The sequence below is a fragment of the Haloarcula sp. H-GB5 genome, from assembly GCF_054850705.1.
Map to the genome: position 1 here is coordinate 54,958 of NZ_JBTWBG010000004.1, position 115,343 is coordinate 170,300.

Consider the following 115,343-nt stretch of genomic DNA (forward strand, 5'->3'; position numbering starts at 1 on the left):
GGCGTCTGCCCACGGCAACGAGTATTTTGTCAGCAGTGAGTTCTATCTCGCTATCATGCGCCGCTTCGTCGGCGGGAACAGCAGTCAGGACGGCTTCACCCTCCGATTCTGCCCAGCTGTCCGCCGTGTACCCGAAGTAGAAGTCGACGCCGAGACGCTCTGCTCGCTCCCGGACTATCGAGGCAATATCTTCTTCATAACCGGGAAGCGCTTGCTCTAGCATCTCGATTACCGAGACGTCGCTCCCGAGTCGGCTGTAGACTGTCGCTAGCTCCATACCGATGTATCCGGCACCAACGATTACGAGTTCGTCGGGTACCGTTTCGAAGTTCAGAGCGCCATCGGAGGAAACGATACGGTCGTCGTCGAAGTCGAACCCTGGGACTTCAATCGGCCTGGACCCCGTTGCGATGATGCAGTGGTCGAATTTCAGTGATTCAGAGCCCTGCCCCTCTCCCTGATGGACGATTCTGATCTTGTTTTCATCGGCAAATTCGGCTGTTCCTTTCATCAGATTCACGCCGGCTGCCGTACATAATTGCTCGATACCGCTCGTTAGTTGATCGACGAGTCCGTCTTTCCAGCTAATCATCTCGTCGAGCGCAACTGTTGGGTCTGCGTAAATCCCCAGTTCCTCCGCCTGTTCCGCCTCTGTTGCCAGTTCTGAACCGTTGAGCAGAGCTTTAGAGGGGATACAGCCACGGTTGAGACAGGCTCCCCCATACTCACCCTTTTCAACGAGCGTGACATCGAGATCGAGCTGTGCAGCACGGATTGCGGCAACGTATCCGCCAGGGCCCGCGCCGATAATCAGTACGTCAGTCGAGGTAGTGACATCTCCGACGACCATTATTCTAGTAGTAGCAGGTTTGGATTTCGTAGGTACTTCTGTACGGAGTTCGTGAACCGTGCGGCGTCTGCACCGTCGAGCACTCGATGGTCGAACGATAGCGATAGTGTCATCACATGACGGGGTTCTATCGTCTCTTCACCATCGGCTTCGACAACCCGTGGCTTCTTTTTGATCTCTCCCAGTGCCAGGATGGCGCTTTCCGGCTGATTAATGATCGGTGTTCCGTACTCCCCGCCGATCCCACCGATGTTCGAGATCGTGAACGTCCCGCCACGCATTTCCTCCGGCGAAAGACTCCGTTCCCTCGCTCTCTGGGTTTTTTCGTTAGTTTCCGATGCGACTTCGAGCAGGCCCTTCGCATCGACATCCTCGACAACGGGAACCAGCAGTCCGTCATCAGTTGCCGTTGCGACACCGATGTTGTAATACTGCTTTTCGACGATTTCCTCGTTTGCTTCGTCGAGAGAGACGTTTACCTGTGGGTTCTCCTGCAGGGCCGCGGCACACGCTTTCATCACGAACGGCATGTACGTCAGTCGTATATCGTGCTCCTCGGCCTCCTGTCTGAGAGTCGAACGAGCGTCGACCAGCGCAGTCACGTCGACCTCGTCCTGATGAGTGACGTGTGGGGCCGTAGATTTCGACTCCGTCATCGCGGCTCCGATTGTCTGCCTGATCCCGTTGTACGGCGTCCGAGACTCCGGGCGTGCCGACTCGTCAGCCGCTGCCCTCTCGGCTACTGCTTCTTTATCCTTTTTTTGTGCCTGCTGTTGGGCCTTTGCGTACTCTTGGACCGCTTCGAGCGTGACAAAGGGTTCTCCGTCCTTTCGTTCATCAGTGGGGACAGTATCGAGATCGATCCCTTCCTCCGCTGCGACGTGTCTGGTTTTCGGGACGGCCACCGTCGTCTCCCGGTCTGCCGTTTCTCTCGCCTGAACTGAGCTGACAGACTGCGTCGAAGGTGCCTGCTGTTTTTGTCGCTCTGCAGCAGCGGTCTGCTGGTTTGACTGCTCCTGAGTTGAGGAGTAAGAGTCCGTGTTCGCGTGCGCGCGAACATCCGATTCTGTTATGCGTCCCAGAGACGAGTCCGCAATGTTGGAGATATCGACGCCCAGTTCGCGGGCCAGACGCCGTACAGACGGCGGAGCGGCGACCTGGACGCGCTGTGTCACCGCTGGTTCTGACTGCGTATCTTCGGCTGGCTGTGTTGGTGCTTCGTCGTCGGTTTGGTGCCCGCTGTCCGCAGTAGCGTCGTCTGCAGGCGTTGGTTCAGTTCCGTCCGGTTCGTCTTCACCATCGACCTGGAAGACGATAATCACATCACCAACTGGGACTAGCTCTCCTTCCGCGGCGCGAAGTTCTTCGACAACACCGTTTACCGGAGATGGGACGTCAACGACAGCTTTGTCAGTCTCGACTTCCGCTACTGGCTGGTCTTCCGAAACTGAGTCGCCCGGCTCGACCCGCCATCGAAGCAGTTCGCCCTCAGCGACGCCTTCACCGACATCGGGTAGTTCGAATTCACGTACCATATTAGAACTCGACTGTTTCGCGGATGCCGTCCTGGATACGGACCGCCTGTGGTAAGTAGTAATCCTCCAGCGAATGGAGTGGCATGGGGGCATCGAAGCCGGCGATTCGTTTGATTGGCGCTTCCTGATGAACGAGCGCTTCTTCCTGAATCGTCGTTGCGATTTCCGCCCCTAGTCCGCCAGTCTTCGGCGCTTCGTGTACAATCGCGGCTCTTCCGGTCTTTTTGAATGAATCAGTAATCGTCTCTGTATCGAGGGGTGACAGGGTCCGCAAGTCGATGACTTCGGCATCGATGCCGTGTGACTGGCTGAGATTCTCCGCGGCGATCAGGGCGGGGCGGGTCATTGCTCCCCACGTGTAGACTGAGATATCGCTTCCGTCACGCCGGACGGCAGCCTCACTCAGCGACACTTCATACGGTTTCGTCGGGACATCTTCACGGAAGGCGCGGTAGATCAACTTCGGCTCCAAGAAGATGACTGGATCCGGGTCGTGGATGGACGCCGCTAGGAGCCCCTTCGCGTCGTAGGGCGTGCTCGGCGAGACGACCTTGAGGCCGGGCTCGTGCACGAAGAACGCTTCCTTCGACTCGGAGTGGTGTTCTGGGGCGCGGATGCCACCGCCGTATGGAGCCCGTATTACCATCGGCACCGAATACTGCCCCTGGCTACGGCTCCTGAGGCGCGCAGCGTGACTGACGATCTGGTCGAACGCAGGGTACATGAAGCCCATGAACTGCATCTCGGGAACAGGCTTCATACCGGTCTGGGCGAGACCGATCGATGCACCGACGATGCCGGCTTCTGCCAGTGGCGTGTCGATGACGCGGTCTTCGCCGAACTCTTCGTACAGCTGGTCGGTGGCTCTGAAAACACCGCCATTCTTCCCGACGTCTTCGCCCAGAACGACGACGCTATCGTCCTGTGCCATCTCTGTGTACAATCCGTCCTGTATCGCCTCCACGAGCGTGAGACTCTGGGCTTTCTGGCCCGTCTGCGTACTGGCTGTCGAACTCATTCCAGCACCTCCGAGAACGCGCCGTCGTCATACTTCTCGCGCAGCCTGTTCAGTTCGTCCCGCTGTTGTTCGAGCCGCGCTGGAACGTCCTCGTACACGTGCTCGACGATATTGTCTGGACTCGTCTCTGTCTGCTCCGCCGTTTCTATCGCCTCGCTGACTTCCTGTTCGATTCGGTCTTGGATCTCACTCTCGAGGTCGGAGTCGAGGATGCCCTCGTTGTACAGATACGTTTCGATGCGGTCCACAGGGTCGCGGTCCCGCCAGACCTCCTCCTCCGATTCGTCTCTGTAAACAGACGGGTCGTCCGCAGTGGTGTGCGCACCGAAGCGATACTGGACGGACTCAATAAGGGTTGGGCGTAGCTCCCCGGGACCTGGATTCCGGGCCTTCTCCAGTGCCTCGCTGGCGACTTTGTAGACCGCCAGCGGGTCCAGCCCGTCGACTCGAACCCCGTCGATACCATATGCCTGTGCCTTTTCAGCGATGGTTTCGCTCGCGGTCTGTCGCTCTCGGGGGACCGAAATCGCCCATTGATTGTTGTTGCAGACGAACACAGCGGGGACGTCGAACACCCCGGCGAAGTTCAGTCCTTCGTGGAAATCTCCCTCGGAGGTCGCACCATCACCGAGATGACACAGGACGGCCGTATCGGTCTTTCCCTGTAGCTTGTGTCCCCACGCCATTCCCATGGCCTGTGGAACCTGGGTCGCAATCGGAATATACTCCGGCATCACGTTGACGTCCTCGGGGATTGCGTATCCTTCTCGATGGCCCCTCAGTGGCTCGAAAAGGGATGCAAGGTCCATCCCATGAGCGTACTTCGCCGCGTGTTCCCTGTAGGTCGGGAACAACCAGTCTTGCTCGGCAAGTGCCAGGCTCGTAGCGACCTGTGACCCTTCTTGTCCGGTCATTGGTGCGTACGTCGCTAGCCGCCCCTGTCGCTGGAAGCTGATCGCCCGCTGGTCGAAGTGACGAGCGAGCTTGATTGTCTCATACAACTCAAGTAACTGCCTGTCTGAAATATCCGGAACAGACGCCTGTGGCAGTACGTTGCCTTCAGCATCCAGTATCTGGACCATCTCCGAGTCTTCTCTGACGGCCGCTGGCACGTCTTTGCTTCCTGCTTCGTTTTTCATGTTCATTGTTTTCAATGATGTTTTGTATTCGACAGACGCTCCCTCAACAGACCCTGATAACCCGAACAGCCGCTGAGTACGGCTCTCCGAGCTTGTTCAAGGCTGGCGTTTTCCACCGGGCACAGGGACCACCTGTGTGCCGGCAGTCTACGCCAGTTTAAATGTCGAAAATGTAAAAAATATAGCTGTGGAAGAGGGCAGTGCCCAATCCATTAACTGCCGGGACAGCTGACCTGCAGGGCAGGCGATAGGGTTCAAGCCCGGATGCATATGTGGAGTCTGACATGGTAGATACTTATTGTTTGTGCGATACTCGTTCACACGCCACAGTAGCTATCCCAGCGTGAACGGCGATAGGTACTGGTCCGAGGAGTCGTGGCGACAGCAATAAATAAAATATAGTTGACTATTATATCCGCGTGTCCTATCCTGTGATGACGGTAACACAACATATATTCAGACGCTAATACTGATAAGTCGATATAACGAGGTGCTGTGAAGAATTAAATACATTCAAATGTCTATAATTTCACGGGATCCAGATCCGCAGTATGGAAATCGGCTTGCTGATTATGGACCGTCAAGGACTCAACGGCCCGACAGTTTCTCGCGTAGACGCTCTCCCGTGGCAATTGGCAGTTTCCAAGCCAGCGCTGGAGTCCAGAAGCTACCCGCCGAGGAAGTCCTCGCAAACCTGTTGGTCGTTGAGAAGTGCTTCACCACTGTCTTCGTGTCGATTCTGTCCCTGCACGAGGACATACCCTCGGTCGCACCGCCGCAATGCCTCTTTGGCGTTTTGTTCGACGAGGAGAACGGCGGTTCCGGCGTCGTTAATCTCGTCGATGCGGTCAAACATCTCATCGACGAGGTCTGGTGCGAGGCCTGCGCTGGGCTCGTCAAGTAGTAATAGATCCGGATCGAGCATGAGCGCCCGCCCCATTGCCAGCATCTGCTGTTGCCCTCCAGACAGCGTCCCTGCCTTCTGCCCTGATCGCGTTTCGAGTATCGGGAAACGGTCGTAAACCGCTTGTAGCCGCTCTTCCGGGAACTGATCCAGCGTGTATGCACCCATCTTGAGGTTCTCCGTGACCGTCAGCGGCTCGAACACGTTGTTGCTCTGAGGGACGAAGCTCAGCCCATACGAGATGATATCTTCCGGCTGTTCGCCGGCGATATCCCGGTCATTGAATACGATCTCGCCCCCCATATACGTCGTCAGTCCGAACACTGACTTCATCACAGTGGATTTGCCCGCACCATTAGGGCCGACGATGGTGATGTACTCCTCCTGCCCGACTTCCATATCGACGTCTGTGAGAATCTGCAGATCACCGTACCCGGCGTCGAGTTGCTGGACTGACAACAGACTCATATTTTCACCTCTTCTCCGAGGTAGGCATCAAGCACTTTGTCGTTGTTCTTGACTGCGTCCGGTTGCCCCTCTGTGAGCACACTCCCCTGATGCATCACGATGACCGTATCGCAGTTGTTCATGATGACGTCCATGTCGTGTTCGACGAAGAGGAAGGTGTAGCCCTGCTCTTTGAGCGTATGTAACCGGTCGATGAGTTTCTCCTCGAGCGTCGGATTGACTCCCGCAAGCGGTTCATCCAGCAGTACCATCTCGGGGTCGGTCATGAGCACACGCGCCATCTCCAGCAGCTTTCGTTGGCCGCCTGAGAGGTTGCCAGCGGATTCGTGCGCGACGTGCTCGATCTCGAACAGTTCAAGCATCTCCCAGGCCTGTTCTCGGAGTTCCTTTTCCTGTTCGACGACCTGTGTTCTGGCTCGCGGGAGGACTGCCCGCCAGACTGCTTCGCCAGCCTGATTCTGTGGTGCCAGCATCAGGTTTTCCAGTACGGTCATCTCCGATAGCTCTCGTGCGATCTGGAAGGTCCGGACGAGGCCCTGGTTTGCGACCTGATCCGACCGGTACCCCGTTATCTCCGTGTCGTTGAACTCGACTTCACCCCCATCCGGACGTTGCACACCGGTAATCAGGTCGAACGTCGTCGACTTGCCAGCCCCATTCGGCCCAATCAGACCGGTGATCGACCCCTTTTCCACGTGGAAAGAGACGTCAGCGACAGCGGTAATACCGCCAAACGTCTTCCGTAGGTTCTCCACTTTGAGTATCTGCTCTTGCTGTCCCTTCTGAGTCTGGTCGCTCCGCGCTGAGTGTGCGTTCTTACTCATTGTCGTCCTCGCGAGTCGCCTGTTGTGAGAGGGCAACGCTCGATGCGATCGCTTTTCGATGGCCAAGCAGGCCGTCCGGATGCCGTTGCATGAGATACACCAGAACGATACCTAATAGCATGAGACGGAGCGCGGAGATGCTCACGTCTTGCACGGAATAGGCCAGCAGCGGCGTGATATCAAGGGTCCCCAGTTCGGCAAGCGCACCGACAAGCGTGTCGGGGGCGTTGCTGAGCTGGAGGTACTCTGCCACGACCCGGCGGATGAACGAGGGCCCCTCGAAGAGCAGGCTCGCAAACAGGGCACCGCCGACGATACTTCCGGTTGGCGACCCAGTTCCACCAATAAACAGCGCAATGAAGATGTAGAACGTCTGTATCGGTTTGAACATCCGTGGCGATGCATAGCCTCCGGAGAGCCGCCAGAGGATGGCGATCAGGCCCATGAGCGCACAGCCGAGCGCGAACGTCTTGATCTTGAACAGGCGCGTGTCTTTTCCCAGCGCCTGCGTGACCTGCTGGTCCTCGCGGATGCTCTTGAGGACCCGTCCGAAGGGCGACTTCCCGATACGGATCATCAGCCAGTACAGGAGGCCGAGACAGAGACACAACGCAACCACGTACGCCCAGCCGATGACCAGCGTCTGCTCAATTCCCAGTGGTTCCACGGCGCTGAATATCGCCGCACCCAGGGCATTTGGCGCTGGGGCTGTTGTGGCCGGATCTGTGTAAAAGAGAATCCGGATCGGGTTCGATGGCAGGGACAGCCCCGTCGCACCGCCCGTTCCGAATGCAACGCCGGCGATGCGAGTGTTCGCAAACTCCGGCGCACGGAGTGTGAGGCGTACGATTTCCGAGAACGCGACAGTGACAATCGCAAGATAGTCGGCACGAAGTCGGATCGCAGGCAACGCTGCGAGGCCGCCGACGATCCCAGTCACGAGGATAGCACCCACAATCGCGACCGGGAGCGGCAGCCCGAAACCGGGCGGACTGGCCGTCACTGGGGCGGTCAGTATCCCCATCGTGTACACACCGATCGCCATGAACCCGGCCGCTCCGAGATTGAACAGGCCCGCGTATCCCCACTGGAGGTTCAGTGCCAGCGCTAACATTGCATAGATCGCCGAGAGGAACGCGACACGACGGAGCGTGTTGACTGTGCCATTCAGCTGGAATCCAAGCACGACACTGAAAAGCGCGTACAAGCCCCCGATCGCGAGTGCCAGGGCGATGAGCAAGCGCACGTCGTTGTTACCAAGCCAGCCCTCAGCCCACGTCTGGAGAGAGCCAGTACTCATGCCGTCGTCCTCCCACTGAACAGCCCCGACGGGCGTACAAGCAGCATGACGATCATGATAACAAACGCCGCAACCAGCAGGAAGCTGGCTGGAATCCAGACGAGCGCGAGTCGGCTCGCGATGCCGAGAATGACGCCGCCGACCATGGCGCCGTAGATCGAACCGACACCGCCGAGGATGACCGCTGCGAACACCAGTAACAGCAGGTCCCACCCCATCGTCACTGTGAGCGTCCCCTGCTGTAGTGCGATAAGAAAGCCTGCACACCCGGTAAGCCCACCGCCGATAATCCAGGTGAGTTTGACAACGCGCTCCGTCGGGATGCCCGTGACTTTTGCGAGATCCTTGTTCGCAGCCATTGCACGCATCGCCGTGCCGATTTTGGTGTACTGGAGCAGAATGTGAGTGCCAAGCATCAGAAGTGCGGCAACGACGACCAGCGTAATCTGGTGTCCGCCGAACGTAACGCCCGCGACAGTAAATTGAGGGACGTTGCCACCTGTCAGCCCACGACTGTCGGTCAGGAACGAAAAGGTGAGGAAGTTACGAAGGAACAGTGCGACGCCGACGCTGGCAATCATCAGTGTCACACCATCGGCACTGCGCATCGGTTTGAACACGATGCGATCCAGCAAAAGCGAGAGGGCAGCTGTCAGGACCGCAGCGACGAGTAAGCCAGCCAGAAGCGCCAGTGGGGTATTGACGACATTGATCCCAAGTTCGTTCGAACCGACTGCGATTGGGCCGCCGATAAGGATGAGCGATTCGACAGAGAACTCACCGAGTCCGGCAATCAGAAACGCCGTCGCCCAGCCGGCGAACGCACCGCTCGTAATCAGATCACCGTGGGCAAAGTTCGCGAAGTTGAGGATACTGTATGTCATCGAGAGGCCGACACCGGCCAGTCCAAGTGACATTCCAAGCACCAACCCGTTCCAGAGATAACTCACGAGGTCTGTGACGGCAATTGTTCCAGTGCCTAACTGTCGAAAGATGTCGAATACGAGAAACACGCCGATAACTGCGAATATAGCGAGTACTGGGCGGTTATATACCAGATTCTGTCCACGGCTGTAGTAGTCTCGTGCCGCCATACTTTGGTGCTCTGTACCCAGTGTTAAAAATCTTGATGTAAAATCGTCATAGAATCTCAGGGAACCGAAGATATGCAGCGATTTCGTGCTAGTGTTACACACGGTACTAGTTGTCACTACTAGACAGGTGGCAGATAGATCAGACGGGCTTTGCAACCGCAGGTGTCGATAGCAGGATTCGGTGCACAATTGCGTACGCATACGCCCGCGACGAGAAATATGACACCGCTCATCGGATGACGAATATGAAACCGCTTGCTGGACGAAGCAGTCAGTCGCGACTCCCTGGTGTTGCCCTACAGAGAGTTCGTGACCGTTCGCATCACTTCCAGCGCCTCTTTCAGTTCAGCTGTACTCGTGGCATACGAAATGCGCGCCTGCCCCTTGCCACTCGGACCAAACGCTTCGCCGGGGACGACGATGACATCGTTGTCCAGCATCTTCTGAGTCCATCCGTCCGGGACGTGGGGCATCGCGTAGAACGCGCCCTTCGGCACTGGCGTGTGGAGGCCGATATCCTCCAACCCATCGAGAAGGACGTCTCGGCGCTCCTCAAAGGCTGACACCATCTCCCTCACCGGTTCCTGTGTGCCGGTAAGCGCCGCTTCGGCAGCGTACTGTGATGGGGCACTGGCACACGCCTGCACGTACTGGTGCACCCGGAGCATCCGTTCGATTCGCTCCGAACTGGCCGCCACCCACCCAAGCCGCCACCCTGTCATCGAGTACGTTTTCGAGCACGCACTGGCCTGAATTACCCTATCGGAGCTGGCGAATTCCGCCGGAGAATGGTGTTCACCATCGAAGACGATCTTCTCGTAGACCTCATCGGAGAGGCAAATGACTTCGTGTTCATCCGCTATCCGCGCGAACTCTGCCATGTCTCGCTTCGATTGCACTGCACCGGTGGGGTTTGCAGGGCTGTTAACGATAAACAGAGACGTGTTGTCCGTAATGGCATTCTCGACAGCAGCGGGGTCGAGGGTCAGGTCGTCTCTGAGTTCGACCCGCTTTGGCTCGCCGCCGGCGAGTAGCACCAGTTGTTCATAGGCCAGAAACCCGGGGTCGGGGCAGAGCACTTCGTCGCCTGGCTGGACGTGGGCTTCGATCGCGACGTGAATCGCCTCGCTTGCGCCGGCAGTAGCGATGATGTTTTCGGGCGGTATGTCCTGACCGTTATCAGTTGCATAGCGGTCACTGATGGCCTCTCTGAGTTCTGGAATGCCCTTGTTGGACGTGTATGAATCACCCATCCCGTCCCGAATCGCACTCACCGCTGCCTCCCGGGCGTGTTCTGGAGTTGGGAAATCAGGCTGACCGAGACCCAGATTGATTGCGTCTTCGCCTGCCGCCTCGAAGACTTCTCGGATGCCGCTGATATCCATCTCTTCGACGCGTGCTGCGTACTGAGACATCAGTTCATGAGTATAACGGTATTTGATTATAGTCTTTCGGTTGTACGACAGGTACCGTCCCTCCAACCTTGCCAGACGGTATGATGAATAGTTTCTATCTGTGTTACGACAATGGTACAAAAGCCACCTGATTTGTCATATCTGAAGAGTAATTGTAGTCAGGAGTGGGAACGCCCAGCGGTACTTCGATTACACCTCCACCTGCTCGATATTCTCTGTGCCGTCCTCTGTGTACCTGAAGTAGTTGTACACGGCGCTGGCCAGGTCCCCATTGTCGTCGAACTCAACTGGGCCCGAGACACCCTGATAATTGATTTCGTTTCCGTCGGCCGCCAGCGAAACGCCTTCTCCCAGGTTTTCAGGCCCGACTGTTTCGCCACCGGGATCTGTGACTGCCCGCATTTGATCGCGAATTGCGGTCCCGGCAGCTTCACCGGCTGCCGCGCGTGCCAGCATCAGAACCGCCGCAGCATCGAACGACTGCTGATTGAACGGTCCCGGTGCAGAGCCGTACTCCTCTTCGTATGCAGATCTGAAGTACTCGATCCCCGGTCCGGCCGAGGACGGATTGGTCCCGCGGACGTTTGTCATGTCGTGTCCCACATTCCCGGGTAAGTCGTCGGCTCTGAGTCCATCCGGCACCAGAATATCCATGTCCGCTCTGTCGAAGTTCCCGTAGAAGTTCCGGAAGATCTTGTTCCCGCTCTCCGGGTAGCCGATAATCACGAGCGTCTCCGGGTCACCGTCAAGGGCGTTTTGCAACTGTGACGTGTAGGAGGAACGACCCGCCGAGTACGAGACCTGATTCAGAACCTCACCGCCATACTCCTCCTCAAATGTCTTCGTGAACCCGTTTGACAGGCCGTTCCCGTACGCGTTATTGAGAAAGAGGATAGCTGCGCTCTCTTTCTCGAGCCGTTCGGCCGCGATCTGTGCCAGTAGCGATCCCTGCAGCTTGTCCGTTGGCGGCGTCCGGTACACGAAGTCGTTATCTTCCAGTGTGGAGACATCCGGCGACGTCGCCGATGGTGAGCACATCACGGTCTGATTCGGAATTGCGACGTTCTCTGCGACCTGAAGTGTCACCGATGACGCCAATCCCCCGCAAATCATCGGATACCCACCGTTCACGAGGGCTTCTGCGCCACTCACACCCCGGCTCGGCTTGGTCTCCGTATTCTCAAACTGCGTATCGACCGAGAACCCGTTGTCCGCGTCTCGGACCTGTTTGACAGCTAGTTCTGCTGCATCCCGAATTGCGGGGCCCACTTCGGACAAACCACCCGTTACCCCCATTAGGATGCCCATGCTGATGGTGTTACCACTACTACCACCGTCTGTCGAACAGCCTGCAAGTCCGACAGCGCCTGCGGCACCAATGCTCTTCATGACAGTTCGACGGCTGACTGTATCGTGCATCGCAACACTCCCCATGACACAATCTTTCGTGATAAACGTTATTATGAACCGTAGCGGTTCTGTGCAGATACGAAACGAGCCCCGAGAGGGAACGAGTCCGAGCCAGTCTCGAACACACCGATACGTAGACGGTCATCATCTGACGGGCTCGTGTTGTCCACGCTGTCGAGTGCGTGCCGCACCAATCCCGATACCCGTTCGAACTATACGAACGGTGTCGGGACAGGGCGTCGTACGTACCCTGTGACCTCGACAGCGCGCTTCTAGCCCACATAGGCACAGGTATCCGATGCGAGAGTTCTGATTCGACCGTGTAATCGGCCACCAGTGCTGGACTAGCTATGCCGAACGCGTAGTCCGGTTCTCGCATCGGAATGCAGTCTCAGATTCGGCGATCCGTCGTCACTCTCCGCTGGTACAGGCAACTATCCGGAGGACCCTGGTATATAATTCAATCGTAGAGCATCGTGATTCGAATCAGTAGAACAAACAGACAGCCAGACCCACTGTAACCCCCGTATGTAACTTGATGGCTGAGTTCCATCTGCGACGGGCCCCTCGAAACCACTACAAGTCTTCGTCGCAGGATTTGTTACACCTATATGAGTGTAACACCGTGCGAAGATCGTGGGACAAACACTGTTACAGTAGTAACGGTGTAATCCGCCGGCCGACTGTCCGATGCTCCAAGATGCAGTTGTCTTACTCAGCAGGCCATATTTTACTTAGAAGGGCTTTACCGACCCTCAGTCGATTTATTACTCCAACAATATACGAATATATGTATTCTACGTTGGGATTTGCTCTGTTCTAATTATTAGAACGGCTTTGTGGGCAATAACAGAGAGTACGAGCCCCAGAGGAGTTGCGTCCGCTAGAAACTGGTACTATGGCATGATCGAATTACTTGAACCCCCAACAGTACATCTTGTTTCGCAGGGCTCCGGGTGTATGGTTACCCAATCATGATTGCTGTAGCGTTGCACCCCAAACTCTATATCTTGGGAGTTACCCACAGTGGGACGTAACGCGATAATCGATAATGACTCCCAAATTCACTACCCATGACTGAAACAGGAAAGCGCCTTGTCGAAGAACTGGACGAGCAAGGCGTCGAGTACGTCTTCGGATATCCCGGTGGTCGTGCCATCGAGATTCTCGACCATGTACCGGATGCCGACGTCGAGATGGTCCGACCACGAGATGAGCGCGAAGCCAGCGTCATGGCCGAGATGCACGGCCGACTCACCGGCAATCCCGGAGTCCTCGCAGGACAGGGGCCCTGGATCGGGAGCCTCGGTGCAATCGGCCAGATGGAAGGAAAGCTCGCTTCCTCCCCAATGGTCGTTATTACCGAGGCGAGCGAGCGTGGCGACTATTCGACGCTCGCGCCGTACCAGCAGGCTCGCGGTGACTACGGTGGGCTGGACCTACCGTCAGCGCTCGATGCCTACACCAAGGAAAACTGGTTCCCGCGCTCACCGACGGAGACGGTACGGAGCCTCCAGCTCGCGTTCAAACACGCGACTGCCGGCCGGCCGGGACCAACGGCAATAATCCTCGATGGCGACGCCGTCACCGAGGAGATGCCCGAGGATCCGATTCCGCCGGTCTGGGACGGCCACGATCAAGTACAGAACTGGGAATCGCGACCGGCCCGCGAAGATGTCAAGACCGCGATTACAGCGTTGAGCGAGGCTGACCGACCGGTCATCATCGCCGGCAACGGCGTTCACGCGGCCGACGCCTACGACCAGCTCGAAACTGTCGCTGAGGGTACTGATGCCGTCGTCACGACCTCCTATCTCGGCAAGTCGACGTTCCCCGAAACCCACGACCTGGCTGCGGGCGTTATCGGCTCCTTCGGTCACGAAGGCGCTAATCAGGTTGTCAGCGAAGCGGACGTCCTCCTCGTCGTGGGCTGTCGCATGAACCCGATGGACACGAACTGGCAGTCCCCGGAGTTCATCCGGCCCGACGAGCAGACCATCATCCACGCTGACATCGACACACGCAACGCTGGCTGGGTCTACCCCGCAGATGTCGCACTCATCGGTGATGCCGCACAGAGCCTCGACGACTTGGCGGCGACCCTCCCTGAGAGTGCTGGAAACGACTGGGCACGTGACCGTGCGGCCGCAGCGCAGGAGTCATTCTATGCACCCGTATGCGAGTCGGATGCGTCGCCGATTAAGCCACAGCGTGCGGTCAAAGAAATCGAGGCTGTCGTTGATTCGGAGACCATTGTGACCGCCGATTCCGGGAACAATCGGTTCTGGTTGCTGAACTACCTTCAGACACCGGACACTAGGACCTACTACGGCAGCGGTGGCGTTGGCGCGATGGGGTGGGCAACCCCAGCCGCGGTGTCAGCCGCCATCACAACGGAGAAAGATGTCATCGCCGTCGCCGGCGACGGTGGCTTCACGATGACGATGACCAGTGTGGAGACAGCTGTCGAGAACGGCGTCGCGCCTACGTTCGTCGTCCTCAACGACACCAGCCTGGGGATGGTCCGGCAGATGCAACACGAGGAGGGCGACATCGCTGGCGTCGAGTTCCACGACACCGACTTCGTGAAAGCAGCCGAGGCGTTCGGCGCCGAAGCGACGCAGGCGGTGACGCCTGCTGAACTCGCGGCGGCACTCGAGGAAGGGACCAGCGCCGATGTCCCATTCGTCATCGATGTTCGCATCGACCGTGACGAAGAGATGGTCGAGTCCCTCCAGTCGTCGTTCTACAAAGAAGTCGGCGGGCTCCACGAGTGAAGTCCCGGACATGGTTTAGCAAAGAATATAAATCAACTACGCAACACACATTGATACAACAATGACAGATACGACGGTACTCGTCACTGGCGGAACCGGCTTCCTCGGCTCGTATGTGGTCGAGGACCTCATCGAACACGGCCACGACGTCGTCGCCTACGACCTCTCGACGGACGACCACATCCTCTCGAAGTTGGGTGTCGCCGACGACGTGACCATCCGGCGCGGTGATGTCTCGGAGGCGACGGACGTGATCCGTGCGGTCAAAGAGACGGGGACGACACACATCGTTCACCTTGCGGCACTGCTGACGAACACAGCACGGGACAACCCCCGGGCTGGCCTCGATGTCAACATCAAGGGGACGAACAACGTCTTCGAGGCTGCACGCACCCTCGACGACCAGATAGAGCGTGTCACCTGGGCTTCCAGCGCTGCGGTGTACGCGCCGCCACACAACTACACTGCCGAATACGTCGACGAGGACGAACTTGTCTATCCCGATACGCTCTACGGCGCGACCAAAGAGTACAACGAACATCAGGCCCGTGTCTATCACGAGGATTACGATGTTGACCACGTTGGACTTCGCCCGACTGTGGCGTACGGCCCTTACCGCGAAACCGGTGGGTCGGCGTTCCTCGCAAACATCATCGAGAAGCCGGCACTCGGCGAACCGTTCAGCGTCGAGTACGGCGATCAGGTGATCGACTGGCAACACGCCCGCGATATCGCACAGGCGTTCCGGAAAGCGACGTTCGTCGACGAGGACAATCTCAGCCAGCGAATCTACAACGTCCGTGGCGTCCTCGCGACGATCCGTGAAGCCGCCAACGCTGTCCGGGAAATCGTCCCGGACGCCGACCTCGATGTCTCCGACGAGGGCGAACTCCCCTGGACCCAGAATCTCGATATGACCGCTGCGCAGAAAGACCTCGGCTACGAGGTCGAGTACGATCTTGAATCCGGGTTCCGATCCTACATCAACACGCTCCGGGAAGAAAACGGGCTCGAATCGCTCTGAGACACCTCCGACCGTCGAATTGTGACATATGTCTCGCTGGAGCTCGGTTTTTCCCTCAGCGGATCAGAATGAACCCAGTGTTTGATTAGGGACCTCCCTGTACGCATAGGTGATGTACGAGCGCGACTTCATGGAAGGAACGCGTGGCACCATGGCCGTCGACTGGGAGGAGCGGATCGACGTCAAGCGGATGCGACGCGAGCGGAAAGAACGAGCCCTCGACCGGCTGCAGGACTCCGAACTCGGGTCGATGCTGCTGATCAACGACCCAAACGTCCGGTACGTCACTGGGCTGGCGATGACCGGCGGGAGCGGGGCAGATCACTACACACTCCTGACCGAAGACGGCGACGTCATCCACTGGGACACTGCGGACCACGCATCGAACCAGCGGTTCAATTGTCCCTGGCTCGACGACATCCGGTATGCCTGTCCCGGACTCGGCAACGTGCCCCGGGCGTCAGGCAGCGCTTCCGCGCGCGACTGGCTCAAAGACAAGATGGCCGAGACGGTGTACACGGCCATGGAGGAGTACGGTGTCGACGGGGAACCGATGGGTATCGACGTGGGGAACGGGACGCTAATCCAGAAGTTCGAGGACCGCGGCGTCGATGTCGATAGCAGCGCGGCGATCGATATCATGCTCGACGCGCGGAAGACCAAAACCCGCGACGAAATCGAGTGCCTGCGACAGGTCGCTGCCATCTGTGAGGCAGGCTTCCAGAAGATTACGGAGAGTGCAAAACCGGGCAAGCGCGAATCAGAAGTCTGGGGCGATGCGGTCGGCGAACTCTGGGGACACGGCGCAATGGCTCAGGGTGGCTACGTGACCTCTGGCCCGAACACCTGGCCAAAACATCAGGCAAACACGACCGACCGAATGATTCGGCCGAACGACCTCGTCTACGCGGATTTCTACAACATCGGCTATCTGGGCTACCGCTCCTGTTACTACCGGACGTTCAGCATGGGTGAGCCGACACAGGCGCAGAAAGATGCCTACGAGAAGGCGCGTGACGACCTCTACGACGTCCTCGAACGGATTGAGCCAGGGGCCACGACCGACGAAATCTGCAAGGGCTTCCCCGACAGAGACGGTGAGCATATGGACTGGTATGACGCCGACGAGTTCTGGCAGATGACGACCAACCACTGGGCGCATGGGCTGGGGCTACAGCTCTACGAAACGCCGCTCATCTGGCGCGGACTCTCGCCGGACCACCCGATCGAAATCGAGGAAGGCATGACGATGGCTGTCGAGACGATGCAACCCGCGGAGCGGCAGGGTGTCCGCGTCGAAGAGATGGTTGTCGTCCGCGAAAACGGCGTCGAGATACTCAGTGAGTGGCCCGTTTCGGAGATTACGCGGATCGACTACTGACTGGCAGGCATCGCGACCGGTCTCACGTACTGTTCGGTTGCCGGCGTGCCACTACCGTTAAGTCGGTTGCGCCGTAACGGAAATTTATGCAACTGGGAACAGGCCTGTTTACCTGTCAGCAGCGCCCGGACGACGACCGCGAAACCAGCGAGATTTACGACGAAATGCTCGAACTGGGGGAAGTTATCGACAACGCGGGTCTCGATAGCGCCTGGGTCTCAGAGCATCACTTCCTTGACGACGACTATCTATCAGGCGTCACACCGGCACTTGGGGCGTTAGCTGCAGTCACCGACAACATCGAAATCGGGTCCTGTATCGCACTGGCACCGCTGTATGATTCAATCCGGCTCGCTGAGGATATCGCGACGGTGGATCAGATCTCCGGTGGGCGAACGACACTCGGGATGGCAATCGGGTCTAACGTCTCCGAGTTTGACGCCTTCGGGATTCCCGACGACGAGCGGGCTGAGCGGCTAGCTGATACGGTCGATACGCTTCGCGGTGCCTGGTCTGACGGGCCGCTGGACTACGAGCCGGAATTCCACGACATCTCGTCGGACGTCACTGTGACACCGAAACCTGCACACGACGTTCCCCTCATGCTCGGTGGGGCGTCGCGGCCTGCCGTCCGGCGGGCCGCCCGGACCGCTGACGCATGGTGTGCCCCGTCGTCGCTGTCAGTCGATGGCGTCCGGAAGCGCGTCGAGGACATCCGAAACGTCCGTGACGATGAGGATATCAAGGGCGACTTTCAGGTGTACGTTCTCCAGCACGGGTTCATCGGTGACTCCCGCGAGGACGCGTGGGAGCAGATGCGCGACGGCTACCTCTACATCCAGCGCCGGTACGAGGAGATATTCTCCGGCGAGACAGTTCCGGAACTGGACGACGACCGCAAACAGGAACTCAAAGAACAGGCTATCTTCGGGACACCCGAACAAGTCACGGCGGAACTCGAAGCGTACCGCGAGGCACTGGGCGACGACATTCACTTCATCTTCCGGACGTACCACCCTGGAACCGGAACGCAGGAGATGGCCGAGTGCATCCGGCGGCTGGGTGAAGAGGTGCAGCCGAAGATCAGCTAAGACTGGCACATGATGTCGGTGACTGTTGGAATATCAGATACCGTCTGACCCGAAGGGGATGCGACACCACAAGCGCTAGTGACTCGCTAGGTGCTGCCCGTGGGTTTCGGACCCCTGTGAACACCAATACTTATTTCCCCAGGTGAAGAACCGAATTGATGAGTATGGACATCGAAGCATTCTTCGAGAACATGCCGTTTGCCGACCTGCTCGATATCGAGATAACGACTGTCGATAACGGGCACGCCGAAGGCCATATCGAAATGCGCGAAGAACTGTCGTGGAACGAGGAACGGATAATGGCCCACGGCGGCGTTACGTTCACCCTCGCTGACACCGTTGGTGGGGCCGCTCTCGTGTCCCTCGTCGACCAGCCGGTGCCGACCATCGATATGCGAATCGATTACCTCGAAGCCGGAACAGGGGACCTCAGAGCGGAAGCGGACGTAGTTCGTCACGGTGGCGACGTTGGCGTCGTCAATGTGGAAGTGTACGCCGAAGACGATACGCAGGTCGCAGATGCGCGCGGCGTCTACAAGACGGGGTAGCTCGATTGCAGCGACTGCACAGCTTCCGGACACTGTCACAGCCACGTGAATCCAATGTCAGACTCACTCACAGCACTCGAAGCGGTACGATACGAACCGAGCGAGGCGTTCGTCACCCAGAGCAACGTCTACGCGTTCATGCAAGAGCACGGCATCGAGAACTTCGAAGAACTACACAGACGGACAGTCACCGATATCGACGGTGAACCGGCGTCCGGACTTGACTGGTTCTGGGATGAGATAGTCGACTATCTCGACCTGGAGTTTTACCAGAAGTACGAGCAGGTCCGCGATGACACAGACGGCCCGCAGTTCACGGACTGGTACGTCGGTGGAGAACTCAACATCGCTCACAACGTCGTCGACCGTCATGCAGCCCCCGACGCTGAGAACCGAAATACAGTCGCGACAATCTGGGAAGGAGAGGACGGAACAGTCCGTGAGATTACCTATCACGAACTCCACCAACAGGCCAATCGCGTCGCTAATGCACTCGAAGAGCGCGGTATCGGAATTGGTGACACCGTCGGGCTATACATGCCGATGGTCCCGGAAATCGTCCCATTGCTGTATGGCTGTTTCAAGATCGGTGCGATTGCCGTCCCCATCTTCTCCGGCTTCGGGGTCGACGCAACAGCAACCCGTATCGAAGACGCCGAGTGTTCGGTCCTGTTCACCGGCGATGGTTTCTACCGCCGGGGAAGCGAGATCGATCTGAAATCGGCCGCGGACGAGGCTATCGAAGCGGCCGGCCACGTCGAACACACCATTGTCTATAATCGGCTGGATTCTGTAGAGTCTGCTCTCTCGTGGGACCCCGCCCGTGACGAATGGTGGACGGATGCAGTCGGGTCCCAGTCTGCCGACTACGAGACCAAGTCGCTCCCCGCCGACCACGAGTCGATGCTGCTGTACTCATCCGGGACAACAGGCAAACCGAAGGGCATCGTCCACACGCACGCCGGCGGGCTCGTCCAACCGGCCAAAGAACTCTTCTTTTCGTTCGACCACAAGCCCGCAGACCGGTTTTTCTGGGTCTCGGACATCGGCTGGATGATGGGGCCGTGGACGCTGATCGGCAATCACGCCCACGGTGGCACCGTCTTCATCTATGAAGGGGCACCAGACTATCCTGACCCGGGCCGGTTCTGGGAAATGATCGACACCCACAATCTGTCGGTGTTCGGGATTTCGCCGACAGCGATCCGTGCGCTACAGAAGCACGGCGACGAGTGGCTGGAGGGCCACGACCTCTCGACGCTGCGCCTGCTGGGTTCGACCGGCGAGCCGTGGGACCCGGACTCCTGGGAGTGGTTCCTAGAGAACGTCGGCGGCGGTACGACACCGATTATGAACATCTCTGGTGGGACGGAGATATTCGGCTGTTTCCTCCAGCCGACGCCGCTCCATTCGCTGAAGCCAGGGACGCTCGGTGGCCCGGCGCTCGGCATGGACATCGACGTCGTCAATGCACAGGGGGAGTCCGTTGCCGAAGCCAACGAGAAGGGGTATCTGGTCTGTCAGTCGTCAGCGCCGTCGATGACAAAATCGCTGTGGAGCGGTGACGAGCGGTACCTCGAAGAGTACTGGTCGCGGTTCGGCGATATGTGGGACCACGGCGACTGGGCGCAGAAAGACGAGGACGGCTTCTGGTTCTTACACGGTCGATCGGACGATGTCCTCAACGTCGCCGGCCGGAAGGTCGGCCCGGCCGAAGTCGAGAGCGCACTTATCGAACACGATGCGGTCAACGCCGCTGTTGCGATCGGTGCGGACGACGAAACGAAGGGGACTGCGGTTGTCACATACGTCATCCTCAACGAGGAGTACGAGGAGTCAGAGGACCTTCGCGAGACATTGCGCGCGCAAGTCGGGACAGCGCTTGGCAAGCCGTTCCGTCCGCGTGAAGTCCGCTTCGTCGATGCATTTCCGGAGACGCAGTCCGGGAAGATTGTGCGGCGAATCATTCAAAATGTCTACGAGGGTGCAGAGCTCGGGGACCTCTCGAGTATCGAGAACCCCGACGCGATCGACGGAATCGACAACGCGCGGTAAAATACTTCCCTGTCTGGTTGTGACTGTTTGTGGATACAGGCAAAAGCGAGAACACAATCGACCTCACTGCGACACTATTTGAACCACAGCGGAGGACAGAAGCGCCGCCGGAGTCTAACTGAAGCTCACACCGACGTCGTGCATATCCTCGTTGTATCGAGCGATGTTGATGAGTAGTGGCGTCAGACTCTCGACTTCCGCGGCGTTCGAAAGCGGCCCAGCAGGGATCGGTCGGACGCCCGCAAGATCAGCAGTCAGCGACACGACTCGGTCACTGACCGCCGGATCGTCGGCGACTACCAGCGTATCCACATCGAGCGTGGCCTCTAGATCCGCCAGCCGATCCGCTGCAAGGTTGTGGAACGCGCCGGCCACTGGAACAGATTCAGGGGCCCGCTCCGCGACAAACTCGGTAACGCTCCCTGTCGACGGTGGTCGGTAGTGAAGTCCGTCCCCATCACCGTTCATCCCGACAGCGGGGCTTATGAGCAGTTGGTCCGAGAGCGCGTCATCTTCTGTGAGTCCTTCAACTGTATCGCCGACGTGATGTGGCGGAATGGCCAGGATAACCACGTCTGCACTGGCCGCGGCGCTACTGTTGTCCGTCCCATTGATTTCAGTCTCGACACCGTGGGCGGCCAACCGTTCTTCGTACGCTCTGGCTCGCTCGCTGGCTTTTGCAGCGTCCCGCGAGCCGATCGTAATCGCATGGTCCGTGTCGGCGGCAAACCGCATCGCGAGTCCCTCACCGATGTCACCAGTACCGCCTAGTATAGCTAACTCCATGCACCCGCATAACGCCCCGTGAAACAAGAAGCTTTGTCCTGTCACCGAAATCGCTGGCTGCCGTGGGCTGCTGGCAGCAGACGGGAGTCGAGCGCGTCAGCAATAGAAGCACCACCCAGTGGCAAACGCGAACGGTTATTCGATCCAGACCGTCTTTTTGTTGACGAACTCTTTGATTCCCATCTCAGAGAGTTCACGACCGTAACCGGCGTCTTTGATGCCGCCGAACGGGACCCGTGGATCTGATTTGGTCATTTCGTTGATGTAGACACAGCCCGCGGAGATGTCTCGTGCCAGACGCTGGCCGCGTTCTCGGTCCGCCGTCCAGAGGCTTGCACCAAGGCCAAACCGGGTGTCATTCGCGACTTCGATTGCTTCCTCTACATCAGCGACCTCGTAGACGGTCGCTACTGGACCGAACGTCTCCTCGGTGTCAGCGGGGCACCCTGAGGGGACATCAGTCAGTACTGTCGGTGGATAGAAGGCCCCCGGCCGGTCAAGCGGTTCGCCGCCAGTCAGCACCGTTGCACCGGCGTCAACGCTGGCCTGTACCTGATCGTGGAGTTCGGCCATCAGGTCTGGATCTGCCTGTGGGCCGACATCGGTTTCGTCGGACATCGGGTCGCCGACAGTGAGGTCTTCGAAGGCAGCGACGAGCCCATCAACGTACTCCTCGTAGACGTCTGTGTGAACGATAAAGCGCTTGGCGGCGATACACGACTGGCCGCCGTTCAGTGTCCGTGCTTGCACCCCAGTTTCGAGGGCCGCATCGAGGTCTGCGTCGTCGAGGACGATAAACGGGTCAGACCCACCGAGTTCCAGAACGGTCTTTTTCAGATGTTTGCCGGCTGTTTCGGCGACCGCACGGCCAGCAGGGCCACTTCCGGTCAGCGTTGCCGCACGGACACGATCATCTGCGAGGATGTCGTCAACGTCACTGGAGCCAACCAACAGCGTCTGGAACGCGCCGTCAGGGTAGCCGGCTTCGGCAAACACTTCTTCGAGCGCGAGCGCACACCCAGGAACGTTTGAGGCGTGTTTGAGGAGGCCCACGTTGCCGGCAGTGAGATAGGGCGCAGCAAAGCGAATGACCTGCCAGAACGGATAGTTCCAGGGCATCACTGCAAGCACTGGCCCGAGCGGGTCATGGACCGTTTTTACTTCTGTCCCGGGCGGACTGGGGTGGTGCTCCTCGGAGAGATATTTGTGCGCGTATTCGGCATAATGATCACAGGCCCAGGCACACTTTTCGACTTCAGCAACAGCCTGCGTGATTGGTTTCCCCATTTCCCGGGTCATCAGCTCAGCGTACCGCTGTTTGTTCTCCCGTAGGACCTCGCCGGCGTTTACCAGCAATTGCTCGCGCTCGCACAACGGGACATCGCGCCAGTCCTCGAACGTCGACGTGGCACGGTCCAGTTTTCGTTCGACTGCCTCGTCATCGTCAGGGTCGTACACGTCCAGCCGCTCGCCCGTAGCCGGGTTGACTGCCTCCATATCGGTTCAATCTTCGGCGTCATGCATACATTAATCTTTACTGGCCTAAACACGCTGACAGGAAACAACGTTAGCTTTTATACTCATAGGTCAGAAATGTGCTGATGATGTACAAGCACGTAGCTCTGTTAGTCAGACAGGACGATATGTCTCACGAGGAGTTCGTCGACTACTGGCAGACCAATCACACGCCGATCGCGAAGGAGATCGAGGGCGTGGTTCGCTACCAGCAAGTCCTTCCAACAGAGCCAGCACATGCCGAATTTGACGGGCTGGCGGAGTTGTACTTCGAGACGCTTGACGACCTGCACGAGGCGCTGGGCAGTCCCGGCTCCCGGGACTATGACCCTACCAAGGAGGTAGCCGCAAAGGCCCGCAAAGACGTGAATAACTTCCTTGCTGTCGAGGAGCGGCCGCGTATTATCGGCGAAGAGATCGTGCAGAAAGACGAGGTCGATGGCGATACTGACGGTCTCTACAAGCACTCGGCGTTTCTCGTTCGGCAGGACGACATGACCCACGAGGAGTTCGTCGACTACTGGCAGACCAACCACACACAGATCGCCCGTGAAATCGAGGGCGTCGTCAAGTACAATACGGTCATCCCAACAGACCCCGAGAACGCCGAGTTCGACGGCGTCGCCGAACTCTACTTCGACGACATCGAGAAGCTATACGACGCGCTCGGCAGCGAAGGCTCACGGGACTACGCACCGGACAGAGGGAAAGCGAAAGCGGCCCGCGAAGACGTGAACAACTTCTTAGCTATCGACGAGCGGCCCCGGTTTATCGGCCAGGAACAGCTCGTCAAGGACGAGGGGTAGTATGCCCGACTACGAGGCGCAAGTCACGGGGGCGTTCCCGGAACTCGACTACATCTCATCGGACGACCTTCGTAGCAAAGTCATCGAAGCGTGGACACTCGCGCTTGAACGAGGTGGCTGGCGCGACATTACGGACATTCCCTACGCCTGGAATATCCACGAGGTAACCAACGTCAGGCACGTCCGCGGTGTTACCAGAATCGCACGAGAGTCCGCTATCGAACAGCAGGAGTTCCACGGTGCCGACCCCGATATCAACGTTATCGTCGCGGCGACATTACTCCACGACGTCGGAAAGTGCTATGAGTACGTTGACTTCGTCGAGGACGAGAAACTACTCGATCCGGACCCGAGATACGCAACGGAAGAGGTCCCACACTCCCTGTCAGGCTATGCACTTGCACACGAGGTCGGCTGTCCGCTGGCGGTCCAGCGAGCGATTCCGCACTTTATCGGCGAGATCCCGACGCGGACACTGGAAGCCGAACTCGTCAAGAGTGCGAACTCCGCGTCCTCGAACGCGATTACGCAGTCAACGATGGGTATCACGCTACAGGAGTGGGTCGATGAGTACTCCCAGACGTAGCCACTGGCGCGAACGATAGCACCCCTGCTGAAGAATCGATCGGTGGAGTCAGTCCTTCATAGGCACGGATAGTAACTGCGTAATCCAACGCCTTGTTGACCGTCGGTAGTTTCGAGATCGCCAGTACCCGAAGACACTATCCACTGGTTTCCCTCGCCCGTATTTTGAGTATAGCAGTTTATTTCTACTCGTTTAGCAGATGTTTGCGTCTAAACATAGGAGGTGTGCCTCCATAAAACAATACTTATTGACATAAAAAGCTCTAAAACAGTGATATCTACCCAAACAAGCCTAAAAGAAAATTAAAATTATTATTAATACGCGTGTGTGGGATAGGATGCAACTCTTTGAGCCGAATACGTGTACATTGCGGGTATGCTGTTACTTAGGTGCTAAACTCAATGTACGATTTGATAGTATCCGGCGACTCCTCGAATGCATCCGCAAACTCCGACACAGAGCACTGGGTCGTCATGATAGACGCAAGGAACCAATCCGGGTATTCTGCAAGAGTGGTACGAGCGCGTTTGTAATGCCGGAAGTTGGAATTCACGCTCCCGAGCAACGCTTTGTTCTGGAGGACCAACTGCCTGTGGAGCGCCCCACCGTTGACAGTAAATTCCCAGTCCTCAGGGATGCCGAGGAGGACACCGACTCCATTCGCACCGAGTGCCTCGACCGTCGAAAACGCGTGTTTTGCGTGCCCCGTCGCCTCGAACACCAGATCCATCGGCTCGTGGACTGTAGGGATTTCGTCCACGGCCGTCTGTCGAGAATTAATGTAGGTGGCCCCTAGTTCCTCGATAATATCGATGGTCGGGTCCGGTCGTTCACGACGGCCGAGACAGTACGTTCGCTCACACCGGTCTGCAAGCATCGCCAATGTAAGCAGTCCCAGCGGTCCGTTTCCAAGGACGAGTCCAGCAGAGTTCTGCCACTCGAAGGTCGACCTGGACCGCTGTGCCAGCTCGAGTGCCTTTTCGGCATTGCTGATCGGTTCGACCAGAAATCCGACATCCGCAAGCGATTCCGGGATCGAAACGAGAAACGACTCGGGTGTAGTGAAGTACTCGGCCATGTAGCCGTGCGCCCCCGCAATCCCCCGTTCAACATACTCACCAGGTGGAGCCATATCAGGCTCGTTGTTCTCGAAGAACCGACTCGACGTGTTTGCGGGCCGACGGACTGTCGGGACGACAATCTCTCCTTCGTCCAGTGCGGTCCCGTTCGAGGACTCGACGACACCGACGGCCTCGTGGCCCAGTATCTGGTAGTCGCTACCCTCGGGAAACTCGCCGTGTGATCCCGATAGCACCTCGAAGTCCGTTCCGTCGATGCCAACACGGAGAGTCCTCACGAGGACCTCTCCCTCGTCCGGTTCCGGGCGCTCGATGTCGATCCGTTCTGGCCGAGTCTTCCCCCGCTTGACAGCGATTGCATCCATTGTTGTAGGTATTCCCGTGAGTGAAATGCACCGTCCATCAACAGTTGAATGTTTCGACCAGTAGACAGAAGTCTCTCGTCGAGGGAGTTTCGCATTATGAAAAGTTGTTTGGGCACTGGAAGCATACTGAACGAGAGCGGTGGAAAGGAAAGCAGGTGAAAGAGGCTCGATACAGCACCGCTACGGTACGATATGTGCATATTTAGGAGGGCCTGGGTTCAATTGAACGAATCGGGATAATAAGTGTACGGCTGTTATGCCATTCGCAGCCCGCTGTCGGATGGTTTCACTAAAAGAAATACTCTATTTCGAATGAAAATCTTTGTTGAGATATGTATGGCAATGCTGAAACTGCCGGCGAGCAAATAGGACCGGAGCTGATGTGGCTGTACTGAGCTTTGCCGATTCCAGATTATCCTGAGAGTGCTTCCGTGAACAGGAATGGCTGCGATCGACTCAGATCTGCTCCGCATTGAGTTGCCTGACGGCGCTCAGGATCATCCCGGGGACATCCTCCTGTAACCGCTTCCCGCTCAGCCGGTCAGCGTGTCCCGCCACGTATACAGCTGCAGTCGTGGACTGGTCCTGAATCGGAACCGCAACGCAATTTACGTCCGGATACTGCTCACGGCGCTCGAACGCGATCCCCCGGTCCCGGATATTATCGAGTTCGGCGGTAAGCGTCTGGCGGTCCGTAATCGTGTTTTCGGTCATCGCAGGCAGATCAGTGTGGTCTAAAATAGCATCGACCTCCTCTGGACCCGTCGCTGCGAGGATTGCCTTTCCCGGAGCGCTGCAGTGAAAACACGGGGAGTTTACATGTCTCGGAGAGTCGTCAGCAGCGGTATGATAGACATCGGCGATTTGCTTTTCGCACTTGATAACCAGTCCGGCAGACTCGCCGGTCGTCGCTGATATCTGGTCTATCTGGGGCTTCGTGTCGTGGTAGATGGGTGCCTGTGATTTGATGTGTTCGCCGATATCGGCAAACTGTAACGTCAGCTGATAGTCCCCTGTACTCTTTGTAACGTAGCCTGACTGCAACAGCGTATTCAGGTGCTTGTACGTCGTACTCCGAGTGTACGCGAGTTGTTCGGCCACCTCTGAGACGCCAAGCGGCCCGTCGGCATCTCTGAGCACGTCGACGATGGCGAACGTCTTCATCGGTGCGGAGAGTGTTGCTGTCTCAGTTTCGTCGGGCATAAGATTACTACTCCCGTCTATATCTTAAGTTTTTATTATTATGAAACGATCGTTACCAGTCGGCGACGCTGCCGTCCTCGTGCCGCCATATCGGGTTGTGCCAGTCGAGATCGGCTTCTGACTTCTCTCGAACCACGTCTAGCGCGACGTCGATACCCAGTCCCGGACCGTCCAGCGTCTTCAGATAGCCGTCGTCGAACGCAAACGGGTTCGAATTCAGCAGATCGTGTGCGGGACTGGTCGTCTCAGAGTGGACGTCGAACCCCTGATCTTGGACTAACAGGTTCGGAACGACCGTATCGACCTGGATCGACGCAGCCAGCGCAATTGGGCCCAGTGGGCAGTTCGGTGCAATGGCGACATCGTGTGACTCCGCCATGTTAGCCAGTTTGACCATCTCTGAAATACCGCCGGCGTGAGAGACATCGGGCTGAATCACGTCAATTGCCCCCGTTTTGAGGAGATCTTTGTAATCCCATCTCGAATACAGTCGCTCACCTGCTGCGATGGGTGCGTGTGTCTGGGCCGCGATGTTCGGAAGGTGTTCGATGTTCTCGGGAAGCACCGGCTCTTCAATGAACATCGGTTCGACGGATTCGAGGCGGTTGGTAAGGGTCTTGGCCATCGATTTTGATACTCGGCCTCTGAAATCGATCCCGATATCTACTCCGTCATCCACCGCTGTTCGAACGTGCTGAATTCGTTCTGTGATCTCGTCGAGCGACGCTCTTGTCTCGATGAACCGGGTCTGATTCGTCGCATCCATTTTGAGTGCAGTGTAGCCAGCCTCGGCCAACCGCGTCGCTTCTGCAGCGACATCCTCCGGCCGGTCGCCGCCGATCCACTTATATACTCTAACCTTGTCGCGGCTTTTCCCACCCAGCAGTTCGTACACAGGTGCGCCGAAGTGTTTCCCCTTGATATCCCAGAGTGCCTGATTGATACCAGCGATGGCAGACATCAGGATCGGTCCGCCGCGATAGAACCCGCCACGATACAGCGCTTGCCAGTGATCCTCAATTCTAAACGGATCCTTGCCGATGAGGTACTGATCCAGCATCTCCTCGACTGCCGCTCGAACTGTTTTCGCTCTGCCTTCGATAACAGGCTCACCCCAGCCCAGAAGCCCAGTGCTGGTTTCTAGTTTCAGGAAGACCCAGCGGGGAGGGATTTCGAACAGTTCGTATCCGGTGATTTGCATACTGCTGCATCGTATCCGGAGTGTGATTAATCTTCATGATATAACGACATAATCCAGCTCCCGCCGGTATAAAATATCGGTTGTACGGCTGTGTATCGTGACTTCCATCACTGTAGGCCTCTCATCCACAATCGAGATGCTTCATTCGCCTGAATCGCTGATCCAGCCTGCTACCCCAGTGCACTCCACTCGATATGTTTCGAGAGCTCCGGTGGATCGTCCGGATTGTATCCCTTCTTGACAGCCGTCTTGTACGTGAGCGATTGCAGGATCTTTAACGGCACTATCGGGTGATCTGGCGAACGAGACGGCAGTTCGATTGAAATGTCTCCACCGTAGTCGTTCGTCGGCCGCCGCAGGACAATTGTGGTCACTCCGGCGTCGCGTAGCTTTGAAACGACCTCGCTGGTCAACGATGCCTCCGATTCTTGGGTAGCAATGACGAGTGCCGGCTCACCGGCAGCGTTTGCGATGGGTCCGTGGCTGATTTCCGGTGTCGGGAGTGCCGTCGTATGCAACAGTGCACCCTCGCCGAACTTCGTCGCCGCCTCGCCTGCAAGCCCATATTCGATCCCCTGTCCGAGAGTGTAGAGTGTCTTGGCCTCCGCGAGGACAGCGACGGCTGTCTGAAAGTCCTGTTCGACGACGTTCCGGCACATGCGTTGTAGTTCGCTCGGTGTGTACTCACTGTATTTGCTTTCGAGTAACGAGAACGTCAGCATCAACGCGGCATCGACGGTTTTGGTAGCGAGGACTGCTTTCTCGATCCCCGCTGGCGTGACGAGGACCACGTCCGCTACTGACCCGAGCGACGAATCATCGGTGTTTGTGATGCCAATAACGAATGCACCCTTCTCCTTTACTCGTCGAGCAGCTGTAACGGTTTCAGACGTCTCGCCGGACTGGGAGTAGGCGACGACAACCGTTTCCTCAGTAATCGGCGGACCGGCGAACAGGTATTCTGACGCGGCGTACGCCGTTGCGTCGATGCCGCGCTGGAACGACGCATACTGACCGATCACACCGGTCCAGTATGAGGACCCACAGCCGATGAAGTGGACCCGGTCAGCGTGTGCAATACGCTTGCGTGGCTCGGAAAGGTCGCGCGTGCTCATTTTGAAGTCATTCAGTCGGTCGATACCGGAACGGATCTCGTCGTAGACTGCGTGTGTGGTCATGGTTTGATCTTCATGGGACAGCACTGTGGTCAGTTGTTTCAACGACAACGCCGGCAGAGGCACCGGTCAGCCAGCAACCATCCGACTGATCGGAGTCTCTCTGCGATCGCTTAGATTACCGATTGATGGCAGTGTCTTATAAAACCATACGATAGGTATTTGTGGTAGCTCATGGGATCGCACCGTTGCGAAGAATGTCCTAAACAATTAATTATATATACTACCTAGGTCGTTGGTGATAGCATATGTCAGACAATAGTTTGCGGAGCGGCCAGCGACGTCGCTTCATCAAAAGCGCCGGCGCGGCAACGGTCGCGCTGCTCGCGGGCTGTGGCGGCAATGAAAGTTCGGAAAGTACCGCCGGGGACGGCGGGGGTGGCGACTCCGGCGCGAGCACCGGGGAGCAATCGAACGATATAACGACCCTCACAGTCCGGCACTTCGTCAATGACCACATTGAGACGTTCTACGAGAAACACAATCCGATACTGAAGAAAGAACACGGGATCAAAGTGGATTTCGAGACGATGGGCTGGGGCGTCGCTCGGAAGAAGCAAAACAACAGTATCTCCACCCGGACCGGTCCGGACGTCGAAGAGATAGCGTCGACGTGGATGCCACAGCAGGTCAACTCCGACGGCTGGATGGACCTCGAAGAAGCCGGCGTCTCGATGCCGACAGACAATATCTACGAATCGCCACTTCAGATAGGGAAATTCGACGGCGTCCGTGCTGGGTTCCCCTGGTTCTGGGGACCCCGCGGGCACATTTATTATAAATCGCTGTTCGAGGAAGCCGGTATCGATGGTCCCCCGTCGACCTGGGACGAACTCGCGAATGATGCGTCGAAGTACAACAAGCAGGCCGAAAAGTGGGAACAGGAAGGCTACAACACGAGGTACCTGTTCGGCATTCCTGGGGCGAACAACTGGGCAGTCGTCCAGTACTATATGATGCTCATCTGGCAAAACGGTGGGAGTGTGATTGACGGGTCCAAGCCGACATTCGACAGTGACGCGGCGGTGGAGGCGTTGAATTTCTACAAGGATCTGTCCACGACGCACAAGGCATCCCCACAGGCCTCGGTCGAGTGGAACGGCGTTGCACGGAACAACGCGTTCAGCAGCAAACGGATAGCTTCGACGTGGCAGGGGCTCAGGGTTGCAAACGATATTGACGCCGAACTCGGCGTCGGCAAGCCGCCGGCCGGTCCCCGGGGAGAGTCGTCGACCTTCTTCGGAGTGAATCTCATGGGTATCCATCCCTGGACGAAGAAGAAGAGCGAAGCCGCGACGTTTATCGAGTATCTGATGCAGCCAGCGGTCAACGCAGAACTCGCGAAGGGTTCTGGCTTCTTGCCGACGATCAAGAGTAGTTTCGAGCAAGACGCCTTCCAAGGTGAGTTGTATCAGTCCTTCAGTGAAGACGTTCTGAACAACACAAACGCCAAGACAGCGCCGCAAGTCGTGGGCTGGGGTGATGTCTCCGGTGCGATCAAGGGAGCCGTCACGAAGGTACTCACGAAGGCAGCAACGGACTCCTGGTCCGAAGGCGATACCCAGAAGGCACTCCAACAGGCTGCGATGCAGGCAGAGAACGCGCTTCAGGGATAAACTCCGAAAACAGGTCGTTTCAGTGTGGTTCTCCGCTTGTCCGGCCGAATAGCTACTAGCTTTGTGTCGGGACCGTGTCACTCTAGCGTCGTACAGAACGATTAAATACATTGCATAATAATCGATTGTGTATGCTCCTGTCCGCGTACCAGCGAGTCAAACGTCGACTCCCAGCGGTTCATATCCCGTACGTTAGCTCGTTACCTGCAAGCCAGCGCTTCGGGCTCAAGCTCATTGCTCCGGCTCTGGCAATGATGCTTCTCGTCCACGGGATTCCGGTCATCCTCGGGTTCGTCATGAGTTTCTACGAGTTCCCGTCGCTCAGATACACCGACTGGTTCCGCCCGGAGACGTTCGTCGGGCTTGACCACTTCGCGAAGGTCTTCCAGAAGGATACGATCTATGGCGCACAGTTCTGGAACTCGCTCAAAGTCACCATTCTGTACACGGTTGGATCGGTGATAGGAACGTACGTTCTCGGACTTGTCACCGCACTCACCCTCGATAAGCAGTTCCGGGGCAAGCTCGTCGCGAGGACCGTGATCCTGATTCCGTATGTGACACCGGTTGTCGTCACGCTGCTCACCTGGCGGATGATGTTCCGGAGCGATACTGGAGTCATCAACGCGTTACTCCGTCAGGCCGGACTCATCGAGGGGTCCCTGTTCTGGCTGCTGGGCCCAAACTCGCTGTATGCGATAATCATCGCGAACGTCTGGCGGAACTTCCCGTATGCGGCGATCATGTTGTACGCCGGACTGCAGTCGGTACCGGAGCAGTTGTACGAGGCTGCAGAGATAGATGGGGCCGGCCGATGGGGGAAACTGCGGTACGTGACGCTGCCTCAGTTGAAGCCCGTCTCTGCCGTCATTCTACTGCTATTGATCCTCTGGACCTTCATCAATTTCCCCATCCCGTATATTTTGCTGGGAGGGTCACCGAGCGAATCGGGGAACGTCCTGATGTTGCTCATTTACTCCTTTGGCTTCAAACAGAGTGCGTACGGGATCGGGTCCGCGCTCAGCGCGATGCTGTTCCTGTTCTCGATGACCATCGCATACGTCTATTACAAGCGCGTTGTGGCGTCCAGCTACGACGGAGGTGCTATCTGAGATGCTCAGTTCGCTCATGGCTGCTGTTGGGTCAGAAAGTACGATCGTCCCGGACGAAATGCGGCTAACCGCGGATGGCAAAGAGCTCATGTACCAACTGCTCTGGCGCTCCGTGCTCATCCTCGTTCTCATATTCGCGATATTCCCTGTCTGGATGATGTTCACGACATCGTTCAAAACCCGCGATGAAGTGCTGCAACTCGGGCTCGATATAATCCCAGCGGACCCCTATGTCCAGAACTACTTCCTGATGTTCCAGCGGTTCCCGCTTGTCGACTACTACGTTAACAGCCTGGTCATTTCGAGTGTGACCACCGTCCTCTCGCTGCTTATCGGTGGACTAGCTGCCTACTCGTTGTCGCGATACGAGTTCCCCGGCAAGGAGAAGTTCGAGATGGGGGCACTCGCAACGCAGATGATCCCCGGCGTACTCATCCTCATCCCGATGTTTCTGTTGTTCATTGTCATGGACCAGTCCGCGAACATTCCAATGAAGGACACGTACCATGGGATGATCTTCCTCTATACGACGTTTACCGTCCCGTTCACTATCTGGATGCTTCGTGGGTATTTCGATACGATTCCGACAGCACTGGAGGAAGCCGCGCGAATCGACGGCTGTACGCGGACACAGGCCCTGTTCCGCGTCGTGATGCCGCTTGCAGCACCGGGCCTGGCCGCGACTGGGATGTTCGTATTCCTGCTCGCGTTCAACGAGGTGCTGTTCGCGTCAGTCCTGGCGACTGACAACGTGACGCCGTTCTCCATCGGAATTCAGAACTTCCAGCAGCAGGACCAGACGATGTGGGGACAGATGATGGCTGCCTCGACCCTCGCCGCTGTGCCGCTACTCGCAATTTTCGTCGTGTTCCAGCGGCAGATCGTTTCCGGACTAACTTCCGGGAGTGTCAAGCAGTAATCTTCGGGCACAGTTTTGTAGCTGTTTGTGATCGCAAACGTAGTTTTATATCCCCAGCACGTCGGGTGTTGTTATATGCAGACGCAGACAGTAGCGAGTATGCCATTGGAACAGAAAGTCGGCCAGTTATTCATGGCTGGATTCGATGGCTCCGAACCGACTGATGGGATACGGGAACTGATTCGTGAGTACAACCTCGGAAACATCATTTACTTCGCCAGAAATATCGCATCTCCATCGCAGGTGACAGCGCTCTCAGCGGAGTTGCAGTCAGAAGCCACGGCGGTCGGCGCTGGCCTCCCACTGTTCGTCGCCACCGATCAAGAAGGGGGTGTCGTCTCACGCCTCGACTGGGGCACACAGCTACCGGGTCAGATGCTCATCGGGGCCTGTGATGACGACGCGATGGCTCGAAAAGCAGGTGCGACCGTCGGACGAGAACTACAGAGCCTCGGGATCAATCTGAACCTCGCACCGGTCCTCGATGTCAATAACAATCCAGAGAACCCCGTAATCGGTGTCAGGTCCTTCGGGGAAGACCCCGAGCGTGTGGGCGCACTGGGCGCAGCCATGGCAGAGGGCCTCCAGTCCGTAGATGTCGCTGCCTGTGGGAAGCATTTCCCAGGGCATGGCGACACGGCAGTCGACTCACATCTCGATCTGCCGGTGGTTGCCCACGAGCGGCCCCGACTGGAGCGCGTTGAGTTCGCTCCATTCGAAGCTGCGATACAGGGGGGTATCGACGCGATTATGACCACGCACGTCGCTTTTCCGGCAATAACAGGTGATGCGGAACTGCCAGCGACGATATCGTCAGCAGTCCAGACAGCACTACTTCGAGAGCAGTTCGGGTTTGATGGATTACTCGTCACGGACTGTCTCGAGATGGATGCGATTGCTGAAGGCGTCGGCACTGCCGAAGGGGCCGTTCGGGCAATCGAGGCCGGCTGTGATATTGTCACTATTTCACATACGCTCAATCGACAGCGTGCAGCGATTGAAGCCGTGCTTACCGCCGTCCGAACAGGACGGCTTACCGAGGAGCGAATCGACCGGTCGTTGCATCGTATCCAGCAGTATAAACAGCAACGGGTGGGTACATCCGAAACTGCCGAAGTGCCGGAGTGGCGTCGCTGTGCGACCGCGTCGAAACAGCTCGCAACTGAGATTGCAAACTGTGGGATAACACTCGTCAGGGACGACAGCGAGACACTCCCGTTCGATACGTCGCGTCACCTGCACGTGGTCAGCTTTACCGGGACGCGGGGGTCGCCCGCCGAGGACGACCGATACGACCCAGAAGCGGTCGCTGTTGCGTTCAGAGAGGTCGGATTTGAAATTACGACACGCACCATGGCTGGTGGGGAGACCGTCGATATAACGCCAGCAGACGAACAGATTGTGGCCGTCAGTTACGATGCTCTGTCGAACGAGGCACAGGCAGAGACACTCCAGACACTCGTTGCGAACCACGACCAGCTGGCTGTCCTTGCTGTGCGGAACCCGTACGACCTCGCTGTCTGTCCGGACGCGGCGACGTTTTTGACGACGTACGACTACTCGCCAGGTGCGATTCAGGCAGCGGCGAAAACACTGGCGGGGACAGTCGAACCAACTGGAACGCTCCCGGTCACGATTCCCAAGTGAGGTATCTTCAAAGACGGTGCTGCTGAAGTGCCCGAGAGGCTATCCGAGGAATTCCTGTGCAGATTCGTGGAGCGGGACGAACCCCTCTGCGCTGCGGGCACCAGCCTGTTTCCCGAACACGAGATTCTCGGCGCGAAGTCCGTCGATGAGATTGTCGAACTCGGCATCGATGCCCCCGTGCTCGACGAGGAACTCCACCTGTGACTCGTGTTTCTTGATTGCTGTGACCTTTTGTTCCAGATACCCATCGATATCGATGAACATGGAGGGGGTAAACTCCGATGTCGGCTTGCCGAAGTAGTAGATGTTGTCCGGATCGCAGGGTTCGAAATCCGTCTCAACGAGAGGCAGCGATGCCATGTAATACGCGTCCGTAACTAACCGTGAAGTCGCCCGATGATCTGGGTGCAAATCGTCTTTGTAATGTGTGAGGATGATGTCCGGCGCATATTCACGGATTACATCCACCATCTCGACACGGTTTTCCAGAGAGTAAGTGATCCGCCCGTCCTTGAAATCGAGAAAAGCGACTTCTGCCGCGCCTAACACGGCTCCCGAGGCGCGGGCCTCCTGTTCGCGGACTCGCCCGACCGCTTCCTGTGAGTCCGTTCGCAGCCCGCCGTATTCGCCCCGAGTCATATGGACGATACTAACCTCATCCCCACGTTCAGCGTGCTTTGCTATCGTACCGCCACAGAAGACATCTGCGTCGTCTGGGTGGGCAACTACTACGAGGACATCCATACTATGCTATGGTATTGTAAGTTATTATTTATATTTTTTCTTCGTCACAGATGTGTGAGCAGGCGGTCGACGACGTACGCAGCACCGTCTTCGTCAAGGCACATTGGGTTGAGAACAATCTCTCCCCCGTCGATACGATCCTCACCGACATACACGCGGGGGTCCTCCCGCTGAAGCTCTGAGACCAGCGTCGCTGCCGAGGAGGTGGATTGGGAGCTAGAGATATCGACAATAACGTGAGGTGCCACACTCTGCTCACCGCCAGCGACAACTGTGGTCGCCACGCCCGCTGACTCGAGCTGGCTCGCCATGCTCTGGGCGAGATTCTCCCACTCGGCAACAAGCGCTTCCTGATCTTCCTCGATGAATAGTTCCAGCGCGCGAATGAGGCCGACAAGTTCCTCCTTACCAACCTTGAGCGACCGGCCGATACCCTGTCTGGGGACTCCATCGAATCGTTCCGTGTCGATAAGCGAACTGGGTGGATTCCAGACCCGGCGATCGACGTGCATATCTTGATGTTGGACGGCGATTGAACGGATATACCGACGTTTGCCGGCGATGAGACCCGTCGTCTGTGGGCCGCGGATTCCTTTGCCACCGCTGAACACCACTATGTCCGCTCCCTGCTCAACGAAACGAGAGAGGTTTTCAATGGGCGGAACTTCTGCGGCAGCGTCGACAATCACGGGCACATCGTGTCGGTGTGCAATTTCTGAGACAGTAGAGAGTTCGGGCTGCGTGTATGTTTTCTGGACGTACGCAACCCCAGCAGTGTTTTCGTCGATGGCGCTTTCGATTTCCCAGGGTTCAACGTTTGTTGCACCGGTTCCGAGGTGGTAATCGTTTGTTCCGACATCGACGATGTTTGCGCCAGCCGCCCGCAATGCGTGGTCGTACCCCGTTCGGTGAGTCCGGGGCATCACAATGTCGGTTGGTGCGTCTGTCGGATGGGGCAACTCCGACATAGTCTTCGGGTCGTCCCCCGCGATCGCGGCAGCTGCGGCCAACAACAGACCGGCTTCAGCACCCGGCGAAACGTATCCGGCTTCCGCCCCAGCGATTTCAGCGATCTGTTCGGACGCCTTCGCTTCTAGATCACTCAACTGGACGAATTCGTCGGCAGCAGCGCGCATGGCGTCTGCGGCTTCCTCCCGAATGAGGCTGCCACCGATCCGCGTTTTTGTGCCCGCTGCATTGATGACCGGCGTGACACCCAACTGACGATACACCGACTCTGACTCTGTTGTGAATGGAACCATAGTTGTGCTCTTTTCACTACCGCTAGTCCTGTATACGAACTCAAATCCGCTCCAGGTATATGAAAGGTTCCCATCTATAATCGAAGAACACAAACTATTATATAGCTCTGTGAAGCAATAACGGGTATTGCATGGCACAGTTAGCGCTCGATAACCTTGTCAAGACGTTCTCCGACGGGAGCGACGAGGTTGTCGCTGTCGATACGGTGGACATGTCGCTGAACGACGGCGAGTTTCTAGTACTGGTCGGCCCATCCGGCTGTGGAAAATCGACAACCTTGCGGATGGTTGCCGGGCTTGAGACGGTGACTGAAGGCGATATTTTGATTGGAGACGAGTCCGTTATCGGCACCGAGCCCCGTGACCGCGACATCGCGATGGTGTTTCAGAATTACGCGCTCTATCCACATATGACCGCAAAGGAGAATATGTCGTTTGGCTTGAAGATGACGACAGATCTGGATACGGAGACGATTGAGCAGCGTGTAACCGAGACAGCCGAGATGATGGGCATCGAGGACTTGCTTGAGGATCCGCCAAAGGAGCTATCTGGCGGCCAGCAACAGCGAGTGGCGCTTGGAAGAGCAATTGTCCGAGACCCGGCAGTGTTCTTGATGGACGAACCCCTGAGCAATCTGGATGCCAAACTCCGGACCAAAATGCGGACCGAACTAAAGAGCCTCCAGAACGAGCTTGACGTGACAACCATCTATGTCACCCACGACCAGACGGAGGCAATGACGATGGGCGACCGTATCGCTATTCTGGACGACGGCGTATTACAGCAGGTTGGAACGCCGCTGGAGTGTTATCACCGTCCAGCCAATCGGTTTGTCGCCGGGTTCATCGGGTCGCCCTCGATGAACTTCATACCTGCCGCTGTCGAGGACGGAACGCTAGTGCATCAGGAGTTTACCTACGCGCTGTCCACTGAAACTGCCGCTCAACTCGACGGGTACGAGGAGGTCATCCTCGGTGTCCGGCCCGAAGATATTCAGCTCAGCACCGCGACAGGCCCGGAGCAGACAGTTACGGCGACCGTCGATGTCGTCGAACCACTTGGAGACCTGTTTCATGTGTACGTGACTATCGACGGGCAGCAGTACACGGTCACCGTCGAGGATGGGTCGAACCTCGGGAACGGCGTCACGGTCGGATTGCGGTTCCCAGAGGATGCCATCCATCTCTTTGATGCGGACTCCGGTACGGCGATCAAAAACAACGAAACGGAAATCGACGAAGAGAGTCCGGTTGCAGCCTGATTTTTTCTGATTCCGCCCCGCTCGATAGTACGTGTATCGAGAATAACCGAGAAGGGTGCCCAGTGGTAGTAACGGCCGGGAAGGAAACTGGGAGGAAGCGATTTGGAACCGACCCATTGTAACAGTTCTCTGAGAGCAGGACTGGCTGATGCTATGATCTGATACCTGCTTGCCCAGTATTCAATAGTCCCTCGCTGCGAGGGAGTTCGGGAATTCGTGTCGCAATATGAAATTTATTCACGCAACCACCAGGAGTAGCTAACAAGGCGGAGCGGCTTGCTAGGTGAACGATTATAGTTGTGAGGCATCAGGACCGCAACAGCGCTCTGTTTCGTAATACGACATCTCTGGGACCGTCAGATAACAGGCGTACAGATATTATCGGAGTGGTCGACTGATCTACACTGTTCACTAGACGGCCGAGAGTAGCGGAGAGACAGACGCAACCCTGACTGAGATTCAACACCTGTGAACAATCCTCACTGTCGGCTGGGTGGTTACACTGCAGATCTAGAGCCCACATACCTCAGCGGGACGCTTACAGAATAACATGAGTACGTCTGTTATTCGATTCGGAATCAGTCTGAGAGTTTCCAGTTGTAGGTGATAGTATCGGCGTTGAGTGAAGACCAGTATCGAGGCACTACGAGAAGTGGTTTGCGAGGAGAGTGCTGAGTACGAACAGGGCAAGTCGAAACGGACTAGGAGACCGTGACGGGACTGGTCCTGGTAAGACTGCTATCCGTGTCACGTTTTTACTTGCATTTCGTATGCTGGGACCTAGTTCAATCAGATTGAACAGGGTAGTGGTCGAGAAAGTGTCAGAATCTGAGATCTGCATTGGCCGGAACTAGAACACCAGTATGATGCCGCCTTACTCCGTTTTTGAGTGGCATACCGTGGTCAATGGGGACGCAAACGGAACAGACGGAATTTCGCAGGGTTACTGGATTGCCGAGTTTTGGGTAGGTATATCATGGTGCAGTCGCCGCCACGCCACTGAGAATACACCAGCGATCACAGCCCCCGGACATAGAGTTCAATCTTGTTGAATAATTTTATAAACAGGTAGCCAAATATACGTGTATGACAGGACAAGGCCCGATAGAGTCCGCCGGAAGGGTGCTGGATATTATTGAAGCACTGAAAACGGAACAGGCACTCGGCGTCACTGAGCTGGCAAAGCGGGTGGAGATGCCCAAGAGCACAGTCCACGTTCATCTCTCAACACTTCAGAGCCGAGGCTACGTCGTCCAAGACCAGAACAAGGCGTATCGGCTGAGCTTACGGTTTCTGGATATTGGGATGAAAGTCCGCGAGCGACAGGAAATGTACCAGGAGGTCGCCCCGAAACTGAACGAGATAGCCGACGAAACTGATGAAAAAGCGTGGTGGATCGTCGAAGAGAACGGAAAAGCGGTCTTTCTGGCCAAAGCGCTTGGCAGTCGTGCGATTCAGACAAATTCACAGATCGGCCAGTACACCGAGCTGTACAGGCTCGCTGGTGGCATGGCAATCCTCTCAGTGTTGCCGAAACACCGGCGGGAGACAATCCTCGGAAGCTACGACTACCCTCTCCCCGACGGTCGGGATCGGCAGGAACTCGAAGCAGAACTCGACGAGATTCAGGACCGCGGCGTCGCCTACGGCATTGACCAGTTCCTCGAAGGCGTAGCCGGCGTCGGTGCCCCGCTAGTAGACAACGCCGGCAACACGTACGGTGCCATCAGTGTCTCGGGACCAGCGAACCGGTTAGACTCGGATCGCATCGAGAACGAACTGACCGACCTCATCCGTGGAATCTCCGGCGAGCTACAGGTGAATCTCTCGTATCAGTAGTTCTACTGACTTGAACACCGTTGATCTGGGCAAAGACACCTGTGAGACCACTCGATTCCCTCCGAATAACGCTGTGACACGATGGGATCCGATTCAATAGAATAGAACGGGCCATGTGGTGTGTTCACATTTAGACTGTCGCTACCGCTCGGTGCATGGAGCTCGAATTATGGTCGGTAAGCCCCGTCTCGAACGGGGTCTTACACGATACGGCCCGGTGACCGAGCTCCGGGTCGTTGTCGCCATAGTCAGTCAGTGACACCGACGCCGAGGTGTCTGTCGAGTACTTCCTCGTTGTTCCCTATCTCCGCCGCAGTCCCCTCGTGGACGATCTCACCTTTTTCCAGGATGTACGTGTACTCTGAGACCGCCAGTGCTACCGGAATGTTCTGCTCAACGACCAGCACTGTGATCCCCTGCTCGTTCAGTTCGAGGATTAGGTCCTCGATCTGCCGGACCACGTATGGTGCGAGCCCTTCGGTCGGTTCGTCAAGCAACAGCAGATCCGGGTCGGCAGTCAGTGCACGGCCGACCGCGAGCATCTGCTGTTCGCCACCCGAAAGGACTGACCCGTCCTTGTGTTCGCGCTCTGCGAGGTTCTCGAACATATCCAGCACGTCGTCGACTGATGGCCCGTCAGGTGACTCAGCGCCGATCTCACCCATTCTAATGTTCTCTCGAACGGTCAGCTCGGGGAAGATCCGACGCTCTTCGGGAACGAACCCGATGCCGCGTCGGATCGTCGCTTCGGAGTTGAGTGTCGTGATGTCCTCGCCGTTGAACGTTATTGTCCCTCCAGTCGGGGTAATGTTGCCGACAATTGAGCGGAGCGTCGTTGTCTTGCCGACGCCGTTTCGCCCGACCAGCGACACAACGCTTCCACGTTCGACATCCATCGAGACGCCCTGTAGCACTTCGGTCATCCCGTACCCGGCCCGGACACCTTCGAGAGAGAGTAGTGAGTCAGTCATTCTCGGACACCACCGAGGTACGCATCGCGGACGTCTTCGTTATTTGCGATCTCTTCGGGTGTCCCGCTTGCGAGTTCTTCGCCGCGCGTAAGGACGGTAATCCGGTCCGAGACACGCATCACGAGGTCGATATCGTGTTCGATGAGCATCAGCGACCGATCTGAGAGGACCTCATCGATAAGGTTCATCGTGGCCTGTGTTTCCTCGCTACTCATTCCGGCGGTCGGTTCGTCAAGCATGACGAGGCCGGGGTCTGTCGCCAGCACGAGACCCAGTTCGAGTCGGCGCTGGTCGCCGTACGCCAGGGCCTCCGCGTGCTCGTCGGCCCTGTCTTGGAGGCCGATCTGTTCCAGCACCGTCCGGGTTTGCTCCGCGATCTCCTCGAAGCCGTTCTTGTCGCGAAACAGCGCTTCGCCGGGGTTGATTTCGTCACTGTAGACCGACTGTGCTGCCAGACGCACGTTTTCTCGAACGGTGAGGCCGCCGAAAACATTGGTAATCTGGAACGACCGTCCCAGTCCGCGGCCAACCCGTTCGTGTGGCGCGACGTTAGTAATATCCTCACCCTTGAACCGCACGACGCCTTCTGACGGCGATAGTGCGCCAGTGATGAGATTAAACGTCGTTGTCTTCCCGGCCCCGTTTGGCCCGATAACGCTCCTGAACTCACCATCCGCAACCGACAGCGACACGTCGTCAACAGCGGTGAGTTTGCCGAACCGCTTCGTCAGTCCGTCCGTTTCGAGTACAGTCTCAGTCATCGCTTCTCACTTCCGGCTCATCCATATCTACGGCACCATCCGCGTTGTTGGCCGTCTCCAGTCGCTGTGCGACGAGGGACGGAATCGATACGATACCCCGTGGGACGAACAGCACGAACAGGATAAACATCGTCCCGATGATAAGCCGCCACTGGTCGGTGTACGACGAGAGGAATTCCTCGGCGCCGAAGAAGACGCCGGAGCCGATCATGGGACCGTACAGTGTGCCCATCCCACCGAACAGCGCAATGACGATGACCTCCCCTGAGTGAATCCAGTTGAGTGTCTGGTCCGGTGAAATGATGACAGTCGACGGACTGACTGCGAGGAGGCCGCCGGCCAGTCCAGCCATGCCGCCGCTGATGATGAACGCTCGGCGCTTGTACCTGTTGACGTCGTACCCGATGAACTCCGCTCGCTCTTCGCTTTCCCGAATCGACTGCAGGACACTGCCGAAGGGCGCGTTCATCATGCGCCGAGCGAACAGGAACGACAGCACGGCAATGAGCAGGGCGAGATAGTAGAACACGAACTGCTGTCCGAGTTCGTAGCCGAGGAGCCCGAACTCAATATTGGAGAGCGATTCCCCGACGGTACCGAGTCCGATGAACGCCTCGAAGCCGAGCAGGCCGTCGCTCCCGCCGGTGAACTCGAACTTGAACACAGCACTGTAGAGCAGCTCCGCGAACGCCAGCGTGATCATGGCGAAGTACACGCCGGAGACCCGAATCGAGAGGCTGCCGACGACCCAGGCCAAGACAGCACAGATGAGAATCGCCCCGAGTAACACGACAAAAACCGACTGCGAATAGTGTAACATGACGAGCGCGGCGGTGTATGCACCGACGCCGTAGAACATCGTGTGGCCGAGCGGGACCAGGCCGGCGTATCCCATCACGATATCGAGACTCAGTGCGAAGATAGCCCAGATGAGGATCTCGTTGAGGACGACGAGGTAGTACTGATCTCCCATGAACAGGATCGCGATCGGGGCAAGCGCGAGCGCGACAACGGCGATACCACCGAGCCGTACCCGTGTGCTGTCTGCCAGTACCCCGCCGTACCCGCCGACGAGAATCTCGCCTTCGCCGTCTGACTCTTCACCCCGCGTTCCGAACAATCCCTGCGGTTTCACGAGCAACACCGCAATCATAAGCAGGTACACGGTCAGCCCTTCCAGATTGGGGACAGTCAGCGTCGTGTCACCGAACGTGGCCAGAACGCTCCCACTGTAGGCCCGCATCAGCGTCTGGACGACACCGACGAGTAACCCACCGAAGACGGCCCCTCTGAAGCTACCGAGGCCTCCGAGGACGACGACAACGAATGCTGGAATGATGACGCTGTTCCCCATGCCAGTGTTCACGTTCTGGTAGCCGCCGAGGACAATCCCGGCGACGGCAGCGAGCGCCGCACCGACACCGAAGACCAGCGTGTAGTACTGGTCGATGTCAATACCGACGTTGCGGACCATCTCACGGTCCTGTGACCCGGCACGGATGATCATCCCGTACTTCGTCCGGTTCAGCAGGTACCACGTCACTACCGCGAGCAACGCGGCGAAGACGATCATGAAATAATTGTACACGGACACCTGCACGCCCAGTATGGACACGGGCCGGCTTAGATACTCCGGGACGGCTAGCTGTCGTTGCTGTGTCCCCCAGATAAGACGGATCACGTCGTTGATCACGAGCACGAGTCCGAACGTCAGGAGAATGTGATACAGCGGGTCTCGACCGTACAACGGCCGGACGGTCGTTCGTTCGATAGCGGCACCGATGAGACCGACGACGACCGGTGCAACCACTATCGCGATCCAGAACCCAGTCCCCGCCCCGAACGGCGCAATGATGCTCAGCGCGAAATACGCACCGAGTGCGAACAGTTCGCCATGGGAGAAGTTGATCACGTCCATCACGCCGAAGATGACCGACAGTCCGGCGGCTAGCAGGACGTAAACCATCCCCAGGGTGAGGCCATTCAGCAGTTGTTCGATGAAGTCGGCAGCAACCATCGTACTACCTACATCTCACAGCCGAGGTCACTGGCCGGTGGCAGCGTCTCCGAACCCGGGACCTGCTCTAGAAGTTCGACATCTGCTGAGTCACCATCACCCTGGACGAGTTCAGCCATCCACGTCGGATTCGTGGCCTGATGGTCGCTCTCCCGAAGCGTGATGTCCCCCAGTACTGTCGTGAACGTCCCACCTTCGAGTGCGTCCCGGACATCCCCGGGTTCGGTACTCCCGGCTTCGTTCATTCCTTTGGCCATCAGTCGCATCGAGTCGTAGCCGACGCGGGCGAAGTTGCCCGGCTCTCTGTCGTTCTCGCTGGCGTAGGCCTCAACGAATGCCTGATTGTCCCCGGTTTCGAGCGAGGGATCGTACCGAGCGCCACCGAAGGTGCCGACGCTGTTCGATCCGGTCCCGGCACGGACGCTCTGGAACGTCTGGGTCGGGCCGACAACAGCCATCTGATCGGTGAGACCCTGATCTGCAGCCTGGTTAGTGAAGTTCACCAGATCACCACCGGTCATCCCCAGCATGACCACGTCAGCCTCGGAATTGCTTATCTGCGTAATGAACGAGCCGTAGTTGCTTGCACCCAACTCCGACGTTGATGTCCCAACCTCGGTGTAGTCGTCGCTAGCGTTCTCCATGCGCCTGCTTGTTCGGTTGTACACCGAGTCGCCGTACGCGTAGTCCGCGTAATGGAACCAGACGTTGTTCCCCAGATTGTTGACTGAATACGCCGATATCGCCTCGGCAATCTGTGCCGTATTCGTCTCAAAGCGGAACACCCATTCGTTGCAGGCAGACCCGGTGATCGGAACCGCCGCACCGCCGGGGAAGTAGATGTGCTCAGATTGAGCGGCAAAATCGTTCAACCCGAGCGCAACGGAACTGGAAATCGCACCGAACACGAACTCGGCCCCCTCCTCCTGAACGACACGCTGTGCCTCAGACTGTGCGGCCCCAGCTTCGGTTTCTGTGTCACCTGTCACCAGCTCGAACTCGAAGTCGTAGTCGTCGTTGTTGTTTATTTCCGCTACAGCGAGCTCAGCCCCAGTCCGCTGACCCGGCCCAAGCGAACTATACGGGCCAGTCATTGGATTGAGGCTCGCAACGGTCACTGCCTGCTCGCCTCCTGTGGACCCGCCCTGACAGCCGGCGAGGCCAAGCACGCCGACCGCGCCGGCGGCGGCGATGAACTGTCTCCGTGAACGGTCGATTCCCACACTACTGTCTGGTGAGGTACCTTCGCTCGACATAGGTTCATTATCTATTGTTAAGCAAATCATATTAAAGCCTTGCCCCTGTCGGCACGTATCGCGCTGTTTGAGAGGGACAATAGCTGTATTACCGCCTCTCGTGGCTCCTGGTTCCCACCGTAGTGGTGGCTAGTTGGTGGTGTCGTTCTGTCTGTACAGCCACGCCAGCGCAGTCCCGAGTACGGCGGTCGTCCCAGTGAGTGTCGTGAAACCGGGGCCACTGGCGGCAGTCCCAGTGTTTGTCTCCGTCGCTGTGTCCGTGCCCCCTGTCTCGACAGGAGTTGTCGCTCCGCCAACAACAGTACTTTCGTCTGTCTCAGTGCCCTCACTCGTCGGCGTGTCATCGGTGCCACCGACAGCCGGGCTTGCTGGCATCGTCAACTCACGGGTTTCAGTCGTTGCAGACTCAATCGCGGCGTCAGCGAACAACAGCTGTTTGTACTCGAAGTTCTCGAACATCGCCAGCTGGTCGTCGTAATGTTCGCCGGTAGTGTCATCTGGGGCGACGTAGCCGTCGTTTCCGGGCGGAAGGATGTTCTCTGCCCTCGGGTCGTCGCTGAGCCGGACGACGTGATTCTCAGTCCCGCGGTTCAGCAGCGCCGTGTTCCCCGCGGACGTGACGCCGATAGGCATCCCGAACAGCGCGAGATTGTCGAACTCGTGTAGTGCTGCCTCCCGCCGCCAGGTCTCCGGCGAACCGTCGTATTGCTCGGCGAGTTCGCTCACGGCGGTTTGGAACGCACTGACTAGCGCGTCCGTGAGATCTCCGTCGGCGTACTCGGCTTGCGTTGACAATGCTGTCTCTGCCGGGTTGAGGACCCGCATCAGGGTGCCGCGACCGTAGTCGTAGTCGAGGAAGTACGATGCCGGGCCGTAGGCGCTCCCGAACGTCTCGCTGAAAACCTCCTCCAGAATGTACGGGAACGTCGCGTCCCAGATCGTGTACCCGGCGGAGTGGCGTCCCTCGTTGTCTTCGCCGTCGGCCTGTGCGAAGTGGTCCCACGAGGCCAGTTCGTCGCGTGCTTGCTGTTCGGTATCGGAGAGATCTGCATCCGCAAGCGCATCAAGTAAATGGTCTTTGTACCGAATCGAGCGCAGGTCGGTAAAGGAGATATCGTAGATAACAGTCTTCAAGAACTCGTAATCGACTGTTCCCTCCTGTGCTAACCGCTGTTCGACCAGATTGATGATCCGTTGCACGCGGTGGTCGGTCGACCACGAATAGCTCAGGTCACCGTTGTTCCACGCAGGCGCGGGTTTGTTGTTCCACTGTGCCGAGTACCCCGGGTCGGGATTGATCGCGTAGGGGACGTCACCGTCAGCCGCACGTAGGTAGTCCGCCGACGTGAGTTCGTATTGTGTTCCATCGGCCGGCAGCCGAGTGTCCCATTCGACTGCTTCGCTATCCGGGTACCGACCCAGATGAACGTACGCGATGTCACCATCCTTGCCGGCCCACATGAAGTTCAGCGCATAGTCACAGCGCTGTGCTGACTCCCGGAACTCCTCGGCGTCCGTCGCGAACTGACACTCGTAGAAGGCCCGCCAGCAGTTCATATGCCGGCCGGCGTATGACTTCGTCTGCGCCAGTGCTTCCCCGTTGTCGGGGTCCCACTGGGTCACAACGCCGTGGCGTGTGAACCGTTCAGTGTACGTCACGTCCTCGCCCTCGGCGACGGTGATTGTCTGCTCGGCCGTCTCAACCTCGTACTCGTCGCCCTGGAAGGTGTACGTGTCCGGTCCCGACGAATTGGTCGTGATCGACTCCGTGAACATCTGGATGCAGTTGTCGATTCCGGCAGTCGAGGTCATCGCCCCGTTGCGATTGTGTCCGAACATGATGAACGGATACCCGGTGACGGTGACGCCAGCGACATCGAAATCCGGCCCATGTAGGCTCGCCTCGTACATTATCGAGGGCGTGTTGAACCCCATCTGTGGCCCGCCCATCAGTAGCGCATCGCCACTGGCCGTGATATCCCCCTGAACAGCAAGAGCGTTGCTGCCGTACTTGATCGGGAGGCCGAGGCTGTCGAGTCCGGACGCAAGCGTCCGCATCCGCTCTATTTCGCCTTCGTGCATCCCTTCAGCGTCAGTTGGTGGTGTGTACTCCCCGCCAGTTACCAAGTTGCTCGGTGTCACAGACGGACCGCTGGCCCCGCGCGTTACCCTGTCTGTCTGCTCGCCCCCAGCCACGTTGGGTGTTGACCCTGCGCCTACGTCAGTATAGGGAGGGGAGTAGGCATCCGATGGTTGGACCGTCGAGGTCGGGCAGCCGGGGTCGTCGCCCCACTGCAAGTCCTCGAATAGCTCCATCGCCCGCTGTTCGCTACCGGTTTCCTGCCCGAGTGCGTCGAGAACAGTCGCACCGAGCGTCTCAAGCTGGAAGCCGCTGAAATACGCCATACTGGCGACGAACATCCCGGCGGCGTCCGTCGTGGTGAACTCCTCGGGCTCGAACCCGTGCTCCTGAAACGCCTGATGGAATTCCAGTTCCTCGCTGTCACGGACTTCAGCAATGTACCGGTTGATACCGTCGGTAAACGCCTGCAGGACCGCTCGCTGGTCCGCCGTCAACTGTTCAGCGGCCTGGTCGTCGAGTGACGGCTCGCCGGCGGTGTTGCGTCGCGCCTCGATATCGAACTGGACCCAGTCGGTGTCTCCGTCACCAGAACCGAGAACCGCCGCGACAGTCCCGTGATAGTATCGCCGGTACAGTTCTAGCTGGTAGAGCCGGTCGGCCGCAGTCGCGTATCCGAACCCATAGAACACCGGGGCACGGCTGTCAGCGTCGCGGGCGTAGATGTGTGGCACGCCGTAGTCGTCTCGTCGTATCGTGACCGTCGCGTCATCTTCCTGTGCGTACGCTAACTCCGTCTCCACGGCTCCGATACCGGTCATGCCGGTAACCGCTGCGCCTGTCTTCAGAAGCGATCGTCGCGAGAGGTGCTGCCATGACTGCTGGTGCTGTGCTGGCATCCCGTAGTCGACAGTCTGGATATTTAATAAATATTTGGGAACATTTCAGAGGGAGCCGAGTGTGTCTGTTCACATTCGTTAATAGTCGGGTATCACGTGAACGTATGCCATGACGGGAAAGGTAGCGTCCCGTTGAGATCAATACATACTGTCCGACCCAAGCATATAATTGGGAGCCTAACACAGTCCTCGCCATGCCTCAGGAGACGCCGATACGTGTCGATCACATCGGAATCGCTGTCGAGGACATCGACAACGCTGAACCATTTCTGTTTGCACTCGGTTGTCGGAAACTCATCGAAGAATCCGTCGAGGGGCGGTTTCGCTGGGCGCAGTACGATTTCGATCGGGACGCGTCACGGCTGGAACTCATCGCACCGGAGGCACCGGACACGTTCCTCACGACGTATCTCGAGGACCACGGTCCGGGACTACACCACGTCACGCTCGAAGTAGCTGCTGTCGACGCGGTGAAAACGATACTGGAGCGCAACGGATACAGCGTCGTCGAGTACCGCGAGTATCAGGACTGGACTGAGGCGTTTGTGCCACCATCAAATCCGACCGGGGCGCTCTTTCAACTGTTCGAGTATCACGACAGCTACGACGCTGATCGGCCGCCTGCCGGGAAGCTCTACGTCGATGGCAGCCGACTCGATGGCTGATATCTGCAGCGATTCGCTCTCAGGAAACTGGTCGAGCGGGAACAGCAGGAGCGACGCTATCAGTCGTCTCTTTCGTCGAGTTGGACCGTTTCCTTGACGATAAGCCGGGGGCCGGCCTCCAGATCGATAAACTCAGCCGCGTCGGCCTGAACTGTCTCGGCAAGGTCTGAGTCAAACGCGTCGCTGAGTGCGTCCATGTCCTCGAAATACAGCTCAAGCACGCCGTCGTACGCTGCACGCTCCGGGTCCGTTGGCACGGATGTCACGTAGCGTTGCAGTCCCGGCAGATCCTTCGCCAGTTCCGAGTGGTCGCCTTGCCATCGGTCGGCGAACTCCTCGTGAGTGTAGCCATCTCTCCGGACGAGCAAGTCGACGATTTTTGTCATGCGTTCCCGGTATCGTCACGGGTTGGCTTTTACCTACCGATCTGACAGGGCCGCTCCTGATTCAAGCTACTCGAACAAAACACTTGTAAGCCGATTAGTCATGTGTGTACGTATGGCAATCCCGCCCGCTGTCAACAGGCCGGTCGGAACGATCGAGAGAGCAATCGAGATCATGGAGTATCTCAAGGAGAACGACACGGCCACAGTGTCGGAGATGACAGACCACCTCGACTGTGCGAAGAGTACGACGCACAGGTACATGAAGACGCTCGCGGCCAACAGTCTCCTCGTTGAGGACGGCAACGAGTATCAGCTCGGGATCCGCTTTCTGGACTACGGCGAAGTGGCACGGAACAAATACCGGCTCTACGACGAGGCGAAGCCGAGAGTCGACGAACTCGCGGAGGAGACCGAGGAGAAGATCTGGTGTGCAGTTGAAGAACACGGCCGGAGCGTCCACATCTACGGCGCACAGGGTAAACACTCGGTACAGACGTACGCCAGGGTCGGCCATCGGAATTATCTCCACCAGCACGCCGCGGGGAAGGCCATACTCGCACACCTTCCGGATAGCCAGATCACAGAGACCATCGACAGGCATGGCCTGCCCGGCCGGACGCCACAGACGATCACCGACAGGGACGAACTCTGGGAGGAAATCGAGACCATCCGTGACCGCGGATACGCGTTCAACTTTCAGGAGTCGGTGGAGGGACTGCACGCGGTCGGGGCTCCAATTACGGACGAAAACGACGTTGCCATCGGGGCGATCAGTGTCTCCGGCCCGGCAAGCCGGCTTGAAGGCCCCATCCTCAGAGACGAACTGCCGACGCTGCTACTGGGCGTGGTCAACGAAATCGGGATCAATATGGCCCATCCATGAGGCCACCAGCGTAGTTCTAGCGGGGCAACTGGCTGTTTTTGGACTGTTCTTCTCTGTGCGCGGTAGCAGCCAAACTGGGTACCTCGTTCTGGGATCGGGGCGCGCTCACTCGCTGGTCCACTCCGGCTCTCTGTCTTCGAGGAACGCGTCGATCCCTTCGTCCTTGTCGCCAGTGGCGAACAGTTGTGCGAACAGTTCGGCTTCGTACTCGATGCCGGCTTCGAGGTCCATTCGGGAACTGGCGCGGACGGCTTTCTTCGCGAGTTCGAGCGCCGCTGGGCTTTTTTCTGCAATCGACGACGCTATGTCGTAGACCCGCTCATCAAAGGAATCGTCATCGTGGACCTCGTCAACGAGGCCGATATCGGCGGCCTCTGTCGCGTCAATGAGTTCGCCAGTCAGGATAAGCCGCATCGCGTGGCCCTCACCGACCAGACGCGGCAGTCGCTGTGTTCCGCCACCACCGGGCATGATGCCGAGGTTGATTTCCGGCTGGCCGAACTTCGCATCCGTGTGCGCGATCCGGATATCAGCCGCCTGAATCAGCTCACAGCCGCCGCCGAGGGCGTGCCCGTTGATACGGGCGATGACCGGCATCGGGCACTCGTCGACGTACTCGTAGACGCGAGGTCGCTTGCTCGCTTCCCGTTGCTCTAGCATATCCCGGTCGCGGAGTTCCGTCACGTCCGCACCCGCAACGAATGCGCCCGTGTCTGCCGCGCCAGTCAACACGATGGCGCGAACGTCGCTGTCAGGGATTGCATCGAAGACCTGTTTGAATTCCGACCGCAACTGGGCGTTGAGCGCGTTCCGGGCCTCCGGGCGGTGTAATTCGACGGTGGCGACGTTCTCCACGCGGTCGCCGACGCTCACCGAAACCGTTTCACAGTCCGCCGCGGCGTCAGCGAGGTCCGTCATGCGTCCCCCCATTCGCCGCTGGTGCCGACGATGTCGCCGTCCTCCCAGACGTAGAACCCCTCGCCGGATTTCTTGCCGAGTTTTCCGGCTCGGACCTTCCGTTTCAGGATCTGAGGCGGACGGAACCGTTCGCCGAGTTCCGCACGCAGGTATTCGAGGATGTCGAGTCGGACGTCGAGACCGACGACGTCACCGAGTTCGATCGGTCCCATCGGGTGATTGTAGCCGAGTTCCATCGCAGTATCGATGTCCTGCGGTGTTGCAACACCCTCCTGCACCATCCGCATCGCTTCGACGCCCAGCGAGACGCCAAGGCGGGAGGAAGCAAAGCCCGGTGCATCGGCCACCTCGACCGGTGTCTTGTCGATCCCATTCACGAACTCCCGGGCACGCGCAATCGTTTCGCCACTTGTCTGTTCCGCGACGACGATCTCGACGAGTGCCATGATGTGAACCGGGTTGAAGAAGTGGAGGCCGATAGCCCGTTCGGGATAGTCGAGGACGCTCGCTATCTCAGTCAGTGACAGCGAGGAGGTGTTTGAAGCGATAAGCGTCGCCGGGTCGACATGGGATTCGACTTCGGTGAGCGTCTCGTGTTTGATCGCCATGTCTTCGGGGACTGCTTCCACAACGAGGTCTGTCCCGGTCACAGCCGCCTCCAGCGATGTCGTTCCAGTCAGGCGGTCTAACGTTGCCTCGGCCGTGGATTCGGTCACTTTCTCCCGGGCGATACCCTCTTGCAGATTCGACTCGATGGCGGCCAAGCCGTCATCGACGATATCCGCCTCGATATCGCGGAGAGAAACGTCGTGACCGGCCATTGCCGACACCTGAGCGATACCGTGGCCCATGGTACCGGCGCCTAGGATAGCTACGTGCATCATTTCTCAGCACAGTAGCGAAGAATAAAAACGTTGCTTGCGTCTCACCAGTAGGGTGTTAGTAGCATTGTGCCATCAGGCGAAGCTCTGCAATCGGTTTTTCGAGGGTTCCGGGTCTACGTGACTAAAACAGTGTGAATACGACGACGTTTGATGCTTTAGATCCTGAAAAGCCTGTTCGGCAGCGTTTCGATTGCCGTGGCGACACATCTGAAATCGAAGTCCAGCTCGTCGAGGGGTAGTTTGGAGTATTGAACGCCATCAGCAAGAAAGACAGCAGTTTCGACATCGTGTTTGTGCCGAAGTTCGCGCGGGAAAGTTTCTGTGAGGGTGGTCGAAGTCGTCGTAAATTGCCGGACACGAAGCGGTTCGTTCGACTGGGGATAGGCGGCGTTCACAAGAGCACAGCTCTTGTGCAGCCCATCAGAATGGCAGAGCCATTCTGAGGACGGCGTACAGCCAGAATTGCTGACAAGTATACGAACCACTGTTTCGTCAAGCGCAATCTGAGTCGATGACTTACCCGAGTCTGGCTGTAGATCGGCCTTCTGAACCCAGTCGTGGACGGCTTTCGAGTTCGCTGGACACCCAGTATATGAAGTAATTCGACGATATTCGACAACTATTCCAGAATCACGACGGCAACAGGAAGAGAAATCAACAAGGCTCAATGGAATCTCCGGATAATCTGTTAAGTTCTGTTTTGGTTACGAGATAGCGGGCATAGTGCTCAGCGTCATAAACTGATTTGCCCTTTTCCCATGAATACGGCCGTCTAGCTTTGATAACGACACCTCGATTTGTTTGATTTATTACTGTTGCATCTGGACCGGCAGTAAACGATCCAATGTCCCAACTGTCAAGGCAACTGGCATTTTTGAGACGAGTGGACACATAGTTTGTTTCAGCCTCTAGCGCACGCTCCTTTGCTTCAGTTATGTTTATTTGTACATCAGAGGTTGGAGATACTTGGCTATCAGTTGATATCGGTGTTGCTGTTGTTTGCTCATTATTCGACAACATGCATCCCGACAATGGCAGACTAAGGACAATAGCGATAAGCAAAATTCTCCTACATCCCATATATGTTTGTTTTTTGTTAGTATTAAATATTTTCGGGCTTTCAAACAGTCGTGTATGGCTCTCAATATCTCCAAACTGCGCTTCAACGAGCAGGACTCCGATTTCAGATGTGTCGCCACAGAAATCGGAACGCTGTCAAGCGGATCTTTTGAGAGCTCAAGCGACGAACCGCGTCGTTTTCGAACTGTTTCAGCCACGTCGAACCGAAAACTGGCTCCAGAGTTTCGCTCGCTGGCACAACGCTCCAAACTAACTATCGTCTCACCCCAGTGTGGCCTGCATTTAATACAGCGGCCACGGTAGGAGCCGGTGAGGATGACTGCTTCCGACTCGCAAGCCGTTGTTGTCGACGCCGTACGAACGCCACAGGTACCGAAGGACGGTGTACTGTCTGGGACACATCCCGAAGACCTCGTCTCCGCTGTGCTTGCTGCACTCGTTGACCGGACCGGTGTCCCGGCCGTCGAGTGGGACGACTTTCGGCTCGGGTGTGCAAACCAGGAGGGGGAGCAGGGACGGAACCTTGCCCGGCAGTCGATACTCGCCGGCGGGTTTCCCGAGACCGTACCCGGGGCGACAACGACCCGCCTGTGTGGCTCTTCGTTGACGACGCTCGTTGACGCCGCTCGCGCCATCGAGGCGGGCGACGGTGCAGTGTATCCGGTCGCCGGCGTCGAACACATGAGCACCGTCCCCTTCTCCGACTGGCTGCATCCCGCCATCGAACAGCGGTACGACTCCGACAGGCTGCCGATGGGACAGACAGCAGAAACCATCGCACGAAACCACGATATCAGCCGTAACGCCCAAGACGAGTTCGCGCTGCGGTCGCACGAACGTGCGGTCGCTGCCATGGAAAGCGGGCGGTTCGATGTAGAGACCGTGCCAGTCAACACCGACGAGGCTACAATAGATACTGACAAAACACCACGGGGAGACACGTCAGTCGAGCAGTTGAACGAACTTCCAACGGTGTTCCGAGACGACGAGGCGGCGACGGTTACACCGGGTAACGCATCACCACTGACCGACGGGGCCGCTGGAATGCTCGTCACCTCAACGGCGTACGCGGACCAGCACGATCTCGATGTTCTCGGCCGGATCGAGACGCGGGCCGTCGCCGGTGTCGATCCGCTGGTAATGGGGCGAGGGCCGATTCCGGCGACGCGTGCTGCACTGGATGACGCCGGCCTGACAATCGACGATATCGATCTCGTGGAACTCAACGAGGCGTTTGCAGCCCAGAGTCTCCACTGTAAACGCGAACTGGAGATTCCGGGCGAACGGCTCAACGTCAACGGTGGGGCTATCGCGTTAGGACATCCCCTTGGCTGTTCGGGGGCACGAATCACGACAACGTTACTGCACGAGATGCGGCGGCGGGACGCGACGCATGGACTGGCGACGATGTGCGTTGGTTTCGGTCAGGGTGTCGCAGTTGTGTTCGAGCGTGACTGACAGCGGCGGCTACCGGCGCTGACTGGCGACCTGTGCTTTGAAGCCGTATCTGATGACGCCCTCCTGCGTGTAGATGCGCCGCGTTGTCAGCACGACAGGTGTGCCTATCGTGACTTCGGCTGTTGTGTCAAGCACCTGTGCAGGGACGCTCACGGTCTGCTCGCCCGATGGACTATCGAGCGCGACGATAGCACTATCGAACTGGCCGCTTTTCGACTGCTGGGCGACGAACTCCGGTGGCGCACCGCCCTGTTCGATAGTCGTCACTGCCTCGACCGTCCCTGTCCCAGGTAGTTCGACAACCTCGAAATCACTGGTGCGCTCGTGACAGTCCGTACAGGCCCCGGTCGGCGGGAAATTCAACGCCCCACACGCGGAACACCGGCCGGCGACGAGCCGATGGCGTTGCGGAATCGTCCGCTGCCAGGACGGGACGCTAACGTAGGCTCCGCCACCTTCGGGCTCGTCGCGTGTAATCTCGCCTCGCCGCCTGAGGTACTCGGCGTAGGACAGGGAGACAGCACTGTCAAGCGCAGTGTTGACCGGAACGGGACCAGTGGCGACGAACAGCGTCGCACTTGCGCCGCTTCCGTATGCAGCAATCAACACGCGTTCGGCGTCGTCTGCAAACGCTGTCGCCGCCCCGAGAAATGCGCTTGCCGCGCCGGTGTCTCCGAGCGTACTGACTGTGTCCGCGGCGGCGATAGTCTCGGGGTCGACCCCGAGTGATCCTGTCGCCCGATACGGGAGTTTTCCGTCCGGAGACTGGACCGCTGCCGCATCGACTGTCTCCGTCGGCACGTCCAGTCTGTCCGCCGCACTGCCGAGTGCGGTCGTGAACGCGTCGCGGTCGTACTGCGTAACACCCAGCTCGGTCGTCCGGTCGTCCCCGCCGGTTCTGAAACGCGTTCCGGGGTACGCCTCCGTGTGTGATGCCCGCTCAAGTACGGTTCCGGGACCGTCATCATCGACAACGAGCGCGACACTCCCAGCACCGGCGGCGTGTTCGACCTCGCTGTCAGGGTCGCCCCGCGGACAGTCACTGATGATGACGAGGCCGATGTCCTCCCCGAACGGCCCGCCGTCCATGGTTGCGTCCAGTGCTTGCGCGCCGGCGTGCGTGGAGCCGGTCATCGTCTGCGTTTTGGCATCATCCGGGACGTTGAGAATACTGCAGAGTCTCGCTGCAAGGTCCTCTTCGGCCATCGGCGGTGTCGTCGTCGCGAAGGCCAGATGCGCGACATCCGTACCGGACGCGTCGGCCGCAGTGAGCGCACGGCAGGCCGCTTCGACACCCATCGTGACGGCGTCCTCGTCGGCGTCGGGGACCGCCTTCTCGTCGATCCCCGCTGCATCGAACCGACCCCACGCGGCTTCGAACTCCGCGGCGTCGATCCGCAAGCGAGGCGCGTACGCGCCGATTGCCGCGAGCCCCGACGCAGTCATCGTGCAGCCTCCCGTTCGAGGATATGGACAACAGCGCTGCCGCCGCTCCCACCCACGTTGTGCGTGAGTCCGTACTTCGGGGCCGGTAGCTGCCGGTCGGCAGCGCTGCCGGTGAGCTGTTTGAACGCCTCGACGATCTGTCCGGCACCGGTTGCGCCGATGGGGTGGCCCTTCGATTTCAGCCCGCCGGAGAGATTGACCGGCATCGCTCCATCAGCGTCGGTCGTTCCCGCTTCAAGCAATTGCGGTGCCTCGCCGCGGTCACAGAACCCGAGGTCCTCGTATGCAAGCAGTTCGGCGATCGTGAAGCAGTCGTGTACCTCAGCGAAGTCGAGGTCGTCAGGGCCAACCCCGGCACGGTCATAGGCTGTGTCTGCGGCCATTTCCGAGGCAGAAATCGAAGTGTAGCTGTCTCGCTGGAAGAGGCCGACGCGATCGCTGGCTGCGCCGACTCCAGCGACCCGGACCGGCTCCTCAGTGTACTGCTCGACGACATCCTCACTGGCAACGAGCGCGACCGCTGCGCCGTCAGAGGTCGGACAGCAGTGATAGAGATTCAACGGGTCTGCGACAACCGGAGCGTCGACGGCGTCTTCGAGGGAACACTCGAAGCCCAAGTGAGCCTTCGGGTTCTTTGCGCCGTTCCGATGGTTCTTGACCGCGACCATCGAGAGATGCTCCTCACTGGCCTCGTACTCCCGTAGATACGCACTTGCCATCTGTGCGTACACGCCAGAGAAGGTCGTCCCGGTCAGCCGTTCCCACTCTGTTTCACCGGAGACGCCGAGCCAGTACTTCGTCACATCGCTGCTCATGTCTGTCATGACTTCGACGCCGCCAGCCAGCGCCACGTCAGCCATCCCGCTTTTGACCGCCTGCACTGCCTGTCGGACGGCGTAGCCCGACGCGGCACAGGCGTTTTCGACGCGCACGCTGGGGACGCCGTGCAGCCCAGCGTGTTCGGTTGCCGCCGGTCCCGAGAGACCGAGTTGTCGACCACCTACGCCGAGTGAGCCGACGACCGCTTCGTCTATCGCATCCGTATCGATGCCGTGGTCGACACTGTCGATGGCTTCGCTGACTGCGTGGTCGAACAGTGATCTGTAGCTCTCTTCGGGCATCGAGCCAAACGGCGTTTGCCCTGCGCCGATGAGATACGCATCCCGCATACATGGAACTCTGAGGGTACTGAAAAATAGCTTTGCATCACGTACCGACAGTCACACAGCAAGCACGACCGGTGGCCGGAGTGGTCAATCCCAAACCATTTTATCATTATCATTCCACTCTATCATTGACGATGGTGTACAAGCAACTGGAGACGGCCGACCGCACAGAGCTGCGTGCGTTGCAAACCGACCGATTACAGGGGATTGTTTCACACGCCTACGAGAACGTCCCGTTTTACCGGGAGAAGCTCGACGAGGCGGGCGTCTCGCCCGAAGACATCCAGAGTATCGACGACATCACGAAACTGCCGATGACGACGAAAGAGGATTTCCGCGACGAGTACCCCGACGGCCTGTTCGCCGTAGACGATGAGGACGTCGCCCGGATCCACGCATCGTCCGGGACGACCGGGAAGCCGAAAATCGTCTCCTACACGGATGACGACCTTGACAACTGGAGTGAAGTCGTTGCACGTTCGCTGGCTGCGAGCGGGACCGAACCGGGCGACACCGTCCAGAACGCCTACGGATACGGGCTGTTCACCGGCGGATTGGGACTCCACGACGGAGCCGAGGAGCTGGGGGCCACAGTTATCCCTATCGGGAGCGGCCAGACCCAGCGACAGGTCGAATTGATGACCGACCTGGAGAGCGATGTGTTCACCTGCACCCCGTCGTATGCGCTGTACCTCGCCGAAACGGCCGAGGAAATGGGCCACGACCCTAGCGACCTGCCAATCTCGACGATTATCTTCGGAGCGGAACCGTGTACCGATCCGATGCGGGCAGAAATCGAAGAGCGGCTGGGCGTCGACGGCATCGATGTTTACGGGCTCTCGGAGATCATCGGTCCCGGCGTCTCATGTGAATGCCACGAAGCGCAGGACGGGCTTCACGTCTGGGAAGACCACTTCTACCCGGAAGTCATCGACCCACAGACGAAGGAGCCAGTCGAGGAAGGCGAGGAGGGCGAACTCGTTCTCACAACACTCACCAAAGAAGCGTTGCCGGTCTTCCGATACCGGACTGGTGACCTTACGACGCTGAACTACGAGGAGTGTGCGTGTGGACGGACGATGGTACGGATGGACAACGTCACCGGTCGGACAGACGACCTCCTCATTGTCCGTGGCGTGAATCTTTATCCCAGCGAAATCGAACACGCTGTGTTGGATATCGACGGCGTTGCTCCGCATTACCGGATCGACCTCTACAAAGAGGACAACCTCGATATCTTGGAACTCACCATCGAACGGACTGCGGAGCAAGGGCCGGGCGACAAAGCACTCGAAGACGAAATCATCGAACGGCTGGAGAACGTGCTCGCGTTCACCCCGGACGAACTCGAACTCGTTGCGCCCGGCAGCATCGAACGAACGCAGGTCGGCAAAGTAAAACGCGTCTACGACCACCGTGACTGACTGTCAGGGTCGGTAGACTCGTCCGCGAAACGTCGCGATGCGCTCGCCATCCTGCGCAGTCACCGTTACCTCGTACTCTGCGGTGCTGTCCGCAAGATGCGTCTCCTCGGCGGTTGCAGACAGCGTTTCACCGGTTTCTACGGCGTCTAAATACGAGATGTTGGTCTCCAGTGCAACCGCCGCCTCGCCGTGAGAGTTCGACGCCGCGGCGAACGCCGCATCGGCGAGCGAGTAGACCGCACCGCCATGGGGCGTCCCATGAAAGTTCAGCAGGTCCTCGGTAATCGTCAGTTCAGTCTGGGCGTACCCCGAGTCGAGTTCGACGACGTCGATGCCGAGGGTTTCGCAGTACGCGTCCGATTCGATTCGCTCTCTGACTTCGTCGGCGACACCGGACATACGGCCTGCCTTTCTATCAGGAATAATAAATATATACCGGTCATCGCTGCTGTCAGCGGAGCGTAAAAATATAAATGGCTGCTATTAGATGAAAAAATATGGCATACAGCTACGAGCCACACCACTTCGAAGACTTCGAAGAGGGACAGGAGTTTATCAGCGTCGGCCGGACGGTTACTGAGTCGGATTTTGTTATGCACTCTGCCCTGTCGGGAGACTGGACAGAGCTGCATACGAACAAGGAATACGCGGAAGAACAGGAGTTCGGTGAGCGGATCGCACACGGGCCGATGACGTTCGTGCAGGCGACCGGCTTCGTCTACCGGACCGGGATCGTCGAGCGGACGGCATTCGCGTTCCTCGGGATGAACTACATGGACCTCCCGAACCCGGTCCACATCGGCGACACGCTCCAGTTGGAAATCGTCGTTGACAACACCAAGGAGGTCGGACACGACGACGCCGGATTGGTCGTCCTCGACACCGAAATGGAAAATCAGGAAGGGACCGTCGTCTTCGAAGGCGACATGAAGTTCCTGATCAAGAAGCGCGAGTGAGTCCACTGACGCGTCCGAAAGCGATGCATCGGTAGCGGGAGATACCTCGATTTTGCGACTTGAAACCCCTAGATAGCGCTCTCGTCGCCCAGACATTAATAATCAATAATAACAACTAAGACGCCGCGCACTCCCTCTGTTATTGCAATGGAGTACACCGGCCCGACAGACCTGTATATCGGTGGAGAATGGCGAGAAGCGACCAACGGCGACAGCATTGAGACGGAGGACCCGGCAACTGAACAGCCCTACGCATCGGTACAGAAGGCTGAGGCGTCCGATATCGATGCTGCAGTACAGGCGGCCCAGGCGGCCGTCGCAGAGGGTTCCGAGTGGGCGACGATGGACCCCGGAACGCGCCGGGCGAAGCTCCATGCGATGGCCGACGCCATCGAGGAGATGAAAGACGAACTGTCCATGGTTGAATCCCACGACAACGGGAAAACGCCGTTCGAAGCCGGGCTGGAAATCGACATGGTCACCGATACGTTCCGCCATTACGCCGGCTGGACGGACAAGATCCGCGGCGATGAAATCCCCGTCGAGGACGGTCGGCTCAACTACACAGTCCGTGAGCCGGTCGGCGTGACCGCACACATCGCACCGTGGAACTATCCTTTCCAGCTCGCCGGCCGCGGCCTGGCACCGGCACTGGCCGCGGGGAACAGCGTTATTCTCAAGCCGTCCGCTATGACACCGCTGTCGGCGCTGTACTACGCGAAGGCCGCCGAAGAAGCGGGCCTTCCGGACGGCGTCGTCAACGTCGTTCCCGGGAGGGGGTCCGAGGCCGGCGACGCACTCACCGGACACGAGGGCGTCGACCACGTCACCTTCACCGGCAGCACCGGTGTCGGAAAGACGGTCCAGCGCACTGCTGCCGATACGGTCGCCGACGTAACGCTCGAACTCGGGGGGAAGGGGCCGGCAGTCGTGTTCCCCGACGCTGACCTCGATGCCGCCGCCCGCGGCATCCAGTACGGGATCTTCATGAACGCCGGGCAGATGTGCTGGGCGAACTCCCGTATTGTCGTCCACGAAGACGTCTACGACGAGATGGTCTCCCGAATGGCTGAAATCGCCGAAAACATCCCACTTGGCGGCGGTATCGATGATGATGGGCAGATAGGACCAGTCGTCAGCGCGGGCCAGCAACAGGAGATTCTCGATTATATCGAGACCGGCAAGGAAGAGGGAGCGACTGTCGCAGCCGGCGGTAGTGTTCCTGCGGACAAAGAAACCGGCCATTTCGTCGAGCCGACCGTCTTTGCCGACGTGGACAACGAGATGACGATTGCACAGGAGGAGATCTTCGGTCCCGTGCTTACCGCAATCGAAGTTAGCGACGAAGAGGAGGCCATCGAGGTCGCGAACGACTCGCCGTTCGGCCTCACTGCCTGTGTCTGGACGAACGATCTGACTCGCGCCCACACCGTCACAGACAGCTTGGACTACGGGATGGTGATGGTCAACGAGACGCCCAACACCTGGCCACAGACTCCCTTTGGTGGGACGAAACAGAGCGGCCACGGCCGCGCACAAGGCGAGCAGGCCATCGAGAGCTACACAGAAGTGAAAAACGTCCATATAAACCTCGGCTGAAGCTCCCGCTGACGCGTCGTGGTCACGTCGCCAGTCAAGTGCCATCAATGGCACCACCGCTCTGTGTCACAATATGAAACTACGACGCAAAAAAGCGAGTAATAACTGCTTACTCGAACTTCTTGAACTGCTGCAGACACTCGTTGCAGTAATGGATCGACTGACACCGTGACGGGCCTCGTGGGTGTTTCCGCTCTGTGTCGGTCGAACCACAGTACGGGCACTCCGCGCCCGTCTGTTCGCCGCTGGTCGTGACACTGGGGTCCGGTTCGCTCATCCGTCGAAACTCATTCCGAAGTCCCGCAGTGCTTCTTTGCCCTGTTCGGTGACCAGATCGATCGACCAGTCCGGGGCCCAGACCAAGCGGACCGACGCGGTCTCGATTCCGTCGACACTCTCGGCAGCCTCCTCGACCTCATCGAGGATGATCTCGCGTGCCGGACAACCGCTGTAAGTGAGCGTCATGTCAACCGTGGCTTGGCCGTCAGACACGTCGAGCCCGTATATGAGGCCCAGATCGACGATGCTGACCGGCATCTCCGGGTCCTCGACCTGATACAGGGCCGCCCACACGTCGCGTTCGATGCCCTCGGCGTCTTCGCCCGTGGCCGGCACGTCGTCCGCTGCGTGGTCTTTGGTCTCGTAGTCAGTGTACGAGCACGCGGTGGCATCAGCGTCTGCCCGTGGCCGGTCGTAGTCACTACTCATCGTCGTCCGCCATTATCAGCGTCGCTTCGTCGCGTCCCAGATTCCGGTAGCTCGAAGTCATTTGTTCGTGCAGGTCATGCCAGTGGTCGGTATGTTCGTTGTCCCGGCCTGCCGGCGTTGCGGGAGTGGCATCGGTCGGCACGTCGAATCCCAGTTCGGTCAGGAACGCTTCGACGCGAGTCTCCCACTCGGTACGCATCTCGTCGAGAGTCATCGTCCGGATGCCCAGCCGGTCGATGTCGGCCTCCACGTCGCCGACGGGTTCGAACAGCGTGAGGGCGTACGGATAGAGTTCGTCGATAGCCGCCTGGACGCGTTCGCTGGCCTCCTCGTCGAGAGCCATCCGGTCCAGCCAGCTCTCGGCGTGTTCGAGATGATAGCCTTCCTCGCCCTGGATGCGACTCGTTCTGTTCCGGATGATCTCGTACGATGAGTCCTCGAGCGCAGAGAGGCGGATGTCTTCAGCAACGTCATAGAGGTACGCTCTGACGATAGCATCGGCCCAGTCACCTTCCGCAAACGGTAGCTCGACGAGCGTACTGTGCTGGAAGTCGCTGGGGTCGCTCTCGTAGATGAGCGATTCCTCGGAATAGCCGAGTTGTTGGACTGCATCGTACCACAGTCGTGCGTGGCCCAGTTCGTCCTGTGCGTTGTTCGAGATGGAGAGGTCCGATTCCAGTGTCGGCGCACGCACCTGCCAGAACGTGTAGCGTTCGGCCTGAATCAGCTCATCGTCAGCGAGCCGGAGTAGCTGTGCCTCGACTGCGCGCTGTTCGTCTTCAGAAAGGTCGGTTGGACCACCGAGGTCGGATTCGGTTGTTGCCATTATATTTCACCTCGCTGTTTCTCCGCTTCTATCTGTTCGGACTCAGAGGCTTCGACCTCCTCAGCAGCCGGGTTGACGTTGTACGTCTGTGCGAACCGGTAGGACTTGTTGGTGGTCCCACCGAACGTTACGTCGTCCTCCGTGACTTCGCCGATGTACTGGTGCTGGACGACCCAGAGACTGTTGGGGTCGTCGTCAGTGAACGCCGCGATCGCCGCCGCTTCTGCGTCGGCGGTGCTGGCAGCGTCGACATCACCGCAGTGCGTGTGATACCCACCGGGCTTGTCCTGGCGGAAGACAGCCCACGGTTTCTCGGCGCCATCTCCGCTCTCGTCACGGCGCTCTGCGTCGGGATCGACCTGCGTGATTTTCTCCTGCAGGGCAACCCAGAGTGCATGGGTTGGCTTCCGTCGTCCGTGCTGGATGACCGAGAACTGCTTCGCCATCTCTCGATCGGGTGCGTGGACGTCCCGGCAGTGAACGAAATCCGCGTCCGGACTCTGTTGTCGGAATACTTCCCAGATCATCGTTCTCAGTCCGCTGCCTGTGTCTGCGGGCCGCTGTTCGTCGTCGTCTGGTCGTCCATCATGTCCCGGACCCACTGAACCGCTTCCTGGGCCTGCCGCCGACCGGAGATCTGCTCGATACTGCCGTCGTATTCGTTCTGCGAGACAGTGAAGAACTCGTCCCAGTCGAGGTCGTCCTCAACGACCTCGTAGGTCCCGTCGCCGTTGTCCCGGATGCGTGGCTCGTCGGGCATCTCCAGCCCGTATTTTTTCGCCTTCGGGATATACGTGTTGAGGAACGCGTTCCGAAGCTCGTCGTTCGTACACGTCTTCAGCCCGACTTCCGCGGCGAAGTCGTGATGGGTGCTCTGGTCGTCGGTCGGGCCGAAGAACTGCAGGATTCGGGGCCACCACTCCTCGAAGGCCTCCTGGGTCATGCGCTGTTCCTTCCGGGAGCCGTTCATCAGTTCGCGGAGGATCGACTCACCGTGTTTGACGTGCATTCCTTCTTCGAAGCAGATCTTGTCCATCGCGTGGGCGTATGGCTCCCAGCTGGACTTTTTCAGCGTCGCCTGGCGGCGCATCGCCGCCCCGTCGACGAAGAAGGCGATCATCGGCGTCTCGACGTAGCTCTCCATCGGGTAATGGAAGCAGTTCAGGAACTTCCCGTCCCCGTTTGCCAGATCGTCGAGCATCTCGTCGCGGGTCTTGATCCCGAGCGACTCCGCCGCGCGGTAGAGCATCTGCCCGTGACCGATTTCGTCCTGCACCTTCGCGCTGAAGGCCATCTTTCGCTCGATGCTCGGCGCTTTTCTGATGAAGGGCCGTTCGAGGTACGCCCCCATGATCTCGCTGTTGGCGTGGAACTCGAGCATCCGGGTGGCTGCCTTCCGATACTCCTCGGGAAGGTCGTCTTTCGGGCTGAATTCCCGGGATCCAGCACGGTCTTTGACTTCGTCGACGTTCATATCTATCTCAAAAATCGTGAGGAATGTTCTTACTAATTTGCCCCTATATAGACGGGTTTTATATGTGCCTCCGCAAATACACGAGACAATGATAGAGGAGTGTCTCATGGTCGAGTTTCGCATCGAGGGCGACGACTGCCCGCTGGCGGATGCGAGCAGTGCCACTGGGACACCGATCGAGGCGGCTCCGCCACTCCTCCGCGATGACCGTAACGTGTTGCTACGGTTCAGTGCACAGGCAAGTGACGATCTTATCGACTACCTCGATAGTGACGACCGAATCCGCTATCTCTACCAGTCAGTTACCGACGGTCGGTACAACTACCGGTGTCTGTCGCTCCAGCAGTGTGTCGTGCACAAACTCATTAGCGCGGGGTTCATGGTGGAATCGCTGACATATCGGGACGGGAACGCGATCTTGACGGGTGCTGTAGTGGGCCACGAAATTCTCCAGACTGTCATGGAGACGGCCGGTGAAACCGTCGGCGTGAAGCTACAGCGGGTGTACGCACTGCGTGCGACAGAAGACGCATCTATCGCACAGCAGTGGGACCTGACCCCGGCACAGGCGGAGAGTCTCCGATACGCAGTCGAGATGGGCTACTTTGTCGTCCCGCGACAGACGACTGCGAGCGAAGTTGCTACCGAACTCGGTATCAGTAAGTCTGCATTCCTCGAACGACTCCACCGCGCACAGCACTCACTGTTCACACAGCTGTTTAGCGGCGTCGACGAAGGCCGTCCGGGCGACAGCGGAGAGTAGCGGCGATGGCCTTCCAAGCGACAGCGGTGAGTAACGGCGACGGCCGACCAAGCGACGACGGAGAGTAAAGTACCCGCGCGTCTGAGTACGACCATGCGCGTTGAAGACGGCACTGTTCGACGAATCGTATTTGACCGTCCAGATGTCAAAAACGCGATGACGGAAGCGGTCGCTGCTGAACTAGCCGATGCGCTCGACGACCTCGACCCGGCGACACACGACGCCGTCCTCCTCACTGGAGACGGTGATGCGTTCAGTGCCGGCGGGGATATCAAGGCGATGAGCGAACGCGAGGAGACAACGACCGAAGCCTACGAGCGGGTCCGGACAACGCTAGGCCGGGTCGCCAGCAATATCCTCTCAGCCCCGGTGCCTGTCGTGGCGAAAGTCAACGGCGACGCGGTTGGTGCCGGGCTCTCACTCGTAGCGGTCGCCGATTTCGCGTACGCCGCCAGATCCGCCCGGTTCGGTGCGTCGTTCATCAGCGTCGGCCTCGTGCCGGACATGGGCGCAACCGCCATCCTCCCCCGACTCATCGGGCTCAGGAAAACCAAAGAGCTTGCGTTCACCGGGAAGCTGATCGACGCCGAGAGCGCCGCCGAAATGGATCTAATCAACGAGGCTGTCGACCCGGCCGAACTCGATGCGCGGACAGCTGACCTGCTCGAAACGCTTCGGGCACAGCCGACGGAGAACCTCGGGCTGGCAAAGGAAGCGATCCACGACAACATCGGCCAGCCCCTAGACACCGGGCTGCGTCGAGAAGCACGCATCCAGTCACTGGCCTACGATACGCCGGCACATTCACAAGGCGTCGAAGCGTTTCTGGACGGGCGAACCCCGGACTTCGACTAGCGGTCGAAAAAGTCCTGCGCGTTTTCGAACAGAATCTTCCGCTGGACGTCCGTATCAAAGTCAGTGTCGCGAGCGAACGATTCGAGCCACGTGTCGGGGTCTATCATCGGATAATCGGTGCCGAACATCACCTTGTCTTTGAGGACTGTGCCGGCGTAGTGGAGCACCTGATCGTCGATATACTTCGGCACCCAGCCGGAGAGATCCATGTACACGTTGCCTTTCTGCTGGCAGATCGCAAGCTGCTCTTTCTCCCACGGGAAGGCGGGATGGGCGATGAGGATATCGAGGTCCGGATGTGCAGCAGCTACGTCGTCGATAAGCATCGGGTTGCCGTACTTGATTTTCAGGCCACGGCCGCCGGCGCTGCAGGCCCCCAGCGTCGAGTTCCCGCCGTGGAAGACAACGGGAACGCCGAGATCCTCGATGGTACTCCACAGGTGGTCGTGGCGTTCGTCCGAGGGGTCAAAGCCCTGTGCGATCTGCTGGAACTTGAACCCCGAAAGGTCCAGATCCTCGACACACCGGATCGCCTCCTGCACGCAGTCGTCTTTCAACGGGTCGACGCTTCCGAATCCAACGAAGAAGTCGGGATACTGGTCCCGGACCTCGGCGACGTAGTCGTTCGGGACGGGTGGGTTCCCGGTGTTCGTCTCCGCGTCCCAGCCAAGCAGGACAGCGCCACCGACACCCGCCTCGTGGTATTCGGCGAGCATTTCGTCGTAGTCCCACGTCTCCAGATCAGTGCCGAACCGATCGGCGGCGTCTTGCATCATTTCGCCGCCGGCGTCGTGGAGGAACTCACTGGTCGGCTGATGCGCGTGCGTGTCGAACAGTTGCTTGTCGGCGACACCAGGGAGGTCAGTTGTCACAGAGAGAGATTTTACCCAGTGTCATAAAAATCCATGCTGTTTGTGCTGTACAGCAGCCCCGTCGAAGTGACCGGGTAGTCATGGCACCGATAGATGATTGGAGACACCGGTGATTCTGACTGCGACAGGCGGCCGAGTCACCGGCGCACGGTCACTCCGGATATGGCCAGGCGGTAATCCCCTACCATCTTACTGCTGGGGGGTGAAGGCGCAGCTATGGTTCGTCGCAGTGTTCTGTTTGCACCGGGTGACAACGCGGAGTTGATGCGGAAAGCAGCCGACGGCGACGCTGATGTCGTCGTCTTCGACCTCGAAGATGCGGTCGCACCGGCCGATAAAGAGCAGGCACGTCAATCCGTTCAATCAGTGCTCTCGACTGTCAGTTCGGACAGTCACGTCTGCGTTCGTATCAATCCCGTGGGCGTTAGCGCCACAGCCGATCTTGCCGCGATACTGACAGACACCAGTCCCGACAGTGTGATGCTCCCAAAGGCCAGTTCCGCCGACGACATCTCAGCACTGGAACGGCTCCTCGATGAATACAGCGCGGATCTCCCGGTGCTTGCGCTGGTCGAATCAGCCGCTGGCGTCCTCAACGCGGCTGAGATTGCAGCCGCTGATTCCACTGATGCGCTCCTCTTTGGAGCCGAGGACCTCGCGGCCGACATCGGTGCCAGTCGGACCAGCGAGGGGCGGGAGGTGCTCTACGCACGCCAGCGGGTCGTCGTTGCGGCCAGCGCCGCGGGAATCGACGCAATCGACACGATCTACCCCGACTACGGCGATCTGGACGGCCTCCGCGAGGCGACTGAGTTCGCTGCCCAACTCGGGTACGACGGGAAGATGGCGATCCACCCGGATCAGGTGGCAGTCATCAACGACGCGTTCACCCCCAGTGACGAGGATATCGCATGGGCCGAACGCGTCGTCACGACCGATGAGGAGACGGACGCCGGGGTTTTCGAGGTCGACGGAGAAATGATCGACGCACCGCTTATCACACAGGCAGAGCGTGTCCTCGAACGCGCTCGCGAGGCTGGTAAGCGGTAGGCAACGGCAACACCTATCGGAGACCTGCCTGTGCTGTCGTGTATGAAAGACGTCGTCCGGCAGAACTTCGATGCCAGCGTCGACGCCTACGCGACCTACGAGCGGCGGACCAATCGGTTCACCTCGCTCGCTCGTCTGCTCGCCGCTGAGATGAACGCTCGTACTGACAGCGGACTCGGGACAGTACTCGATGCGGGCGCAGGAACTGGCGTGAGCACACGCGTTTTCGCCGAGACGGCAGCGGATACTATTGCGCTCGACATCAGTCGCGAGATGCTGCGGGAAATCGAGTCCACGGCCCGAATGCAAGCCGATTTCGACCACCTGCCGCTCAGTGACCAGTCAGTCGGCAGCGTGGCGTTTACCGCCTCACTCTTTCTGGTTCCCGAGCCCGCGATTGCGGTGCGGGAAGCCGCGAGAGTGCTCGGCGCGGACGGCGTGGTCGGGGCCGTCGCACCGCTTGGCTGGTTCCGTCCTGACGGTGCAGAGGTATTCGAACAGTTCGAGCGTAAGTCACGCTCCCCAACTGGCACATCAGCTGTCGAAGACGCCGTCGCTGGTGAGTTCTCGACGACGACAGGGACCTGGAATTTTTCGACGACTGCCGAAAACATCCGGCTGTTTCACGCGATTCCCGCGATGGCCGCACGGCTCTATCCGAAGCTCGATACGGAGAAACGAGTGCGACAAGCCCGCGAACTCCTCAGCGCTCTCGACGGGACGTTCGAGCAACGATGGCGATGGGTCATCGGTGTCCCAGAGTAGGCGACTGGGATCTCGACCTCGTCAGTCAAACAGTCCCGGCGTCAATCGGCGGTATCGCGTTTCAGTGACAACACGGTGCGGTCGAACTCACAGACGAGGACCCCGTCCGCATCTGTGAGTTTGAACACCTCGACGTGCATCGTGACGATGCCACGGTCACCGTCGCTAGTCTCGCGTTTGTCGGTCACGGTCGACTGCACGCGGATGGTGTCGCCGTGAAACACCGGGTTCGGATGCTCGACGTTGTCGTAGGAGAGGTTCGCGACGATAGTGCCATCGGTCGTCTCCGGGATGGTCAGACCGACAGCTAAACTCATCGTGTAGAGCCCGTTGACCAGTCGCTCGCCGAACTCCGTCTCCGACGCGAATTCGGCGTCGAGATGCAACGGTTGCTGGTTCATCGTCATATCGCAGAACTGCTGATTGTCGCGCTCGCTGATCGTGCGGCGTTTCTCGTGTTCGATGGTCTCGCCGACCTCGAACTCTTCGTAGTATAGTCCTGTCATAGCTCAGAGGATGGTTCCGTGTTTCTTGTCCGGGAGGTCTTTCTCGACGGTCTCGTAGAACGCAAACCGGTTTTCCAGTTCCGTTCTGAGGTCGCTCGGCGGGACGATGTCGTCGACGACGACTTCGCTGGCCATTCGATGAATGTCGATATCCTCGCGATAGGCCTCGCGGAGTTCCTGCTCCTTTTGCTGTCGTTCGTCCTCGTCATCGATTTCAGAGAGCTTGCGGGCGTAGACGGCGTTGATAGCCGCTTCGGGACCCATGATCGCGATCTCCCCGCTCGGAAGGCCGATCGTCGACTCGGGGTCGTACGCGGGACCGGACATCGCGTAAATGCCCGCGCCGTAGGCTTTCCTGACAACGACGGACTGCTTCGGCACTGTCGCCGAAGACGTGGCGTAGATCATCTTCTTGCCCTGTTCGAGGATGCCCTCCTTCTCGACACCTGACCCGGCCATGAACCCTGGCGTATCACAGAGGTATAGCAGCGGGATGTTGTAGGCATCACAGGTCCAGATGAACTGGGCGGCTTTCTCCGCTGCGTCCGGGAAGATAGCGCCCGCGCGCTGGGCTGGCTGATTGGCGATGACCCCGACCGGGCGGCCGTCTATCCGGGCAAACGACGTGATGATCTCCTTGCCGTACTCGGGCCGGAGTTCGAGCGTCGACCCGGCGTCAACGACCCGCTCGATCACGTCGAACATGTCGTAGCCCTTGTTGGGCTTTTCCGGGACGACGGAATCGATACCCTCCGGCGATCGCTTCGGGGCCGTCCCGCTGGTCTGCGGTGGGTCTTCGTCGGCGTTGTCGGGCAGATAGCCGATGAGTTTCGCGACGAGTTCGCGGGCGTGTTCCTCGTCGTCGGCGATGAGGTCCGCACTCCCGGAGTGCTGTGCGTGCACGTCAGGGCCACCGAGGTCTTCGAGGCTGATCTCTTCGCCGGTGACCATTTCGACCATCCGGGGACTGGCGATCGCCATTGCGCTCATGTCCCGAACCATGACGGTGAAGTCCGCGAAGACTGGCGTGTAGGCCGCGCCGGCGATACAGGGACCGTACAGCACACAGATCTGTGGGACCCGCCCAGAGAGCATCGAGTGGTTGTAGTAGAACTTCCCGATCCCTTCGCGGTTGGCGAAAAAGCCCGTCTGCTGGTCGATACGGCCGCCCGAGGAGTCCATCAGGTACAGCACCGGTCGCCCGGTTTTCAGTGCCCGCTGTTGCATCCGGAGGAACTTCTCGACGCCCTTCGCGGCCATGCTGCCGCGTTTGACCGTGTAATCGTTGGCCATGAAATGCAGATCACGGCCCTCGAACTCCGCGGCCCCTGTGATGAGCCCGTCGGCCGGGAGCTGGTCGTCGGCGTCGAACTCCGCAAACTTCCCGTCCTCAAACAGGAAGTCGTCGCCGAACCACAGGTCGATACGGTCCCGGACGAACAGCTTTCCCTCCTCGGGCAACTGCTTTTTGTACTTTTCCGGCCCGCCTTCGAGGATCTCTTCAATCTCCTCGCGCAGGGCCTCCTCGCGTTCGGTCGGACCGAGGTCGTCGTCGATCGGTTCCGTGGATTCGTCCCGTCGATCGCCGTCGTACGTGGCACTGCCGACCGCTTCGCCGCTGTCGACGACAATAGTAATATCATCCTCGAAGTGTGTCGCCAGCGCCTCGGCGATAGCCTGTGCTTCAGATTCGGTCGCGCCGTCTGAAATTCTGACTTGCATACTTACTCCTCCAGTACAACCAGAGTGTCACCCATGTCTACGGAGTCGCCCTCCGCGATCGGGACGGATGCAACGGTTCCGCCCGTGGACGCCACCACGTCGTTTTCCATTTTCATCGCCTCCAGCACGCAGACGACATCACCCGCAGCGATATCGTCGCCGGGCGTGACTTCGGTTGAGAGAATCGTTCCCTGCATCTCGGCCGTGATCGCACCCGACGTGGTCACGTCCGCGGTACCGCCACCGGACGAGTTGCCGCCCGAAGCGCCACTGCCGGAGCCGACACTGGCGTTGCCATCACGGGAGACGCGGGGCAGTCCGTCTGTAACGACGACATCGAAGCGCTTCCCATCGACTTCGACAGCGATTTCCTCCGTCGATGCCGACGAGGCGTCGCCGCCAATCTCGTCAGTCCCCCATCGCTCGACAGCCGCGTCGAGGGCATCGTCGGGGAGTTCCTGATCGAGGTATTTCGTCGTGTGGGTCCCGGCGGCGAAGGTGTCGTCGTCCAGCATCAGCCGATGGAACGGGATGGTCGTATGGACTCCCTCGACAGTGAAATGATCGAGAGCCCGCCTCGACCGGTCCAGACAGTGCTCCCGGTCCTCACCGGAGACGATGAGCTTCGCGATCATCGAGTCGTAGTCGCCCCCGATCTCGTCGCCCTGGGAGACCGCGTGGTCAAGCCGGACACCGATACTGCTTGGCGGCGCGTACGTCGTCAGCGGTCCCGGCGTCGGCGCGAAGTCTTCGGCCGGGTTCTCCGCGTTGATCCGGTACTCGACGGCGTGCCCGTCAATCGACACGTCGTCCTGTGTGAAGTCCAGTTGCTCGCCTGCGGCGACCCGGAGCTGCCAGCGAACGATATCGATCCCGGTCACTGCTTCGGTGACGGTGTGTTCGACCTGAATTCGGGTGTTCACCTCCATGAAATAGAACTCCCCGTCCTCGACGAGGAACTCCACTGTCCCAGCGTTCGTGTACCCGGCTTCACTGACACCACGTCTGGCAGCCTCGCCAATCTCTCGACGCAGTTCGGCATCGAGCGCCGGACTCGGGGCTTCCTCGATAACTTTCTGGTGGCGGCGCTGTAGTGAGCAGTCGCGCTCGCCGAGGTGGCGAACGTTGCCGTGTTCGTCCGCGAGCACCTGTACTTCGACGTGTTTTGGCGCTTCGAGGTACTTTTCGACGTACACCGAATCGTTGCCGAAGTAGGCTTCGCCCTCGCGCTTCGCGCTTTTGAGCGCCTCCGCAACCTCGGCCTCGCTCCGGACGATCTTCATGCCACGACCGCCACCACCGCCTTCGGCTTTTATTGCGATGGGGTAGCCGTACTCTGCGCCCAGTTCCCGTACTTCGTCCGGGTCGTCGACCAAATCCGTTGTACCGGGGACGACTGGGACGCCAGCCTCCTGCATCACTGTCCGTGCTTTCGTCTTTTCACCCAGCGTCTCCATCGCGTCGCTCGGCGGACCGACCCACGTGATGCCGTCGGTAACCTCGACGCGGCTAGCGAACTCGGCGTTCTCCGCGAGGAAGCCGTACCCCGGGTGGATCGCGTCGACCCCGGCCCGCTCAGCGACATCGAGGATCGCTGTCTGGTCGAGGTACGACTCGCTTGCAGGTGCCGGGCCGACGTTGTATGTTTCGTCGGCGTACTCGACGTGGCCGGCGTTGCGGTCGGCGTCGCTGTAGACGGCGACCGTTTCGATACCAAGCTCTTCACACGCAGCCATCACACGAACCGCGATTTCGCCGCGGTTTGCGACAAGGACTTTCTCGAACATTAGTAGGATCTGGGGAAGCCGAGGTGCTGCCCGATATGGTTATAGGCCATCTGCTGAGAGACCGGGGCTAGCCGTGTCAGGTTGATTTCACGCCACCACCGCTCGACATCGTACTCCTTCGCGTAGCCCCAGCCACCGAACGCCTGCATCGATTGCTTGACCGCTTCGATGCCAGCACTGACGGCCGTCGCCTTCGCGACGTTCGTCTCGTATCCACATTCCTTGCCCTGATCGTAGAGCCAGGACGCCTTCTCGCGCATGAGTGCCGCCGTTTCCATACGGGCGTACGCCTTGGTGATCGGGAACGAGACGGCCTGATGGCTCCCGATAGGCGCGTCGAACACCTCCCGGTCGCTGGCGTACTCGATAGCAGTGTCGGCGGCTAGCTTGCCGATACCGGTCCCGGCGGCCGCAAAGCCGATGCGTTCCGGATTCAGCATATCGACGAGGGTCCACCAGCCGTCGTCTTCCTCACCCAAGAGGTTCTCCTCGGGGACCCGAACGTCTTCGATGAAGACCTCGCAGGACTTCGAATAGTTGATGCCGTGTTTGGGGATCGGTGACACGTCGATATCGGGATCGTCCATATCGACAATAAACAGGCTTATGCCGTCGGTCCCGCGCTCTACCTCGTCACGTGGAGTCGTTCGCGTGACGAGGATCATGTTGTCAGCCCGGTCTGCGAAGGTTATCCAGGCTTTGTTCCCGTTCAGTACGTACTCGTCACCGTCTTTCTCGGCACGGGTCGCGACATTCAGCGTGTTCGTCCCGGCTTCGGGCTCCGTGATACCGATAGAGAAGTTACGCTTCCCATTGGCGATGTCCGGCAGATAGGTCCGTTTCTGTGCTTCGGTTCCGTGGTCCCTGATACCGACAGCGGCCATACCGGCTGTGAGCACCAGATACCAGGTGCCCGCCATGCCACAGCCTTCGGCACAGAGCGTCTCCATGACCAGCCCCATCTCCTGTATCCCCATATCGGCCCCTTCGTACTCCTGTGGGACCAGCAGGCCGTGGAAGCCGGCTGCGGCCAGTTCGTCCCAGAATTCCTCTCCGAACTCGCCTGCTTCCTCTTTTTCGCGCCAGTACTCCGGTCCGTACTCGGCCGCCACGTCCGCTGCGGTCGACCGAATCATCGAACGCTCCTCTGTATCTTCGAAATTCATTGGTGTTGTGTATGTGTTTGCACTCGTGGTGCTTGATACCCTGTGTCAGGATTCGACTTCAGCTTCTGCTTCAGCGTCGTCGTGGAGTTCGGTTCGGCGGATCTTCCCGGTCACAGTCTTTGGCAGTTCCTCGCGGAACTCGATTTCGCGCGGGTACTCGTGTGCTGAGAGCTCTTCTTTCACGTAGCTCTGAATGTCTTCTTTGAGTGGGTCAGACGGCTCCGCGTCCTCGCTCGGCACAACGTAGGCCTTGACGATGTTCCCCCGCGCTTCATGTGGCTTGGGGACGACGGCCGCCTCGGCGACCGCTTCGTGTTCGCCCAGCGAACTCTCTACCTCGAACGGCCCGATGCGGTAGCCGGAAGAGAGGATCACGTCGTCTGCCCGCCCCTCGAACCAGAAATACCCGTCCTCGTCTTTGTGTGCCAGATCGCCCGAGAGATACCATTTCCCGTCTGGCCCGTCGATAAATGCCCGCTGGGTCTTTTCGGGCTTGTTCCAGAACTCGGCGAAGAAACACGGGTAATCGCCCCGCTGTGCGATCTCGCCCGTTTCGCCGGGCTCTAGAACCTCACCGCTCTGTGGGTCGACGATATCGGCCTCGATTCCAGGGAGAGGTTTCCCCATCGACCCGGGCCGGAGTTCCATCGTGGGATAGTTGTTGATGATCATGTTCCCGGTCTCGGTCTGCCCGTACGTGTCCAGAATCGTGACGCCGAGTTCCTCCTCCCCCCACTCGACGACACCGGCACTGAGTGGTTCGCCGATGGAGAGGGCATGACGCAGATCGAGGTCGACATCGGCGAGGACCTCCTCGTTCTCCCGAAGCATCCGGTACGCTGTCGGAACCGAAAACAGGACGCTGATCGGGTATTCGTCGAGCAGGGCGGCCCACTCGTCGGTATCGAACTCGCCCTCGTATGTGAACAGCGACGCTCCCCAGAACCAGGCACCGAGCGTGTTGATTGCCCCGGTCAGCCAGCCGAGGTCGCCCGTCGACCAGTACAGGTCGCCGTCCTGAAGATCCACGGCGTACTTCTGTGTTGCCGCGACACCGGCGATCCAGCGCTGTTTGTGGAGGACACCCTTGGCCAGCCCAGTCGTTCCCGATGTGTAGTACAGCAGTGCGTCGTCCTCCCCGCTGGTCTCGGCAACCTCGTAGGCAGTGCTCGCGCCGTCCAGCGCAGTATTGAACACCACGTCACCGGCGGGTGCGCCGCCACCGCGGTCAACGGTAATCACGTGTTCGACCGCGGGCGCATCGTCCAGTGCGTCTTCGACCGTGTCGCGATTGTCGGTCGTGGTGACGACGACCTTTGCGTCGCAGTCGTCCAGACGGTACGAGATGCCGTCGGGACCGAACCGCTCGTTGACGCTCCCCCAGACAGCGCCGTGTTTGAGCGTCCCGACCAGCGCCACGTAGTGCTCGGGGATGCGCGGCATGTACGAGAAGACCCGGTCACCCTGCGTGACCCCGAGGTCGTCGAGGACGTTAGCAAACTGGCTTGAGCGGTCGGCAAGCTCCCAGAAGGTCATTTTCGACAGCTCTCCGTCGGTCCCGACCTGATAGAGTGCGACCTGTCCCCGGTCGGTCGCGTGTCGGTCGGCAACTTCGTGCCCGATGTTCAGGTCGTTCGGTGCGTCCCAGTCCGCTGCCGCGTAGATATCGTCCCAGGAGAACTCGTTCCGCGCTGTGTCGTAATCCGGGAGGTTGTGGCTGGTGACCATACACCGCTCGGAATACCGGATTCTGGTATAACTGTATCGGTTATTTTTTGCAAAAAATATATTGTATGTATTTTACTTCTTTTTCCTACGTAGGTATTATTTGGACTCAGTAAGGTGAAAACAGAACTGATTACAACATATTTGAAGATATATACATTCGAGAGACATATTTAATCGGACGATTCGTTTTCAGTCGTCTCTCCGGGAGCGGTGGCGAGTTCGTCCCACAAGACACGAGCTACGTCGCGGACGTCGTTCGGGAACGAATTCTCGAACGTGACTCGCGGCGCGATGTAGGTTTCCTTCCAGCGTGGGTCCCACGCTGCGTTCACATACAGGCGCGACCCGGTCGCGTTGTCTCGTCGATAGTGAGGGCGTGTCGCTGCCGGTGCATCCGGTTCGCTGAACGTCCAGTCGCGGGCCGGGTGAGATTTCAGCCAGATATCAGCCAGAACGCGGCCGAAGTCCTGTGGCGGAACGTCTTCATCGACGATAACGACTGTGTCGAAAAGCGACGAGAACGAAAAGAGGATGTTCGCGAGTTGCCATTCGAAGCCGCCATAGAGCACGTCACTCGCCACGAAACAGATCCCGAGTTCGGCCTCCGCCGGGAGCATAATCCATTCCACTGGCGAGATACCCCAGTAGTTGTTGACCCGGTGATAGAGCGCTGCGGCGGTCGCGAGTCCCGTGAGACGGGTGTCATCCGCGAGCGGACGACCGACGGGAGAGATGGGGATGACCGGGTTTTCAGTAGTGCGAACGCGCTCGACCGACAGCGAGAGCGGGCCGCTCTCGACGACGTACTCCCAGCCCTCTCGACGGTCGGAACGGAAGTCCGGCTGGCGGTCCACGACTGTCGTCTCCATGACGACCTCCGTCGCACTCGGAACGAGTCCGCCGTTGGTCGGGACGAGCGGGATGGTTCCGGCCACCCCACAGGACTGGATCGGCGTGGCAGTTTGCTCGGTGACAGCGAGCAGGTATGCCGTCGTAATCGCCGCCGGTGGCACGCCGAGCGCTATCGCCATCGTCGTCCCTTCACCGACAAGCGACGACAGAGGGTCCGGAACACGCACTCTGAGCGTGTCGCCACCCACGACCGAGCCGTGAACCGGTGCCCAGTGTGTGCCGTCAGCGGTCGAGACCGAGGCGACGCCGAGCGTCACTGCAGGCCACGTATCGGTTTCGCCCTGCGGGAACTGCAGGTCCTGTGCGTCGATATCTGTCCCCGAGGCTGCCTGGCCCGTGTACGTCGGTTCCGGATTCTCGCCGGCCGGGCCGAGAGTGCTGATCGTCTCTAGTAGCTCAACGAGCGTGGTTTCCGGATCGAGTCCGAGGCCGAGCGACAGCCGCGACCACGGTCTAGCCTCGCGCTGCTGGGTCTGGTCCGGGCCGCTGAACACACCGCTAACTAGGTCACTGCCAGCTGATCGCTGGAATCGAAGTGCCGGCCCACTCGCACGGAGCGCCTCCGCCGCAAGCACGTCCACCGGGACCTCGAACGGGCCGCCGAGTCGGACGAGGTCGTCGTCGCCGGCCAGTCCGCGAACGTACTGCGTGAACGGTATCACTGTGATTTCTCCTCCCGCTCATCGAGTTGGTCGAATCGTGCGGCGTCCAGTCCCGCTTCGACCAGCCGTTGCTGCGCTCGCTTCCGTGTTTCTGTGGTCGCCGTCGTATCCGCCGCGTCACCGTCAGTCGTCGCGTCGATGTAGGCTTTCGCCGTCTTGGCCTTCGAAGTTCCCACGTCCGCACTTCCCTTTTCGTCTGGCGTCTGATAGATGTTGAGCGGAACTTTCGGCATCCGCTCGACGCCGAACTGGTGGAAGTCAGCGTCCGGATCGGCCTCAAGTGCGATGGCCGTCAAGACTGCCCGTGGATCGAGCGGGTCGACAGCAGCGTCGACAAAGACGAAGAAGTCGATGTGGAGCATTCCCCACGTCGTGAAAATAAAGTTCGCCAGTTCATGGAGATAGCCCGGATACGGTCGATCCGTCGCGATGACCCAGACAGTGCGAGAGGTGAACCGCCACGGGACCGCCATCGCAACGTCGAATCCAGCAGCCCGGAGTCCGACAGTCGCGTCGGGACCGGCTGCGACGAGCCGAAGCGTACTGGTCGAGTTCTGCCCGTATCCGACACCGCTCCCCTCAACACAAAACGGTATCCGCGGTTCGTGGCGATGGGTGATCGCATCGACCTCGAACACCGGCATGGAGCGTCGCGGGCCATTCATGTAGCCGAAGTAGTCTCCGAACGGTCCCTCATCCAGCCGGTCGTCCGGCCGAACGTGCCCTTCGAGAACTAGCTCGGCCGTCGCCGGGACGTACAGGTCATTGGTTTCGCACTGGACGAGGTCCACAGGCGCGTTTTTCAGGCCGCCCGCGAAGGCCGCTTCGCTCCGCCCTGTCGGAATCCACATATCCGCGGTACACTCGACAGTGGGTTCGGCACCGATGACGACTGCAACTGGCATCGGTTCGCCACGTGGCTCGTAATCGTAGTAGTAGCGGTTGGGAACCTGCTCACCAGCCAGTAACAGCAGACTGGCCCGGGAACTGTCGTGGATCATCATGCGATGGCTCGACCAGGTCCCCCACTCCGTGTCGGGGTCCGGTGCGACGATGGTGTGGTGGTTCGAGTACCGTCCCCCGTCGCCCTCGTGGATATATGGCCACGGGAACGACAGGAGGTCGACCCCGTTCCCCGTCCGCACTGTTTCTTTGCAGGGGGCCTCGTTGCTCGCGACAGTTCGGGGCGCTTGCGGCGCGTTGAGGCGATCGATCACTCGGTCGTAGTACGTACGGCCCGAAAGGCCAGTCGGGAGTCCCAGCGCGCGGGCGAAGTGATCCCAGGGGCGCGTCTGGGGGCCCCGGTACGGATCGCCAACCAGTTTCGACTCCGTCTTTAGCCCCGCGATGGACTCGAACACCGGAATCGGGCCGTCACGGATATTGGCAAGCATCGTCGCTGCACTTGCTTCGAGGTCCCACGACACCGGCTGGTCAAAAGTCCGGAGCCAGCCGGTCGTGTCGAGCAAATCGAGGTACTCGCGGAGCGAATTAACTGACATCTGTCACTCCTGTTTCTCGAGGACGCGCCTCAGTGGGTCGTCGTCGAGTTCGCGGCGGACCTCCGCGTAGGCGTCAAGCAGGGCCGGTCGTTCTGTGGCGAGGTGGTCGAACGCGATCTCGCGAAGCGCATCAGACGTTGACTCGTACTCGCCAGTCTCGACGAGATACTGCAAGAGAACCTTCAGATCGTCGGACCGAGTGTTGAGGATGTTCGACGCCGTCTCCTGTTCAGCCGCCAGATGGGTCACCAGCTCCTGATCGATACCGGTCGCATCAGTCTCGTCGAGCAATTCGACGTATCTGGTCTCGCTGACGCTCTCGTGTGGCCCAGCGACGATTGTTAGCGGTTCCGGGTCAGTGAGTGCATCGGGGTCTTTGGCAATCCGGACGCGTGCCTCGAAAATACGTTTCGTTTGGGCATCCGTGATTTGTAGTGTAGTTTCTGTCTGTGCTTCCTCTGGGAGATGGTCTGCTGACGTGATGTAGTGGCTCGACATTACCTGCCCTCAGTTGTTTTGCTGATGTTCTTAGCAACCTCTTGTCCCAATGGCATATATGTACCGTCGTCAGTCCACCGTTTCACTGACCCGTACATCCCGGGCACAGTTTATCGCTCGAATCGCCCCCTGTGTGAACTGAAACGTACGGATCACTAGTGTCGAAGGTGTCTCAATAGAGGTGGATTTATACGAGACAATATAATGTTTCCTTCAGTTATATATGACACTTGATCGAAGCCAGAGTATGCACTGCCAATTGACGCCACTCAGCCGTTTGTCGCTTCGATAGATGAACGGATTGTTTCGCCGGTATCTGGTCGTTATCGTCCGGTTTCTACCTTTTGCACTGGCATTTCTCCGTGACCGTCGGCGGTTCGTCCTGTTTGGCTCACGACGACAGGTTCCAGACGAGAAACATCGGCAGCGAGCCGAGCAGATCCGGGATACAATGCTCGAACTCGGACCGGCTTTCATCAAAGTCGGGCAGGTACTCTCGACACGCCCAGATATCGTTCCACCGGTGTATGCCGACGTTTTCGGGACGCTTCAGGACGAAATTCCAGAGGGAGCAGGGGGAGATCCAAAGCACGTCGTTGCGGAAGAACTGGGCGACAAACTCGATCAGTCGACGCTCGAACCGGTCGCCGGTGGGTCGCTTGCGTACGTCTATACGGCAGACTATCAGGGTGAGCGAATCGCACTGAAAGTTCGACGTCCCGAATTGAAACCCGTGATTACGCGTGACCTTCGGGTGGTCCGGGGTCTGATTCCGCTGATTCGCCCCTTCGCTACCGAACGCCAGCAGTATTCGATCGAAAACGCGGCTGACGATTTTGAGGACATCATCCTGAACGAGTTGGATTTCGACCGTGAAGCGACGATCATGGCAGATATCAGGGAGAACTTCGACGACGATGAGCGAGTCGTCATCCCTGCCATCTACGAAGACCTGTGCTCGGAACGTGTGTTAGCTATGGAGTATCTGACCGGTCGGAAAATAACCGACGACAGCGCCTTCGACGATGTCGACGTGACACCACACGAGATGGCGACACGGATCATCAATGTGTACCTTGAGATGGGTCTCGTCGACGGCGTGTTCCACGCTGATCCCCACCCAGGCAACCTCGGTGTCACAGACGACGGCCGTCTGTTACTCTTCGATTTCGGCATGAGCGAACGCCTGCCACCGACGGTTCAGGGCGATATCATCGCCCTCTATCGGGCACTCGTTCGCCGTGACGTGGACGACCTAGTGGACGCGCTCATTGCGCTCGATGTCCTCGAACCACACGTCAACCGTGCCGAGGTCGGCCGGGTGCTCGAACTCGTCATCGAAAACCTCGAAGGTCGATCGGAGATCACCTGGCGGCTGATCATTACGGAGTTAACGACGATGCTCCGCGATTTCCCGTTTCGGATTCCGCCGGACGTGATGCTACTCATTCGGGTCGGGACTGTCGGTGAGGGCGTCTGTCGACAGCTCGATCCGGAGTTCGATTTCCTCGCCGCTGTGCGCTCGTTCCTCGTCGAACAGGGCCTCATCGAGAGTGAATTCGACGCAATCATCGAGGAAACGTGGGCGGACGTGCGCCGGTCGCTTCCCGCGCTGGCACGGGTCCCGTCCCGGTTCGAGCGAACGTTGTCGCGGCTCGAACGGGGCGAACTGGTCGTCCGTACAGATCCAGTCAATGGACGCGGAACGGGTGAACAGAATCTCGGATACGCGGTTGTCGCCGGAGCGCTCATCGTGGCCGCAGCGGTTCTGACGTTCCACGACCGCCCGTACGAGATTCCCGCGCTTGCCGGTGCAGCCAGCTTTCTCCTCGTCTATCTCATCAACATCGAGTCGTAACTCCTGACTCACCGAGTCTCCAAAAGAACGGACAGTGATCCGACCGAGGGTCGGAATGCAGGTGGCGAAACAGGTGTGGTCGGCTTATCCGGAATGGCTCGCGCGTGCTCCGGTCATCAGGGAAAACCGAGTACGGACCCGTAGCAACTACAGCAGGCGACTGATGCCGACTCTCACACCCGAAGTTTGACAACTTGGAGAAGTGAAATCCCAGAGGTTGGTCGAAATTATCGACTCGCTTTTCCTTCGTTTCCTCGTTGCATTCGGTATTGGCGCTCTTATCGGACTGGAACGGGAACAGGCGAAATCTGGGGGCACGTTCGCGGGCAGCCGGACGTTTCCGATGTTTGTCCTCGTCGGCGCAACCGTCCAGGCGTTCTTTCCGACTCTCTTGCCCGTCACTGTCCTCGCTATTGCAGTCCCCCTAACCGTCGCGTATGCCGGGAAAGTTCTAACTGAAGGGGATATCGGACTCACGACGGTGACCGCTGCCTTGCTCACTGTCCTCCTCGGTGCGTTGGCAGTGTCCTCCGAACGCGGGACGCTCTTCGCGATCATTCTCGGCGGGAGCGTCACTGTCCTCCTGTCTGCAAAACCGACGATCCACAGTTTCGTCGACCAGATCGACGAGCGGGAACGACGTGCCTCCCTGAAATTTATCCTCGTCGTGTTGGTCGTGCTGCCAATCTTGCCTGATCGTGAACTCGATGCCCTGTACGGTCTCAATCCGCGATTCATCTGGCTGATGGTCGGCTTTGTCACCGGCCTGAGCTTCGTTGCCTACATCTTGAGCCGAGTTGTCGGAGCCAAACGGGGGATCGCCCTCACGGGAATCCTCGGCGGGTTCGTCTCTTCGACTGCGACGACGGTCTCGATGGCCGAGCGAATCAGTGAAGCTCCGGATCTCTACAAGATCGGGTCGTTCTCGATTGTCGTCGCATCGATCGTCATGTTCCCGCGTGCACTCGTCGAAGTCGCTGTCGTCAACCCAGCCTTACTCCCTCGCGTCGTCGCTCCGCTCGGAGTGATGACTGGTGTTGGCGTGCTTATCGCCAGCATCGTCTACTGGCAATCGACGACAGAGTCCGCGGTCGAGACCGATCTCAAGAACCCGTTTCGTCTCCGACCGGCACTGTTTTTCGGCGCTGTTTTCGCAATCGTGCTCCTCGTGTCCCAGTCCGCGAATACCTGGTTCGGCGATTCGGGCATCTATGCAACTGCGTTTCTCTCGGGACTCGCTGACGTCGATGCGATCACGCTTACGCTGAGCGCACTCGAAGCTGACGGTGAGATCTCTCCCGAAGTAGCGACTACCGGCATCGTCATCGGCGCTATCGCGAACACGCTCACGAAGGCCGGACTCGCGTGGCTACTGGGGACAGTCAAACTGGGCCGGCGAGTGACGGTCGCTCTTGGAATCGTCGCCGCCGCCGGCATCGCTGTCGTCGTCCTGTGATTTGCTGTGCCGACGCCACCTGGGCCCGACAAACCGCGTTTGAACGCCGTGGAAGTTGCCTGCGAACGCCCGAAGTGCCGAGAAGCCCACAAACAGCGGTTCGATAGAACACGTCGGAACGAACCGCTCAGCGTTGCCGACAGTCAGAGTACGTCATCGGTATCGGACAGGCCCCGCATTCGCTAGCTCTCAGTGGCTTGTCGCTCGTGGTCCGGAATTGCGCCGATAGTCTATTTCTGCTCTCCGTCTAACAGCGGAACCAGTGGGGTGGCTAACAGCGGAACCAGTGGGGTTACGGGCTTTTTTTCAGGAGTTCTGACAGCCCTGTTTTGATCGAGCTGATGGATTGCTCTAACTCGAATTCTTTGTACTTGCCACCGCCTTTCCCTCGGTTGTACTCCGCTGAGGACACAATGCCGAGTTGTGTGAGTTCACCGAGATAGTCACGGACCGAACGCTCTGAAACCGGATCCAGTCCCTCATCACGTGCTAACTCCTGATACGCGCCCAGAATGTCTCGTGTCCGGGCCGGGGTGTCGTCGTCTTCGGCGAGTCCGGTGAGCGCATAGAGAACGAGTTGGCCGTGATCGGAGTAGTTACGGATACCTTCAACGACTTGGTCGGTTTGAAGCCGTTGCCGGGCTTCGCGCACGTGATGTTCCGTTACGAGTTCATCGTCGTACTCCCGAGCAAGGTCTCCGGCCTCAAGGAGGAGGTCAAGCGCCTGGCGGGCATCCCCGGAGTCTTTCGCGCCGTACGCAGCACACATTTCTATGACACCGTCATCGAGGACATCGTCCTGAAACGCGACGGCCTCACGCTGTTTCAGAACGAGTTGAAGCTCGTTGGCGTTGTACGCCGAGAAGGACACTTCCTTTTCACAGAGACTCGACCGGACTTTCGAGGACAGTTGGTTGCGAAAGTCGAGATCGTTTGAGATGCCGATGACGCCCAGTTTCGCTTCGGAGATATCACCGTTCGATCTGGCACGGGGAAGCTTGTACAGCAGCGAATCGTCCTCGATGTGATCGACTTCGTCGAGAACGATGAGTACCGTTCCGCCCAGATCATCGAGTGCGTCGAAGAGGAATTGATACACCGAAGCCTGTGGATATCCGGTGTTTGAGATTTGATTCGCTGGGTCACGAAGTGTGTTGACGATTGCGACCGCGGCCTGATAGCTCGAATTGAGTCCATCGCAGTTGACTTCGACCGTACTGAGGTCCAGTCCGTCGACATCTGCTGCATCGCGTTCCAGAGCGGAGAGAAGGTATCGAGTGGCAGCAGTCTTCCCGACACCGCTTTTCCCGTACAGAAAGATGTTCGACGGGGTTTCGTTGTTGATGACTGGCTGGAGAGCAGCGTGATACTGCTGGAGTTCCTCGTCACGTCCGACGAGCTCCTCAGGGGTCCACTCTTCGAGTAGTGCCTCGCGTTGTTCGAATATTGTGGAGGTGGGCGAAAACGTAATATCGCTCATTTGTGTGTAGTTGCAACACCGAGTGTCTTAACCTTTGGTTCCGCTGCTTCCGCTGTTCGGTTGAGTATATAAATAAACGACCCCGCCACTTCCGCTGTTAGATGGGAGGGACACACCTGACTGACCACACCCCCACCCCACCGGTTCCGCTGTTAGATGAGAAATGGGATAGTGACCCTCCTACTCCCCTACCCCACCACTTCCGCTGTTAGCACGGTAGCAGAGAAAGGCCCTCCTCGAGGGACAAGATCGAGTAACCTCAAGTGGTTAGACAGCGAGATTTAGTGGGATTTCAGCGGTAGGTCGACACACCCACCCCACCACTTCCGCTGTTAGTTCAATAAGAACGGACATGGGCTGCGGGAGCACGCTGTTTCTCCAGTCTGAACAGATCGAGTATCTTGGAATACCCCTTTCTCGACCCCTACCCCCACCCCACTGCTTCCGCTGTTAGCACTGAAAGTTGGTGGTGACCTATCCAGATCACAGCCTCAACATTTCTAGAGCTAGTGAATAACTTCAAGTATATCGGCGGAGAACAATACCCGCAGACCGTTATCACAAAATAGCAAAGCACCCCCTCCCATGGGGGTGGTGCCGTCTATTTATCTCCTAACAGCGGAACCAGTGGGGTGGGGGTGTGCACCCATTCCTGTTACAGGCGCTGGGCCAGGTCATCCACAACTCCCAGTCGAGTCAGAGAGTCGGCCCGCCCCTCACCGTGGTTCGAAGACGTGGACTGGCCAGTCGCTCTCGTAGTCGAGTGCGACCTCACGCTCTGTGGCCGTCGGCTCTCGTACCGTGAGTTCGACCGCGTCGCCGATAGTAACATCGGCGTAGTCGGCGGTGACTCGCCCAAGCAGGCGGCCACCGTCCGCGAGTTCCACGACGGCAACCGTGTAGGGCGCGTCCGCTGCGAACGCCGGCGGCGGCGTGTGGACCTCCGTGTACGAGAAGATTTGGCCCTCGGGGGACTGCGGTTCGACGTCAACGGCGCGGCTACCACAGGCGTAGCAGGCCGGTCGCGGCGGCAACAGGACCTGTCCACAGTCCACACAGACCCCGCCCAAGAGTTCACCATCGGCGAGCGCATCGAAGAATCCCGGTAGTGTCCGCGGGTCGGTCGCATCGAGGTCGCTGTCAGACATTGTGCTTCCGCCGGCATCGAGGTCGCCGTCAGTCATTGTGCCTCCGCCGTCGTGAGCACGTGGCCAACGGTAACCGCATCCGCGACGCCCCCCTCGTTGAGCAACAGGGCTGTCTCGGCATCCTCGACTGCCCGGTCGCCTGCGGCTCCCGTGAGTTGTTCGTAGGCTTCGAGCGCCTGCAAGAGTCCGGTCGCACCGATGGGGTGACCGCGGGCCTTCAGTCCGCCGCTCGGGCTCAACTGCACGTCCGTCCAGCCGTCAGCCCGCTCCGCTGGCGGCTGGTAGCTCTGATAGCCCGTTCCTGTGGGAGCGAAGCCAGCCGCTTCCGCGAGGAGCGCCTCACAGACGGTGAATGCGTCGTGGACCTCCGCGATGTCGACGGCCTCGGCGTCGATGCCTGCTTCTTCGTAGGCCGTCTCGGCGGCAATGCGGGCGCCCGCGATGTCGGTCATGTCCCGCTCGGCGACCGCGATGTTGTTCGCGGAGGCCCCGCTGCCCGCGACGTGCACCTGCGGCTGGTCGAGATCTGCCGCCATCTCGGCGGTCGTCACAAGAACGGCGGCGGCACCGTCCCCGACCGGCGCACAGTCGTAGAGCTTCAGCGGCGGAGCGACGGGGTCCGATTCCAGCACGGTCGCCACGTCGATCTCTTTCGGGAACTGCGCCCGGGGATTGCGAGCGGCGTTGGCGTGGTTCTTCACTGCAATCTCGGCAAGATCACGTTCCGTGGCGTCGGTCTCGTGGAGGTACCGCTGGGCGAGCAGTGCGTACTGGCTGGGTGCAGTGATGCCAGAACGTTGCTCGATGGCGCGGTCGAACGCCGCCGAGAGTGCGTCCGTCGCGCCGCTGGTGCCTGCGGACGTCATCTTCTCGACGCCACACGCGAGCACTGCTTCGTGTTCTCCGTTGCGGACGTCCTTGACTGCATGACGCAGCGCGAGCGCGCCCGCGGCGGCACACCCTTCGACTCGCTCTGCGGGGACGTGACGGAGGCCGGCCCACTCGGCCAGCAGCGTCCCCTGCATAATCTGGTGTTCGTAGGTCTCCGACTGGTTGCCGACGTACACCGCCTCGACGATGTCGGCGGGGTCGGGTAATTCGTCGAACGCCTCTGCAAGGGCGACCGAGAACAGGTCCCGGCCCGGAAGGTCTGTGCGGCCGAGCGTTGAAGCCCCAACCGACGCGATGACTGGCTCTGGCATCTGTACCTCCCACGTCGCAACGTTCCTAGTTAGTCGTTCTCATTTTCACTTTATCTGAACATTTCATCTATCGAACTACACACCATCTTCTATCGGCTGGTAGAGACGAAGCGATATGGAGAAGAGAGAGGCGGAGCTTCTTGGCGTGCAGTTGCCTCTCGTCGGCCTGTTTCTGGTCGTACTCTTCGAAGGAGTCTTTCCCTATCCGACTACTGGGCTGGTGTTCGGTGCTCTGGGAACGGCTGTTTTCTTGACGGCGCTGCTTTCAGATACGTGGCCCTAACAGCTATGACCGCGGTACTGAGCGATCCGTCTCTCTGAAAGTGAGAGAAGACTGTCTCAAAGTAACTACTGGGACTCGGTTCGGTATCGACCGCGCCACACCATGCGGCCGTACCGGTACACAGTTACAGCAATCCGCTCAATCGTCTGCCGAGGCACCCTCTTTCTGCACCTCATGCTCGGAGAGTGAAGCGGACGGAGCGAGGAACTCAGCAGGGTCAAACGCGGTCAGTTCTTCGCCGGCTTCGACTTTATCAGGCCAGTCCGGATTAGCGAGTGCGCTCCTCGCCAGCGTTACTAGATCGGCACCGGCATCGACCTTCTCGCGTGCCGCGTCAGGCGTGCCAAGCCCGCCGTTGTCGATGATGACCGTCTCATCGTCGGCGTACTTAGCCGCGGCTTCGGCCAGCGTCGGTCCGTCGTCGCCAAACGCTGGCGTGGTCGCATCGGGTTCAGTAACGTGGATATAGTCGGCACCAGCCGCCGACAGTTCATCGAAAAACACCGCTGCGGCGTCCTCGCCTTCGGGCCACTGGTGGGTCTCGTCAAGGGCGGTCGACTGTGAGATACGGATGCCAACGACGAAATCGGCGGGTGTCGCCTCGTCAATCGCGGCGACAACCTCACGCGGATAGCGCACCCGGTTTGCGGGCTTACCGCCGTACTCGTCGTCACGCTGATTGAACTCTGCCGAGAGGAATTCGTGAAGCAGGTACCCGTTCGCACCGTGGATTTCGATACCGTCGAACCCCGCGTCGATGGCGTTTTGTGCCGAGTTGACGAACGAGTCACGGATATCGGCTAGCTCATCGACCGTGGCTGCTTTGGGCGTAGGGAATTCACCGCTCCCGCCGTAGGCTTCGGCCTTTTGCCCCTCCGGTTGCACCGCCGACGGGGCGATCGTCTTGTCCCCGTCGACATGTGGATTCCCCTGACTCTGCGCCCCGGCGTGCATCAGCTGGGCGAAAATCGGGACACCAGCGTCGTGGACCGCCTCGGTAACCTGTTCCCAGGCCGCTGCCTGCGTGTCGGTTACCAGTCCGGGCTGGTTCAGATACCCCTGGCTGTATGCGTCGTCAGGATACGCCCCCTCCGTAATGAGAAACGAGAAGCCGCCTTCGGCGAACCGCTGATAGTACTGTGCCATCTCCGCGGTAGCACGACCGTCGTCAGTGGCGCTCACACGTGTCATCGGTGCGAGGCCGACTCGGTTGTCTAACGACAACTCATTGAGTGTAGTTTCGTCGAACAGTGTCACGTCGACGGATAAGCGGATAACACAATTAACGGGTGGTTCAGCATATGCCGAATAGTGCCAGCCGTTATCAAATATCGTCTGCTGGCGGAGCGGCCGCAATTCGCTCCCCTCCGATATGGCGTGACCGGGCGGAAACTCCCACAGTGCATTTCAGGGCCGACGGCCATTCACGAGCCCCCGCAACTGACAGCGCCTACTGTTCTGTCACAAGATCTTTGTATACATATTGGACAGTATAGAGAGCAATTATAATCATTCATCTTTCATGCATTGCTGGCTCCAGATATGGTTCACAGTGGTGGCGGGTACGACCATGTATCACGGCGGTCGGTTCTGAAAGCATCGGGGACTGCACTCACGGTTGGGACCGTGGGTCTGGCCGGGTGTAGCAGTAGCAGCGGTGCCAGTGTTCGGCCGGTCGACGAGGACAGCCTCACTATCTGGCATGCCATGGGTGGGACTAACGGCGAGACGCTGCAGGGGCTGGTCGACCAGTTCCAGTCCGAGACTGGCATCGAAGCCAACCTCGTTTTTCAGGACTCCTACGAGGGAGTTCTGACGAACACGCTGAGCGCACTCGATTCCGGTGAAGTCCCCGATGTCTTCCAGATCGACAGTCTGTTCGCCCAGCAGGTCCTCGATACGGATGCGGTCGAGCCCGTCGAGAACCTGCTGTCCGACGACTACCCGGTCGATGACTTCCTGCCGAACGTGACCTCGTTTTTCACCATCGATGACACGCTCACATCGATGCCGTTCAACAACTCCAACGCCATCCTCTATTACAACCGGTCGGCGTTCGAGGAAGCCGGGCTTGACCCGGACAGCCCACCGACGACACTCGAAGAAGTGCGGAGCTACTCACAGACGCTTGTCGACGAAGGCGTTACCGACGCCGGGATCACCTGGCCGAACCACGTCTGGTTCGTCGAGCATTTCTACTCCGTCGACGGGCAGACGCTACTCGACGCTGAGAACGGCCATGCCGGCCAGCCGACGACGATGCAAACTGACACCGAGACGGCCCGGTCCCTGTATGAGTGGTGGCACGAAATGGCTGACAACGGCCTGTTCAGCAACCCTGGAATCGAGGCTTGGGGGGAAGCAACGTCCACATTCCTTACCGAGAAAGCCGCTATGTTGATGACCTCGACGGCGTCTGTCACTGGTATCCGATCCGGCGCGGAGGAAAACGGGTTCGAGGTAGACAACGCGTTCTATCCGACGATTGACGGCGACCGGACTGGGCCAGTTATCGGCGGGGCTTCGTGGTTCGTCCCCTCCGGACTGCCACAGGACCGCCAGGACGACATCGGCAGCTTCCTCGAATTCATGGGCCGGCCGGCGTCACAGATCACCTGGCACAAGGGGACTGGCTACTACCCGATCCGACAGAGTGCTGTCGAGCAACTCGAAACCGACGGCTGGTTCAGCGAGAACCCGATGTACCGAACCGCGTTCGACCAGTTGACCCAGGCCGAGAACACGCCGGCGACAAAGCGGATGCTCATCGGCCCGGCTCGACAGGTTCAGACGACAATTCAGGATAAGTCAGTCGAGCTGTTCAGCGGCGAGGTCGGTGTCGACGAGGGGCTCTCCGAGCTGAAATCGGCCGTCGAAGAACAGCTTAACCGATACTACAGCTAATGTCCACGCGCGAAGTCTTCACAGACCGTCTGCAGGCCGGCGTGTTGCTGCTACCGACGATGGTTGTGTCGCTGGTGTTCCTCTACTACCCGACGGTCCGTGCGGTCGGACTCAGTTTTTACCGGGCTTCGCTTGCCCGAGGTGACGTGTTTGTCGGGCTTGAGAACTACAGACGGTTAGCCGGCTCTTCGGAGTATCTCCGGAGCGTGCTTATCTCGGTACTGTTCGCGACGTGTGTCGTCGTCGGCGTGATGGCCGTTGCCCTGTGTGTCTCCTTTCTTATCCATGAGATCAATGTTGGGAAGGGAGTGTATCTGGTGGCGGTTATCTGGCCGTACGCACTGCCGCCGGCTGTCGCCGGGCTGGTGTTCCTGTTCATCGCTCACCCGAACATCGGTATCTTCACGAGCTATATCGAGGCCCTCGGCGTCGATGTCAACTGGTTCAGCAACGGTCCGCAGGCGTTCATCGTCGTGCTGATCGCGGCAGTGTGGAAACAGGTCGGGTACAACGTCATCTTCATGACAGCCGCGCTCGGTAACGTCCCCGAGTCGCTGACTGAGACCGCCGAACTCGACGGCGTCTCTCGAACGCAGCGACTGCTCCGCGTGTACGTCCCGATCATCTCGCCGACGCTTGTGTTTCTGGTCATCATGAACACGATATACGGCTTTTTCGGGACGTTCCCGATGGTCGATCTCATGACGAAAGGTGGGCCCGCCGGTGCGACAAATATCCTCATTTATGACCTCTACCGGACCGCCTTCCAGTTCTACGAGTTTGGATTCGCCTCGGCGAAGTCCGTTGTGCTGTTCATCGCTGTCGGGCTGTTGATGTACGGTCAGTTCCGCTTGAGTGACAAATACGCCTACTACGGAGGATAACATGCTCGGCTCACTCCTTACTGCGTTGACTGCCGCTGTTGAGCGCTCCCAGTCCGCGGGACGAACTACCAGTGAACGCATCCGGCGGTTCGAGACGGAGCAGCTCACGCTACACGTGCTCGCAGCGACCGTCGTGTTCCTGATCGTACTGCCAGTGTTGATCGCGGCGCTTGTCTCGACGAAGCGGGCCGGGATCGTTACCTCAATTGGCGATCTGGTACCCGGCGGCCACGCACTGTCGAACTACCGGCGTGCGCTCATGGGCCTCGAATTCTGGCGGTTCATGCTGAACTCCTTCGTGATGTCTGTTGCCGTCGTCGTCGGAAAGCTGATAGTGTCACTGCTGGCCGCGTTAGTGATCGTCTACTACCGGTTCCCGTACAAGAACGCGGTGTTCCTGTTTATTCTCTTTACTCTCTTGCTCCCGGTTCCGGTCAGGTTTGTGCCGCTGTATCGCCTGACGACTGAACTCGGTATGAACAACACCTTCTTCGCGATCACAGTCCCGTATCTGGCCAGCGCGACGACCGTGTTCATCCTTCGTCAGCACTTCCTGTCGATTCCAGCATCGCTCGTTGAGACGGCGAAGGTCGACGGTGTCGGTCCATTGCGGTTCCTGTGGTCTGTCCTGATTCCGATGTCCCGTGCCGTTCTCGTGGGCGTGTCGGTGATCATGTTCGTTTACACGTGGAACCAGTACCTCTGGCCGCTGGTGATCATCAATGCAGAAAGCCTGCAGGTCGCACAGGTCGGCTTGAATCTGCTTCGAGGACAGGCCAGCACTGGGGAAGTCGCTTGGTCCATGGTGATGACCGGGTCGATACTGACCCTGTTGCCACCGCTGGCGCTGCTGGTGCTGTTCCGACGACAGCTGCTAGAGACGTTTACGATCCAACAAAAATGAGAGGAGAGCAATGACTGACGTAACCCTACAGGACGTACGGAAAGAATTCGATGGTGTCGTCGCGGTGAAAAATATCGACCTCCAGATCCCGGACGGCGCGTTCGTGACTGTGGTCGGGCCGAGTGGCTGTGGGAAAAGCACCACACTTCGGCTGATCGCCGGGCTAGAGCAGGCCACTGAGGGGACGATTCAGATGGGCGATCAGGAAGTCACTGGCGTCGAACCGAAAGACCGCGATGTCGCGATGGTGTTCCAGAACTACGCGCTGTACCCACACATGACCGCGCGCCGGAACATCACGTTCGGCATGAAGTCAGCCGGCGACTTCACCGACGAGGAGATCGACCGCCAGGTGGAGGAAGCTACAGCGGTGCTCGACATCGACGACCTGCTCGACCGAAAGCCCGGCGAGCTATCCGGCGGTGAACGACAGCGAGTCGCACTCGGTCGCGCATTAGTCCGGGACCCGGAGGTGTTCCTCATGGACGAACCGCTGTCGAACCTCGACGCCAAACTCCGGATCAAGATGCGGGCCGAACTGGCGAAACTCCACAGCGAATTCGAAACCACCACCATCTACGTGACACACGACCAGACAGAGGCGATGACCCTTGGTGACCGGGTGGTGGTAATGAACGACGGTCGCATCCAGCAAGTCGACAGCCCACAGCGGCTGTACGACTACCCTGAGACTCGGTTCGTCGCGGAGTTCATCGGCGATCCCGCGATGAACATGCTCTCCGTGGATATCACTCGCAACGGAACCGAATACGAGGCCGTCGGCCCAACGTTCCGTATCCCGTTACCAGAGGCCGACGGCTTGGAAACAGCCGCCGGTGCGAAGGCGCTATTAGGCGTTCGGCCCGAGAGCCTTTCGGTAGCTGATTCGGCCGACCGAAGTTCCTTCCCCGCTGAGGTAACCGTCACCGAACCGCTCGGTGATAGCCTTCTGCTGGAGTGTCGGACCGGCGATCAGGAGTTCAAACTACATGCCGAACCCCGAACGGCCGTCGAACCGGGTGACCGAGTTCCGTTGACAGTTGAGACCGAGCGGCTCCACCTGTTCGATCCACAGACGGGCGAAGCCATCTATCACGCAGCGGCGGCGCAATCGCCCGAAGTAACCAGTACCGTCGATAGTACTATGTGACTTCGCGGCAGATCCGCTCCGTACTACTGGCGAGACAGGACCGGCAAGCACAGCTCCGTCCGTCTCGTGTGCTGTCTGTCGTTTCAGCATAACTACATCCGAGATTCTACTAATATTTATACTATATACTAATATGTACTCTCAGCCAACAGCCGGTTCTGTCGCTCTGAAGTGTGAATAAACTCAAGAAAACAGAACAGTATATAGCAATATTACCGATCAATAGTTATATATAGATTGTGTAGGTAATAGGCCACGGAATGGTTCGAATACCAGACATATGCCGTCGAACCGTGCTGAAGAGTACGTCCGCTGCCGCACTCGGGTCCATTGTGGGCACTGCGGCTGGCAGGGAAAACGATCACAGCAGTACCGAACCGCCTATCGCTTCCCCACCGATCCTTGCTGCACACCGTGGCTACCGCGGTCTGTACCCGCAAAACACCATCGCCGCAGTTCAGCAGGCAGCGTACGGCGGTCCTCGCAGTCACGAGTACAATACCGATATGATGGAATGCGATATCGTGCCTGCAGGCGGGAAACCCTGGAAGGGTGAGGACTTCGAAATCGTCGTTTTCCACGACGATAAGCTAGACGACCTGACAGACGAATCCGGGTACGTCTGGGAAAACGATGCGCAGACAGTTCTGAACGCTGAAATCCGTGACAGTGGTCAGACGATCCCTCGATTAGACGAGTTCGTCGAAGCGACGCCGGACAGTATCCCGCTCGATATCGAGTGGAAGGCCGCTGGTGTCTCTCCTGACGATGACGCGTCGGAATCCGATGTTGAGACCTGGGACCCGTTCACGGAACAGGCACTCGAAGTCCTCTCTCATCACGAAAACGACGTTATCATTCAGTCGTTCCAGAAGGCCGCCCTGCAGTCCGTCCGAAACGCGGACTCCAGTATTCCGATCGCGTACCTGCTCTGGGATTCGATCGAGGACGGTCTTTCTATCGTCCGTGACCTGGACGCGGAGTACATCCAGCCGCCGTACAATATGATCATGAACACGCCCTTCTTCAACGAGGACTACTACCTCGAAGACCCGGATTTCGCCGAGATCGATCTGGTCGAGACCGCTCACGAGGAAGGTCGGAAGGTAATCCCGTACACGATAACGACATGGCATCAGGCGGAGAAACTCGTCGAGGCCGGTGTTGACGGAATCATCGCTGACTACCCCGGCGTGCTCGACTGAACTTTTGGGGTATCGAGACCGCTGGAAACAGTTACTCCCACCTTTTCCGGACTTACTGTCCGTTTTCTACGATCGCTGCCAGTTCTGAAAGGTCGGTCACGACGTGGTCAGCGCTCACGTCACTCTCCGCTAAGTCCGCCGTACTGGTAACGCCAGTTAGTGGCAGTACCGTCTCCATCCCGGCCTGGTTTCCCATTCTGATGTCTGTCCCGAGGCGATCACCGATCATGAGACAGTGCTCCGGCTCACTACCGAGGCGTTCCAGCGCCATCTGAAGGATTACGTTGGACGGCTTGCCGATCAACTGGTCCAATTCCTGCCCAGCTACTCCTTCTATTGCCCCGATCATCCCTGCTGCATCGGGTATCTCACCCCCATCTACCGGACACGTTCGGTCCGGATTAGTCGCAACGAAAACCGCGTCGTTTTCAGTGAGTGCGATTAGCGCATCCTGTAGGACCTGGTAATCAAAACCGAAATCAAGTGATGCGATCACGGTGCCTGCTCGCTCTGGATCGGTTGTCGTTTTCAGCCCAGCAGCGCGCAACTCCGCAACCAAGGCGTCCTCGCCGATGACGTAGATTTCGCGCTCCGGATACTGCGCGGATAGATAGTCCGCTGATGCGGTGGCGGACGTGATGATGTCATCACTGCTGCAATCGATGCCCAGTGCGTTCAGCTTCTCGCAATACTTTTCACGCCGATCAATCGGCTTATTTGTGACGAACAGCGTCGAGAGCCCCGCATTACGTACTGTCCGTACCCCCTCTGCAGCGTTTTCGACTAACGAATCCCCGCGATAGACTGTACCGTCGAGGTCGATAATTGCACTGGTGTATGTCATCTAGTGTCCTCCATCTCAAACGGTGATGCTTCCACAGAAGCCGCTGCTGCCGAGATCACAGGCGCTTTCTTCACTGCAGGGACCGTGGCGACCCTCGAAACACGCCGATAGCTCTGTTCGTTCATACTAATTGGATGCTGATAACCACGCCACCGATTCCGATCAGCGACAAGTAGAGTGACTTTCGCACCACCGGCGCTAGCAGTGAGCGGTTGATACTCGTTGCAAACCCGATTTTCACGAGGATACTGGAGAGCGTCCCGGCCAGCACACCCTGCGCCGCTACTGCCGGCGATATTTGACCAGTCGATGTCAGCGTCACTGCAGTCGTTGTCGTCGTGCCGCTCGATACGATTCCGCTGAGGAAGCTCGTAATCAGGAATCCGGCTGTTCCGAATATGCGCTGTGCTCCGGCGGTGAGAACCAAGACCGTGAGGAAGAGAAGTCCGAATTTCAGCGCGTTCGCGCTGCTAAACGGCGAGTCGAAATCCAGTTCCAGATCGCCCTCCCAGTCGCTATCGTAATATGCGAGTCCGACACCACTAATGGCGATCAGGCCCAGCGGAAGTCCAACACTGACAGCCGACTCGGGGACGAATGCAACGATGATCGCCAAATTACGGACCGCCATCGCCGCATCAGCGATCAGTATCGTTCCCACTGCGAGCTCTGTGATCCCAGTGTTGTTCTTTGCACGGCCCGCGATTTCGCCGATTACGGCGGTAGAGTTCACTAGCCCACCGAAGAAGCCAGTTACAGCGATCCCCTTGCTGCCGTATCGCTGCATCACGATATAGTTGACAAACCCGATCCCACTGACCGCAATCACGAGCATCCAGACCAGTTTCGGATCAATCGCATCCCATGGTCCGTACGTTCCGCCGGGCAGGAGCGGATACACGACAAACGAGATGATCGCAAACTCACCGGCGCTGCGTACTTCTTCTCGCGATAGCTGGTGTGCAAACTCGTGTAGCTCCCTTCGAAGGACTAGCAGGAACGACGACGTGATGCCAATAATGACGCCGATCAGAACGTGATTGGCTCCAACCAGTATGCCGACCGCGTACGCGACAAGTAGTGAAGTTGAAGTTGTCAGGGACAGGCCGAACTCCGACTCACCGTCGTCGCTGGTCCACTGTGCGACAATTCCCCTGATCCCGAGCAACCCCCCTTGCACGAGTACCAATGCCCCGCCCGAAGCAAGCAGGATTGTCTCGTTGAGCGACATTGCGGCAGCGCCGACCAGGCTGGTCAACGTAAACGTGCGGATTCCCGCAGACTTGTTGGCCCACTCTCGTTCGAGCCCGAGCAGCATACCCAGCGCACCTGCTATAAAAAGGTGGAGTATCTCAGTATCGACAGTTATCCCCTCTATACCTCCGAAAACAGCCGTATTCGCGATTGCACTCATTACAGTCATCTTATGTTACAAACGGTGGTTCCGTCATTTTTATATAGTCTATATACTACTATATTCTATATGGAGACAAATATACTGATGGGTAATAGGTGTTGGCCTTGAGGCTCGCTTGAATATTGTCGTAGCCCCTGCGGAATTCGAAGATCGCCCTCGATTACTGCTTAGTGTCTAGTAGCACTCATATATGCTATTCTAATACTAACTCTAGTTTCTATACGAGGAGAGTCTAAAACTCGGCTTGATTGGCTTATAGTTTTTGTCAGAATTAGACATAAATGCTTTTTAACCCAGGTTTCGCACATGTCTGTGTCGACAATGAAACAGAACCCAGTTGACCGACGATCTGTGTTGAAAATTGGCGCTACTGCGCTTGCAGCGGGCGTTGCAGGCTGTTCTCAGGAGAGTAGCCAGAACACCGAATCATCTGGTGGTGACAGCACTGATAGCAGTGACGGTTCCAGTAGCGGTGACGGTAGTTCCGGACAGAGTGCTAACTATCCCGAGTTCGATCCGGCCAACCCGGAGTTCCCGCAGCTGATGCAGACGCTCATCGAGGCGGGGTTCGAGACGGGGTCCCTGCAGGACCTGAAAAACATGAAGGAACGCGAGAAGCCTCGCTACGGTAACCCCGTCCAGAGTACTCCGGATAATCAAGACGACCTGATTGACCCGGACCGCATCGCGTTTGCGATGACACCAACGGAGGACCCGGCAGTCTACCGGGATACGATGCGACCGCTGATGGACAACATTGCCGAAGAAACGGGGAAATCGGTCAAGTACTTCCCCCTCAACTCGTACGCGTCCCAGATTGAGGCGATGCGATCCGAACGCCTCCACGTCGCCGGTTTCTCTACTGGGCCAACGCCTTTCGCTGTGAATCTGGCCGGTGCTGTCCCGTTCTCGCTCCAGATTTCGAAGGAGGGTGACTTCGGATATCGGCTGTGGCTCGCCACGCAGGCGGATAACGACGACATCTCGTCGCTTGAGGATATCAAGGGCAAACGTGTCGCACACGCCGAACCGTCGTCTAACTCCGGAAACCTCGCTCCCCGTGCGCTGTTCTCGAATCAGGGTGTCACTCCAGGCGAAGACTACGAAGTGAGCTATTCCGGCGGCCACGAACAGAGCATCCTCGGAGTGGCAAACGACGACTACGATGCTGCCCCTGTTTGTAGCACCTGTGTCACGCGTGTTGCGGAGGCGGACAACATTGATCCGACGAATCTCAAAGTCGTCTGGGCCAGCAATCCGTTCCCCACGACGAGCTTCTGTTACCGCTACAATCTAAAACCAGAAATTCAGGAAGGCATCAGGGCGGCATTCCTCGATTACGACTACTCGGACACCAAGATCGCGGAGGTCTTCGGTGGTCGCGGAAAATGGACGGAGATTGATTACGCTACGACCTACGATATCATCCTCCAGATTCAGGAGAACAACGAAATCAAGTACAACACCGATAACATCGAAGGCTAAGAAGAGAACCGAATAATGCTCACTGTAGATAATCTGGAAAAAACGTACGACTCCGGTGATAAAGCACTCAAAGGTGTCTCATTCGAAGTCAGTGGTAACGAGATCGTTGCGATCATCGGGCCAAGCGGGGCCGGAAAAAGCACGCTCGTTCGTAGTATCAACAGATTAACCGAGCCAACTGCCGGGCGTGTCTCGCTCGATGATACAGAGGTGACTGGCCTGGACAAATCAGCCCTTCGCGATGTCCGTCGCGATATGGGAATGATATTCCAGGAGTTCAATCTCGTCGAGCGCCTCACGGTGATGGAGAACATACTCTCCGGTCGCCTTGGCTATCTCAGTACGTGGAACGCATTCCGTCGGAACTTCCCACCAGAGGATATCAAGCGCGCACGGGAGATCCTCAGTCGGGTGAATCTAGAGGGAGTCGAGAACAACCGTGCAGATGAACTCTCCGGCGGCCAGCGACAGCGGGTTGGTATCGCCCGTGCCGTCATTCAGCGGCCGAAGATACTGCTCGCTGACGAGCCGACGAGCGCGCTGGACCCCGACACCTCCCGGGAGGTCATGAGCCTTCTGACGGACATCGCTCACGAAGACGATATCCCGATCATCATCAACATCCACGAAGTCGATTTGGCGGTCGACTACGCGGACCGGATCATCGGACTCAGTGACGGTGAGATCGTCTTTAACGGCCCACCTGACGATCTAGATCAGGCAGCCAGAGACAAAATATATCGCGGTGGTGAATCCATTGCGGACCGCGAAGGGCCGAGTGCGGGGAGCAGCACCGACTCTGACGACGTCATTGCTGAACGAGGTGACTAATCAATATGGCTGCTGAATCTGGATCGGCCGTTGAAGGATCTTGGGAGCGCCCCACAGTCTTCTACAACAAGAAGGTCAAGTATCTCATCTACGGGCTTATCTTGTTGTTCTTCGCGTATAGCTTCTGGAACCTTCGGATCTCCCCCAGCCGATTCGTTCGAGGGATCGGAGCCGGTGTCGAACTCGTCACGAGTATGCTCCCACCAGCGTACACTCCGTCCCAGCGGGAGCTGCTCATTCAGGGCATTGTCGAGAGTATCGTGATGACGATTGTCGCCACGACAATCGGCATCATCGTCAGCGTGCCGGTCGCCATCATGGCTTCCAACAATCTCTCGCCGAAGCCAGTTTACTACGTCGGTCGCAGCATCGTTGCAGTCACGCGCTCGCTCCACGAGCTCATTGTTGCGATCATTATGGTCAAAGCGGTCGGATTCGGTCCGCTCGCTGGTGTCCTTGCCCTCGCGTTCAAAACGATCGGTTTCTTCGCGAAACTCCTTGCCGAGGAGATCGAAGATATCGATCGTGGCCAGATGGAGGCGATCACTGCTGTCGGCGGGACGCCCGTTCAGACGTATCTCTATGGCGTCCTCCCACAGGTAATGCCGCGGATCATTGGGCTGTCGATTTACCGGCTCGATATCAACCTCCGTCACAGCACTGTCGTCGGGATTGTCGGAGCGGGTGGTATCGGGATCACGCTGTTGAACTCCTTCGACAAGTACGACTATCAATTCAGCATGGCGATCATCGCTGTCATCGTCGCGATTGTCATGGTCGGTGAAGGTGTCAGCGCTCTCGCCCGGAGGCGGATACAATAATGTCAAACAGTACTGACTCCTGGAGTCGGTTCGATCGCCGTGAGCGATTGCTCCGGTTCTTTGGGCTACTGGCTGGCCTCGTCATTCTCGTCGCAGCCTGGCGCGCCATGGAAGTGAATTACGGCTACGCCGTGACTGCCCCGCGTGAGCTGGCCGACCTCTTCGGTCGGATGTATCCTCCCAATGTAGGGTACTCCCGGAAGATTGTCGGGCCGCTGCTCGAGACGATCAATATCTCGATCCTCGGCACGGCACTGGCCATCGTAATGGCGATCCCGGTCGCATTCCTCGGTGCCAGCAACACGGCACCCAACAAGCCGGCGTACCTGCTGGGGAAGTTCATCATCTCGTTTACCCGTTCGGTCAACGTCATTATCTGGGCGCTGATCTTCGTGGTTATCTTCGGCCCTGGGGCCCTCGCTGGCGTGCTGGCGATTTCGATCAGGTCGATCGGGTTCACTGCAAAGCTGATCGCGGAAGCCATCGAGGAGATCGACCGCGGGTCTGTCGAAGCGATCACGGCAGCTGGGGCATCGCCCGTTGATGTACTCATCTACAGTATCGTTCCACAGATCAAGCCGGCGTTCATCAGCGTCGCGACGCTTCGATGGGATATCAACGTCAGAGCGTCGACGATCATCGGGTTCGTCGGTGCAGGCGGGATCGGTGTCCCGCTACAAACAGAGATCAACTACTTCAATTGGGAAGCAGTCCTGACGATACTCATCTCCATTCTGGGCCTTGTGCTCATCAGCGAAGCCATCTCAGCCTATCTGCGCAAGAAAGTAATGTAGGCGAGCAGCCACCTCCCGTCGCCTATTATTATCCGCTCAACTGATTCTATAATATTGTATAATTATTATCAAAAAACTTATACGTTTGGGGTGTATATAGCCAGTGGGGCCAACGCCAGTGTCTGCCAACCTGGTTTCCCCCTTCTCCGTATTATGAGCGCTTCTATCGACGGATTCAGCATCGTAAGGCAGGCCATTCTGCAAGGATGGATAGCGGGGTCGTTAGTGCGACCTGAATACCGAATTGGATATCCACTCAAACCGTGCTGCTCGCACCAATAGTATACGTGTACTTACGATGTATTACACCAGAGCCACGCTATACTCGAACCGATCTGTAGCCGCACCGCTGCTGGAAAGACGCGGCAGTGACGGCGGACGAACTTCTGGATACGTGTCACGAGGGGTGCATCTCCTCACGTCAGGTCAGCAAAAGAATGGTGGGCAGCCGGGGGGAGTGGCGTGCAACGCACCATTCAGAGTCGTCATCCACGACGACAGGTTCTGGACTCGGGCCAATCGATGATCTGAATCGGATTCAAGGGGGAAATGGAGCGAGGACCAGAACCCACCTACCGGTACGCAGTTGGTAACAAAAACAGTTGTGATATCTGCTTGCAGTCTATCGGTTCTGTGATTGCTGCACGGCTACGAACACGCTCTCGGAAGGGGTATGTCCAGTCGACTGTCAGCGAGCACGTCGCAATTACGATACTCCTTCGGAGGAAATTCCGGAGCGACTCCCAAACTGACTGCCACCCCGTCTGCTGTATCGGGAGTGGCACTTCTCTTCTGGGCTAGTCCCACACAGAAACCAATTCAACCATAGAACTGAGCTCAGATTCTATCTGGGAGTATTCGGTTGGATCCCAGTCGAATCGCTCCTCGACACCGGCATCAGTGAATCGAAGAGACGCACAGACATACGGCTCCGGTCGTGCTGGAAGAGCGCTAGCGCGTAGGCGAGCATCTGGGGGCGATAGTGTTCAGCCAATCCGGCACTTGAGGCTTCCGAGAGGTCGTTCGTTTTGTAGTCGATAATACGGTAGCTGCCGGGGGTGACAAGCAATCGGTCGATATCACCAACAATCTGCGAGTCATCAAGCCGGGCAACGACGGAATACTCATCGTAGGTCGCTTGGAGTTGTGTGTTGGCCTCCACGCGGTCTACAAATTCGACTGCATCTCCAGCGTGCTCGACAGCATCACGGAGGTCTGTTTCCGTCGGTTCTTCGCGACGGGTTTCGATTCTGTGCTTGAGCTGTTCGAGACGCTCCTGTTGGCCACGGATTGCGATATCCATGTCCGAGCCGGCGTCGGCTTTGCGCTCGTACTCCTCGATGAAGGACTCGATCCGTTCTCGTTCCGCCTGTGCGTACTCCTCGAGAGCAGGTGAGCCTCGGCGTGTTGACGAACGGAAGGAGTTTGAGTCCGACCTCTCAGTGGTCGTCCTCGCGAAATCCGTCTTCCTACAGAGGGACCGGTTCTACGGTCGAAACGTTTCCTTCGTTTCCGACTCTATACCTGATGCCGAGATAGAGGCACAGATACATGATACTCTTTTGGAGCCCTCAGAACACCGAGGGCTGCTAAGCGCCTACCCGTTCAGCGCCACGCTCGTCGAGGGTGACGGCCCTGTCAAAGGGTGGTCGACTTCCGACCTATCTCGTTGTCTTCGATCGCGACGACATCCTTCGCTACGAGATGTTCGAGAGCCTCGTCTACGTCCTCGGGAGAAAGGTCGACTGCGGCCTTCAACTCTGCCCGGGAGATCGACTCGTCGAAGGCCTGCAACACTTCGAGTTCCCGGTACACGCGTTCGGTGATTTCGGAGACCCGCTCGGCCAAGGGCGTCGAGATGTTGTGCTGCTCTTCGAGTTCCAGTAGCGCCTGGTTCGCGTGGGTGACGAACAGCTCCTGTCCCAGCAAGTCGATCTGCTGCTCCAGTTCGTCCTCGATAACGTCGAAATCGAGTTCGGTCTGCACGAGGGCGAACATGTCCTCAATGTCGTCTGTCCGCCCGGCGACCGACTTGAACAGGAAGATGTCCTCGGCACTGACCAGCGCGACCGACAGCCTCCCGGCGTCGAGATAGGTTTCGCTCCGCCGGCGCATCCCCTCCGAGAGGACGAGCTTGTCGATCACCTGTTGGTTGAAAATGTCGATACGACACCCGTCGTCGTTCTCGAGGATCCGCTGCGCTCCGAGGTCGCCGTACTCCTCTCCGCGCTCTTTGACGATGTCGTACCCGTTGTCCAGCAAGACTGCCTGTAGCACTCGAAGCTCGTCGCCGCCGCTAACGATGAGGTCGATGTCCTTAGTGGCGTTCTTGAGACCACGAAACGACATCGCACCGCCGCCGATCAGATAGACAGTCAGTTCAGTTTCGACTTGCCTGCCGACCCGTCGCAGTTCAGACTCGATGTACTCGCTGTCGAACCGCCGCCTCATACTGTCACCCCGTATTCGTCGGCGAGCTCACGGAACTCCTCCCACCGCGGAAGGCGTCCCGACCGACTTTCTCCCTCAGTATCGAGGTATTCGAAGAGGGTCGACACCTGTTCGTCGACCTCGTACTTTTGCGCGGCTTGGAGTACTTCGTCGCGGTCGATTGCCGTCTCGCTGAGCACGAGGAGGCAGTAGGACTGCGAGCGCGTTCCGTCATCGATTACAAGCATATGACAACACAACTCCCGCGGCGATACCTCATCGATCGACTCCGAGTACAGGTAGTACCGACGCTGACGAGCCATCAACGGGAGGTCGTACGCTTGGAACAATTCCGGCCCCGTCAGGTGGAACGCATCTTCCTCGATATCGGTGCGGGTCTGGACGAGAAACTCGTCCAGCGATTCCCAGAGAATTGTGAACGACTCCGTGTGGTCCTCGATGCGGTGTCTGTGCCGCAAATGCGCAAACTCATGGGCCACGGTAGATAGCTCCTCGAAGTCGTCGTTGAGCCTGTACTTTCCGTCCGACTTGTATATCATCCCGCGGTTCTCCAACGGGGACAACGACCGATGTACCGTGCTTCGATGAACGCCGGCTTGTTCCGCGAGTTGGCTGGCACTCGCCGGCGACTGCAGGCAGTACAGAATCCGTAGCGCTGCGCCGCCGAGCAATTCGGGAAACGGGATGTGGGTGTACTGTTGGACGAAACCGTCGAACAGTTCTATGGCTCGGGCATCTGACCGATTGATCTGCTTTTGCTTTCCCTCACGGCTGGTGTGAACCAGTCCCTTCGACTCCATCCGGGTAGCGAGTTCGGACACGTAACTACGACTCCGGTTTAGTTCCTCGGCGAGTCCCGAAACTGTCGACTTTCCTTGCAGGGCTTCCAGCGCCCGAAGCTCTGCCTCAGTGTACATTTTGTTGCATATTTACGAAGTGAATATAAATAACTTCGGTGTTTTGCAACACCGGAGCGTCAATCGAGCGACGGTAGAGAAGCACCCTTCCCATCGGTGCGGAGAGTCATATATCATCTCGAACCAGCCACACCGCTTAGTTGATAGGGAAAAGCGAACCGGGAATGTCTGGCAACCCGGGCGTTCAACCTCGGTTAGCAGGTCACGTCTTCGGCTGGGTCAGGAACGGTCTTGGATATCTGTAGCGCCCACAGCCCGGACTCCTTCTGTTCGACGGCCACCCGTGGCAGTGCCGAGGTAAGATCTTCGAGAGCCCCGCTGACATCGTCCGGGCGGGTGTCAGTTACGAGATGGAGCGACTCACCGAGAGCGAGTGCGCCGACCGTCCCCGCGCCCGCCGCGGTCAGGAAGTCGCGCCGTGATAGCTGCACCGGTTATCAATCCGTTGGACAGCGCGTATTTGCATACGTGGGACCCACGCTTTGCTAAGTGAACGATACCACAGGTCTCAATCGGTGAGACAGAGTGCGAAATATTCGGAGAAAAAGCGTCCAAAGACGCGCTTCTGTTTTCAATACTTGTTTTGCTGAACGACTGTCGTTCTTATTCCGGGAGATAAAAATCGGATTTCGGCTGTCTGTGCGGGGACGTGTTCCTGAGCTTGGCGATCTTGGACGGGTTTCGATGTCGAACGATGACAACGTCGTAGGCATCGTCCGAGGCAATCGACCCGCCAACACTGCTGATGCTTGTAACGAGATGACCGGCGTTTTCGCTTCCGATGAATACCATTGAGGCGTCTTCTCTCTTGGCCATTTTGCGGATGGCTTTCGCTACAGCCCCAGCCGGCGCGTATCGATCTACGACTGTATGTCGGAAATCCGAACTCGGACACAGGTCCATCACCTGTTCATGCAGTGAGGTGACGACCGTCTCCAGATCGAAGTCCTCGTTCGGCCCGATCCAGTCGTGTTCCCGAGCGTACTTGGCATTGCCGTTCCGGATGACACTGACGGCCAGCACATCCTCTTCGAAGACAGTGCCGAACTCCGTCGCCCGGACGAGTGCTGCCTCGGCTAGTTCGGAACCGTCGAACGGGACAACGAGGGTCATATGCTGACTAGCAGAGCAGCAGACAAGTAACACGCCGTCAATTCTTACAACGCGGGAAGACAGCGCCAGAATCTAAGAGCCAGTACCGGACCTATACCCGAGAGAACCCGCACGCAGAACGGTAGTCAATCAACTCCCAAGTGACAACCGTTCGTCGCCCATTCGCTTGCCCTGCGCAACGAGACGCGCTCCGTAGTTGGTCCGAGCATCATCCCAGGACGCCAGTGCGTCTCCAAGGGAACTGTGGCGGTCGAGAGCAGCCTTGAGTTCAACAGCATCACTCGCCGCCTTCGAAGTGCCAGCGGCCGTGTGCGGGCGAGCGACGAACGCCGCATCACCGAGCAGACAGACTCTATCGACTGTCATCTGGGGGACTTGCAGGTCGTAAATCGCCTGCACGAAGGGGGCTGCTGTTGTTGCAACGAGGTCGGTAAACACGGGCGGCAGTATCTCGGCTGCCCGCTCGCGCTGGCGAGTTTCGACTGGGCCTCGGAGTTGCCCCGGCGACACGCTGAACTGCTGGCTTGCTCCTGTTGTGTCGGTGAAGATCGTCTCACGCTCTCGACCGGAGAGCGTATCGTACCAGACCCAGTTGAGACGGCGGCCACCGGAGGCGGTGCTGCCGTCTTCGCCGGGGATGAAGTACGCAAGAATGAGCATTTGTTCCCCCTGATAAAAGGTGAAACGGCCATCGAACGCGTCGACAACTGTGTCCGACAGATCCGCTTCCGGGACGACACCACGCCAGGCGACGTAGTCAGCAAACTCCGGGTCGGTGTCGGGAAACAGTTGCGCCCGGGCTGTAGACCGCCCGCCGTCGGCAGCAACGACCAAGTCGGCGGTGGTCCGATCCCCGTCGGCGAATCTAACCGTGCCGTCTGTGGCCCTGACGCCCGTGACAGTCCGACCGGTGTGGTACCGGTCGTCCGGGAACGCTGCTCGCAACTGCCGATAGACGGCGTCCCAGGAGGTGAAAACCATTGAATCTGGTGTTGATGTCCGTACATCGCCGTCGGCGGTCAGAAAGCGCCGCTCACTGGCTCGGGTGGTTATGCGCGCTGGGTCGACGATGTCGTGGTGCGAGAGGAACCGGCGGATTGACTGCTGGGCGACGATGCCGCCGCCGCGACTTCGCAGGTCGCCGGCCGATTGCTCGGCGATAGTTACCTCGTGGCCTGCACTACCGAGAGCGATGCCGGTAAATAGGCCACCCATCGATCCGCCGGAGATAGTGACAGACAGGGAATCGGATGGCTCGTTGGTGAGGGCCTGAGACACGGCCTCTCTCAGCGCTTGCCGCATGAAAAGCCTCTGGTCCGACGGATGCTGGTGGTCTGGCACAGGGACACCAGACAGAGGGACCGCTAACGAAGCTCGTTCCCTGTTTTCCATTGTACCTCATCATGCGATGAGGTTCCGGTGGGGCCTCGTACCGAGTCGGATTATTAATATCAGTCTACACTAAATGCGACGTATGCGAGTCGCGGCAGTCGGAATTGGTGGTGCTGGAGGCCGGATCGTCGAGCGGCTGTGGCAGGACAACGACCGCCGCGAGACGACGTATCTCGGCGCGGCCTGTGCCCTCGACACGGACACCGAAGCGCTCACTGCACTCGACGCACTCCCGAACGACCGTCGGCACGCCTTCGGACTCTCCGAAACAAACGGGAGCGGAACGAACGGGGACCGGACGAACGGTGCCGCCGCCATCGAAGACGAACGGCTCGAAGTGCGCCGGGCAATAGACGAATTGGTAACGAGCGATATCGACGCCATCGTCCTCGTGGCCGGGCTTGCGGGCGGGACGGGCAGCGGTGCCACGGCTCACGTTGCCGACGCACTCAGAGAGGTCTACACGATCCCAGTCTACTGTCTGTCGGTGTTACCCGCCGGCAGAGACGACGGAGCAGCTACGAACACCATCCAAGCACTTCGAGCGCTGGAAGCGACCGTCGATGGGCAGATACTGTTCGACAACGAAGCGTGGCTCGGGAGCGGGCAGACGGTCGATGAGGCCGCCGAGACACTGAACGAGACAGTCGTGACGCGGCTGGGGGCGCTGTTCGCAGCAGGTGAGGCGACGGCATCCGAGGCAGTCGGCCAGAGTGTCGTCGACGCCAGCGAAATAATCAACACCCTCTCAGACTCGGGTTTCACGGCGCTTGGCTACGCCAGTCAGGACCTGCAAGCGGCCGATGGCGGCGGTGACGGGACAGTCATAGACCAGCTCAAAAACCGTTTTCTCAGCGACAACTCAGACGACGTCGACGAAATCGAGGCATACAACGCCGTCGAGACGACGCTTCGCCGTGCTGTACGCGGCAAACTGACGGCCCAGTGCGAGCTGGAGTCGGTCGATAGAGCTCTAGCCGTGTTTGCCGGGCCGCCCGCGTGGTTGATCCGGGATGCCGTTACCGACGGGCGGCGATGGCTCACGGAGGAACTCCAGTCACCGGAGGTACGGAGCGGAGATATGCCGACGCCCGGTCGAAACACGTTGTCGGTTCTGGTTGTACTCAGCGGCGTTTCAGAACTGCCGCGGCTGGTGGAACTCAAAACGCTGATCGACGAATCGGAATGAGACGGCCCGTTAGATTCTCGCGTTAATACACGCTAGCTTCAGCAAATCATCGTGGGGTGGGGACCATGCGAGTGGCACTGTCGAGTGGCAACCGTCCGTGCAGCTACAAGTCAACTGACAACCACGGACTCTACCAGTTGCGACTTTCTTCGCTCACATCGTCTGACCTTCGAAGGGAAGTCGATGGAGCGTCCCAGTTCAGCCGATGGCCCGAAGTACCGAAAAACGAGATAAGGCAGATTGCACTCACATAGATTTATAAGTGACAGTTTTCAACGAAATCGTACGATGTCACGGACTGTCATATCATACAAAGATGGCCATGTCTACGAGTTCGCTCCGAATATGGAACCGCTGTATACGGCTGCAGACGGGGAATCACTCACGTTTGAAACCATCGATAGCCTGAACAAAGCCGTTCAGTCAGACGCCGATCTGATGGATGCGATCCCTGAAGAAGTGAATGCGGCTACGGGGCCGGTCGCTGTTGAGGGAGCCACACCCGGCGATGTCCTCAAGGTTGAGATCGAAGACGTACGAGTCAACGAGGACTTGGGTCGCGTAATTACGGCACCGGGGTTTGGACTCCTGCAGGATCACGAAAACATCGAACACCCAGCGACGCGCGTGACGGAGATAACCAACGACGGTACGTCACTCTCGTTCAAGGATATGGAGATCCCAGTTGACCCTGTCATCGGGACCATTGGCGTGGCAACATCCGAGGAAGCGATGTCGACCTTGACGCCACACGACCACGGCGGAAATCTCGATACGACGGATATGACCACCGGGACGACAGCCTATTTTCCGGTGTTCCAGGACGGTGCGATGTTAGCGATGGGTGATTCGAAGGCTGCGATGGCAGACGGTGAAATGTGTGGTACTGGTGCCGAAATCGGAACCGAAATCGACGTCACCGTCTCAGTAATCGCCGACGCTGCTGTCGACCTTGAGCGCCCACTCGTCGACACTGGTGACGCGTGGAAGACGGTTGCAAGTGCCGAAACGATGGAAGATGCGGTCAAGATGGCAAACGAGGACCTCATCGAATTACTCGCTGCCGAACACGATTACACGCTGACCGACGCTTACCTCTTTTCGAGCCTCGTTGGCGGCCTCGAAATCAGCCAAGTCGTCGACCCACTCGTTACTGTGCGCAACTCGATTCCGAACGAATATCTCTCAAATCCGTTCTAACTATCGCAGCGAATCAGTCCTGTTGGTACTTAGCGGGACGACAATTTCAATGGGGACACTCATCTGGATACTGGATTTCTACTCGCCCTGCTACCGGTATTCCGCAAACTAGTGGCGCTGAACCCGGTGTAACCGCTACACGAACTCGCGACCTTCCAGAATCAACACCTCTGCTATCGGCCCCCTGACAAGAAGCTACAAACGGTATTCACTTCTATGCCCCGCTGGAATCGGCTCCGAAAGATGTCGATCCGGTTGCTCCACTACTCTGACATTGAGAACGCTTGCGACGACCCCGTGCGAATGGGTCGGCTTGCTGGAACGATCCGGTCGATCCGCGGTGAGGATACTGTAGTCGCTGGCACCGGCGACAACACTGCACCGGGTGTCCTCGCCCATTACTACGAGGGGCATCAAGCGATGCCGTTTTTCGGGGCAGTGAGTACCGACGTCGAGACGGTAGGGAACCACGATTTCGACTTTGGGACTGCCCCCATTCTAGACGTGATCTCGAAGAGTCCACAGGAGTGGATCGCCGCGAACGTTTTTGAAGGGGAGAGTGAGGACGAGCGTGGCGTTCTATTCGCTGGGTTAGACGGAACGACGGTCCTGCACCGAGACGGGCGGCGAGTCGGATTCGTCGGCGTCATCGATCCAGCGACTCCTCGGATTGCACCCACCGGCGCGTCAGAGCTGAACGTGACCAGTCCGGTCGAGAGCGTGCGGACAGCGGTCAGTGAACTCGGTGACAGTGTCGATCATTTCGTCGTTCTCGCACACTTGCGGAGCGACCTAGAGACCGCCGTTGCGGCCGTCGAGGGCGTCGACGTGGTCCTCGGCGGCCACGTCCACACGGAACGCCACGAGATTGTCGACGGAACACTGGTCGTCCATCCCGGAGCGAACGGGCAGGTGGTCTGGGAAATCGAGCTCTTCGACGGGACTTGCTCGCCGAGTGCCACCCGTCACTCGACAGCTGAGGGACCTCTCGACGAATCCGTGGCTGACACGACACGCGAGCAGCTGGCCGATGTCGGCTTGCTGGAGACTGTTGCCACTGTCGACGACCCGATCCATCGAGGTCTTGACCGGCGAACCCGCGGCGAGAGTCGTGTTGGCAATCTCGTGGCCGACGCCTATCGCTGGGCGGCTGATACCGATGTCAGCTTCGTCCACAATGGCGGTCTTCGAGAGGGGCGACCCCTGTCCGGCGAAGTCACGGCTGGCGAGGTGGCCAGTGTACACCCCTTCGGCGGTACGGTAGAGGTCCTCCACGTCACGGGTGAACAGTTACGAGCCCTCTTGCAGGCGGCCTTCTGTCCCCACCGCGAGGACGGACGGCTCTGGCACGGCGACGTCAGCGGAATGACCGTCGAGTACGATTCCGCGGCTGGACGGCTAATCGGTGTGGCTGTCAACGGCCAGAGTCTCGAAGCCAGTCGAGAGTACAGCCTTGCCACCAACTCCTACGTCGTCTACAGCGATGACTGGCCGATTCCACACGAGACAACCGTCGAGTCGTTCGGTCTCCCGTTCAAGACCGTCGCAGACTATGCTCGCGAAGAGGGCATCACTGTCCAGATGGGTGGACGACTCCAGGGCTGCTGACCGGGTCTCGCCACGGACGTCTCCTTCTGCGACACCGTCTCACGTTATTGGAGACATCTAAACAGGGCCGTATATAGTATCATGAGCCACGGTGGACAGTTCATAGTACTCAGTATACGTATTATAAATATTCAAACACGTCATCAGCATGCGTTCCAGTGTAGCATGAGCACACTCTCGGCTGATACGGAGGGTTGGTTCTCGTTTGGTAAACAGGACATGATGGTGTTCATACTCGTTATGTCCCTTACTGGGTTGCAGAATGCGTTCACAGAAATCATGCCTGAGTTCACGGTCGGACCGCTAGAACTGGGCGTTGGTGGCTTCATCTTTATCCCGATCGTGCTGGTGCTACTCTTCAGGACCTACTGGGCTGCAGTAGCTGTGCCTGTTGGCGAAATCGTATTCGGCGAAATACTGCTCGGTGAGTTCGATGGACTGGGTGCCATGGAGGGATTGCTCCTCATCCCTGTTTGCTATTATTTCGCCGCGAAACTGCTTCAGGACCCGGAAAACACCACTCAGTTGGCAATTGTCGTGTTTCTTGCTGAGGCACTCGAAGAGTTCTTCGCTACGTTCATCGATATTGGGAAGGTGTATATCGGGGTTGAAGAATTGGAAGCCGTACCCGGTCTCCCCGAGAGCATTATCGTCCTTGAAGGGGTCGACTTCCTCACACAGCTGCTGATCACGGGGATTCTTTTCGGCGTAATCCCCGCACTGTATCTCTACCCCAAGCTTCACGGGAAAGTCGAACCGCTGCTCGGTATGGAACCGTTTGAGGGTGAACGCGGCGGGTCGATGTGGCGTGGCTTTTCGCCGAAGGCGCTGTTGGCGGTGCTTATCGCCTTCCCGCTCGCCTTTGTGGCCGAGGCTGCCAGCGAAGTCGGTGGGGCGGTCAACGTCGTCTGGGAGCCGGAATTCCTCGCGACGTTCGGCCAGAGTTACATTGTAGTCCCGATTGTCGTCTCCGCTATCGTGGCCTCCATCGTCTGGTACCGCGCAACGCAAACGGCCTAAGATGATGACAACGACACATAACTCTCACATTGACGTTGAACAACTGCAGTTCCAGTATCCTGGTGCTGAGGAAGCCGTGTTGTCCGGGGCAGATCTGACAATCGAACCCGGCGAGTTCGTCGCCATCATCGGTGGGAACGGGTCCGGCAAGACGACGCTGTGTAAGTCGTTTAATGGGATCATCCCCCATTTTTACGAAGGAGATCTGCGAGGACAAGTTACCGTCGCTGGACACGTTGTCTCGGAAAGCTCTGTTGCAGACCTCTCTCAACATGTCGGCTACGTGTTCCAGGAGTTCGACAACCAACTTGTCAGTCCGACTGTCTTCGAGGAAGTCGCGTTCGCCCCGATGAACTATGGGCACGAGGACTACCGCGAACGAGTCCACCGAACACTAGATCTGCTTGATTTGAGTGGGCTGGAGGACCGTTTCGTCTGGGAACTCTCCGGCGGGCAAAAACACTTGGTTGCGCTGGCAGCAGCAGTATCGCTAGACCCCGACATCCTTGTCGTCGACGAACCAGCGGCACAGCTTGACCCAGTCAACGCCCGAGAGACCTACGACCGTCTCGCCATGCTCAACGAAACCCATGGGAAAACCGTGGTCACTATCGAGCATCAGACAGAGTTCATCGCCGAATATTGTGATAGCGTTGTCCTCGTTGAGGATGGCATTGTCAGTTGGAAACTACCGGTCGAGACGGCCCTCAATCAGCTCGAAGATCTCAGAGGACAGGATGTCCATCCCCCACAGGTCACGCGTATCGCCGAGCGCGTCCTTGATGACGCTCGCCCGCTCCCGGTGACACTTGCGGATGGCCTTGATTTGTTCACCGATTACGGCAGCAACACTGGAGCACGAACTGATGGATCATCGAAAGTGAACCAGACTGGGAAGCCTGTCGTCTCCTTTGATGACGTCTCGCATTCATACGAAACACTCCGGAGCGGGACGAAAGACGTTCTCGATACCCTCTCACTGGATGTCTACCCGGACGAACGAGTCGTCCTCGCCGGCAGCAACGGTGCTGGGAAATCCACGCTCATGCAACTGGTGACTGGCTTGGAAACACCCGACGAAGGGACGGTAACCGTCGGCGGAACGGACACTGAAGATGTACTCCCGGAGCAGTTGGCCGAGGAGGTTGTGTACGTCAAGCAGAACCCAGAAGAGATGTTTATCGACGATAGTGTCCGAGCCGATGTCGCCCACTATCTCGACGACAGGGACTACCCGAACGTTGAGCAGCGAGTGGACGAGGTGATCGAATTCCTCGACTTGGAGAACCTCCAGTCCCGGGATGGCCGCCTGCTTAGCGTCGGCCAGCAGCGACGGGCGTCACTGGCAATCGGGCTGGCGACGAACCCGTCGATTATCCTGCTCGACGAACCAACCGGCAGTCTCGACCTCGCGAGTCGTGAGGAGGTTGGTCGAACTATCAACCGGGCAGGCGAGCGTGTCGAGACGGTCGTGATTGCGACACACGACCTCGAACTCGCAGCATCGTGGGCGACTCGTATCGTCGTCCTCGACGACGGTAACATCATCGCTGACGGTCCGCCAAGTGACGTGTTTGCTGACCTTGCCGCCCTCAAGCAAGCAAATCTTCGCCCGCCGCAAGTGGTCCGCCTCGGGACAGAACTCGGTCTTAGTCCCGCACCGCTCACAGTCGAGGCATTCACAGACCGACTGAGCACGGCAAGTCCGTCGACCGAACCATCGAAACCGGCCGTGGAGGAGCAGCAATGACGACACTCGATGCGCTTCGGGATGCCACGTCTGTCGAGACGATCAAAGCTGACCTGCTCCGGACGGCCTACGAGAATGAAGGTTCGTTCCTCCACCGCTTGGACCCCAGGGTTCTGTTACTCTGGTACGTCGTCTTCCTGTTCGTCCCGTGGCTGTTCTACGACACGACCGTCCTTCTCGGACTGCTAGCGTTCGTGTCAGTGCTCGCAGTCCTGTCACGGGTCAGCCTGTTTCTCGTCGGGCTGATGGCGTTTACTGTGGCAACGACGTTAGGATCGTACGCTGTCGTGACTGTCTTCACGGGTGATCCCGTCGCGGCAATTCGAGCGCTAATTCCGTACACGCTGAAGTTAACGATCATCTCCGTATCGAGTTTGGCAGTGTTCTCGAGCATGGGCCCGAAGACCCTCTCTCAGGGCCTCAGAAGCCTCGGGATTCCACGACAGTTCACGTTCCTCATCACGTACGGCTACCGGATGCTCCCAGTGCTGTTTCAGGAATACCACGATCTGGTGAACTCGTTCCGGCTACGGAGTACGGCTCCTGACTCACCCGGGCGATTCCGCTGGCGACATTACGCCTACCTGCTGAAGCTATCGGTACGTGCGTTCTATCCGATGATATTCAATGTTGCAAAGCGAAGTCGAGTCACTGTCGAGGCAATGGAGGCTCGGGGATTCTCGCACTCACTAGCTAACGAAGCGAGTACAGAACTTCGGTTAGCAGATATGCAGATCCGGCCCATGGATGTCGGATTCTTTGCCGGCTCTCTCTTTGTCGTTGCCGCGCTCGCGCTTTTCCTTTAATGTCTTTCCACCCTCTTCGTGTTCTCATTCTCACTCTCAGACTGCCGTTCCGATTGGTTGTACAGGGGATCTACTGGTGTTATACAGACTTATTGAGGCATATATATCGAGTGTAACGGGTGTATAGCACTCTTAGCGGTCCTTTTGACATGACGGATTGAGTGAGAGATGTGAGCTTGATTACTGGTAACTCACTCGAATCGAAACTGCTGGAGACGATTATCCTCGGACGTGCAAAGATCCCGGATGATCCCGATCCAGGGAACTATGTCGTCGTCGACGTAGCGCAGTTCTCGACGACGGTCCCAGAACTATTTGCAAATGGTGCAGAGTGTATCTATATTACCGAGGAACGGGGGAACGAACCAGAATTCAAGGCTGAGCATCCAGACGCAAAAATCGGCGGAAGTTCTGGCCCAGACTATCAGGGCGAGGAAGGATATGACTTCTTCAATTCGCCGAGCTTTGTCCAGGATATTGACGTCGCTGGTCGACCGACTGCAATGACCTCCACCAACGGTGGGAACGCGGTCACAGATCTCCGCTTAGCAGGCGGTAACGACATCGATATCTATGTTGGCGGGTTGACTAACGGGAAGGCGGTTGCCAACTATCTCGCAGACAGCGGTCGCGAGACGTATTTCGTTGCCGCCGGCTCAAAAGGGAAACCCTCACCTGAGGATCTCGTTGGCGCGCTGTATATTGCGCGGCAACTGCACGGGAAGCCACTGACACCGGAGCAACGCGAGATCTATCGGGAGGTCGTTCAGTTTGGGAAGGGGCCGAAGTACGAGGAGAAACCGCAGATCAAACGGACGGATCTTTACGAGTACACACTCGCGTTCGACAGCCGTGACATCGTTCCGAAGCTGGACGGGCAACGACTCTATGACGTGAGTGGCGAGAGCGAGAGCTGATGCAGACCGATATCCACACGCATACCACATACTCGGATGGGTCAGATCTTGATGCAATGATTACGGCGGCCGAACAGGCTGGCTTGTCTGCACTCGGGCTGACCGATCATTGTATGGTCACTGCAGACGACTTCGGGCGACGTGCGAGATACGACCTCGTCGAAACGTATCAACAACGCCGGGAGGATATTCGTGCTGCCAGAGCGACGACTGACCTCCGACTGTACGATGCTGCCGAGGTAAGCTACGTCGAGGGGACTGAGTCGCGAATTGCGGCGTTTCTCGACACGGCCGACTTCGCATACACTATTGGGAGCGTCCACTTCGCCGACCAGTACGACTACACCAGTGGGACGCAGTACGGAACTGCGTCACCAACCCAACGCCGGAGAGCCGTCGAGCGGTACTACGATGCGGTAGTTGCACTCATCGAATCTGAACTCTTCGACGTACTGGGGCATCTCGACCTCCCAGAACGCATTCCAGCATTGCGGCGGCACACAACTCGAGAAGATTACGAACGGGTCGCGCGAGCGCTTGCTGACTCCAAGATAGTTCCTGAAGTAAACGCTGGCCGCGTCCACGGCTCACTTGGCCGAGTACATCCTGACCCAGCGGTGCTAGATCTGTTCACCGAGTACGGAATCCAGTTCGTTCTTGGATCGGACGGCCACACGCCTGCAGAACTCTCGCAGCGAGTCCCCGAACTACGAGCGGTAACTGGAACTCTAGATCGGTATCCTGTTTCTGATGTACTACACGACAATCAACCGTGAGTTCTGAAAATCCTCGTCATCGAAGACGGCGACGAGTTCCGCGCTTCGGGCTCCTGCGTAGGCGAGCAAGAAGCCGAGTGCCTGCGGTGTTGCGGAGTCGGGGAACGGCTGAGGCGGCCTCGCCCTTTCTGCGTCCGCTAGGATGGCTGGCCGACTGACATGACCGGTTGAACAGGTGTTCGTCCCGCTCGCCGCTGCCGTCTACAGGTGAGCAAAACTCACCGACGTCCCGTGCACTGCGTTCGCGGGACCCCCGCATCGCTCGCGACCGACCATTTCGGGTGTGTATCACCGCTCGTATAGCGTCCGACCACCCTCACAGCAGCACTGCGAACACCGGGTAGGAAACGGCAACTGCCAGCGAGGGTGTCAGTACCCACATCGTGACGATCCGCTTGGCTGCCGCTGGGTCGAAGAGGCTTCGCTCGTCGAGATCGGCCGGTCCCTCCGCACCGATGTCCGGAACATCCGGGACCGCTTCCGACCCCTCTGCAGGCTCTTCGTGTCGTGCGATGTCCCCGATGGTCGGACTCGCGGGCGCCTCTTCGGCGCGCGACGTAACCAGCGCCCCCGTCGCGACGTCGAGCTCCGACCGCTCGGGCGTCGGGGTGGCTAACTCCGAAAGCGTTGCAGCCCGACTCGCCCGCCCCCAGCCAAGCCCGATAATCGCCGAGGTAGTGCTGACCGCGAGACTCGCAGGGATGCCCAAGTATGAGAGGATTGTGATGACAGTCCCACCAACGACGGAGACGATCAGCGACGCGAGGATCGGGAGTTCCGTGATGTCGTCCCCGACTGTCTCCAGCGTACGCCGAGCGATGGTGAAACTCCCCAGCCCGAAGGCTACCACCGCGAGCAGGACTCCTTGGTCGACGGTAAGGGCGCCGCCTTCTCCGACAAGGGGTGCCACGGCGTTCGCCGCGTTCGACGCGCCCGCCGAGAA

98 protein-coding genes and 6 pseudogenes (2 of these 104 only partly in view) are annotated in these 115,343 nt (G+C 58.5%); 45 read left to right on the forward strand and 59 right to left on the reverse strand.

Annotation, left to right across the window (positions count from 1 at the left end; genetic code table 11):
- From lpdA to ACYJ11_RS17650, 10 genes are all read right to left on the reverse strand, one after another.
- Nucleotides 1-850 carry the 5' portion of a dihydrolipoyl dehydrogenase gene (lpdA, locus tag ACYJ11_RS17605; RefSeq protein WP_461648779.1) on the reverse strand. Its footprint begins 584 nt before the window's first position, so only the first 850 of its 1,434 coding nucleotides appear in the window; its start codon is at nucleotides 848-850; its stop codon lies beyond the left edge, outside the window.
- Complete coding sequence (locus ACYJ11_RS17610; protein ID WP_461648780.1) at nucleotides 850-2,385, reverse strand: dihydrolipoamide acetyltransferase family protein; 1,536 nt, start codon at nucleotides 2,383-2,385, stop codon at nucleotides 850-852. The genes lpdA and ACYJ11_RS17610 overlap by 1 nt, the downstream gene beginning before the upstream one ends.
- Before the next feature lies 1 nt (nucleotide 2,386).
- Nucleotides 2,387-3,403, reverse strand: a complete 1,017-nt coding sequence (locus ACYJ11_RS17615; protein WP_461648781.1) for an alpha-ketoacid dehydrogenase subunit beta — start codon at nucleotides 3,401-3,403, stop codon at nucleotides 2,387-2,389.
- Complete coding sequence (pdhA, locus tag ACYJ11_RS17620; RefSeq protein WP_461648782.1) at nucleotides 3,400-4,548, reverse strand: pyruvate dehydrogenase (acetyl-transferring) E1 component subunit alpha; 1,149 nt, start codon at nucleotides 4,546-4,548, stop codon at nucleotides 3,400-3,402. The genes ACYJ11_RS17615 and pdhA overlap by 4 nt, the downstream gene beginning before the upstream one ends.
- A gap of 661 nt (nucleotides 4,549-5,209) precedes the next feature.
- Nucleotides 5,210-5,914: an ABC transporter ATP-binding protein gene (locus ACYJ11_RS17625; RefSeq protein WP_461648783.1), complete on the reverse strand. Its 705-nt coding sequence runs from the start codon at nucleotides 5,912-5,914 to the stop codon at nucleotides 5,210-5,212.
- Complete coding sequence (locus ACYJ11_RS17630; protein WP_170095510.1) at nucleotides 5,911-6,738, reverse strand: ABC transporter ATP-binding protein; 828 nt, start codon at nucleotides 6,736-6,738, stop codon at nucleotides 5,911-5,913. The genes ACYJ11_RS17625 and ACYJ11_RS17630 overlap by 4 nt, the downstream gene beginning before the upstream one ends.
- Complete coding sequence (locus ACYJ11_RS17635; RefSeq protein ID WP_461648784.1) at nucleotides 6,731-8,038, reverse strand: branched-chain amino acid ABC transporter permease; 1,308 nt, start codon at nucleotides 8,036-8,038, stop codon at nucleotides 6,731-6,733. Before ACYJ11_RS17635 ends, ACYJ11_RS17630 begins: the two co-directional genes overlap by 8 nt.
- Nucleotides 8,035-9,132, reverse strand: a complete 1,098-nt coding sequence (locus tag ACYJ11_RS17640) for a branched-chain amino acid ABC transporter permease (RefSeq protein WP_188979593.1) — start codon at nucleotides 9,130-9,132, stop codon at nucleotides 8,035-8,037. Before ACYJ11_RS17640 ends, ACYJ11_RS17635 begins: the two co-directional genes overlap by 4 nt.
- Nucleotides 9,133-9,428: 296 nt before the next feature.
- Nucleotides 9,429-10,547 carry a pyridoxal phosphate-dependent aminotransferase gene (locus ACYJ11_RS17645; RefSeq protein WP_461648785.1) on the reverse strand — a complete coding sequence of 373 codons (1,119 nt, stop codon included), beginning with the start codon at nucleotides 10,545-10,547 and terminating at the stop codon, nucleotides 9,429-9,431.
- Between the two features lie 189 nt (nucleotides 10,548-10,736).
- Entirely contained in the window at nucleotides 10,737-11,936 is a 1,200-nt protein-coding gene (locus ACYJ11_RS17650) for an ABC transporter substrate-binding protein (protein ID WP_461648882.1), read from the reverse strand.
- Nucleotides 11,937-13,030: 1,094 nt separating this feature from the next.
- Between ACYJ11_RS17650 and ACYJ11_RS17655 the strand changes: the two genes are divergently transcribed.
- From ACYJ11_RS17655 to ACYJ11_RS17680, 6 genes are all read left to right on the forward strand, one after another.
- A complete protein-coding gene (locus tag ACYJ11_RS17655) occupies nucleotides 13,031-14,734 on the forward strand; it encodes a thiamine pyrophosphate-binding protein (protein WP_461648786.1) in 1,704 nt (567 codons plus the stop codon).
- A 61-nt stretch (nucleotides 14,735-14,795) separates the two neighbouring features.
- Nucleotides 14,796-15,758 (forward strand): NAD-dependent epimerase/dehydratase family protein, encoded by a 963-nt coding sequence (locus tag ACYJ11_RS17660; protein WP_461648787.1) that lies wholly within the window; start codon nucleotides 14,796-14,798, stop codon nucleotides 15,756-15,758.
- A gap of 112 nt (nucleotides 15,759-15,870) precedes the next feature.
- Nucleotides 15,871-17,139, forward strand: a complete 1,269-nt coding sequence (locus tag ACYJ11_RS17665; protein WP_461648788.1) for a M24 family metallopeptidase — start codon at nucleotides 15,871-15,873, stop codon at nucleotides 17,137-17,139.
- An 86-nt stretch (nucleotides 17,140-17,225) separates the two neighbouring features.
- Nucleotides 17,226-18,230: an LLM class flavin-dependent oxidoreductase gene (locus ACYJ11_RS17670; RefSeq protein WP_461648789.1), complete on the forward strand. Its 1,005-nt coding sequence runs from the start codon at nucleotides 17,226-17,228 to the stop codon at nucleotides 18,228-18,230.
- A 164-nt stretch (nucleotides 18,231-18,394) separates the two neighbouring features.
- The gene (locus tag ACYJ11_RS17675; RefSeq protein ID WP_461648883.1) at nucleotides 18,395-18,778 is read left to right on the forward strand and encodes a PaaI family thioesterase; all 384 of its coding nucleotides are present in this window, start codon (nucleotides 18,395-18,397) and stop codon (nucleotides 18,776-18,778) included.
- 54 nt (nucleotides 18,779-18,832) lie between these two features.
- Entirely contained in the window at nucleotides 18,833-20,833 is a 2,001-nt protein-coding gene (locus ACYJ11_RS17680; RefSeq protein WP_461648790.1) for an AMP-binding protein, read from the forward strand.
- A 114-nt stretch (nucleotides 20,834-20,947) separates the two neighbouring features.
- On the opposite strand, the gene npdG is transcribed toward ACYJ11_RS17680, so the two are convergent.
- Nucleotides 20,948-21,619 carry an NADPH-dependent F420 reductase gene (npdG, locus tag ACYJ11_RS17685; protein WP_461648791.1) on the reverse strand — a complete coding sequence of 224 codons (672 nt, stop codon included), beginning with the start codon at nucleotides 21,617-21,619 and terminating at the stop codon, nucleotides 20,948-20,950.
- 135 nt (nucleotides 21,620-21,754) lie between these two features.
- Entirely contained in the window at nucleotides 21,755-23,116 is a 1,362-nt protein-coding gene (locus ACYJ11_RS17690; protein WP_461648792.1) for an NAD-dependent succinate-semialdehyde dehydrogenase, read from the reverse strand.
- A 104-nt stretch (nucleotides 23,117-23,220) separates the two neighbouring features.
- On the opposite strand from ACYJ11_RS17690, the gene ACYJ11_RS17695 reads away from it, so the two are divergent.
- Nucleotides 23,221-23,940, forward strand: a complete 720-nt coding sequence (locus tag ACYJ11_RS17695) for an EthD domain-containing protein (protein WP_461648793.1) — start codon at nucleotides 23,221-23,223, stop codon at nucleotides 23,938-23,940.
- Nucleotide 23,941: 1 nt separating this feature from the next.
- Entirely contained in the window at nucleotides 23,942-24,526 is a 585-nt protein-coding gene (locus ACYJ11_RS17700; RefSeq protein ID WP_461648794.1) for an HD domain-containing protein, read from the forward strand.
- A 385-nt stretch (nucleotides 24,527-24,911) separates the two neighbouring features.
- Here the strand turns inward: ACYJ11_RS17700 and ACYJ11_RS17705 are convergent, their stop codons facing one another.
- The 4 genes from ACYJ11_RS17705 to ACYJ11_RS17720 form a co-directional block, all read right to left on the reverse strand.
- A complete protein-coding gene (locus ACYJ11_RS17705; RefSeq protein WP_461648795.1) occupies nucleotides 24,912-25,970 on the reverse strand; it encodes a glucose 1-dehydrogenase in 1,059 nt (352 codons plus the stop codon).
- Between the two features lie 456 nt (nucleotides 25,971-26,426).
- The gene (locus ACYJ11_RS17710) at nucleotides 26,427-27,173 is read right to left on the reverse strand and encodes an IclR family transcriptional regulator (RefSeq protein ID WP_461648796.1); all 747 of its coding nucleotides are present in this window, start codon (nucleotides 27,171-27,173) and stop codon (nucleotides 26,427-26,429) included.
- Between the two features lie 52 nt (nucleotides 27,174-27,225).
- Nucleotides 27,226-28,374, reverse strand: a complete 1,149-nt coding sequence (gene dgoD / locus ACYJ11_RS17715) for a galactonate dehydratase (RefSeq protein ID WP_461648797.1) — start codon at nucleotides 28,372-28,374, stop codon at nucleotides 27,226-27,228.
- Between the two features lie 170 nt (nucleotides 28,375-28,544).
- Nucleotides 28,545-29,552: an SIS domain-containing protein gene (locus ACYJ11_RS17720; protein WP_461648798.1), complete on the reverse strand. Its 1,008-nt coding sequence runs from the start codon at nucleotides 29,550-29,552 to the stop codon at nucleotides 28,545-28,547.
- A 245-nt stretch (nucleotides 29,553-29,797) separates the two neighbouring features.
- On the opposite strand from ACYJ11_RS17720, the gene ACYJ11_RS17725 reads away from it, so the two are divergent.
- The 4 genes from ACYJ11_RS17725 (at nucleotide 29,798) to nagZ (ending at nucleotide 34,843) form a co-directional block, all read left to right on the forward strand.
- Nucleotides 29,798-31,165: an extracellular solute-binding protein gene (locus ACYJ11_RS17725; protein ID WP_461648799.1), complete on the forward strand. Its 1,368-nt coding sequence runs from the start codon at nucleotides 29,798-29,800 to the stop codon at nucleotides 31,163-31,165.
- 251 nt (nucleotides 31,166-31,416) lie between these two features.
- Nucleotides 31,417-32,277 carry a carbohydrate ABC transporter permease gene (locus tag ACYJ11_RS17730; protein ID WP_461648884.1) on the forward strand — a complete coding sequence of 287 codons (861 nt, stop codon included), beginning with the start codon at nucleotides 31,417-31,419 and terminating at the stop codon, nucleotides 32,275-32,277.
- Between the two features lies 1 nt (nucleotide 32,278).
- On the forward strand, nucleotides 32,279-33,196 hold the full coding sequence (locus tag ACYJ11_RS17735; protein ID WP_461648800.1) for a carbohydrate ABC transporter permease: 918 nt from the start codon (nucleotides 32,279-32,281) through the stop codon (nucleotides 33,194-33,196).
- Between the two features lie 99 nt (nucleotides 33,197-33,295).
- Nucleotides 33,296-34,843, forward strand: coding sequence for a beta-N-acetylhexosaminidase (gene nagZ, locus ACYJ11_RS17740; protein ID WP_461648801.1), 1,548 nt, complete (start codon nucleotides 33,296-33,298; stop codon nucleotides 34,841-34,843).
- Nucleotides 34,844-34,882: 39 nt separating this feature from the next.
- On the opposite strand, the gene ACYJ11_RS17745 is transcribed toward nagZ, so the two are convergent.
- Nucleotides 34,883-35,587 (reverse strand): PIG-L deacetylase family protein, encoded by a 705-nt coding sequence (locus tag ACYJ11_RS17745; RefSeq protein WP_461648802.1) that lies wholly within the window; start codon nucleotides 35,585-35,587, stop codon nucleotides 34,883-34,885.
- Between the two features lie 44 nt (nucleotides 35,588-35,631).
- Nucleotides 35,632-36,849 (reverse strand): aminotransferase class V-fold PLP-dependent enzyme, encoded by a 1,218-nt coding sequence (locus tag ACYJ11_RS17750; protein ID WP_461648803.1) that lies wholly within the window; start codon nucleotides 36,847-36,849, stop codon nucleotides 35,632-35,634.
- A gap of 131 nt (nucleotides 36,850-36,980) precedes the next feature.
- On the opposite strand from ACYJ11_RS17750, the gene ACYJ11_RS17755 reads away from it, so the two are divergent.
- The gene (locus ACYJ11_RS17755) at nucleotides 36,981-38,111 is read left to right on the forward strand and encodes an ABC transporter ATP-binding protein (protein WP_461648804.1); all 1,131 of its coding nucleotides are present in this window, start codon (nucleotides 36,981-36,983) and stop codon (nucleotides 38,109-38,111) included.
- 1,086 nt (nucleotides 38,112-39,197) lie between these two features.
- A complete protein-coding gene (locus tag ACYJ11_RS17760; protein ID WP_461648805.1) occupies nucleotides 39,198-39,950 on the forward strand; it encodes an IclR family transcriptional regulator in 753 nt (250 codons plus the stop codon).
- Between the two features lie 248 nt (nucleotides 39,951-40,198).
- On the opposite strand, the gene ACYJ11_RS17765 is transcribed toward ACYJ11_RS17760, so the two are convergent.
- The 5 genes from ACYJ11_RS17765 to ACYJ11_RS17785 all read right to left on the reverse strand — a co-directional run bounded on the left by ACYJ11_RS17765 (nucleotide 40,199) and on the right by ACYJ11_RS17785 (nucleotide 47,934).
- Complete coding sequence (locus tag ACYJ11_RS17765) at nucleotides 40,199-40,921, reverse strand: ABC transporter ATP-binding protein (RefSeq protein ID WP_461648806.1); 723 nt, start codon at nucleotides 40,919-40,921, stop codon at nucleotides 40,199-40,201.
- Nucleotides 40,918-41,682 (reverse strand): ABC transporter ATP-binding protein, encoded by a 765-nt coding sequence (locus ACYJ11_RS17770; RefSeq protein WP_461648807.1) that lies wholly within the window; start codon nucleotides 41,680-41,682, stop codon nucleotides 40,918-40,920. The genes ACYJ11_RS17765 and ACYJ11_RS17770 overlap by 4 nt, the downstream gene beginning before the upstream one ends.
- Entirely contained in the window at nucleotides 41,675-43,699 is a 2,025-nt protein-coding gene (locus ACYJ11_RS17775; RefSeq protein ID WP_461648808.1) for an ABC transporter permease, read from the reverse strand. Before ACYJ11_RS17775 ends, ACYJ11_RS17770 begins: the two co-directional genes overlap by 8 nt.
- 8 nt (nucleotides 43,700-43,707) lie before the next feature.
- Complete coding sequence (locus tag ACYJ11_RS17780; RefSeq protein WP_461648809.1) at nucleotides 43,708-44,955, reverse strand: ABC transporter substrate-binding protein; 1,248 nt, start codon at nucleotides 44,953-44,955, stop codon at nucleotides 43,708-43,710.
- A 129-nt stretch (nucleotides 44,956-45,084) separates the two neighbouring features.
- Nucleotides 45,085-47,934, reverse strand: coding sequence for a penicillin acylase family protein (locus ACYJ11_RS17785; RefSeq protein WP_461648810.1), 2,850 nt, complete (start codon nucleotides 47,932-47,934; stop codon nucleotides 45,085-45,087).
- Between the two features lie 194 nt (nucleotides 47,935-48,128).
- Between ACYJ11_RS17785 and ACYJ11_RS17790 the strand changes: the two genes are divergently transcribed.
- Nucleotides 48,129-48,599: a VOC family protein gene (locus ACYJ11_RS17790; protein ID WP_461648811.1), complete on the forward strand. Its 471-nt coding sequence runs from the start codon at nucleotides 48,129-48,131 to the stop codon at nucleotides 48,597-48,599.
- 59 nt (nucleotides 48,600-48,658) lie between these two features.
- Here ACYJ11_RS17790 and ACYJ11_RS17795 read toward each other — a convergent pair whose 3' ends face one another.
- Nucleotides 48,659-48,985 (reverse strand): EthD domain-containing protein, encoded by a 327-nt coding sequence (locus ACYJ11_RS17795; RefSeq protein WP_461648812.1) that lies wholly within the window; start codon nucleotides 48,983-48,985, stop codon nucleotides 48,659-48,661.
- Between the two features lie 112 nt (nucleotides 48,986-49,097).
- Between ACYJ11_RS17795 and ACYJ11_RS17800 the strand changes: the two genes are divergently transcribed.
- Complete coding sequence (locus tag ACYJ11_RS17800; protein ID WP_461648813.1) at nucleotides 49,098-49,868, forward strand: IclR family transcriptional regulator; 771 nt, start codon at nucleotides 49,098-49,100, stop codon at nucleotides 49,866-49,868.
- A 105-nt stretch (nucleotides 49,869-49,973) separates the two neighbouring features.
- Here the strand turns inward: ACYJ11_RS17800 and ACYJ11_RS17805 are convergent, their stop codons facing one another.
- The 3 genes and pseudogenes from ACYJ11_RS17805 to ACYJ11_RS17815 all read right to left on the reverse strand — a co-directional run.
- Complete coding sequence (locus ACYJ11_RS17805; protein WP_461648814.1) at nucleotides 49,974-50,786, reverse strand: enoyl-CoA hydratase/isomerase family protein; 813 nt, start codon at nucleotides 50,784-50,786, stop codon at nucleotides 49,974-49,976.
- Nucleotides 50,783-51,667: a 3-hydroxyacyl-CoA dehydrogenase family protein gene (locus ACYJ11_RS17810; RefSeq protein ID WP_461648815.1), complete on the reverse strand. Its 885-nt coding sequence runs from the start codon at nucleotides 51,665-51,667 to the stop codon at nucleotides 50,783-50,785. Before ACYJ11_RS17810 ends, ACYJ11_RS17805 begins: the two co-directional genes overlap by 4 nt.
- Nucleotides 51,668-51,742: 75 nt before the next feature.
- Nucleotides 51,743-52,289: pseudogene (locus ACYJ11_RS17815) on the reverse strand (hypothetical protein); the annotation flags it as partial.
- Nucleotides 52,290-52,797: 508 nt separating this feature from the next.
- Between ACYJ11_RS17815 and ACYJ11_RS17820 the strand changes: the two are divergent.
- Together ACYJ11_RS17820 and ACYJ11_RS17825 are read left to right on the forward strand one after the other, a co-directional pair.
- A pseudogene (locus ACYJ11_RS17820) lies at nucleotides 52,798-53,003 on the forward strand (IS6 family transposase); the annotation flags it as partial.
- Between the two features lie 62 nt (nucleotides 53,004-53,065).
- Nucleotides 53,066-54,208 (forward strand): thiolase family protein, encoded by a 1,143-nt coding sequence (locus ACYJ11_RS17825; RefSeq protein ID WP_461648816.1) that lies wholly within the window; start codon nucleotides 53,066-53,068, stop codon nucleotides 54,206-54,208.
- Nucleotides 54,209-54,217: 9 nt separating this feature from the next.
- On the opposite strand, the gene ACYJ11_RS17830 is transcribed toward ACYJ11_RS17825, so the two are convergent.
- Together ACYJ11_RS17830 and ACYJ11_RS17835 are read right to left on the reverse strand one after the other, a co-directional pair.
- A complete protein-coding gene (locus ACYJ11_RS17830) occupies nucleotides 54,218-55,654 on the reverse strand; it encodes a zinc ribbon domain-containing protein (protein ID WP_461648817.1) in 1,437 nt (478 codons plus the stop codon).
- On the reverse strand, nucleotides 55,651-56,823 hold the full coding sequence (locus ACYJ11_RS17835; RefSeq protein WP_461648818.1) for a thiolase domain-containing protein: 1,173 nt from the start codon (nucleotides 56,821-56,823) through the stop codon (nucleotides 55,651-55,653). The genes ACYJ11_RS17830 and ACYJ11_RS17835 overlap by 4 nt, the downstream gene beginning before the upstream one ends.
- Before the next feature lie 131 nt (nucleotides 56,824-56,954).
- Between ACYJ11_RS17835 and paaK the strand changes: the two genes are divergently transcribed.
- Entirely contained in the window at nucleotides 56,955-58,244 is a 1,290-nt protein-coding gene (paaK, locus tag ACYJ11_RS17840; protein ID WP_461648819.1) for a phenylacetate--CoA ligase PaaK, read from the forward strand.
- Nucleotides 58,245-58,247: 3 nt separating this feature from the next.
- Here paaK and paaI read toward each other — a convergent pair whose 3' ends face one another.
- Complete coding sequence (gene paaI, locus ACYJ11_RS17845) at nucleotides 58,248-58,643, reverse strand: hydroxyphenylacetyl-CoA thioesterase PaaI (protein WP_461648820.1); 396 nt, start codon at nucleotides 58,641-58,643, stop codon at nucleotides 58,248-58,250.
- A gap of 98 nt (nucleotides 58,644-58,741) precedes the next feature.
- On the opposite strand from paaI, the gene ACYJ11_RS17850 reads away from it, so the two are divergent.
- Both ACYJ11_RS17850 and ACYJ11_RS17855 read left to right on the forward strand, forming a co-directional pair.
- Entirely contained in the window at nucleotides 58,742-59,200 is a 459-nt protein-coding gene (locus ACYJ11_RS17850) for a MaoC family dehydratase (RefSeq protein WP_461648821.1), read from the forward strand.
- A gap of 147 nt (nucleotides 59,201-59,347) precedes the next feature.
- On the forward strand, nucleotides 59,348-60,799 hold the full coding sequence (locus ACYJ11_RS17855) for an aldehyde dehydrogenase family protein (RefSeq protein WP_461648822.1): 1,452 nt from the start codon (nucleotides 59,348-59,350) through the stop codon (nucleotides 60,797-60,799).
- Nucleotides 60,800-60,908: 109 nt separating this feature from the next.
- Here ACYJ11_RS17855 and paaE read toward each other — a convergent pair whose 3' ends face one another.
- The 6 genes and pseudogenes from paaE to paaA form a co-directional block, all read right to left on the reverse strand.
- The gene (gene paaE / locus ACYJ11_RS17860) at nucleotides 60,909-61,076 is read right to left on the reverse strand and encodes a 1,2-phenylacetyl-CoA epoxidase subunit PaaE (RefSeq protein ID WP_004594293.1); all 168 of its coding nucleotides are present in this window, start codon (nucleotides 61,074-61,076) and stop codon (nucleotides 60,909-60,911) included.
- Nucleotides 61,073-61,507, reverse strand: coding sequence for a 1,2-phenylacetyl-CoA epoxidase subunit PaaD (gene paaD / locus ACYJ11_RS17865; protein ID WP_005538757.1), 435 nt, complete (start codon nucleotides 61,505-61,507; stop codon nucleotides 61,073-61,075). The genes paaE and paaD overlap by 4 nt, the downstream gene beginning before the upstream one ends.
- A complete protein-coding gene (gene paaC, locus ACYJ11_RS17870) occupies nucleotides 61,500-62,333 on the reverse strand; it encodes a 1,2-phenylacetyl-CoA epoxidase subunit PaaC (RefSeq protein ID WP_461648823.1) in 834 nt (277 codons plus the stop codon). The genes paaD and paaC overlap by 8 nt, the downstream gene beginning before the upstream one ends.
- A pseudogene (locus tag ACYJ11_RS17875) lies at nucleotides 62,333-62,632 on the reverse strand (PacF protein); the annotation flags it as partial. The gene paaC and the pseudogene ACYJ11_RS17875, both read right to left, overlap by 1 nt.
- A 54-nt stretch (nucleotides 62,633-62,686) precedes the next feature.
- Nucleotides 62,687-62,860 (reverse strand): annotated as a pseudogene (locus ACYJ11_RS17880) (PacF protein); the annotation flags it as partial.
- A gap of 5 nt (nucleotides 62,861-62,865) precedes the next feature.
- Entirely contained in the window at nucleotides 62,866-63,807 is a 942-nt protein-coding gene (gene paaA / locus ACYJ11_RS17885; RefSeq protein WP_461648824.1) for a 1,2-phenylacetyl-CoA epoxidase subunit PaaA, read from the reverse strand.
- Nucleotides 63,808-63,913: 106 nt separating this feature from the next.
- Between paaA and ACYJ11_RS17890 the strand changes: the two genes are divergently transcribed.
- Together ACYJ11_RS17890 and ACYJ11_RS17895 are read left to right on the forward strand one after the other, a co-directional pair.
- Nucleotides 63,914-64,570: a helix-turn-helix domain-containing protein gene (locus tag ACYJ11_RS17890; protein WP_461648885.1), complete on the forward strand. Its 657-nt coding sequence runs from the start codon at nucleotides 63,914-63,916 to the stop codon at nucleotides 64,568-64,570.
- A gap of 93 nt (nucleotides 64,571-64,663) precedes the next feature.
- Nucleotides 64,664-65,425 carry an enoyl-CoA hydratase/isomerase family protein gene (locus ACYJ11_RS17895; protein ID WP_461648825.1) on the forward strand — a complete coding sequence of 254 codons (762 nt, stop codon included), beginning with the start codon at nucleotides 64,664-64,666 and terminating at the stop codon, nucleotides 65,423-65,425.
- Here ACYJ11_RS17895 and ACYJ11_RS17900 read toward each other — a convergent pair.
- Entirely contained in the window at nucleotides 65,422-66,297 is an 876-nt protein-coding gene (locus ACYJ11_RS17900; RefSeq protein ID WP_461648826.1) for an amidohydrolase family protein, read from the reverse strand. The two genes, ACYJ11_RS17895 and ACYJ11_RS17900, sit on opposite strands and share 4 nt — an antisense overlap.
- 216 nt (nucleotides 66,298-66,513) lie before the next feature.
- On the opposite strand from ACYJ11_RS17900, the gene ACYJ11_RS17905 reads away from it, so the two are divergent.
- Nucleotides 66,514-67,347, forward strand: a complete 834-nt coding sequence (locus tag ACYJ11_RS17905; protein ID WP_461648827.1) for an HpcH/HpaI aldolase/citrate lyase family protein — start codon at nucleotides 66,514-66,516, stop codon at nucleotides 67,345-67,347.
- A 42-nt stretch (nucleotides 67,348-67,389) separates the two neighbouring features.
- Nucleotides 67,390-68,112 carry a class I SAM-dependent methyltransferase gene (locus ACYJ11_RS17910; RefSeq protein ID WP_461648828.1) on the forward strand — a complete coding sequence of 241 codons (723 nt, stop codon included), beginning with the start codon at nucleotides 67,390-67,392 and terminating at the stop codon, nucleotides 68,110-68,112.
- 41 nt (nucleotides 68,113-68,153) lie between these two features.
- Here the strand turns inward: ACYJ11_RS17910 and ACYJ11_RS17915 are convergent, their stop codons facing one another.
- The 8 genes from ACYJ11_RS17915 to ACYJ11_RS17950 form a co-directional block, all read right to left on the reverse strand.
- Nucleotides 68,154-68,618, reverse strand: a complete 465-nt coding sequence (locus ACYJ11_RS17915; RefSeq protein ID WP_461648829.1) for a MaoC family dehydratase — start codon at nucleotides 68,616-68,618, stop codon at nucleotides 68,154-68,156.
- A gap of 3 nt (nucleotides 68,619-68,621) precedes the next feature.
- Nucleotides 68,622-70,340, reverse strand: a complete 1,719-nt coding sequence (locus tag ACYJ11_RS17920; protein WP_461648830.1) for an acyl-CoA carboxylase subunit beta — start codon at nucleotides 70,338-70,340, stop codon at nucleotides 68,622-68,624.
- Nucleotides 70,341-70,342: 2 nt separating this feature from the next.
- On the reverse strand, nucleotides 70,343-72,127 hold the full coding sequence (locus ACYJ11_RS17925; RefSeq protein WP_461648831.1) for an acetyl/propionyl/methylcrotonyl-CoA carboxylase subunit alpha: 1,785 nt from the start codon (nucleotides 72,125-72,127) through the stop codon (nucleotides 70,343-70,345).
- Nucleotides 72,127-73,293, reverse strand: coding sequence for an acyl-CoA dehydrogenase family protein (locus ACYJ11_RS17930; protein WP_461648832.1), 1,167 nt, complete (start codon nucleotides 73,291-73,293; stop codon nucleotides 72,127-72,129). Before ACYJ11_RS17930 ends, ACYJ11_RS17925 begins: the two co-directional genes overlap by 1 nt.
- 45 nt (nucleotides 73,294-73,338) lie before the next feature.
- Complete coding sequence (locus tag ACYJ11_RS17935; protein WP_461648833.1) at nucleotides 73,339-75,021, reverse strand: acyl-CoA synthetase; 1,683 nt, start codon at nucleotides 75,019-75,021, stop codon at nucleotides 73,339-73,341.
- 170 nt (nucleotides 75,022-75,191) lie between these two features.
- On the reverse strand, nucleotides 75,192-76,595 hold the full coding sequence (locus ACYJ11_RS17940) for a UbiD family decarboxylase (RefSeq protein WP_461648834.1): 1,404 nt from the start codon (nucleotides 76,593-76,595) through the stop codon (nucleotides 75,192-75,194).
- Nucleotides 76,592-78,097: a UbiD family decarboxylase gene (locus ACYJ11_RS17945; RefSeq protein ID WP_461648835.1), complete on the reverse strand. Its 1,506-nt coding sequence runs from the start codon at nucleotides 78,095-78,097 to the stop codon at nucleotides 76,592-76,594. Before ACYJ11_RS17945 ends, ACYJ11_RS17940 begins: the two co-directional genes overlap by 4 nt.
- A gap of 3 nt (nucleotides 78,098-78,100) precedes the next feature.
- Nucleotides 78,101-78,595, reverse strand: coding sequence for a ubiD operon protein (locus ACYJ11_RS17950; RefSeq protein WP_188853500.1), 495 nt, complete (start codon nucleotides 78,593-78,595; stop codon nucleotides 78,101-78,103).
- Between the two features lie 292 nt (nucleotides 78,596-78,887).
- On the opposite strand from ACYJ11_RS17950, the gene ACYJ11_RS17955 reads away from it, so the two are divergent.
- Nucleotides 78,888-80,453: an ABC1 kinase family protein gene (locus ACYJ11_RS17955; RefSeq protein ID WP_461648836.1), complete on the forward strand. Its 1,566-nt coding sequence runs from the start codon at nucleotides 78,888-78,890 to the stop codon at nucleotides 80,451-80,453.
- 217 nt (nucleotides 80,454-80,670) lie between these two features.
- A complete protein-coding gene (locus tag ACYJ11_RS17960) occupies nucleotides 80,671-81,909 on the forward strand; it encodes an MgtC/SapB family protein (protein WP_461648837.1) in 1,239 nt (412 codons plus the stop codon).
- A 292-nt stretch (nucleotides 81,910-82,201) separates the two neighbouring features.
- Here ACYJ11_RS17960 and ACYJ11_RS17965 read toward each other — a convergent pair whose 3' ends face one another.
- The 3 genes from ACYJ11_RS17965 to ACYJ11_RS17975 form a co-directional block, all read right to left on the reverse strand.
- Nucleotides 82,202-83,389 carry an orc1/cdc6 family replication initiation protein gene (locus tag ACYJ11_RS17965; protein ID WP_005538780.1) on the reverse strand — a complete coding sequence of 396 codons (1,188 nt, stop codon included), beginning with the start codon at nucleotides 83,387-83,389 and terminating at the stop codon, nucleotides 82,202-82,204.
- A 716-nt stretch (nucleotides 83,390-84,105) separates the two neighbouring features.
- Nucleotides 84,106-84,537 carry a Zn-ribbon domain-containing OB-fold protein gene (locus ACYJ11_RS17970; RefSeq protein WP_049944183.1) on the reverse strand — a complete coding sequence of 144 codons (432 nt, stop codon included), beginning with the start codon at nucleotides 84,535-84,537 and terminating at the stop codon, nucleotides 84,106-84,108.
- A 32-nt stretch (nucleotides 84,538-84,569) separates the two neighbouring features.
- Nucleotides 84,570-85,739, reverse strand: a complete 1,170-nt coding sequence (locus ACYJ11_RS17975) for a thiolase C-terminal domain-containing protein (protein ID WP_461648838.1) — start codon at nucleotides 85,737-85,739, stop codon at nucleotides 84,570-84,572.
- Between the two features lie 115 nt (nucleotides 85,740-85,854).
- On the opposite strand from ACYJ11_RS17975, the gene ACYJ11_RS17980 reads away from it, so the two are divergent.
- Complete coding sequence (locus ACYJ11_RS17980) at nucleotides 85,855-86,022, forward strand: hypothetical protein (RefSeq protein WP_160163373.1); 168 nt, start codon at nucleotides 85,855-85,857, stop codon at nucleotides 86,020-86,022.
- A gap of 138 nt (nucleotides 86,023-86,160) precedes the next feature.
- Here the strand turns inward: ACYJ11_RS17980 and ACYJ11_RS17985 are convergent, their stop codons facing one another.
- A complete protein-coding gene (locus ACYJ11_RS17985) occupies nucleotides 86,161-87,279 on the reverse strand; it encodes an oxidoreductase (protein WP_461648839.1) in 1,119 nt (372 codons plus the stop codon).
- A 450-nt stretch (nucleotides 87,280-87,729) separates the two neighbouring features.
- On the opposite strand from ACYJ11_RS17985, the gene ACYJ11_RS17990 reads away from it, so the two are divergent.
- The 5 genes from ACYJ11_RS17990 (at nucleotide 87,730) to ACYJ11_RS18010 (ending at nucleotide 93,069) form a co-directional block, all read left to right on the forward strand.
- Nucleotides 87,730-88,926 carry an ABC transporter substrate-binding protein gene (locus ACYJ11_RS17990; protein ID WP_461648886.1) on the forward strand — a complete coding sequence of 399 codons (1,197 nt, stop codon included), beginning with the start codon at nucleotides 87,730-87,732 and terminating at the stop codon, nucleotides 88,924-88,926.
- Complete coding sequence (locus tag ACYJ11_RS17995) at nucleotides 88,926-89,810, forward strand: carbohydrate ABC transporter permease (protein ID WP_461648840.1); 885 nt, start codon at nucleotides 88,926-88,928, stop codon at nucleotides 89,808-89,810. The genes ACYJ11_RS17990 and ACYJ11_RS17995 overlap by 1 nt, the downstream gene beginning before the upstream one ends.
- A 1-nt stretch (nucleotide 89,811) precedes the next feature.
- Complete coding sequence (locus ACYJ11_RS18000) at nucleotides 89,812-90,714, forward strand: carbohydrate ABC transporter permease (RefSeq protein ID WP_461648841.1); 903 nt, start codon at nucleotides 89,812-89,814, stop codon at nucleotides 90,712-90,714.
- 10 nt (nucleotides 90,715-90,724) lie between these two features.
- Nucleotides 90,725-91,864, forward strand: a complete 1,140-nt coding sequence (locus tag ACYJ11_RS18005; protein WP_461648842.1) for an ABC transporter ATP-binding protein — start codon at nucleotides 90,725-90,727, stop codon at nucleotides 91,862-91,864.
- A 260-nt stretch (nucleotides 91,865-92,124) separates the two neighbouring features.
- Nucleotides 92,125-93,069 (forward strand): glycerophosphodiester phosphodiesterase, encoded by a 945-nt coding sequence (locus tag ACYJ11_RS18010; protein ID WP_461648843.1) that lies wholly within the window; start codon nucleotides 92,125-92,127, stop codon nucleotides 93,067-93,069.
- 52 nt (nucleotides 93,070-93,121) lie between these two features.
- Here ACYJ11_RS18010 and ACYJ11_RS18015 read toward each other — a convergent pair whose 3' ends face one another.
- Together ACYJ11_RS18015 and ACYJ11_RS18020 are read right to left on the reverse strand one after the other, a co-directional pair.
- Nucleotides 93,122-93,913, reverse strand: a complete 792-nt coding sequence (locus ACYJ11_RS18015) for an HAD-IIA family hydrolase (RefSeq protein ID WP_461648844.1) — start codon at nucleotides 93,911-93,913, stop codon at nucleotides 93,122-93,124.
- A 121-nt stretch (nucleotides 93,914-94,034) separates the two neighbouring features.
- Nucleotides 94,035-95,336 (reverse strand): MgtC/SapB family protein, encoded by a 1,302-nt coding sequence (locus ACYJ11_RS18020; RefSeq protein WP_188853494.1) that lies wholly within the window; start codon nucleotides 95,334-95,336, stop codon nucleotides 94,035-94,037.
- Between the two features lie 300 nt (nucleotides 95,337-95,636).
- Here ACYJ11_RS18020 and phnD point away from each other — a divergent pair, with 300 nt between their 5' ends.
- The 4 genes from phnD to phnE (ACYJ11_RS18040) are packed head-to-tail and all read left to right on the forward strand — an operon-like array spanning nucleotide 95,637 to nucleotide 99,261.
- Complete coding sequence (gene phnD, locus ACYJ11_RS18025; protein ID WP_461648845.1) at nucleotides 95,637-96,815, forward strand: phosphate/phosphite/phosphonate ABC transporter substrate-binding protein; 1,179 nt, start codon at nucleotides 95,637-95,639, stop codon at nucleotides 96,813-96,815.
- A 15-nt stretch (nucleotides 96,816-96,830) separates the two neighbouring features.
- Nucleotides 96,831-97,646 (forward strand): phosphonate ABC transporter ATP-binding protein, encoded by an 816-nt coding sequence (phnC, locus tag ACYJ11_RS18030; RefSeq protein WP_188979705.1) that lies wholly within the window; start codon nucleotides 96,831-96,833, stop codon nucleotides 97,644-97,646.
- A 5-nt stretch (nucleotides 97,647-97,651) separates the two neighbouring features.
- Nucleotides 97,652-98,467, forward strand: a complete 816-nt coding sequence (gene phnE, locus ACYJ11_RS18035; protein ID WP_188979707.1) for a phosphonate ABC transporter, permease protein PhnE — start codon at nucleotides 97,652-97,654, stop codon at nucleotides 98,465-98,467.
- Nucleotides 98,467-99,261: a phosphonate ABC transporter, permease protein PhnE gene (gene phnE, locus ACYJ11_RS18040; protein WP_005538798.1), complete on the forward strand. Its 795-nt coding sequence runs from the start codon at nucleotides 98,467-98,469 to the stop codon at nucleotides 99,259-99,261. Before phnE (ACYJ11_RS18035) ends, phnE (ACYJ11_RS18040) begins: the two co-directional genes overlap by 1 nt.
- A 797-nt stretch (nucleotides 99,262-100,058) precedes the next feature.
- Here phnE (ACYJ11_RS18040) and ACYJ11_RS18045 read toward each other — a convergent pair.
- From ACYJ11_RS18045 to ACYJ11_RS18070, 6 genes and pseudogenes are all read right to left on the reverse strand, one after another.
- Nucleotides 100,059-100,648: pseudogene (locus ACYJ11_RS18045) on the reverse strand (PD-(D/E)XK nuclease family protein); the annotation flags it as partial.
- Between the two features lie 251 nt (nucleotides 100,649-100,899).
- Complete coding sequence (locus ACYJ11_RS18050) at nucleotides 100,900-101,712, reverse strand: DUF6036 family nucleotidyltransferase (RefSeq protein WP_461648846.1); 813 nt, start codon at nucleotides 101,710-101,712, stop codon at nucleotides 100,900-100,902.
- Nucleotides 101,709-102,629, reverse strand: coding sequence for a helix-turn-helix domain-containing protein (locus tag ACYJ11_RS18055; protein ID WP_461648847.1), 921 nt, complete (start codon nucleotides 102,627-102,629; stop codon nucleotides 101,709-101,711). The genes ACYJ11_RS18050 and ACYJ11_RS18055 overlap by 4 nt, the downstream gene beginning before the upstream one ends.
- A gap of 194 nt (nucleotides 102,630-102,823) precedes the next feature.
- On the reverse strand, nucleotides 102,824-103,060 hold the full coding sequence (locus ACYJ11_RS18060) for a twin-arginine translocation signal domain-containing protein (RefSeq protein WP_188979714.1): 237 nt from the start codon (nucleotides 103,058-103,060) through the stop codon (nucleotides 102,824-102,826).
- A gap of 172 nt (nucleotides 103,061-103,232) precedes the next feature.
- Nucleotides 103,233-103,742, reverse strand: coding sequence for a universal stress protein (locus ACYJ11_RS18065; protein WP_421643119.1), 510 nt, complete (start codon nucleotides 103,740-103,742; stop codon nucleotides 103,233-103,235).
- Nucleotides 103,743-103,871: 129 nt separating this feature from the next.
- Nucleotides 103,872-105,020, reverse strand: a complete 1,149-nt coding sequence (locus ACYJ11_RS18070; RefSeq protein ID WP_461648848.1) for an FAD binding domain-containing protein — start codon at nucleotides 105,018-105,020, stop codon at nucleotides 103,872-103,874.
- 196 nt (nucleotides 105,021-105,216) lie between these two features.
- Here ACYJ11_RS18070 and ACYJ11_RS18075 point away from each other — a divergent pair, with 196 nt between their 5' ends.
- From ACYJ11_RS18075 to ACYJ11_RS18110, 8 genes are all read left to right on the forward strand, one after another.
- Nucleotides 105,217-106,323 carry a tubulin/FtsZ family protein gene (locus tag ACYJ11_RS18075; protein ID WP_461648849.1) on the forward strand — a complete coding sequence of 369 codons (1,107 nt, stop codon included), beginning with the start codon at nucleotides 105,217-105,219 and terminating at the stop codon, nucleotides 106,321-106,323.
- A 288-nt stretch (nucleotides 106,324-106,611) separates the two neighbouring features.
- Nucleotides 106,612-107,523 carry an acetamidase/formamidase family protein gene (locus ACYJ11_RS18080; RefSeq protein ID WP_461648850.1) on the forward strand — a complete coding sequence of 304 codons (912 nt, stop codon included), beginning with the start codon at nucleotides 106,612-106,614 and terminating at the stop codon, nucleotides 107,521-107,523.
- A gap of 243 nt (nucleotides 107,524-107,766) precedes the next feature.
- Nucleotides 107,767-109,131, forward strand: coding sequence for a bifunctional metallophosphatase/5'-nucleotidase (locus tag ACYJ11_RS18085; RefSeq protein WP_461648851.1), 1,365 nt, complete (start codon nucleotides 107,767-107,769; stop codon nucleotides 109,129-109,131).
- A 165-nt stretch (nucleotides 109,132-109,296) separates the two neighbouring features.
- Nucleotides 109,297-110,151 (forward strand): hypothetical protein, encoded by an 855-nt coding sequence (locus tag ACYJ11_RS18090; RefSeq protein ID WP_461648852.1) that lies wholly within the window; start codon nucleotides 109,297-109,299, stop codon nucleotides 110,149-110,151.
- Between the two features lies 1 nt (nucleotide 110,152).
- Nucleotides 110,153-111,901 (forward strand): ABC transporter ATP-binding protein, encoded by a 1,749-nt coding sequence (locus tag ACYJ11_RS18095; protein WP_461648853.1) that lies wholly within the window; start codon nucleotides 110,153-110,155, stop codon nucleotides 111,899-111,901.
- Entirely contained in the window at nucleotides 111,898-112,707 is an 810-nt protein-coding gene (locus tag ACYJ11_RS18100) for an energy-coupling factor transporter transmembrane component T family protein (RefSeq protein WP_461648854.1), read from the forward strand. Before ACYJ11_RS18095 ends, ACYJ11_RS18100 begins: the two co-directional genes overlap by 4 nt.
- Before the next feature lie 170 nt (nucleotides 112,708-112,877).
- Nucleotides 112,878-113,624, forward strand: coding sequence for a 2-phosphosulfolactate phosphatase (locus tag ACYJ11_RS18105; RefSeq protein ID WP_461648855.1), 747 nt, complete (start codon nucleotides 112,878-112,880; stop codon nucleotides 113,622-113,624).
- Entirely contained in the window at nucleotides 113,624-114,400 is a 777-nt protein-coding gene (locus ACYJ11_RS18110) for a PHP domain-containing protein (RefSeq protein WP_461648856.1), read from the forward strand. The genes ACYJ11_RS18105 and ACYJ11_RS18110 overlap by 1 nt, the downstream gene beginning before the upstream one ends.
- 9 nt (nucleotides 114,401-114,409) lie before the next feature.
- On the opposite strand, the pseudogene ACYJ11_RS18115 reads toward ACYJ11_RS18110, so the two are convergent.
- Nucleotides 114,410-114,484: pseudogene (locus tag ACYJ11_RS18115) on the reverse strand (site-specific integrase); the annotation flags it as partial.
- A gap of 232 nt (nucleotides 114,485-114,716) precedes the next feature.
- Nucleotides 114,717-115,343 carry the 3' portion of an inorganic phosphate transporter gene (locus tag ACYJ11_RS18120; protein ID WP_461648857.1) on the reverse strand. The gene runs 618 nt beyond the window's last position, so 627 of the gene's 1,245 nt are visible here — the last part of the coding sequence; its start codon lies off the right edge, out of view — the gene reads right to left on this strand; its stop codon occupies nucleotides 114,717-114,719.

Excerpts from the sequence above, each read along its gene's own strand:
- paaD (WP_005538757.1), bottom strand. The coding sequence starts at position 61,507 with ATGAGTAGTGACTACGACCGGCCACGGGCAGACGCTGATGCCACCGCG.
- phnE (WP_005538798.1), top strand. The coding sequence starts at position 98,467 with ATGTCAAACAGTACTGACTCCTGGAGTCGGTTCGATCGCCGTGAGCGA.
- ACYJ11_RS17630 (WP_170095510.1), bottom strand. The coding sequence starts at position 6,738 with ATGAGTAAGAACGCACACTCAGCGCGGAGCGACCAGACTCAGAAGGGA.
- ACYJ11_RS17675 (WP_461648883.1), top strand. The coding sequence starts at position 18,395 with ATGGACATCGAAGCATTCTTCGAGAACATGCCGTTTGCCGACCTGCTC.
- ACYJ11_RS18000 (WP_461648841.1), top strand. The coding sequence starts at position 89,812 with ATGCTCGGCTCACTCCTTACTGCGTTGACTGCCGCTGTTGAGCGCTCC.
- ACYJ11_RS17800 (WP_461648813.1), top strand. The coding sequence starts at position 49,098 with ATGGCAATCCCGCCCGCTGTCAACAGGCCGGTCGGAACGATCGAGAGA.
- ACYJ11_RS17655 (WP_461648786.1), top strand. The coding sequence starts at position 13,031 with ATGACTGAAACAGGAAAGCGCCTTGTCGAAGAACTGGACGAGCAAGGC.
- ACYJ11_RS18005 (WP_461648842.1), top strand. The coding sequence starts at position 90,725 with ATGACTGACGTAACCCTACAGGACGTACGGAAAGAATTCGATGGTGTC.
- ACYJ11_RS17795 (WP_461648812.1), bottom strand. The coding sequence starts at position 48,985 with ATGACAAAAATCGTCGACTTGCTCGTCCGGAGAGATGGCTACACTCAC.
- ACYJ11_RS17920 (WP_461648830.1), bottom strand. The coding sequence starts at position 70,340 with ATGCAAGTCAGAATTTCAGACGGCGCGACCGAATCTGAAGCACAGGCT.
- ACYJ11_RS17755 (WP_461648804.1), top strand. The coding sequence starts at position 36,981 with ATGGCACAGTTAGCGCTCGATAACCTTGTCAAGACGTTCTCCGACGGG.
- ACYJ11_RS17930 (WP_461648832.1), bottom strand. The coding sequence starts at position 73,293 with ATGAATTTCGAAGATACAGAGGAGCGTTCGATGATTCGGTCGACCGCA.
- ACYJ11_RS17895 (WP_461648825.1), top strand. The coding sequence starts at position 64,664 with ATGCGCGTTGAAGACGGCACTGTTCGACGAATCGTATTTGACCGTCCA.
- ACYJ11_RS17995 (WP_461648840.1), top strand. The coding sequence starts at position 88,926 with ATGTCCACGCGCGAAGTCTTCACAGACCGTCTGCAGGCCGGCGTGTTG.
- paaK (WP_461648819.1), top strand. The coding sequence starts at position 56,955 with ATGGTGTACAAGCAACTGGAGACGGCCGACCGCACAGAGCTGCGTGCG.
- ACYJ11_RS17615 (WP_461648781.1), bottom strand. The coding sequence starts at position 3,403 with ATGAGTTCGACAGCCAGTACGCAGACGGGCCAGAAAGCCCAGAGTCTC.
- ACYJ11_RS17650 (WP_461648882.1), bottom strand. The coding sequence starts at position 11,936 with ATGAAGAGCATTGGTGCCGCAGGCGCTGTCGGACTTGCAGGCTGTTCG.
- ACYJ11_RS17825 (WP_461648816.1), top strand. The coding sequence starts at position 53,066 with ATGACTGCTTCCGACTCGCAAGCCGTTGTTGTCGACGCCGTACGAACG.
- paaI (WP_461648820.1), bottom strand. The coding sequence starts at position 58,643 with ATGTCCGGTGTCGCCGACGAAGTCAGAGAGCGAATCGAATCGGACGCG.
- ACYJ11_RS17730 (WP_461648884.1), top strand. The coding sequence starts at position 31,417 with ATGATGCTTCTCGTCCACGGGATTCCGGTCATCCTCGGGTTCGTCATG.
- ACYJ11_RS17970 (WP_049944183.1), bottom strand. The coding sequence starts at position 84,537 with ATGTCTGACAGCGACCTCGATGCGACCGACCCGCGGACACTACCGGGA.
- ACYJ11_RS17760 (WP_461648805.1), top strand. The coding sequence starts at position 39,198 with ATGACAGGACAAGGCCCGATAGAGTCCGCCGGAAGGGTGCTGGATATT.
- ACYJ11_RS18020 (WP_188853494.1), bottom strand. The coding sequence starts at position 95,336 with ATGACTGTAATGAGTGCAATCGCGAATACGGCTGTTTTCGGAGGTATA.
- ACYJ11_RS18100 (WP_461648854.1), top strand. The coding sequence starts at position 111,898 with ATGACGACACTCGATGCGCTTCGGGATGCCACGTCTGTCGAGACGATC.
- ACYJ11_RS17645 (WP_461648785.1), bottom strand. The coding sequence starts at position 10,547 with ATGTCTCAGTACGCAGCACGCGTCGAAGAGATGGATATCAGCGGCATC.
- ACYJ11_RS17910 (WP_461648828.1), top strand. The coding sequence starts at position 67,390 with ATGAAAGACGTCGTCCGGCAGAACTTCGATGCCAGCGTCGACGCCTAC.
- ACYJ11_RS17945 (WP_461648835.1), bottom strand. The coding sequence starts at position 78,097 with ATGTCAGTTAATTCGCTCCGCGAGTACCTCGATTTGCTCGACACGACC.
- ACYJ11_RS17850 (WP_461648821.1), top strand. The coding sequence starts at position 58,742 with ATGGCATACAGCTACGAGCCACACCACTTCGAAGACTTCGAAGAGGGA.
- ACYJ11_RS18065 (WP_421643119.1), bottom strand. The coding sequence starts at position 103,742 with ATGACCCTCGTTGTCCCGTTCGACGGTTCCGAACTAGCCGAGGCAGCA.
- ACYJ11_RS17890 (WP_461648885.1), top strand. The coding sequence starts at position 63,914 with ATGGTCGAGTTTCGCATCGAGGGCGACGACTGCCCGCTGGCGGATGCG.
- ACYJ11_RS17965 (WP_005538780.1), bottom strand. The coding sequence starts at position 83,389 with ATGAGCGATATTACGTTTTCGCCCACCTCCACAATATTCGAACAACGC.
- ACYJ11_RS17735 (WP_461648800.1), top strand. The coding sequence starts at position 32,279 with ATGCTCAGTTCGCTCATGGCTGCTGTTGGGTCAGAAAGTACGATCGTC.
- ACYJ11_RS17775 (WP_461648808.1), bottom strand. The coding sequence starts at position 43,699 with ATGGTTGCTGCCGACTTCATCGAACAACTGCTGAATGGCCTCACCCTG.
- ACYJ11_RS17710 (WP_461648796.1), bottom strand. The coding sequence starts at position 27,173 with ATGCCCGACGAAACTGAGACAGCAACACTCTCCGCACCGATGAAGACG.
- ACYJ11_RS18050 (WP_461648846.1), bottom strand. The coding sequence starts at position 101,712 with ATGAGGCGGCGGTTCGACAGCGAGTACATCGAGTCTGAACTGCGACGG.
- dgoD (WP_461648797.1), bottom strand. The coding sequence starts at position 28,374 with ATGCAAATCACCGGATACGAACTGTTCGAAATCCCTCCCCGCTGGGTC.
- ACYJ11_RS18080 (WP_461648850.1), top strand. The coding sequence starts at position 106,612 with ATGTCACGGACTGTCATATCATACAAAGATGGCCATGTCTACGAGTTC.
- npdG (WP_461648791.1), bottom strand. The coding sequence starts at position 21,619 with ATGGAGTTAGCTATACTAGGCGGTACTGGTGACATCGGTGAGGGACTC.
- ACYJ11_RS18075 (WP_461648849.1), top strand. The coding sequence starts at position 105,217 with ATGCGAGTCGCGGCAGTCGGAATTGGTGGTGCTGGAGGCCGGATCGTC.
- ACYJ11_RS17695 (WP_461648793.1), top strand. The coding sequence starts at position 23,221 with ATGATGTACAAGCACGTAGCTCTGTTAGTCAGACAGGACGATATGTCT.
- ACYJ11_RS17750 (WP_461648803.1), bottom strand. The coding sequence starts at position 36,849 with ATGGTTCCATTCACAACAGAGTCAGAGTCGGTGTATCGTCAGTTGGGT.
- ACYJ11_RS17660 (WP_461648787.1), top strand. The coding sequence starts at position 14,796 with ATGACAGATACGACGGTACTCGTCACTGGCGGAACCGGCTTCCTCGGC.
- ACYJ11_RS17835 (WP_461648818.1), bottom strand. The coding sequence starts at position 56,823 with ATGCGGGATGCGTATCTCATCGGCGCAGGGCAAACGCCGTTTGGCTCG.
- ACYJ11_RS17700 (WP_461648794.1), top strand. The coding sequence starts at position 23,942 with ATGCCCGACTACGAGGCGCAAGTCACGGGGGCGTTCCCGGAACTCGAC.
- ACYJ11_RS17785 (WP_461648810.1), bottom strand. The coding sequence starts at position 47,934 with ATGCCAGCACAGCACCAGCAGTCATGGCAGCACCTCTCGCGACGATCG.
- ACYJ11_RS17925 (WP_461648831.1), bottom strand. The coding sequence starts at position 72,127 with ATGTTCGAGAAAGTCCTTGTCGCAAACCGCGGCGAAATCGCGGTTCGT.
- ACYJ11_RS17625 (WP_461648783.1), bottom strand. The coding sequence starts at position 5,914 with ATGAGTCTGTTGTCAGTCCAGCAACTCGACGCCGGGTACGGTGATCTG.
- phnE (WP_188979707.1), top strand. The coding sequence starts at position 97,652 with ATGGCTGCTGAATCTGGATCGGCCGTTGAAGGATCTTGGGAGCGCCCC.
- ACYJ11_RS17765 (WP_461648806.1), bottom strand. The coding sequence starts at position 40,921 with ATGACTGACTCACTACTCTCTCTCGAAGGTGTCCGGGCCGGGTACGGG.
- paaA (WP_461648824.1), bottom strand. The coding sequence starts at position 63,807 with ATGAACGTCGACGAAGTCAAAGACCGTGCTGGATCCCGGGAATTCAGC.
- ACYJ11_RS18010 (WP_461648843.1), top strand. The coding sequence starts at position 92,125 with ATGGTTCGAATACCAGACATATGCCGTCGAACCGTGCTGAAGAGTACG.
- ACYJ11_RS17950 (WP_188853500.1), bottom strand. The coding sequence starts at position 78,595 with ATGTCGAGCCACTACATCACGTCAGCAGACCATCTCCCAGAGGAAGCA.
- ACYJ11_RS17790 (WP_461648811.1), top strand. The coding sequence starts at position 48,129 with ATGCCTCAGGAGACGCCGATACGTGTCGATCACATCGGAATCGCTGTC.
- ACYJ11_RS18015 (WP_461648844.1), bottom strand. The coding sequence starts at position 93,913 with ATGACATACACCAGTGCAATTATCGACCTCGACGGTACAGTCTATCGC.
- pdhA (WP_461648782.1), bottom strand. The coding sequence starts at position 4,548 with ATGAACATGAAAAACGAAGCAGGAAGCAAAGACGTGCCAGCGGCCGTC.
- ACYJ11_RS17855 (WP_461648822.1), top strand. The coding sequence starts at position 59,348 with ATGGAGTACACCGGCCCGACAGACCTGTATATCGGTGGAGAATGGCGA.
- ACYJ11_RS18085 (WP_461648851.1), top strand. The coding sequence starts at position 107,767 with ATGTCGATCCGGTTGCTCCACTACTCTGACATTGAGAACGCTTGCGAC.
- ACYJ11_RS17975 (WP_461648838.1), bottom strand. The coding sequence starts at position 85,739 with ATGCCAGAGCCAGTCATCGCGTCGGTTGGGGCTTCAACGCTCGGCCGC.
- ACYJ11_RS17745 (WP_461648802.1), bottom strand. The coding sequence starts at position 35,587 with ATGGATGTCCTCGTAGTAGTTGCCCACCCAGACGACGCAGATGTCTTC.
- ACYJ11_RS17990 (WP_461648886.1), top strand. The coding sequence starts at position 87,730 with ATGGGTGGGACTAACGGCGAGACGCTGCAGGGGCTGGTCGACCAGTTC.
- ACYJ11_RS17690 (WP_461648792.1), bottom strand. The coding sequence starts at position 23,116 with ATGGAGGCAGTCAACCCGGCTACGGGCGAGCGGCTGGACGTGTACGAC.
- phnC (WP_188979705.1), top strand. The coding sequence starts at position 96,831 with ATGCTCACTGTAGATAATCTGGAAAAAACGTACGACTCCGGTGATAAA.
- ACYJ11_RS17725 (WP_461648799.1), top strand. The coding sequence starts at position 29,798 with ATGTCAGACAATAGTTTGCGGAGCGGCCAGCGACGTCGCTTCATCAAA.
- ACYJ11_RS17780 (WP_461648809.1), bottom strand. The coding sequence starts at position 44,955 with ATGTCGAGCGAAGGTACCTCACCAGACAGTAGTGTGGGAATCGACCGT.
- nagZ (WP_461648801.1), top strand. The coding sequence starts at position 33,296 with ATGCCATTGGAACAGAAAGTCGGCCAGTTATTCATGGCTGGATTCGAT.
- paaE (WP_004594293.1), bottom strand. The coding sequence starts at position 61,076 with ATGAGCGAACCGGACCCCAGTGTCACGACCAGCGGCGAACAGACGGGC.
- ACYJ11_RS17635 (WP_461648784.1), bottom strand. The coding sequence starts at position 8,038 with ATGAGTACTGGCTCTCTCCAGACGTGGGCTGAGGGCTGGCTTGGTAAC.
- ACYJ11_RS18095 (WP_461648853.1), top strand. The coding sequence starts at position 110,153 with ATGATGACAACGACACATAACTCTCACATTGACGTTGAACAACTGCAG.
- ACYJ11_RS17935 (WP_461648833.1), bottom strand. The coding sequence starts at position 75,021 with ATGGTCACCAGCCACAACCTCCCGGATTACGACACAGCGCGGAACGAG.
- ACYJ11_RS17665 (WP_461648788.1), top strand. The coding sequence starts at position 15,871 with ATGTACGAGCGCGACTTCATGGAAGGAACGCGTGGCACCATGGCCGTC.
- phnD (WP_461648845.1), top strand. The coding sequence starts at position 95,637 with ATGTCTGTGTCGACAATGAAACAGAACCCAGTTGACCGACGATCTGTG.
- ACYJ11_RS17610 (WP_461648780.1), bottom strand. The coding sequence starts at position 2,385 with ATGGTACGTGAATTCGAACTACCCGATGTCGGTGAAGGCGTCGCTGAG.
- ACYJ11_RS17810 (WP_461648815.1), bottom strand. The coding sequence starts at position 51,667 with ATGCACGTAGCTATCCTAGGCGCCGGTACCATGGGCCACGGTATCGCT.
- ACYJ11_RS17980 (WP_160163373.1), top strand. The coding sequence starts at position 85,855 with ATGGAGAAGAGAGAGGCGGAGCTTCTTGGCGTGCAGTTGCCTCTCGTC.
- ACYJ11_RS17805 (WP_461648814.1), bottom strand. The coding sequence starts at position 50,786 with ATGACGGACCTCGCTGACGCCGCGGCGGACTGTGAAACGGTTTCGGTG.
- ACYJ11_RS17720 (WP_461648798.1), bottom strand. The coding sequence starts at position 29,552 with ATGACCACACACGCAGTCTACGACGAGATCCGTTCCGGTATCGACCGA.
- ACYJ11_RS17955 (WP_461648836.1), top strand. The coding sequence starts at position 78,888 with ATGAACGGATTGTTTCGCCGGTATCTGGTCGTTATCGTCCGGTTTCTA.
- ACYJ11_RS17905 (WP_461648827.1), top strand. The coding sequence starts at position 66,514 with ATGGTTCGTCGCAGTGTTCTGTTTGCACCGGGTGACAACGCGGAGTTG.
- ACYJ11_RS17830 (WP_461648817.1), bottom strand. The coding sequence starts at position 55,654 with ATGACTGCGTCGGGGCTCGCGGCAATCGGCGCGTACGCGCCTCGCTTG.
- ACYJ11_RS18090 (WP_461648852.1), top strand. The coding sequence starts at position 109,297 with ATGAGCACACTCTCGGCTGATACGGAGGGTTGGTTCTCGTTTGGTAAA.
- paaC (WP_461648823.1), bottom strand. The coding sequence starts at position 62,333 with ATGGCAACAACCGAATCCGACCTCGGTGGTCCAACCGACCTTTCTGAA.
- ACYJ11_RS17640 (WP_188979593.1), bottom strand. The coding sequence starts at position 9,132 with ATGGCGGCACGAGACTACTACAGCCGTGGACAGAATCTGGTATATAAC.
- ACYJ11_RS17915 (WP_461648829.1), bottom strand. The coding sequence starts at position 68,618 with ATGACAGGACTATACTACGAAGAGTTCGAGGTCGGCGAGACCATCGAA.
- ACYJ11_RS18055 (WP_461648847.1), bottom strand. The coding sequence starts at position 102,629 with ATGTACACTGAGGCAGAGCTTCGGGCGCTGGAAGCCCTGCAAGGAAAG.
- ACYJ11_RS17670 (WP_461648789.1), top strand. The coding sequence starts at position 17,226 with ATGCAACTGGGAACAGGCCTGTTTACCTGTCAGCAGCGCCCGGACGAC.
- ACYJ11_RS17705 (WP_461648795.1), bottom strand. The coding sequence starts at position 25,970 with ATGGATGCAATCGCTGTCAAGCGGGGGAAGACTCGGCCAGAACGGATC.
- ACYJ11_RS18110 (WP_461648856.1), top strand. The coding sequence starts at position 113,624 with ATGCAGACCGATATCCACACGCATACCACATACTCGGATGGGTCAGAT.
- ACYJ11_RS17770 (WP_461648807.1), bottom strand. The coding sequence starts at position 41,682 with ATGACTGAGACTGTACTCGAAACGGACGGACTGACGAAGCGGTTCGGC.
- ACYJ11_RS17680 (WP_461648790.1), top strand. The coding sequence starts at position 18,833 with ATGTCAGACTCACTCACAGCACTCGAAGCGGTACGATACGAACCGAGC.